The 115343-nt window shown below is 36.0% G+C and carries 88 protein-coding genes, 1 tRNA gene and 1 pseudogene (2 of these 90 only partly in view); 60 read left to right on the top strand and 30 right to left on the bottom strand.

Annotation, left to right across the window (positions count from 1 at the left end; translation table 11 throughout):
- The 3 genes from speB to QWY91_RS11255 all read left to right on the top strand — a co-directional run.
- Positions 1-102 carry the 3' end of an agmatinase gene (gene speB / locus QWY91_RS11265; RefSeq protein ID WP_290235054.1) on the top strand. It extends 774 nt beyond the left edge of the window, so 102 of the gene's 876 nt are visible here — the last part of the coding sequence; the start codon falls outside the window, past its left edge; its stop codon occupies positions 100-102.
- A complete protein-coding gene (locus tag QWY91_RS11260) occupies positions 95-1066 on the top strand; it encodes a deoxyhypusine synthase family protein (protein WP_290235051.1) in 972 nt (323 codons plus the stop codon). Before speB ends, QWY91_RS11260 begins: the two co-directional genes overlap by 8 nt.
- Before the next feature lie 110 nt (positions 1067-1176).
- On the top strand, positions 1177-1812 hold the full coding sequence (locus QWY91_RS11255; RefSeq protein WP_290235047.1) for a lipid-A-disaccharide synthase N-terminal domain-containing protein: 636 nt from the start codon (positions 1177-1179) through the stop codon (positions 1810-1812).
- Here the strand turns inward: QWY91_RS11255 and QWY91_RS11250 are convergent.
- Positions 1789-3180 carry an MptA/MptB family glycosyltransferase gene (locus QWY91_RS11250; RefSeq protein ID WP_290235044.1) on the bottom strand — a complete coding sequence of 464 codons (1392 nt, stop codon included), beginning with the start codon at positions 3178-3180 and terminating at the stop codon, positions 1789-1791. The genes QWY91_RS11255 and QWY91_RS11250 overlap by 24 nt on opposite strands.
- A 217-nt stretch (positions 3181-3397) precedes the next feature.
- Between QWY91_RS11250 and QWY91_RS11245 the strand changes: the two genes are divergently transcribed.
- Positions 3398-4381: a lipid A deacylase LpxR family protein gene (locus QWY91_RS11245; protein WP_290235042.1), complete on the top strand. Its 984-nt coding sequence runs from the start codon at positions 3398-3400 to the stop codon at positions 4379-4381.
- A gap of 62 nt (positions 4382-4443) precedes the next feature.
- On the opposite strand, the gene QWY91_RS11240 is transcribed toward QWY91_RS11245, so the two are convergent.
- From QWY91_RS11240 to QWY91_RS11225, 4 genes are read right to left on the bottom strand one after another with little or no spacing between them, the layout of a single operon-like run.
- Complete coding sequence (locus QWY91_RS11240; protein ID WP_290235039.1) at positions 4444-5916, bottom strand: cellulose synthase family protein; 1473 nt, start codon at positions 5914-5916, stop codon at positions 4444-4446.
- Position 5917: 1 nt separating this feature from the next.
- A complete protein-coding gene (locus QWY91_RS11235) occupies positions 5918-6616 on the bottom strand; it encodes a glycosyltransferase family 2 protein (RefSeq protein WP_290235037.1) in 699 nt (232 codons plus the stop codon).
- Between the two features lie 38 nt (positions 6617-6654).
- Positions 6655-8235 (bottom strand): 4Fe-4S binding protein, encoded by a 1581-nt coding sequence (locus tag QWY91_RS11230; protein ID WP_290235033.1) that lies wholly within the window; start codon positions 8233-8235, stop codon positions 6655-6657.
- 3 nt (positions 8236-8238) lie between these two features.
- Positions 8239-9525 carry an NAD(P)/FAD-dependent oxidoreductase gene (locus QWY91_RS11225; protein ID WP_290235031.1) on the bottom strand — a complete coding sequence of 429 codons (1287 nt, stop codon included), beginning with the start codon at positions 9523-9525 and terminating at the stop codon, positions 8239-8241.
- A 201-nt stretch (positions 9526-9726) separates the two neighbouring features.
- Here QWY91_RS11225 and QWY91_RS11220 point away from each other — a divergent pair, with 201 nt between their 5' ends.
- A complete protein-coding gene (locus tag QWY91_RS11220; protein ID WP_290235029.1) occupies positions 9727-10770 on the top strand; it encodes a glycoside hydrolase family 113 in 1044 nt (347 codons plus the stop codon).
- Here QWY91_RS11220 and QWY91_RS11215 read toward each other — a convergent pair.
- The 7 genes from QWY91_RS11215 to QWY91_RS11185 form a co-directional block, all read right to left on the bottom strand.
- Positions 10754-11545, bottom strand: coding sequence for a TIGR04283 family arsenosugar biosynthesis glycosyltransferase (locus QWY91_RS11215; RefSeq protein ID WP_290235026.1), 792 nt, complete (start codon positions 11543-11545; stop codon positions 10754-10756). The two genes, QWY91_RS11220 and QWY91_RS11215, sit on opposite strands and share 17 nt — an antisense overlap.
- A 2-nt stretch (positions 11546-11547) precedes the next feature.
- A complete protein-coding gene (locus QWY91_RS11210; protein WP_290235024.1) occupies positions 11548-12354 on the bottom strand; it encodes a DUF547 domain-containing protein in 807 nt (268 codons plus the stop codon).
- Positions 12355-12380: 26 nt separating this feature from the next.
- Positions 12381-13352 (bottom strand): arsenosugar biosynthesis arsenite methyltransferase ArsM, encoded by a 972-nt coding sequence (gene arsM / locus QWY91_RS11205; RefSeq protein ID WP_290235021.1) that lies wholly within the window; start codon positions 13350-13352, stop codon positions 12381-12383.
- A 3-nt stretch (positions 13353-13355) separates the two neighbouring features.
- Positions 13356-14168: a purine-nucleoside phosphorylase gene (locus QWY91_RS11200; RefSeq protein WP_290237090.1), complete on the bottom strand. Its 813-nt coding sequence runs from the start codon at positions 14166-14168 to the stop codon at positions 13356-13358.
- 2 nt (positions 14169-14170) lie between these two features.
- Entirely contained in the window at positions 14171-14791 is a 621-nt protein-coding gene (locus QWY91_RS11195; protein WP_290235019.1) for a TIGR04282 family arsenosugar biosynthesis glycosyltransferase, read from the bottom strand.
- A gap of 163 nt (positions 14792-14954) precedes the next feature.
- On the bottom strand, positions 14955-16010 hold the full coding sequence (arsS, locus tag QWY91_RS11190) for an arsenosugar biosynthesis radical SAM (seleno)protein ArsS (protein WP_290235017.1): 1056 nt from the start codon (positions 16008-16010) through the stop codon (positions 14955-14957).
- Between the two features lie 52 nt (positions 16011-16062).
- Entirely contained in the window at positions 16063-16398 is a 336-nt protein-coding gene (locus QWY91_RS11185) for an arsenosugar biosynthesis-associated peroxidase-like protein (protein ID WP_290235015.1), read from the bottom strand.
- A gap of 501 nt (positions 16399-16899) precedes the next feature.
- Between QWY91_RS11185 and QWY91_RS11180 the strand changes: the two genes are divergently transcribed.
- Positions 16900-17925 (top strand): helix-turn-helix domain-containing protein, encoded by a 1026-nt coding sequence (locus QWY91_RS11180; RefSeq protein ID WP_290235012.1) that lies wholly within the window; start codon positions 16900-16902, stop codon positions 17923-17925.
- Here QWY91_RS11180 and QWY91_RS11175 read toward each other — a convergent pair.
- Positions 17922-18638 (bottom strand): LytR/AlgR family response regulator transcription factor, encoded by a 717-nt coding sequence (locus QWY91_RS11175; RefSeq protein WP_290235011.1) that lies wholly within the window; start codon positions 18636-18638, stop codon positions 17922-17924. The genes QWY91_RS11180 and QWY91_RS11175 overlap by 4 nt on opposite strands.
- Positions 18635-19438 carry a sensor histidine kinase gene (locus QWY91_RS11170; protein WP_353958648.1) on the bottom strand — a complete coding sequence of 268 codons (804 nt, stop codon included), beginning with the start codon at positions 19436-19438 and terminating at the stop codon, positions 18635-18637. Before QWY91_RS11170 ends, QWY91_RS11175 begins: the two co-directional genes overlap by 4 nt.
- A 426-nt stretch (positions 19439-19864) precedes the next feature.
- Between QWY91_RS11170 and QWY91_RS11165 the strand changes: the two genes are divergently transcribed.
- The 16 genes from QWY91_RS11165 (at position 19865) to QWY91_RS11090 (ending at position 50800) form a co-directional block, all read left to right on the top strand.
- Complete coding sequence (locus QWY91_RS11165) at positions 19865-22123, top strand: GH92 family glycosyl hydrolase (protein WP_290235009.1); 2259 nt, start codon at positions 19865-19867, stop codon at positions 22121-22123.
- 9 nt (positions 22124-22132) lie between these two features.
- Positions 22133-24019: a sodium:solute symporter family protein gene (locus QWY91_RS11160; protein ID WP_290235008.1), complete on the top strand. Its 1887-nt coding sequence runs from the start codon at positions 22133-22135 to the stop codon at positions 24017-24019.
- Between the two features lie 47 nt (positions 24020-24066).
- Positions 24067-25032: a glycoside hydrolase family 130 protein gene (locus QWY91_RS11155; protein ID WP_290235006.1), complete on the top strand. Its 966-nt coding sequence runs from the start codon at positions 24067-24069 to the stop codon at positions 25030-25032.
- A gap of 1 nt (position 25033) precedes the next feature.
- Positions 25034-26089, top strand: coding sequence for a carbohydrate-binding family 9-like protein (locus QWY91_RS11150; protein ID WP_290235003.1), 1056 nt, complete (start codon positions 25034-25036; stop codon positions 26087-26089).
- 31 nt (positions 26090-26120) lie between these two features.
- Positions 26121-27242, top strand: a complete 1122-nt coding sequence (locus tag QWY91_RS11145) for a family 10 glycosylhydrolase (RefSeq protein WP_290235000.1) — start codon at positions 26121-26123, stop codon at positions 27240-27242.
- Between the two features lie 581 nt (positions 27243-27823).
- Complete coding sequence (locus QWY91_RS11140) at positions 27824-30073, top strand: GH92 family glycosyl hydrolase (RefSeq protein WP_290234998.1); 2250 nt, start codon at positions 27824-27826, stop codon at positions 30071-30073.
- A gap of 46 nt (positions 30074-30119) precedes the next feature.
- Complete coding sequence (locus QWY91_RS11135; protein WP_290234995.1) at positions 30120-32447, top strand: glycoside hydrolase family 20 protein; 2328 nt, start codon at positions 30120-30122, stop codon at positions 32445-32447.
- A gap of 9 nt (positions 32448-32456) precedes the next feature.
- Positions 32457-34697: a GH92 family glycosyl hydrolase gene (locus QWY91_RS11130; protein WP_290234992.1), complete on the top strand. Its 2241-nt coding sequence runs from the start codon at positions 32457-32459 to the stop codon at positions 34695-34697.
- A 215-nt stretch (positions 34698-34912) separates the two neighbouring features.
- Entirely contained in the window at positions 34913-38005 is a 3093-nt protein-coding gene (locus QWY91_RS11125) for a SusC/RagA family TonB-linked outer membrane protein (RefSeq protein WP_290234990.1), read from the top strand.
- Between the two features lie 11 nt (positions 38006-38016).
- Positions 38017-39564, top strand: a complete 1548-nt coding sequence (locus tag QWY91_RS11120; RefSeq protein ID WP_290234988.1) for a SusD/RagB family nutrient-binding outer membrane lipoprotein — start codon at positions 38017-38019, stop codon at positions 39562-39564.
- Between the two features lie 49 nt (positions 39565-39613).
- Positions 39614-42205 carry a prolyl oligopeptidase family serine peptidase gene (locus QWY91_RS11115; RefSeq protein ID WP_290234986.1) on the top strand — a complete coding sequence of 864 codons (2592 nt, stop codon included), beginning with the start codon at positions 39614-39616 and terminating at the stop codon, positions 42203-42205.
- A 153-nt stretch (positions 42206-42358) separates the two neighbouring features.
- The gene (locus QWY91_RS11110) at positions 42359-44746 is read left to right on the top strand and encodes a glycoside hydrolase family 3 N-terminal domain-containing protein (protein ID WP_290234984.1); all 2388 of its coding nucleotides are present in this window, start codon (positions 42359-42361) and stop codon (positions 44744-44746) included.
- Between the two features lie 14 nt (positions 44747-44760).
- Entirely contained in the window at positions 44761-46215 is a 1455-nt protein-coding gene (locus tag QWY91_RS11105; RefSeq protein ID WP_290234982.1) for an alpha-L-fucosidase, read from the top strand.
- 4 nt (positions 46216-46219) lie between these two features.
- Positions 46220-47680, top strand: a complete 1461-nt coding sequence (locus tag QWY91_RS11100) for an alpha-L-fucosidase (protein ID WP_290234980.1) — start codon at positions 46220-46222, stop codon at positions 47678-47680.
- Between the two features lie 3 nt (positions 47681-47683).
- Positions 47684-49534: a beta-galactosidase gene (locus tag QWY91_RS11095; RefSeq protein WP_290234977.1), complete on the top strand. Its 1851-nt coding sequence runs from the start codon at positions 47684-47686 to the stop codon at positions 49532-49534.
- Between the two features lie 228 nt (positions 49535-49762).
- Positions 49763-50800: a sialidase family protein gene (locus QWY91_RS11090; RefSeq protein ID WP_290234976.1), complete on the top strand. Its 1038-nt coding sequence runs from the start codon at positions 49763-49765 to the stop codon at positions 50798-50800.
- On the opposite strand, the gene QWY91_RS11085 is transcribed toward QWY91_RS11090, so the two are convergent.
- Complete coding sequence (locus QWY91_RS11085; protein ID WP_290234974.1) at positions 50801-52279, bottom strand: SLC13 family permease; 1479 nt, start codon at positions 52277-52279, stop codon at positions 50801-50803. It lies immediately after the preceding gene.
- Between the two features lie 161 nt (positions 52280-52440).
- Here QWY91_RS11085 and QWY91_RS11080 point away from each other — a divergent pair, with 161 nt between their 5' ends.
- Genes QWY91_RS11080 through QWY91_RS11060 form a run of 5 tightly spaced genes read left to right on the top strand, consistent with a single transcriptional unit; the run spans position 52441 to position 57564 of the window.
- The gene (locus QWY91_RS11080) at positions 52441-53283 is read left to right on the top strand and encodes a GLPGLI family protein (RefSeq protein ID WP_290234971.1); all 843 of its coding nucleotides are present in this window, start codon (positions 52441-52443) and stop codon (positions 53281-53283) included.
- On the top strand, positions 53280-54080 hold the full coding sequence (locus QWY91_RS11075) for a GLPGLI family protein (protein ID WP_290234969.1): 801 nt from the start codon (positions 53280-53282) through the stop codon (positions 54078-54080). The genes QWY91_RS11080 and QWY91_RS11075 overlap by 4 nt, the downstream gene beginning before the upstream one ends.
- Positions 54081-54111: 31 nt before the next feature.
- On the top strand, positions 54112-56757 hold the full coding sequence (locus QWY91_RS11070; RefSeq protein WP_290234966.1) for a carboxypeptidase-like regulatory domain-containing protein: 2646 nt from the start codon (positions 54112-54114) through the stop codon (positions 56755-56757).
- 1 nt (position 56758) lies between these two features.
- The gene (locus tag QWY91_RS11065; RefSeq protein WP_290234964.1) at positions 56759-57388 is read left to right on the top strand and encodes a copper homeostasis protein CutC; all 630 of its coding nucleotides are present in this window, start codon (positions 56759-56761) and stop codon (positions 57386-57388) included.
- 38 nt (positions 57389-57426) lie between these two features.
- Positions 57427-57564 (top strand): hypothetical protein, encoded by a 138-nt coding sequence (locus QWY91_RS11060; RefSeq protein ID WP_290234963.1) that lies wholly within the window; start codon positions 57427-57429, stop codon positions 57562-57564.
- Positions 57565-58023: 459 nt separating this feature from the next.
- Here the strand turns inward: QWY91_RS11060 and groL are convergent, their stop codons facing one another.
- The 7 genes from groL to miaB all read right to left on the bottom strand — a co-directional run bounded on the left by groL (position 58024) and on the right by miaB (position 64764).
- Positions 58024-59664: a chaperonin GroEL gene (gene groL / locus QWY91_RS11055; RefSeq protein ID WP_290234961.1), complete on the bottom strand. Its 1641-nt coding sequence runs from the start codon at positions 59662-59664 to the stop codon at positions 58024-58026.
- Positions 59665-59736: 72 nt separating this feature from the next.
- Positions 59737-60012 (bottom strand): co-chaperone GroES, encoded by a 276-nt coding sequence (locus QWY91_RS11050; protein WP_290234958.1) that lies wholly within the window; start codon positions 60010-60012, stop codon positions 59737-59739.
- A 151-nt stretch (positions 60013-60163) separates the two neighbouring features.
- A complete protein-coding gene (gene secG, locus QWY91_RS11045) occupies positions 60164-60526 on the bottom strand; it encodes a preprotein translocase subunit SecG (protein ID WP_290234955.1) in 363 nt (120 codons plus the stop codon).
- Complete coding sequence (locus QWY91_RS11040; RefSeq protein WP_290234953.1) at positions 60526-61410, bottom strand: DUF8458 domain-containing protein; 885 nt, start codon at positions 61408-61410, stop codon at positions 60526-60528. Before QWY91_RS11040 ends, secG begins: the two co-directional genes overlap by 1 nt.
- A gap of 7 nt (positions 61411-61417) precedes the next feature.
- Positions 61418-61921 (bottom strand): LPS assembly lipoprotein LptE, encoded by a 504-nt coding sequence (lptE, locus tag QWY91_RS11035; RefSeq protein WP_290234950.1) that lies wholly within the window; start codon positions 61919-61921, stop codon positions 61418-61420.
- A gap of 44 nt (positions 61922-61965) precedes the next feature.
- Positions 61966-63258: a sigma 54-interacting transcriptional regulator gene (locus QWY91_RS11030; RefSeq protein WP_290234948.1), complete on the bottom strand. Its 1293-nt coding sequence runs from the start codon at positions 63256-63258 to the stop codon at positions 61966-61968.
- A 60-nt stretch (positions 63259-63318) separates the two neighbouring features.
- Positions 63319-64764, bottom strand: coding sequence for a tRNA (N6-isopentenyl adenosine(37)-C2)-methylthiotransferase MiaB (miaB, locus tag QWY91_RS11025; protein ID WP_290234945.1), 1446 nt, complete (start codon positions 64762-64764; stop codon positions 63319-63321).
- A 561-nt stretch (positions 64765-65325) separates the two neighbouring features.
- Here miaB and topA point away from each other — a divergent pair.
- The 7 genes and pseudogenes from topA to QWY91_RS10990 all read left to right on the top strand — a co-directional run bounded on the left by topA (position 65326) and on the right by QWY91_RS10990 (position 74870).
- Positions 65326-67866: a type I DNA topoisomerase gene (topA, locus tag QWY91_RS11020; protein ID WP_290234942.1), complete on the top strand. Its 2541-nt coding sequence runs from the start codon at positions 65326-65328 to the stop codon at positions 67864-67866.
- A 5-nt stretch (positions 67867-67871) separates the two neighbouring features.
- On the top strand, positions 67872-69035 hold the full coding sequence (locus tag QWY91_RS11015; protein WP_290234938.1) for a formimidoylglutamase: 1164 nt from the start codon (positions 67872-67874) through the stop codon (positions 69033-69035).
- 110 nt (positions 69036-69145) lie between these two features.
- Positions 69146-70515: pseudogene (porK, locus tag QWY91_RS11010) on the top strand (T9SS ring complex lipoprotein PorK/GldK).
- A 53-nt stretch (positions 70516-70568) separates the two neighbouring features.
- Entirely contained in the window at positions 70569-71231 is a 663-nt protein-coding gene (gene porL / locus QWY91_RS11005) for a type IX secretion system motor protein PorL/GldL (RefSeq protein WP_290234937.1), read from the top strand.
- 41 nt (positions 71232-71272) lie between these two features.
- Complete coding sequence (gene porM / locus QWY91_RS11000) at positions 71273-72829, top strand: type IX secretion system motor protein PorM/GldM (RefSeq protein ID WP_290234934.1); 1557 nt, start codon at positions 71273-71275, stop codon at positions 72827-72829.
- A gap of 15 nt (positions 72830-72844) precedes the next feature.
- On the top strand, positions 72845-73732 hold the full coding sequence (gene porN, locus QWY91_RS10995; protein WP_290234931.1) for a type IX secretion system ring subunit PorN/GldN: 888 nt from the start codon (positions 72845-72847) through the stop codon (positions 73730-73732).
- Positions 73733-73814: 82 nt separating this feature from the next.
- Positions 73815-74870 (top strand): NAD(P)/FAD-dependent oxidoreductase, encoded by a 1056-nt coding sequence (locus tag QWY91_RS10990; protein ID WP_290234928.1) that lies wholly within the window; start codon positions 73815-73817, stop codon positions 74868-74870.
- Here QWY91_RS10990 and QWY91_RS10985 read toward each other — a convergent pair.
- Positions 74867-75268, bottom strand: a complete 402-nt coding sequence (locus QWY91_RS10985; protein ID WP_290234925.1) for a DUF983 domain-containing protein — start codon at positions 75266-75268, stop codon at positions 74867-74869. The two genes, QWY91_RS10990 and QWY91_RS10985, sit on opposite strands and share 4 nt — an antisense overlap.
- 63 nt (positions 75269-75331) lie before the next feature.
- On the opposite strand from QWY91_RS10985, the gene QWY91_RS10980 reads away from it, so the two are divergent.
- The 12 genes from QWY91_RS10980 to QWY91_RS10925 all read left to right on the top strand — a co-directional run bounded on the left by QWY91_RS10980 (position 75332) and on the right by QWY91_RS10925 (position 87517).
- The gene (locus tag QWY91_RS10980; RefSeq protein WP_290234923.1) at positions 75332-77248 is read left to right on the top strand and encodes an ABC-F family ATP-binding cassette domain-containing protein; all 1917 of its coding nucleotides are present in this window, start codon (positions 75332-75334) and stop codon (positions 77246-77248) included.
- A 66-nt stretch (positions 77249-77314) separates the two neighbouring features.
- Positions 77315-78451 carry an efflux RND transporter periplasmic adaptor subunit gene (locus QWY91_RS10975; protein WP_290234921.1) on the top strand — a complete coding sequence of 379 codons (1137 nt, stop codon included), beginning with the start codon at positions 77315-77317 and terminating at the stop codon, positions 78449-78451.
- A 2-nt stretch (positions 78452-78453) separates the two neighbouring features.
- Positions 78454-81651: an efflux RND transporter permease subunit gene (locus tag QWY91_RS10970; protein ID WP_290234917.1), complete on the top strand. Its 3198-nt coding sequence runs from the start codon at positions 78454-78456 to the stop codon at positions 81649-81651.
- The gene (locus QWY91_RS10965) at positions 81641-82975 is read left to right on the top strand and encodes a TolC family protein (protein WP_290234914.1); all 1335 of its coding nucleotides are present in this window, start codon (positions 81641-81643) and stop codon (positions 82973-82975) included. The genes QWY91_RS10970 and QWY91_RS10965 overlap by 11 nt, the downstream gene beginning before the upstream one ends.
- 1 nt (position 82976) lies before the next feature.
- Positions 82977-83159 (top strand): CPXCG motif-containing cysteine-rich protein, encoded by a 183-nt coding sequence (locus QWY91_RS10960; protein WP_290234912.1) that lies wholly within the window; start codon positions 82977-82979, stop codon positions 83157-83159.
- 21 nt (positions 83160-83180) lie between these two features.
- Positions 83181-83540, top strand: coding sequence for a SpoIIAA family protein (locus QWY91_RS10955; RefSeq protein ID WP_290234909.1), 360 nt, complete (start codon positions 83181-83183; stop codon positions 83538-83540).
- A gap of 106 nt (positions 83541-83646) precedes the next feature.
- Positions 83647-83719: transfer RNA gene (locus QWY91_RS10950), tRNA-Met, on the top strand.
- Positions 83720-83777: 58 nt separating this feature from the next.
- Complete coding sequence (locus QWY91_RS10945) at positions 83778-84563, top strand: M90 family metallopeptidase (protein WP_386270365.1); 786 nt, start codon at positions 83778-83780, stop codon at positions 84561-84563.
- 97 nt (positions 84564-84660) lie between these two features.
- A complete protein-coding gene (locus tag QWY91_RS10940; protein WP_290234907.1) occupies positions 84661-85134 on the top strand; it encodes a DUF6428 family protein in 474 nt (157 codons plus the stop codon).
- A gap of 15 nt (positions 85135-85149) precedes the next feature.
- The gene (locus QWY91_RS10935) at positions 85150-85770 is read left to right on the top strand and encodes an arsenate reductase/protein-tyrosine-phosphatase family protein (RefSeq protein ID WP_290234905.1); all 621 of its coding nucleotides are present in this window, start codon (positions 85150-85152) and stop codon (positions 85768-85770) included.
- Positions 85771-85776: 6 nt separating this feature from the next.
- A complete protein-coding gene (arsB, locus tag QWY91_RS10930) occupies positions 85777-86826 on the top strand; it encodes an ACR3 family arsenite efflux transporter (protein WP_290234903.1) in 1050 nt (349 codons plus the stop codon).
- Positions 86827-86908: 82 nt separating this feature from the next.
- Positions 86909-87517 carry a DUF4403 family protein gene (locus QWY91_RS10925; protein WP_290234900.1) on the top strand — a complete coding sequence of 203 codons (609 nt, stop codon included), beginning with the start codon at positions 86909-86911 and terminating at the stop codon, positions 87515-87517.
- Positions 87518-87551: 34 nt separating this feature from the next.
- On the opposite strand, the gene QWY91_RS10920 is transcribed toward QWY91_RS10925, so the two are convergent.
- Positions 87552-88271: an NUDIX hydrolase gene (locus QWY91_RS10920; protein ID WP_290234897.1), complete on the bottom strand. Its 720-nt coding sequence runs from the start codon at positions 88269-88271 to the stop codon at positions 87552-87554.
- A gap of 159 nt (positions 88272-88430) precedes the next feature.
- On the opposite strand from QWY91_RS10920, the gene QWY91_RS10915 reads away from it, so the two are divergent.
- Positions 88431-88799: a hypothetical protein gene (locus QWY91_RS10915; protein ID WP_290234894.1), complete on the top strand. Its 369-nt coding sequence runs from the start codon at positions 88431-88433 to the stop codon at positions 88797-88799.
- 125 nt (positions 88800-88924) lie between these two features.
- On the opposite strand, the gene QWY91_RS10910 is transcribed toward QWY91_RS10915, so the two are convergent.
- From QWY91_RS10910 to QWY91_RS10900, 3 genes are all read right to left on the bottom strand, one after another.
- Positions 88925-91327, bottom strand: a complete 2403-nt coding sequence (locus QWY91_RS10910; RefSeq protein ID WP_290234892.1) for a glycoside hydrolase family 31 protein — start codon at positions 91325-91327, stop codon at positions 88925-88927.
- 31 nt (positions 91328-91358) lie between these two features.
- Positions 91359-93266 carry a 1,4-alpha-glucan branching protein GlgB gene (gene glgB, locus QWY91_RS10905; RefSeq protein WP_290234889.1) on the bottom strand — a complete coding sequence of 636 codons (1908 nt, stop codon included), beginning with the start codon at positions 93264-93266 and terminating at the stop codon, positions 91359-91361.
- Between the two features lie 242 nt (positions 93267-93508).
- Positions 93509-94261 carry a DeoR/GlpR family DNA-binding transcription regulator gene (locus QWY91_RS10900; protein ID WP_290234888.1) on the bottom strand — a complete coding sequence of 251 codons (753 nt, stop codon included), beginning with the start codon at positions 94259-94261 and terminating at the stop codon, positions 93509-93511.
- 238 nt (positions 94262-94499) lie between these two features.
- On the opposite strand from QWY91_RS10900, the gene QWY91_RS10895 reads away from it, so the two are divergent.
- The 8 genes from QWY91_RS10895 to QWY91_RS10860 all read left to right on the top strand — a co-directional run bounded on the left by QWY91_RS10895 (position 94500) and on the right by QWY91_RS10860 (position 103034).
- Entirely contained in the window at positions 94500-96074 is a 1575-nt protein-coding gene (locus QWY91_RS10895) for a glycerol-3-phosphate dehydrogenase/oxidase (protein WP_290234886.1), read from the top strand.
- A 97-nt stretch (positions 96075-96171) separates the two neighbouring features.
- Entirely contained in the window at positions 96172-97665 is a 1494-nt protein-coding gene (glpK, locus tag QWY91_RS10890; protein ID WP_290234885.1) for a glycerol kinase GlpK, read from the top strand.
- Between the two features lie 15 nt (positions 97666-97680).
- Complete coding sequence (locus tag QWY91_RS10885; protein ID WP_290234884.1) at positions 97681-98421, top strand: MIP/aquaporin family protein; 741 nt, start codon at positions 97681-97683, stop codon at positions 98419-98421.
- Between the two features lie 4 nt (positions 98422-98425).
- Positions 98426-99211 carry a hypothetical protein gene (locus QWY91_RS10880; RefSeq protein WP_290234882.1) on the top strand — a complete coding sequence of 262 codons (786 nt, stop codon included), beginning with the start codon at positions 98426-98428 and terminating at the stop codon, positions 99209-99211.
- Between the two features lie 186 nt (positions 99212-99397).
- Positions 99398-99883, top strand: a complete 486-nt coding sequence (locus QWY91_RS10875; protein ID WP_290234880.1) for a glutathione peroxidase — start codon at positions 99398-99400, stop codon at positions 99881-99883.
- Entirely contained in the window at positions 99880-100320 is a 441-nt protein-coding gene (locus QWY91_RS10870) for a MarR family winged helix-turn-helix transcriptional regulator (protein ID WP_290234878.1), read from the top strand. The genes QWY91_RS10875 and QWY91_RS10870 overlap by 4 nt, the downstream gene beginning before the upstream one ends.
- 131 nt (positions 100321-100451) lie before the next feature.
- The gene (locus tag QWY91_RS10865) at positions 100452-100910 is read left to right on the top strand and encodes an RNA methyltransferase (RefSeq protein WP_290234876.1); all 459 of its coding nucleotides are present in this window, start codon (positions 100452-100454) and stop codon (positions 100908-100910) included.
- A 174-nt stretch (positions 100911-101084) separates the two neighbouring features.
- On the top strand, positions 101085-103034 hold the full coding sequence (locus tag QWY91_RS10860) for a M1 family metallopeptidase (protein ID WP_290234874.1): 1950 nt from the start codon (positions 101085-101087) through the stop codon (positions 103032-103034).
- A gap of 58 nt (positions 103035-103092) precedes the next feature.
- Here the strand turns inward: QWY91_RS10860 and QWY91_RS10855 are convergent, their stop codons facing one another.
- Entirely contained in the window at positions 103093-104529 is a 1437-nt protein-coding gene (locus QWY91_RS10855; protein WP_290234871.1) for a TonB-dependent receptor, read from the bottom strand.
- Positions 104530-104739: 210 nt separating this feature from the next.
- On the opposite strand from QWY91_RS10855, the gene QWY91_RS10850 reads away from it, so the two are divergent.
- Entirely contained in the window at positions 104740-106254 is a 1515-nt protein-coding gene (locus QWY91_RS10850; RefSeq protein ID WP_290234869.1) for a peptidase associated/transthyretin-like domain-containing protein, read from the top strand.
- A 117-nt stretch (positions 106255-106371) separates the two neighbouring features.
- On the opposite strand, the gene QWY91_RS10845 is transcribed toward QWY91_RS10850, so the two are convergent.
- The gene (locus tag QWY91_RS10845) at positions 106372-107913 is read right to left on the bottom strand and encodes a SulP family inorganic anion transporter (protein WP_290234866.1); all 1542 of its coding nucleotides are present in this window, start codon (positions 107911-107913) and stop codon (positions 106372-106374) included.
- Positions 107914-108176: 263 nt separating this feature from the next.
- On the opposite strand from QWY91_RS10845, the gene era reads away from it, so the two are divergent.
- The 4 genes from era (at position 108177) to QWY91_RS10825 (ending at position 114724) form a co-directional block, all read left to right on the top strand.
- The gene (gene era, locus QWY91_RS10840; RefSeq protein WP_290234863.1) at positions 108177-109061 is read left to right on the top strand and encodes a GTPase Era; all 885 of its coding nucleotides are present in this window, start codon (positions 108177-108179) and stop codon (positions 109059-109061) included.
- Between the two features lie 104 nt (positions 109062-109165).
- Positions 109166-110425, top strand: a complete 1260-nt coding sequence (locus QWY91_RS10835; protein ID WP_290234861.1) for a cation:proton antiporter — start codon at positions 109166-109168, stop codon at positions 110423-110425.
- Positions 110426-110507: 82 nt separating this feature from the next.
- Entirely contained in the window at positions 110508-111812 is a 1305-nt protein-coding gene (der, locus tag QWY91_RS10830; protein ID WP_290234858.1) for a ribosome biogenesis GTPase Der, read from the top strand.
- A gap of 176 nt (positions 111813-111988) precedes the next feature.
- A complete protein-coding gene (locus QWY91_RS10825) occupies positions 111989-114724 on the top strand; it encodes an outer membrane beta-barrel protein (RefSeq protein ID WP_290234856.1) in 2736 nt (911 codons plus the stop codon).
- Between the two features lie 98 nt (positions 114725-114822).
- On the opposite strand, the gene QWY91_RS10820 is transcribed toward QWY91_RS10825, so the two are convergent.
- Positions 114823-115343: the 3' portion of a TPM domain-containing protein gene (locus QWY91_RS10820; protein WP_290234854.1), read on the bottom strand. Its footprint extends 286 nt past the window's final position; only the last 521 of its 807 coding nucleotides appear in the window; its start codon lies beyond the right edge, outside the window — the gene reads right to left on this strand; it ends in the stop codon at positions 114823-114825.

Below are 115343 nucleotides of genomic sequence, written 5' to 3'. Positions count from 1 at the left end.
AACGAAAAATCTTCAGACTTTTTAGCAGCGAAACTCTATTATAAAATGCTTAGCTACAAATTTAAATATCAAGATTCTAACGACGAAGACGAAGATGAATAAAGGAGCGATTTCGCAATTTATAGAAAAATATTATTTACATTTTAATGCAGCAGCGCTTGTCGATGCGGCTAAAGATTACGAGAAACAACTAGAAAAAGGCAATAAAATGCTTGTTTCTCTTGCCGGTGCGATGAGTACGGCAGAATTAGGTAAAATTTTCGCTGAAATGATTCGGCAGGATAAGGTTCAAATCGTTTCTTGTACCGGTGCAAATTTAGAAGAAGATGTGATGAATCTTGTAGCGCACTCGCATTATAAGCGTGTGCCGAATTATCGAGATCTTACGCCAAAAGAAGAGTGGGAACTTTTAGAAGGTGGTTTAAACCGAGTTACCGATACCTGTATTCCCGAAGAAGAAGCTTTTAGAAGAATTCAGGAGCATATTTTCAAAATCTGGAAAGATGCAGACGATAAAGGAGAACGCTATCTTCCACACGAATATTTGTATAAACTATTACTTTCCGGAGTTTTAGAAGAATATTACGAGATAGATCTAAAGGATTCTTGGATGTACGCTGCGGCAGAAAAGAACTTACCGATTATCGTTCCTGGGTGGGAAGATAGTACATTGGGTAATATTTTCGCTTCTTACGTAATTAAAGGAGAATTGAAAGCAAGCACTATGAAATCTGGAATTGAGTATATGACATTCCTTGCAGATTGGTATACTGAAAATGCGAATACCGGAATAGGTTTCTTCCAAATTGGTGGAGGTATTGCAGGAGATTTCCCAATTTGTGTAGTGCCAATGCTCTATCAGGATTTAGAAAGAACCGACACCCCATTTTGGAGCTATTTCTGTCAAATTTCAGATTCAACTACAAGTTATGGATCATATTCAGGAGCTGTTCCAAACGAGAAAATTACCTGGGGTAAATTAGATATCGATACTCCTAAACATATTATTGAAAGTGATGCAACAATCGTGGCGCCACTAATATTTGCTTATCTATTAGATATGTAGTTTTGTTTAACTTTACAGTCTAAAAGTATTAACAAAGATTTACAATGCAGTAAAGCTGTCCTCTAGTCAAATTTGGCGTATTTTGGACAGCTTTTTTAATTTTCTGGTGTATGAATATGTGGATAGTGTACGGGATTGGTTTTTTGGCGCAATTATGTTTTTCTGCTCGATTAGTAAATCAATGGTTCTTATCAGAGAAAAAGAATAAAGTTCAGACCCCAACACTTTTCTGGCAACTTAGTTTATTAGGAGCAATTCTCTTTTTCGTTTACGGTTACCTACGTAAGGATTTATCGATAATGATCGGTCAGGCACTTATCTACTACATTTATTTTCGGAATTTGCAATTGCAAGGTCAATGGAAAACCTCAAATATTTTTTTCAAAATTGCTGTAATTCTATCACCAATTCTTATTGCGGCTTATCTTGTTTTCTTTAGTGATTTAGATTGGTCAAGGCTTTTTACAGGAGATAATATTGCAATTTGGTTAGTGATTTTAGGAACTGTAGGGCAAATGGTTTATACCGGTAGGTTTGTTTATCAGTGGATTTATTCTGAAAGGCACGATGAAAGTAGCCTACCTTGGGGATTTTGGGTGATGAGTTTAACCGGCTCTGCCATCATTTTCACTTATGCATGTTTTAGAACCGACCCTGTGTTATTATCGGCTCACTTTTTTGGAGCAGTAGTGTATATTCGGAATCTATTTTTAATTCGAAAATCAAGAAAGAAGGCTAAATCGTAATTGCTTCGGAAAGTAAATTTCAGCTAAAAGGAATCCGATAACTACCAAATATTCGATAGCCACTAGCCATAAATTTTCCTGAAATGTTGGATTTGCGTAGGCGCTATAACTCAGTATTGCCATAAACGACCAAACAATCGGAAATCGATATTTGGTAAAAACTGAAAGCAACAGCGGAGTTACAATATACCAGGGATGCACGGTTGTCGAAAGCAAAAAATAAGCGCAAATCGTAAAAAGGAAACTCAAAATTAGCGATTTTAAGCTCTTGTTTTTGCTGAATACGCTAAGACCTAGAATAATCAGTAAAGTGATCATAGGAAGTATCTTTCCGGCATCAGCAATAATATTATAACCTTTCACCTGAAATCCAATCCACCGAATGATATAATAAATACTAGCATTAAATTCGAATTTCTGAAACCAAAGTCCGACGCTTTCAGAAAAGTTGCTCAAAAAAGCCGAATTATAGAATGGAAGAAAGCTCAAAATGACCGTTAGCAATACAACAGCATAAAAGCCAAGGAGTTTTGTCCAGTTTACTGATTTCAGATCAGCTATAATTATTGAAATTGGAGCTGTCAAACCTCGATTTTGGATAATTTCTGAAGGATTTTTTTTACTGCTGAAAAACTTCAGGAAAAGCGGTAAGAACATTAACGGAAGTAATTTTACCGAAACCGAAATCCCTAAAACAAAGGCTGCAAATATCCATTTTTGCTTTTGCAATAGATAGAAAGTAAGAATGATAAAAAATCCCATAACGCTTTCAAAATGTAGATTTCCGAAGCATTCAATAATTACAAAAGGATTCAAAATAAACCAGAAAATCTGATGTTCCGGTAAGTTCAGCGATTTCAATAGTTTTCTTCCGTACAACAAAATTCCGAAGTCCGCTAACAAAATAAACAGCCTAAAAATTACTACGGAAGAAAAAATGTTTTGTTCTGAAAGCCATCCTGAAATGGCAAATATGAATTGATTTACCGGCGGATAATTCGTGAAATTTGAAGCGCTCAACGATCCCATTCCACTTACGAGTTCCTTTGCCTGAGAAATACTTCCAAAATGCGCATTTTCCATCAACAGATCTGGAGTCGACAAATATGGATTAATGCCATTAGCTAAAATTCGCCCATCCCAGATAAAGCGATAGAAATCTTGTGAGAGAGTAGGCAATGCGAATATAAAGATCACTCTAAAGGTTAAAGCTGCGCCCGCTAAAAGCCAAAATCGTGTTTTTAAAAGCTGAATCAGTTTAAAACTGAGAAAGAAAAGTGCAACGTAAAGCGTAAATAATTTCGGAAAGTCAGATCGATCTAAATCGTAAGCAAAACTCCAATACAAAGCAATTGTCGAAAAAAACAAAAGCAGCGGAATTTTATAGAATTTCAGAAATTGAAGCAAGCTTAATGCGATTTAATCATATACTTTTCGAAAGTAAACATAAATATTAGACAAATAATCGACCGAATGAACAGAAATAAAGATTTATATCAAACCTATTTATGGTATTCTAGAGGATAAAAGAAAAATAATTTTATTTTTATCTTTTCCGAAGTATAACTCTTTTGTTCTCAAAATCTTGAAAAAAAAATCTTGCAATTTCAGCTTTATTACTTTAATAAATTTATTTTTCACAAGCTTCTCACTATTTAGTTATGGACAAGAAATTAACTCAACTAATATAGTTCACGATTTTGAAGGAGATCGTTATTTCAGACTCAATTATGATAATGATTTCTTTATGTACTCGGATGATGATTACACTCAGGGTTTGAATTTCGAATTATTTCATCCAGTTTTCAGAAAAAACCCAATAAACTTTCTTTTTTTCAAAAGTAAAGGTGCCGATTTTAAATATGGACTTGCTATAGAGCATTCTGCATTTACGCCAGATGTCATAAGCGACGTGGATATCAGATATACTGATCGGCCTTACGCTTCAGCATTAACTTTAAAAATGATGAGCGTTAGTGATCACCTTGATAAGGGATTCAGGATGAAATCTTCTTTTTGGCTGGGTATTATTGGGCCATCATCTTTGGGCGGAGCCGGGCAAACTTGGATTCATGAGGCTACCGGGAATTGGAAGCCTAGAGGATGGGATAATCAAATCGAAGATGATGTAATACTAAATTATAATCTAGGCTTCGAAACGTTGCTTCTAGATTTAAGTAATTATTTTTCCTTATATGGTGAGTCGAAGGCACGATTGGGGACGATGTTCACAGATTTAAATCTAGGGGCAAGCGCAACTCTAGGACTCGTGAACTCGCCTTTAAGAACATCCAATAGAAGTAGTAAATTTCAGGTTTATCTATTTGCTAGAGGAATAACTAATTTTGTTGGATACAATGCTCTATTACAAGGAGGAGTTTTTAGTCGTAGCAGCCCTTATACTATTCCCTCTACCAAAATAGAGCGTTTTACTGGGCAATATTATTACGGTTTAGTTATTAAATCTGGTTTTTTCTACTTAGAGTATTACCAAACCTCAATGACGCGTGAATTTGAATATGGTGATCCTGAAGATTGGGGCGGTTTAAAAATTGGAGTACGGATTTAAAACAACTATAAATATGATCTCTATCCTAACAGCGAAGCGATCTCAATTCTAACTACTAAAATTTAACCTTTAGAAAAAATACTCTTAAAAGCCACAAAACCAAATCCGCCGAAAAGCATTAGATGAAAAATTATGATTCCGAAGTCATTCAGTTTAAAAGCACTATAAAGCGCAAATGCAAAGTAGAAGCAAAGCACAGCTTCGATAAGAATAGTTCCTGAAAATTTATTCGATAAGTATTTATTGCCTTTCCAGGAATCTTTAAGGTTGTTCACGTTGAATTTTGGCGTTCGTATAAATTCAGATCGTTTGCCAAAATGTCCTTCTAAAACCGCTAGAGAATTATGCACCGAAAATCCCATTGCCACCGCAAAAAAAGTGATGAACATTCCAATAAAACCGAAGAAAGATTTTGCTCCTTTTCCATGGATTTTGGCGTAGGGAACATAGTAACAGCAAAAGAAGATAATGGTGCTAATTCCGAATCCAGCGAGTACATTAAAATACCAGCTAAAAGCAGGATTGTTATTCTTAATATATAATACCGGGACGCTTAAAACACCCAACAATAACACGATTAAAAACATGCTGGAATTTAATAAATGGAAAAAACCATGAAATTTGGTTCCAAAAGAAACACTAGGATCTTTAACTAATCTTAGGTAATTTTTTTTGAAATTTTCAGCAGCACCTTTATTCCAACGAAATTGTTGCGAGCGCGCTGCACTAATAGCCACGGGAAGTTCTGCCGGAGTTTCCACATCTTCCAGATATTTGAATTTCCATTTTTTAAGTTGCGCACGATAACTTAAATCTAAATCTTCGGTAAGTGTATCGCCACTCCAATTACCGGCATCTAGAATGCACTCTTTGCGCCAAATCCCTGCGGTACCATTAAAATTGATAAAATGCCGACCAAAATTTCTGCCGGTTTGTTCCAAAATAAAATGAAAATCTAAGGCAAAAGCCTGTATTTTAGTCAGTAGTGAATAATCTCGATTTAGATGCGCCCAACGCGTTTGCACCACGCCAATTTCAGGATTTTTAAAATAGGGAACGGTCTTTTTTAGCCAATCTGAGTTTGGCATAAAATCCGAATCAAAAATGGCAATAAACTCACCTTTGGCGATTTTTAATCCTTCTTTTAAAGCACCGGCTTTAAATCCGCTTCGGTTTTCACGTTTGATGTGTTGAATGTCAATTCCACTTTTCCGAATCTCTTCAATTACTTCAGTAGTTGTTAGAATTGATTCGTCGGTAGAATCATCCAAAACCTGAATTTCAAGTTTGTCTTTAGGATAATCGATTTTAGCAATATTCCGCAGTAATCGTTCTACGACATACATCTCGTTGTATAGCGGCAGCTGAATCGTAATTACAGGTATTTCAGCAGGATTTTTTAGATCGAATTTTTCAGCAGTATCCACACTTTTTTTCGCCTTTAGGTAATTCAGTAATAATTGCAGTTCTGAAATACTGTAAAAGAAAATAACCAGCAAAGCCAGCGTGTATAGTATGATAATCGCTAAATCCAATCTATTTAAAACTATATTTAAATATCCAACCTAAAATCTTTACGCCTGCAAAGATAGCGCCTTTTAGCGTTCCAGAAACTTTAGAGACACCAATCCTGTTTTTGTAATGCACAGGTATTTCTATATACGAAAAATTTTGTTTTATGGCTTTAAGTTGCATTTCTACCGTCCAGCCGTAGGTTTTATCCTGCATGTTTAGCTGCAGTAGCTTTTGGTATTTTATAGCTCTAAAAGGACCAAGATCGGTAAATTTTGCACCAAAAAATAAACGCATTAAAGTAGTTGCAAGCCAATTCCCGAAGATCTGAGGAAACGTCATCGAGCCATCTTCTCGCCATTTTTTAACGCGTGCACCAATCACCATGTCGATGTTTTGTTGCTGAATAGGGGCAATAATTTTGGTTAATTCAGAAGGATAATCGCTATAGTCGCCATCCAGAAATACAATGATGTCTGGGTTGTGATTTTGATTAGCGATATGTTCCATGCCTTTTAAACAAGCATAGCCATACCCTTTTCTGTTTTCCTTAAGAACTGTTGCGCCGGCAGCTGAAGCATTTTTCTCGGTATCATCTGTCGAGTTATTACTTACCACGATAACTTCATCGACAAGATTAGGGATTTCAGCAATCACTTTTGCAACCGAATCTTCTTCGTTATACGCAGGGATAATAACTTTTATAAGGGCTTTTTTCTTCAACTATTTCTGAATTTAAATCGTAAAAGATTCGTCGAAAACTACGATTTTTGATTTAGAAGATCGATTAGATCTACATCATTACCTAGCAATACTTCTTCTTCATTAATTCTTCCTTTGGTGCTGCCATTTTCTAACTTAAGAACGCCACGAGGGCAAACATCAGAACAAATACCGCAACCAACACAACTAGATCGAACAATATTTTGTCCTTTTTGCGCATAAGCCCTTACATCGATTCCCATTTCGCAATAGGTAGAGCAATTCCCACAGCTTATACATTGGCCGCCGTTGGTTGTAATTCTGAATTTTGAAAATAGCTTTTGTTGCATTCCGAGAACTGCAGCCATTGGGCAACCATAACGGCACCAAACCCGGCTACCAAATATTGGATAAAAGCCAACGCCAATTACTCCGGAGAATGCTGCACCAATCAAGAAACCATACCACTCGCGAAGTTTGTAGGCAGGGAAGAAAAAGATATTCCAGTTTCCGCTAAAATAATTAATACCGATAATCGATAATATGACCACTAAATATCCAATGGCTCCGTACTTCGCATCTTTTTGTATTTGATCACGTTTAAAAATCATGATTAGTGCAAAAAATAGGCTTAAGAATCCCGCGCTTCCCCAAAGAAAAACATCTTTAGTTAACCAAAATCGATCGGAATTTTCACCTAAATACGAATAGACTACCGCAATTGTCATTACAGTAACAAAAACTAAAACGCTATGAATTACCCAACGTTCAATTTTCCAGGCTTTTTGAGATTTATTCGAAAGTTGTCGGAAAGGATCTCCGGCAGTTTCAGCCAGACCGCCACAACCGCAAACCCAGCTGCAATACCAGCGTTTTCCGTATTTGTAAGTAAGAATAGGAGTGATAACGAAGATGGAAACAATACCCAAAATTAGCATTGCAACGCCTAAATTTCCGCCAGATATAAACGATTCTAAGCGATAACCAGCGAAAAGATCGTAATTAAGCGGCCAGATTGTTGTTGGCGCAAAATAAGGTTTGTTTAGTCGAGCGAGAATTTCAGGAATTAAGAAAGCAAAGCCAAGCTGAAAAAACATCACCGAACAGGTTCGAATAATCTCGTAGCGATTGTGTCGATATTTCAGAATAAATTTAAATCCAAAAATCCAGATAGCTAGAGTGTACAAGGTTCCGTAGACAAACCATTCGCTAGCCGGGCCGCCATTTATAATTTTACTTAGCGGATCGAATAAACCGATAACTCCGCTATTACTGCCTTCACTATTCAATCCTAAATATTGTGGAAACCAATATAAAGCCACGTAAAACAGCGTAAGGCTAATCCCAAGAATCCAGGCCCAGAAGCCTTTTCCGCTTAAAGATTTAAACCAGACACCATTATTTTTTATTCCGGCCGGTTTTCCCCAATATCCATCAACCGAGAAAATTACCGTTCCCAGCGTTATCATTCCTAAAGAAAGACTTAGGAATAGATTTTTGTTAGGGAAGTTAATATTTGCGATGGCGAGCACCAAAATTAGCAAACCAACTAATCCAATAGCACTTCCTGTTTTTTGAATCGTGGAAATACTTTTTGGAGCATCTCCGGTAATAGACATATTATGTTCGATCTTGCTCATCGTTTAGGCGTTTTGGAGATTATTTTTAAAACTTAAAAAGATTGCGGCCTCATGTTTCGTATAAAATTCAGGGTCAAAATTAGCCAGTTTTAAATTCACTAAGACGTAACTGATTTCTCGTTTTTCGTTTAACCAGCGATCTATAACTTCATGTCGCATTCGGATTCCGAAGGTGTTTATTCCTAAAAAAAGATTCGTTTTTTTATCGAAACTTATCGTGATCGCCTTCGTTCCATTTTCGTGCTGCCAATGGAAATGTTGCTCATTTTCTCTTGGTTTTGGCCAAACCCAACCGTAGGTTTGATATTCGATATCAAAAAATTTAGCCGAATTAAACCAATTTCCGGGATTATAGGTTGATTTTTCTCCGGTTAAGCTAAGTGCTAAAGTTTCGCCCATCATTCGACCGGTATACCAAACGGCTTCAACAGGCTTTCGGTGACCAATAGCTTCTTCCTGTTCTGCGCAATCGCCAATAGCATACACATCGGGAATGTTTGTTTCCAGATATCGATTGACTAAAATTCCTTTATGAATTGCCAAATCTGTATTTTTTAGAAAATCTACATTTGGCCGAACACCTGCACATAAACCCACCAATTGGCAATCGATTTGTTCTCCGGTTTTAGTAACAATAGCTTTTACTTTTCCGTTTTCGTCGGGAATAATTTTATCGAGTTCGGTTTCCTCACGCAAATCAACTTCATGAGATTTTATATGTTCAGCAATCATTTTAGCATCTTCAAATGGCAAAACCGAGTGCCAAAATGCTTTTTCACGAACCAAAAATGTAACTTCAATATTTCGAGTGCGAAGCATTTCAGCAAGTTCCACACCTATAAGTCCGCCACCAATAATTACCGCTTTTTTACAGGTTTTAGTGTTTTCTTCTAATAACTCTAAATCCTGTTTAGAAACCAGTCCCTGTACACCTTTTAAATCTTCACCTTCCCAACCAAATTTATTTGGGATAGAGCCTGTTGCTAACACAAGTTTATCGTAATTCAGCTCCTCTCCATTTTTAAAATGAAGCGTTTTTTGCTGAAAATCGATTTGATCAACCCAACCCGTTTTAAGATTAATTCGGTTTTTCTCCCAGAACCCATCTTCATATGGTTTAAGGTGATCCCACTTCATGTGGCCCATGTACACATACATTAATGCTGTACGTGAAAAGAAATGTTCACTTTCCGAAGAAATAATTGTGATCTTTTTGTTCGATCTTTTACGAATATGTCGTGCGGTAGTAATTCCAGAAATTCCGTTACCAATAATAACGATATGCTCCATGGTTTTTACAGCTGTGGTGTTAGTGAAAGTTTCTAAAATTTGTGATGTTGCTAAAATTTAGTCGCAAGTAAAGAATTAACTTAACTTCGAAAGAAAGAAAAGCAGTTAAAAAAAGAAAAATCTTAATTTTAAGGATGCAAGCTTTTCAAAATAAAACAGGTACCATTCCAATTATGATAAGATAGACAAACCAGGTATTCTATGAAAATTAATTTTCTGTACTGTTTCTTTTTTTGCTGCATGGTTTGCCTGAGCTGCCAGCCCGATTATCCCGAACAAAAATATAACGGATTAAGTTTAGTGGCATCTCGAGATTCTTTAAAAAACGAGCATATTCTTCCGCTTAAAAATGTAAATGCTAATACTGTAGCTTTGATGCCGTTTGCTTTTCTTCAGGATTTAAAAAGTCCTCGGTTGCATTTTAATCATGAGCGGCAATGGTGGGGAGAACGAGTAGGCGGCGTGCAGCAAAGTATAAAGTTACTTCAGGAGAATGAACTAAAAATCATGTTGAAACCTCAAATTTGGATTTGGCACGGGGAGTTTACGGGCGATTTAAATATGTCTTCTGAAGCAAATTGGGAAAAGTTTGAAAATAACTATCTAGAATATATTTTGTTATATGCGGAACTGGCAGAAAAAGAACAAATTAAACTATTCTGCATAGGAACCGAGCTTTATAATTTTACTGAAAAAAGACCCGAATTTTGGCAAAGGATGATCGCTGAAGTACGAAAAGTTTATTCTGGAAAGATCACTTATGCTGAAAATTGGGATAAAGTTGACCAATTTGAACTATGGGATAAACTCGATTTTATTGGCGTAGATGCTTATTTTCCTGTAAGTGAAGAAGAAAATCCTACTGAAGACGAGCTCATCGAAGGTTGGAAATCGCACAAAAAAATGCTTCAGAAATTATCTTCGGAATATAAAAAGCAGGTGATATTTACCGAATATGGATATCGCAATGTTAATTTCGCAACGAAGGAGCCATGGAAAGCATCAACAGTTAGGCGTAATGATGAAGTTCCAAAAAACCTAAATGAAGAACTACAGGCAAACGCTTTACAGGTGATTTACGATGAATTTTGGACTGAAAATTGGTTTGCAGGTGGTTTTCTCTGGAAGTGGCATCATGATCATCCACGTGCCGGCGGACAACAAAACGATCGATTTACGCCTCAAAATAAAAAAGCCGAAGAAATTGTAAAACTGAACTACAAAAAATTCAGTTTGAAGAATTGACTTTAGACTGGTAATAACTGTAAAGCTGATCTGGTGAATCGCCCTTAAATTTCTTCCAGTAAATTTGACAAAAAAGCCATTGAGTTTGCCAAACGCCTAGTTTTTCGTATAACCTTGCTGAGGTCGTAACCCATTTTTTAATGACAGTAAATTCACCTTCATCGTATAGTTTTCCAATAAACTCGTTGTCCTCGTAAACGATATACTGTTCGTTGTAGCCACCGAGTTTGAAGAATAGATCCTTTAAAATAAAAAGCGATTGATCGCCACCACGACAGGAGCGATGATTTAGTCGGGTAAATTGCGCCATCAGTTTTAACCACCAATGATTTTTATCGAATTTCATTAAAAAGCAACCCGCTTTATTGCCATTTTTAATACAGCTAATAATGTGATAGTCGTAATGAAATGGTGGGTGACTATCGGCGTGTAGAAAATATAAAACTTCAGATGTTGCGATTTTGGCTCCGGCATTCATTTGTTTTGCCCGCCCTTTTTCAGAAGAAATAATTTTTACCTTATCGTAGTGTTTAGCAACTTCAATAGTGCGATCGTCGCTACCACCATCAACAACTATAATTTCATCTACAAATTCTTTATTGGCACCGCCAAAGTGTTTAATACTCCGAGGTTTGCTTCGAAATTTGAAATTCATTTCCGACCAATCCCTCATGGGCTTACCTTGAGGTTGTGTACTTGAATCTAATAAAAGATCTAGAAGCAATCCAATATTCTGCTCTTCATTAAAAACAGGAATAATGATGCTAATGTTCATTTTTACTGCTTATTCAGATTCCAGTTATAATCTTTGAAAGAAATATTATTCCAATTTTTCATTTTCACATTACTGTATTGGTTTATGTATTCCCCAAGAGTATTACCTTTTACTGTAAAATCACCGCTATACCAATCGAATATTCTGGAGAGTTGAGCAGATTCTTTTTTAATATTATTCTTATCTGAATTTATAAAAGATCGTGTTGCGTATTCTAACTGCTCGTTGATTGCGCTTGCGGTATACGCTTCATTTAAAAGTCGAGGGCAGGAAATAGATGCGCAGTTAATAGCAAAATGAATTCTTGGTTCTTTCATTCGTCTTAAAATGCTGTTTTCTATAGCTCCTAAAGAAATTTGCTTATTGCCCATGCTTACAAATTCTTTAGTCCATGCACCATCGATATTTTTGATACTTTTTACCGGGTAATTATCTAAAATTAGCCGAACAGTGTTCGCGTTATAAGTATTGATGTAATACGCTAATTGCTCCTGAATAGACCAACTGTTATCTGGTTTATTTTTGGAGAGCATCACGATATATTTGTCTAAGGCTTTTCGATCTTTCTTGAAACCTTCGTAATCTACCAGTCCTTTTTCATTCACATGTTTTTGTAGCAAATTATGCCAGCCAGAATGGTCAATATTAACTGAAGTATTGGATGAGGTCGAAATTAATTCGCCTTTTACATTAGAATGCGGTAATCCTTTACTGGAAAAACCAGCAGCCGAAAATAAAGCGCAGCCGCTCAAACCAATAAGGAAAATGGCCGTGATCAATATTCGTTTAAGCATATAAAGATTTCTCATGCTGCGCATACTTTAAGTTTGTTGGATTAACAGCAGCCTCCACCATCGTAATGAAAGGTAGATTCGCTAATATAAATATCATTTCTTCCTAGATCTTTTAAAGCTTTAGCTGTTTTGTCACAAACTGCTAAAGGTTGATTTTGAAGAAGAATATGGCCTTTTTGATCATCAAAATGATCGTTATCACCATAATAGATCGCAGCCTTACCTGTAAAAATACAAGGTCCATCTTCTGGCATTGGATCTTTAATGGCTGCTACTTCTATAGATTCGATAAAAACTAATTCTTCTGTAGGATAGTGTTTAGGATCTAGAATTCTATAGGGTTTTCTGGCTCTAATTTCAATGGTACCAAAACCAACATCGGTTAAGGCTTTTACGTATTCTTTAATTGGTAGACTACCGCTAAGACAAAGCGCTCTTAAACGTTCATCATTTCTAAGCTCATCATTCATCTGCTGCTCGCAAGTAGGATCACTCATTACCAATTTACCCTGCGGTTTTAAAACGCGATACATTTCTTCAATGGCTTTTTTAAGATCTTCAGTCTTAAAAATATTGAATAAACAGTTTTGTGCTGCTACATCAATAGTATTATCTTCTACCGGAAGATGTAAAGCATCGCCTTTTTTTAAATCCACAAAATCGGAGTTAAACCACGGATTTTGTTCTTCAGCAATTTTGAAGTTTTTTCTTGATGCTTCCAGCATTTCATCTACTGCATCGACACCAACAACTCCGTTTTGCTGTCTGGAAAAATAAGCAAACTGTAATAATTCCATTCCGCCGCCAACACCAACATAGAGAATTTTTGGATTTTTGGATAGATCTCGTGCATGCACTGTGCTACCACAGCCATAGTTCATCTCCTGCATAATCTTCGGGATTTTTAAACCCGGCAATTCCCAAATTGGATTGGTAGTGCAGCAAAGACCAACATCTGGCTTTAGCGCCGCATCTTTATAAACATTTTTTGTGGTTTCCAGATAGCTGCTCATTGCTTATAGTGTTTTTATAACTTCTCTAAAAAGAGTGATCATTTGCGGTTCGGCTTTTTCAGCCATAGCAATAATTTCTGAAATTTCTACCGGTTTTAAATTATCTGGATCACCTTCATCGGTGATTACAGAAACTGCGGAAACCGGGATATTAAGATGATTCGCTACGATAATTTCGGGTACAGTACTCATTCCTACCGCATCTGCTCCTGCTATTTTCAAAAATCGATATTCTGCACGGGTTTCTAATTGCGGACCTAAAACAGAAGCATAAACGCCTTTGTGCAATTTGATTCCGTGTTCTTTTGCAACATTCTCCATTGTGGCATTCATCTTAGCGTCGTAAGGTTGAGCCATATCTACAAAGCGTTCTCCTAAATGCTCTACGCCTTTAAAAGCTAATGGTGATCCTCCTTGGAAATTAAGGTGATCGTCGATAAGCATTAGTTCTCCTTTTTTGTAGTCTAAATTAATAGAACCTGCTGCATTAGAAACTAAAAGTTTGCTAATTCCTAAACGCTTCATTACGCGTACCGGGTAAGTTACATCTTGTAAAGTATAGCCTTCGTAAAGATGAAATCTTCCCTGCATTACCACTACTTTTTTACCTTCTAATGTTCCGTAGATCAATTTTCCTTTATGAAATTCTACCGTAGCGGTTGGAAAGTAAGGAATGTGATTATAGCTGGCTTCGTATTCTATTTCAATTTCGTCGATTAATTTCCCAAGTCCGGTTCCTAAAATAATTCCGATTTCGGGAGCTTCAAATCCTTTAGATTTGAGATAATCTGTGGATTCCTGAATTGCGTCTGTCATTTTCATTTTGTAAAAAATTGACTAAAAGCGGGATGATCTTTGATATCTGAATAGTAATCTACATCATTCCGCTCTTCCAGTAATTTATAATTTATGTTTGTTAAGTTTTCTTTGGTTTCTTTTAGCACCGTATCGGTTCCCCAGGTTTTATTTTCAAAAAGTTCTTCCCTAAGCTGTGTCATCCCAAGCAAATAATAACCACCATCTTCTGCGGGGCCAATGACAACCTGATTACTTTCTAAAGCTTCAAAAGCTTTTTCTAAGTCTTTGCTATCGATATCAAATAAATCGGAACCAATAATGGCGATTTTCTCGTATCCATCTTTAAATCCTTCAGCAAAAGCATTTTTAATTCGCTCTCCTAAGTCTGTACCGTATTGTTTTTTCTTCTGAAAAATTTCAGCATTCCAGAGGTCACTAGTTTTTATTTCTTCGGAATAATATACTCTTTTTTCCGCAGAAATAGGTTTTGTGATTTTTACGGTATGATCTAATAAAAATCGATAAATTTCTAATGCTGTTTGATCGCCAACATCTTTGGCAAGTCTGGTTTTTACCTTACCATATTCTGGATTACGAGTAAAAATTAGAAGTAAGTTTTTTGAAGTCGTTGTTTCTGCCAAAAAATCGCTGATTTTAAGTCTGAAGTTTGCTATTCTTCAGGTAATACGCATGCTTAGCAATATACTATGATATATCTAAAATGTATCTAATATTTTGTGAAATTTGGGAACTGGTTATTCGATAATCTCATTAAACGTCGATCTATTCTAACTCAAAATACAATTAGGTTGTAGAACCCTGGCAACTACTACCAGCACCTGCAGTACAACCATAGCAGTGCTGCGAAATGATAATATTTCTATCGTTCAAAATATCTTCGTTATACTCGCTGATGTGTTTTATTTTGGAGTCTACTTTTAGCTCTAGCATCTGATTGAAATCGCAATCATAAAGCCAACCATCCCAACTGATTGATATGGTGTTGGTACACATTACATTTTCTACAGCTGTAGGATTATAAGCGTCTACTAGAGAATACATGTAATCTTCGTAATTTTCTGAAGCAATTAGATATTCCAAAAATCTGCTAATTGGCAAATTTGTAATGGCAAAAAGGTTATTAAAATCGATATTGAAATCTTCTTTTAATGCTTTTTTGAAGTCCTTTTCCATCGCATCTTGATTGGTAGGTAAAAATGCACCGGCAGGATTATAAACTAAATCTAGCTTAAGTTCGCTATCTGGTTGCGCATAGCCAACAGCATTTAGCATTTGTAAAGCTTTAATAGATTTATCGAAAACACCACTACCACGTTGTTTATCGGTTTTTTCTCTTTTATAAAATGGTAAAGAGGAAATAACATGAACATTATGTTTTCTGAAAAAATCTGGAAGATCATGATATTTTTTATTCGCAAGAATAATGGTAAGATTAGATCTCACAATAACATCGTTGATCCCTGCTTTACACGCTTCTTCTACAAACCATCTAAAATTTGGATTCATCTCTGGCGCACCACCGGTAAGATCTAAAGTGTGTGCTCCTGTATTTTTTATTACATCCAGGCATTGGATCATCGTCTCTTTGGTCATGATCTCTTTACGATCTGGCCCAGCATCAACATGGCAGTGTGAACAAACCTGATTGCACATATAACCCAGATTCAGCTGAAGTATCTCGAGTTTCTTTGGTTTTAAGGGGAAATGTCCGGTTTTAGCAATTTTATCTTTAAAAGTTGGGAGTTCTCCCTCTTCAAACATTCCTTCACTCAAAATTTCCAGCTGACGATGTGGGCTGGATAAATCATCTTTCCTTCCTTTTAGGGATTTTAAAGACATAAAAATTGTTTTGCGATTTAAGTTGAAATAAATAGCGTAAGCAATTAATTCACTACATGCTTAGTTTATTATACTTATTCATCATTTGTACACCATGTACAAGAGTCGCGCCACTTTCTATTGCTGCTCCTGCATGTACGGCTTCCATCATTTCTTCTTTTGTTATTCCTCGTTGTAAGCCGTCTTTAGTGTAGGCATCGATACAATAAGGGCACTTTACTACATGCGAAACAGCCAAAGCGATTAAAGATTTCTCTCGTGCAGAGAGTGCTCCTTCCTCAAAAACTTTCCCATAGTAGTCAAAAAACTTTTCTCCAAGTTCTTCGCTCCAATCTGTAATTTCACCAAACTTTCTTAAATCTGCAGGATCGTAATAATTCTTAGCCATAATAGTTTTTTTGTAAAGATACAATTTCAATAATCCAAAGCTTATTTTTTTAAAACAGATATGTCGCTGGTTGATCTTTCCAAATGATAATTTGAAGATTTTGACAAATGCTAAGATTGAATGAGCACTATTCAGTTTGCTAATTTGAAGGGTTAGCTTACTCCGCTAAGTATAACTTAGTTAAAATTGAGTTAACGAAACTTCCTGGTAAATGTTAATCTTTGACTAAATTTAAGTACTTTAGAGCTATAAAATATCAAAGGAATTGCAATTTGCGCCATGTTTACTGAGCTTACGGCATGATTTAATATTGTTTTGATCGCCTATAAAAGGCTAACGTTTTACGTATTATTAATAACTGAAAGCAAATAAATTTAACATTTACGATGATTATTTCGCTTCAAATATTAATTTTATAGTTCGAACGTAGTAATGCGTTTGTTTAAAACTAATATAACCTACCAATAGCAATGGCTGCTTTATAACAGTGCTTCAAATTTTATGAGAATAGATGTCAAAACTTTACCCGTTAACGATATTATTAGAGATATTTCTAGTTGCTTTGGAGCTCCGGTTGAAAACGCTTCGGGAGAATTAAAGATAGAAATACCTGAGCATATAGGTGAAGGTTATATAAGGGGTTCCAGCTTTAATTCAGGCATCGGGATTATAACTTATAACTGTAAATTTTTAGAGGATATCGATATTCATTTTACATTAAATTCTATCCATCCTTTAAAATTTATCTTTTGTTCTCAGGGTAGCGTAGAGCATTGTTTTGAAAATTCAGATGAAAGCGTAACTATAGATAGCTTTCAAAATATCATAGTTTCGAGTAGTGGTTATAGAGGGCATGTGCTTAGCTTTAAAAAAGATGTGGCTGCCCATGTATCGAGTTTAGAAATTATACGTTCGGTATTTTCTAATCGGGATAATTATCAATTTCAGGGTATAGAACCTGAACTGAAAGAGATTTTTAAAGATCAGGTGTCTGAAAAAGAATTCTTCTATCAGGGTAATTATAGTTTAAAGTCGGCAGACTTAATGGATCAAATGGCAACTAAAGATTTTTCTGGATTTTTACGTTCCATCTTTATTGAAGGTAAAGCTTTCGAAATGTTGGTGGTGCAAATCGACCAATATCAGGATGATGAGACGGAAGATAAATTGCCTCAAATTCTTCGAAAATCGGATATTGAGAAAGTGAATTACGTAGCTCGAAGGATAGAGGGAGATCTTGCTATTAATCTTACGGTTGAAGCATTAGCCAAAGAAGCGGGAACCAATGTAAATAAACTTCAGGAAGGTTTTAAGTATGTTTACGATCTTACGGTGAATAAGTATATACAGCATCGAAAACTTGAAGCGGCAAAAGAAATGCTTATGACTTCAGAAAGAAATATTTCTGAAATCGTCGTTTCTATAGGACTTAATAACCGAAGTTATTTTTCTAAAATCTTCAAGGAAAAGTATGGGGTTAGTCCAAAATACTTCAGAAAATCGAGTTTGCGTCAGGATCAGGATTAATCCTGATCCCCTAAATCTAAAATAGCTTCCTTGGCTTCATTTAAATAACTACGGCCAATGGTGTAGCGACTTCCGGCAATTTCAATACTATTTCCTTCAATCGCTTCTACTTTAGCAATCGAGATAGTATAGGATCTGTGTATTCTAATAAATTGATCCTGCGGTAAGCTTTCAGTAAAACTACTAAGTGTTTGGTGTACAATATGCTTATCTGTAGCGGTAATAATCTTGATGTAATCTTTAAGACTCTCAATCACCAAAATATCGTTTAGATAGATTTTGTGCATTCGCTTTTTATCCACCTTAACGAAAAGATGTTCATTTTCTTTGGTGGTTTTAACGATGCTCTGGTTTTCGGTTTTAATTTTTATGGCCTTATTTACAGCTTTTAAAAATCTGGGAAACGGAATAGGTTTGATTAAAAAATCTAAAATTTCAAGTTCGTATCCTTTCACAGCATATTCAGAATGTGCCGTGGTAATAATAACATTGGGGATATTAGGTAAACTTTCAAGAAAACTATAACCATCCAGTAATGGCATATTTACATCTAAGAAAATTAAGTCGACCTCATGTTCCTGCAGATAATTCATACTTTCTACAGCATTGGTAAAGGTAGCCTGCAGGGTAAGCTCCTTAATCTGTTCTGTATAGTTTTTTATCACCTTTATCGCTAAAGGTTCATCATCTATTATGATACAGGAGAGATTCATTTTAGTTTTAGTTTTAATTGAATTGAAAAATGTCCGTTTTTTTCACCAATATCAAGTTTATATTCATCTTTAGTATAGCCCAGTTCTAATCGTTTTTTTACGTTTTTGATTCCTATTCCTCCGCTAGGTTTAAGTTGTTTTGGGAGCTTCTTTTTCCTTTTTTGAGAAACAGAATTGGCTACTTCAAAATAAAGGAAATCATCCTCTACTTTCAATATTATTTTTATAAAAACATTTCCGATATTTTCATTTACACCGTGTTTAAATGCATTTTCAACAAAAGGAATAAGGAGCATTGGAGATAATTCTTTTCCTAGAATTTCTCCAGAAATTTCCATTTCGACATTCAGGTTGTCTCCGTAGCGAATACGCTCCAGATCCAGATAATTCTGAATGCATAAAATCTCTTTTTCTAGGCTTTGCCTTTTATTTTTTGTTTCGTAAAGAAGATAGCGCATTAACTCAGAAAGTTTAAGGACGACCTCTGGAGCTTTTTGTGATTTTTCTAGTGTTAGCGCATAAATATTATTTAGCGTATTAAAGAAAAAATGAGGTGAAATTTGCGAACGCAGAAAGCGTAATTCAGTTTCTAGTTTAGATTGCTCGAGTTTAGCTGCTTTTTGGTTTGTTGAGATATAATCGATAGTAATTTTAATCGCTGTGAAAAAAGAAATCACATAAAATTCTCCCAACATCATTTGTATAATATAATTAGCAGTTAGGGAATGTGTTTCTGGTCCTTCTGGCCAAACATTGCTGCTAATTAAAAAGTAGGTCAGTTCAAATTTTATGATCACCATACAAAAAATGGCAAAAAAGAGTATGATCGAAAAGAGTATATAGCGTTTTTTATAAATAAAAGTAGGAATAAGAAAATAAACGCTGAAATAACACAGGAACATATGGATAGGAAAACCAAGAAGATTTCCTTTTAAAGATAGAATGTAATCCTGGTAAAAACTTCCCCAGCGCAACATGTTAAAAATAAAATAGATGCTCCAAAACAGCACATGGTGGATGGGCTTAATTCTATAATTGGAGAAACTAGAGAACTCAAATAAATTTTTTATGGATCTTTCGGCTTTCAATTATTTAAACTTTTCTTAACTATTTAGTTGTTTGTCTTTTCAGAAATGTCATTGGTCTAATAACTTTTTAATAGTTGATGAATATATAAATATTTAGCTTACAAGTTGGGGTGACCCAGCTAATAATCCGAAAAATCTATGTTTATGACTACACGATTTTGTGCAATTGCGGCATCATTTTTTCTCTTAATTTCCTGTAAAAAAGAGAGTGATGAAAATCTAAAGGAATCGCCAAAAAATGAAAATTTAACCAGTCATGTAAATCCGTTTATTGGTACCGGTGGTCATGGACATACGTATCCGGGAGTTAGCCGTCCTTTTGGGATGGTGCAATTAAGCCCTGATAATGGTCAAAATGGTTGGGATTGGTGTTCTGGCTATCATTATTCAGATTCGTTAGTGGCTGGTTTTAGTCATTTACATTTATCGGGAACAGGAATTGGCGATCTGGCAGATATTTTATTTATGCCGGTAAATAAGAAAATTGATCTTACTAAAGCTGTAGAAGAGCAAAAAGATATTCCTTATCTCTCCAAATATACTCATGATAATGAAACTGCTAAGCCTGGTTATTACCAACTGTTTTTAGAAGATTACGATGTTAATGTAGAACTTACCTCTACTTTAAGAACTGGTTACCATCAGTATACTTTTGGCGAAGGAGAAAAGCAATCGGTAATTATCGATTTAGGATTTGCTATTAATTGGGATACGCCAACGGAGACTTCTCTTACTATTGAAGATGAAAACACGATAACAGGATACCGCCACAGTACCGGTTGGGCAAAAAATCAAAAGGTGTTTTTCGTAGCAAAATTCTCTAAGCCTATTGTCAATTCTGAATTTTACACAGAAGCCAAACTTTCTGAAGCAACACAAGTTGAAGGCAAGAAAACCTCAGCACAACTCTATTTCTATAAAGAAGACAAGAATCTTCAGGTTGCCGTTGCTTTATCTTCGGTAAGTCTAGAAAATGCCAAAGAAAATTTAGATAGCGATGCGAATTTCAATTTTGAAGAAATTAAAACCGAATCCAATGAAGTTTGGAATTCTGCACTTTCTGATATTGTAGTAGAATCTAAAACCGATTCTTTAAAAGAAATTTTTTATACCGCATTATATCATGCAAGTTTATCACCGGTAACTTTTAGTGATAAAAATGGCGAATTTCGATTACAGAACGATAGTATCTCTAGCGCTGAAGGAACCACATATTCTACACTGTCTTTGTGGGATACTTTTAGAGCTGAAAATCCGCTGCTAACATTTACTAATCCAGATAAAGTTGCAGACATTATTAATTCTATGCTTGCTTATTACGATGAGAGCGGCGCTTTGCCAGTCTGGACACTTTATGGTAATGAAACTAACACCATGACCGGCTACCATTCGGTTCCAGTAATTGTTGAAGCTTTTACAAAAGGAATTAAAGGATTTGATGCTGAAAGAGCCTACGAAGCTGTAAAAACAACTATGATGCAAGATCAACGTAGTTTGAAAGAGCTTAAAGAATTTGGCTACGTTCCTTACAATTTAGGTAACGAGTCGGTTACTAAAACTTTAGAATATGGCTATAACGACTGGTGTGTAGCGCAAATGGCAAAAGCTTTAAATAAGCAGGAAGATTATAAGTATTTCTCGAAAAGAGCCGAATCCTATAAAAAGCTTTTTGATCCTGAAACCGGATTTATGAGAGGGAAATCTTCTGAAGGAAAATGGCATACTCCTTTTGATCCTAAGCATTCGCAACATCGCGTAAATACTGATTATACTGAAGGTAATGCCTGGCAACATAGCTGGTTTGTATTGCATGATGCTGAAGGTTTAATTCAACTTCACGGTGGAGCAGAACCATTTTCTGAAAAATTAGAGCAACTTTTTAATGAAAGTTCAGAAATAACCGGCGAGCATATTTCCAACGATATTTCAGGATTAATTGGTCAATATGCACATGGTAATGAGCCAAGCCATCATATTGCTTATTTATTTAATAAAGCGGGGAAACCCTGGAAGACGCAAGAATATGTTCACGAGATTTTAGAAACGCAATACTCTACAAATCCAGATGGTTTAAGTGGTAACGAAGATGCAGGGCAAATGTCTGCTTGGTATGTTTTCAGTTCTATGGGATTATATCCGTTTAATCCTGCAAGCGCAACTTACGAGATAGGAACACCGGTTTTCGATAAATCGACAATCAATCTTAAAGGAGGAAATCAATTTTTAATCACAGCAAAAAATCTTTCTCCTGAAAATTTCTATATCCAATCGGCTAAATTGAATGGAAAAGAATTCAACAAAACTACACTTTCACACAAACAAATTTTAGCAGGCGGAACCTTAGAATTTGGAATGGGAAGCGAACCGAATAAAAACTGGGGAACAGCCAAAAAATAAATAGAATTAATGCATATAGTAGATGTAATCATAATTATCCTTTATATTTTATTAACCCTTGGCGTTGGTGTTTGGGTATCCAAAAAAGCAAGCAAAGGTTTAGATTCTTATTTTCTAGGGGGTAAAACAATAAAATGGTATTATCTGGGATTAAGTAACGGTTCCGGGATGTTCGATGTTTCGGGGACGGCCTGGATGGTAGGAATTCTTTTTCTCTACGGCGTGAAAAGCTTTATGTTTATGTGGATGTGGCCAATCTGGAATCAGGTTTTCGTAATGATGTTTCTGGCGGTTTGGATACGGAAGTCTAAAGTAATGACGGGGTCGGAGTGGATTCTTACTCGTTTTGGAGACGATAAAGCAGGGCGAGCATCTCATTTAATTGTAGCCATCTTTGCGGTGGTTGCTTCAATAGGTTTTATAGCTTACTTTTTTGAAGGCGCAGGAAAATTTATGACGGTAATCCTTCCGTGGGATATGAGTTTGAATATTGCTGAAATGACCTTGCTTACTTCAGAACAAACATATGCCTTACTCATCATATTTTTTACAACTATTTATACCATAAAAGGCGGAATGTTTTCCGTAGTAACTACTGAAGTTTTACAGTATGTAATCATGGTTATAGCGGGAATTTTAGTAGCCGGTTATACAGTCTATGCATTTAGTGATGTTGAGGTAAATCAGCTAGTTCCTGAAGAATGGAAAAATGTATTCTTCGGAAATGAGCTTACCGGATTTTGGTCGGGAGATTATCAGGAATTTAACCGACTTATCGATACGCAAGGTTATAAAATGTTTGGCGCTTTTATCGGGATGACACTTTTTAAAGGTTTCTTTTCGAGTGTTGCAGGGCCAACGCCCGGTTACGATATGCAACGAATTCTTTCAACCAGAAATGTGAAAGATGCGGCGTATATGAGTGGTTTTACCAATTTGGTATTATTTATTCCACGTTATCTTTTAATCGGTGGGATTGTTTTGATTGGTTTAGTATTTATCGCCCCACAGATGGCAGAAGCAGGAGCTGTTACCGGTAACGATCTTGAAGTTATTTTACCTAAAGTAATCAATAATCATGTTCCGGTAGGTATTAAAGGATTATTGTTAGCCGGATTATTAGCCGCTTTTATGTCGACCTTTTCGGCTTTTGTAAATGCAGGGCCGGCTTATATTGTGAACGATATTTATAAGAAATATTTTAAGCCAAAAGCTTCAGATAGGCATTATGTGAAAGCGAGTCATATTGCTTCTTTTGCAGTAGTTACGCTTGGCGTAATTATGGGCTTTTTTGCAGATTCTATAAATGCTATAACATTGTGGATTACCAGCGCGCTTTATGGTGGTTATGTAGCGGCAAACTTTTTAAAATGGGTTTGGTGGCGATTTAATGGTTGGGGATATTTCTGGGGAATGTTAGCAGGTTTGGTGATTGCGACGCTTCAGTTTTTCTTAGATCAAAATAAAGCGAATTTAGAAGCGGGTACTTTGCTGCATGATCTTTCAGAAATTCCGGTAATCTATTTATTTCCGATCATTTTAGGATTTTCATTACTTGGTTCTTTGTTAGGTACATTCCTCACAAAACCAACAGATATGGCAACGCTGAAATCTTTTTATACCAATGTGCATCCATGGGGTTTTTGGAAGCCGGTAAGAGATTATTATTCCGAAGAAAATATAGAGAAAAACAACGAATTTTGGTTAGATATGTTTAATTGTCTAATTGGTATTATCTGGCAGTCGAGCATGATTTTATTACCAATCTTTTTGGTAGTAAGAGATTACCCGAAAACATGGATGTCTGTTGCGGTATTTATTGCCACAAGCTTAATTTTGAAATTTACCTGGTTAGATAAAGTGAAGCATCTGGAAACAAGTCCAGAAGAAAATTAATGAATAAAGAATAGAATCTCGATTTACGAGTAAAAATAAAGAAGAAGATGAAGAATATACCTTGGCAGGACAAACCTGAAAATTGTAAAGATGTACTTTGGAGACATACCGAAAACCCTATAATCGATCGGTATGCTATCCCAACGTCAAATAGTATTTTTAATAGCGCGGTAGTGCCTTTTGAAGATGGTTTTGCTGGCGTATTTAGATGTGACAACAAAGCGGTGCAAATGAATATTTTTGCCGGTTTTAGTAAAGATGGTATCAATTGGGATATTAATCACGAGCCTATAGAAATGCAGGCCGGTAATACTCAAATGATCGATTCAGATTATAAATACGATCCTCGTGTTACTTTTATCGAAGATCGCTATTGGGTTACCTGGTGTAACGGTTACCATGGCCCTACCATTGGTATCGCGTATACTTTCGATTTCAAAGAATTTTTTCAGTGTGAAAATGCTTTTTTGCCCTTCAACAGAAACGGAGTTTTATTCCCTAACAAAATCAACGGTAAATATGCGATGTTAAGTCGCCCTAGTGATAATGGCCATACGCCATTTGGGGATATTTACATTAGCTACAGTCCAGATATGAAATACTGGGGAGAACACCGTTGCGTAATGAAAGTTGCTCCGTTTGAAAAAAGTGCATGGCAATGCACAAAAATCGGCGCTGGCCCCGTGCCGATTTTAACCGACGAAGGTTGGTTGTTGTTTTATCATGGCGTTATTGCTACCTGTAACGGATTTAGATATTCGGTAGGTGCTGCAATTTTAGATGAAAATGAACCAGATAAAGTAAAATATCGTTCGCAGCCTTATTTATTGGCTCCGGCAGAACTTTACGAAATGACGGGAGATGTGCCAAATGTAGTTTTTCCTTGTGCAGCCTTGCATTCTCATGAAGAAGATAAACTAGCTTTGTATTACGGAGCGGCAGATACCTGCACAGGTGTTGCCTATGGTAAGATAAGCGAAGTTGTAGATTTTGTAAAAAATAATAGTTTGTAAGATGAAATCGATATTAGTCAGTTTTGGATTCTTTTTTTGTTTGAATGCTTTTGCGCAGGAAACACCACGCTCTTATGTGGCGCACAAAACTTCCGAAGAAATTACTATTGATGGTAAAGCTGAAGAAGCTAGCTGGAAAGAAGCAAAATGGACTACCGATTTTATTGATATTGAAGGTGAAAAAGTCCCAAAGTATAAAACCAATGTAAAAATGCTTTGGGACGACCAGTATTTTCATATGTATGCCAAAATAGTAGAACCGCATATCTGGGCAACTTTAAAGCAAAGAGATACTGTGATTTTCTATAATAACGACTTTGAAGTTTTTATAGATCCCGATGGTGATACTCAAAAATACATGGAGTTTGAAGTAAATGCACTTAACACGGTTTGGGATTTAATGCTTTTGGAAACCTATCGCGAAGGCGGTCCGGCGATTGACCATTGGGATATTAACGGTATCAAATCTGCCGTAAATATCGAAGGTACTTTAAATGATGCTTCAGATAAAGACCAATATTGGGAAGTAGAAATTGCCATGCCATGGGATGCTTTAATTGAAGCTAGTAAAAATGGTGAAATTCCGCAGAACGATTTCTGGCGAGTTAATTTCTCTAGGGTTAATTGGGATTACGATTTAAAAGACGGTCATTATTCTAGAAAGAAAGGCGAAAATGGCCAATATCTGCCAGAATATAATTGGGTTTGGTCGCCACAAGGCGTGATCAATATGCACGAGCCGGAACATTGGGGATATGTGTTTTTTAGTGATAAAAAACCTTCAGAATCTATCCAATTTGAAATTGCTAAAGACGAGCATATCCGCTGGAAAATGTATGAATTGTACCGTGCTCAAAAAGATTATTATTCCAAACACAAGAAATGGGCAGATCGTGTAGAGCAACTTCAAAAGCAACCTATTTCAGTATTAAATACAAAGATACATCCAAAAATAGAACTTCATACTTCGGGTTATAATATGATTGTTGAAAGTCCTTTTTCAGAAAAAAAATATCTGATAAAAGAAGATGGAGAATTTTTAGAATTAAAGAATTAAATGGCATTTAAGGCCTTTAAAAATAAATCAAATGAAAATTAAGTTTTTATTCCTTTCCTTAGTTGTAGCATTTTCAAGCATTTCTTGTTTGGATAATATGCAAAGTGCACAAAAAAATACTTCGGAAGAAAAGAAAGATGAAGCAGCTAAAACTTCAGATTTTAAATATTGGACCTGGATTACTGCCGATGAAAAAAGAACCGATGCTTCGTATACTGAAGAGTTCAAAAAATATAAAGAAAACGGATTAGATGCGGTTTTAATTAATACGAATACCGATCCAGATTTACTGGCTCACTTAACACCACTTGCTAAAGCAGAAGGTTTAGAAGTACATGCCTGGATTATGGCTGTTAATCGCCCGGGAGACGAAGTTGCATTGCAGCATCCAGAATGGTATCAGGTAAGCCGAAATGGCGAATCTTGCTACGATACTCGTCCTTATGTAGATTATTATCAGTGGCTTTGCCCAACTAGAGAAGAATCCAGAAACCATATTTTAAGTTTAGTTGAAGGTTTGTCGAAAGTAAAAGATGTAGAAACCGTGCATTTAGATTATATCAGATTCCCTGATATTTTTCTTCCTATAGCGTTATTGCCTAAGTATGATTTGGAACAAACTACAGAAATGCCAGAATACGATTTCTGTTATTGCGATGTTTGTATTTCGAAATTTAAAGAAATGCACCATAAAGATCCTAGAGATACAGACGACCCTCAAATCGATATGGAGTGGAAGCAATTCCGTTTAAATCGAATTAGAGATCTGGTAAATGATGCTTATAAAATTGTTCACGAAAATAGCAAAGAACTAAGTGCTGCAGTTTTTCCTTATCCTGAAATGGCCGATCATATGGTGCGCCAACGATGGGACAAATGGAATATCGACTATGTACTACCAATGATCTACAACAATTTTTATAATGAAGATTTAGATTGGATTGGTTTTGCAACCAAACAAGGCGTTGAAGATTTAAAAGCTAAGAATACGCAATTACATACCGGAATTTATATTCCTGAAATGACTCCTGAAGATATTACTGAAGCCATACATCAGGCAAAAGCAAATGGAGCAAAAGGAGTTTCTTTCTTTGATGGGAATGCTTTTACGAAAGAAAAATTGGAAGCAGTGAAGAAAGCGAGTGAGCAATAGAAGTTAGAGTCTAGATTTTAGAGAATAGAATAGAGAAAAGAGAGACAAGACGCAGGAATCAAAATCTATTATTTTAAATTTTGAATGCTGAATTTTGATTCATTTGAAAAATGGCCTATCAGAAATTGAACGTCAAATTTGAAGCGAAAATCCCGTAAAATTTCAGGCTGTTTGAGACGTAGTCGAGTTTCTGAAATTTAGGGATCGAGCGATAAATTTAGTTCAAGATTTGTAAGCCTAGACTTTTTTGTTTCTTTTTATTGCATCCGACGACCGTAGGAAGAGGAATGCATATGGAAAAAAGAAAGGAAGCTTACTCTATTGTTAGAATTTAAATATGAGATCGCTGCGCTTTGAGAACCGAGAATTGAGAAATTAGACTATATGTTAATTTTGGAAATACGTTAAGTTGATAATCAATTAATTGAATCAAAACAGCCGTCATCCCGGGCTTGATTCGGGATCTCATCACAATTGGCATCTTGAAGTAAAATGTTTGCTAGATTCTTAAATATTGAATGTTGAAACCAGAAAAAAGCTGATGGCTAATTGCTGAAAGCGAACAGCTAAATCCAAAAAAAATGAAATTAAAATTCTTAGGAATCGCTGTTTTAATAATGATTTTTTCCTGTAAGACAGGGGAGGAAACAGAAATTATTACAGACACTCAAGAAAATTTAACGCAGTTTGTAAATCCATTTATCGGCACCGATGGGCCGGGGAATACGTATCCCGGCGCAACTACGCCATACGGAATGGTACAGCTAAGTCCCGATATCGGGATTGGTGGTTGGGATCGTATTGCTGGATATTTTTACCAGGATTCTATTATTAGTGGTTTTTCACATATGCATTTAACGGGAACGGGCGCTGGCGATTTGTACGATATTTTGGTGATGCCAACCAACAGCCGTTTTTCAGAACGTATTGCAGATAACAATTATAAACCTTTTTCTAAATTTAGTCATGAGCAGGAAGAAGCTTCGCCGGGATATTATTCGGTGCAACTTTTAGATTATGATATTAAAGCGGAGCTTACCGCAACGCCAAGAACCGGAATCCAGCGATTCACCTTTCCCAAAGATTCTTTGTCGCAAATTCATGTGGATTTAGGATATGCTTTAAATTGGGATAAAGCAACCGATACGCATATTAAAGTAATAAACGATTCGGTTATCGAAGGCTATCGAAAGTCTACCGGTTGGGCAAAAGATCAGCGAGTGTATTTTGTGATGAAGTTTTCTAAACCTTTTCAGGAGTTCGAAATTCTGGAAGATGATGAGGTTATTTCAGCAAAAGAAATTACTGCGAAAAACACAAAGATTATTCTGAATTACAAAACCACTTCTGAAGAACAAATTATAGTGAAAACCGGCGTGTCTTCAGCAAATATTAAAGGCGCTTATACAAGTTTAGACACTGAAGCTAAAGATTTCAATTTTGATAACTATCGTAAAAATGCAGACGAAATTTGGGAAAGTGAACTTCAGAAAATAAAAATAAAAACTCCGAAAAAAGATCAAAAATCGGTGTTTTATACGATGATGTATCAATCGATGTTGGCGCCTACCTTGCTAAGCGATCCTAACGGAAATTACAAAGGAGCTAACGATAGTATTGAAAATGCAAGCGGATTTAAGCGTTATGATACCTTTTCACTTTGGGATACGTTTAGAGCAGCGCATCCACTTTTTACTATTATTCAGCAGGAAAAAGTCCCTGATTTTATAAAATCGATGTTAGCGCATTATAACGAAACAGGATTGCTTCCGGTTTGGTCGATGCAAGGAAACGAAACTAATATGATGTTGGGATATCACTCGGTTCCCGTAATTGTAGATGCTTATTTTAAAGGTTTTGATTTTGATACTGAATTGGCTTATGAAGCTTGCAAAGCCAGCGCAATGACCAATACGAGAAAAATAGATGTTTTTGCTGAAAAAGGATATGTGCCGGCAGAAGATGAAGAAGGCGATTGGAGTGTTTCTAAAACGCTGGAATATGCATACGACGACTGGTGTATTGCCATGTTTGCAAAAGATTTGGGCAAAGAAGAAGATTATCAATATTTCCTAAAACGTTCAGAAAACTGGAAAAATACTTTCGATACCAAAACTACTTTCTTTAGACCAAAAGACGAAAATGGTGAATTTTTACCTGATTTTCAGAGTAAAGATTATTCCATGTATTACAGTGAAAGTAATGCCTGGCAGTACAACTTTTTTGTGCCACAGGATATTCCAGGTTTGATCGAAAAAACAGGAGGTAAAGAACGTTTTACCCAAAAGTTGGATTCGATGTTTAGCTGGTTTCCAAAGGAAGATGAAAATTTACCCATTTTTAGCACGGGAATGATTGGCCAGTACGCTCATGGTAACGAGCCGAGTCATCATGTTGCATATTTATATGATTATGTAGGCAAAGCTTCGGAAACGCAAAAACTGGTGCGCAAAATTATGACCGAGCAATATAAAAATGAACCTAATGGGCATTGCGGTAATGAAGATTGCGGACAAATGTCGTCTTGGTTTATATTTAGTTCAATGGGGTTTTATCCTGTGAATCCCGCTCAGGGCGTTTACATGTTGGGAGCTCCTTTATTTGAATCGGCTGAAATCAAATTGGCAAATGGAGGAAATTTCAGTATAAAAACGTCCAATTTCGCTGAAGAAAATCAGTTTGTCGCAAAGGTGAAATTAAACGGAAAAGAGTTAGATCGTGCTTATATCACCCATAAAGAAATTATGGCTGGTGGTGAATTATTATTCGAGATGAGCAGTGAACCGGTGAATAAAGTTTTAGAAACGCCGCAGCCGAATACCATTTATTAATGTTCGATAAATCTGGATATCATTTTATTTTCTAAATCAAGATTACATGAAATTGTTTAAAATTTTACTTCTTTTTATAGCGCTTTCAACAATTGGTTGTACTGAAAAGGAAAATCCTTCATTTACAGAAGACGATTTAGTGCTAATTCCGCAGCCAAAATCTTTAAAACTCAATGAGGGGAGTTTTGAAATTACTGAAAGCACTAAAATCATCATTCCGCAGGACAGTTTAGCTTCGGTTTCGTCAATTTTAAATGATCTTTTTAAAAAAGCTGCCGGATTTGAGATGGAAACTTCAGCAAAAGCAGTTTCAGAAAATAGTATTCAGCTAAAAATCAATTCAGAAATCGCTAAAGAAGCTTACGAGCTTAAAGTGACTTCAGAAAATGTGATTTTAGAAGCCAGTTCTAAAATAGGCTTCGTGTATGGATTAGAAACGATTCGACAATTACTTCCTAAGGAAATAGAAAGTGCGTCAAAAACGTCCAATATCGATTGGTATATTCCAAATATTGAAATTAGCGATGCACCGCAGTATTCGTATCGTGGGAATATGTTAGATGTTTCCAGACACTTTTTCGAAAAAGAATATATAAAAAAGCATATCGACCGTCTCGCTTTTTTAAAACTGAATACGTTTCATTTTCATTTAGTAGACGATCAGGGTTGGAGAATTGAAATCAAAAAATATCCAAAATTAACTGAAGTTGGTGGTTTTAGAGTCGATCAGGAAAATAAAAACTGGAATGCCAGAATTAAGAACGATCCAGAGGAAGAAGCTACTTATGGAGGTTTTTATACTCAGGAAGATATTAAAGAGATTGTAGCTTACACGCAGGAAAAAGGAATCCGTGTAATTCCAGAGATCGAAATGCCGGCACACGTAATGAGTGCAATTGCAGCGTACCCATGGTTATCGTGTACAGAAGAACCAATTGCAGTGCCTTCGGGAGGAGTTTGGCCAATTACCAGTATTTATTGTGCCGGTAAAGAATCTACTTTCGATTTTCTGGAAGATGTATTAACCGAGGTGATGCAATTATTTCCCGGAGAATATATTCATGTGGGAGGCGACGAAGCAACCAAAACAAATTGGGAAACCTGTCCTGACTGTCAACGCCGAATTAAAGAAGAAAATCTCGCTGATACCGGAGAGCTGCAAAGCTATTTTATGAAACGTATCGAGAAGTTTTTAAATAAAAATAGCAGAACACTTATTGGTTGGGACGAGATTTTAGAAGGCGGTTTACCAGAAGAAGCTACCGTGATGAGTTGGAGAGGTTTTGAAGGCGGATGGGAGGCCACCGCGGCAGGCCACGATGTGATCATGACGCCTACCAGCCATTTATATTTTGATTATTATCAGGGAAGCCCAGATCACGAGCCGGTAGCTTTTAATGCCTTTTTACCATTGCATCAAGTTTATGAATTTCGACCGGTTTTAGATTCTATGAGTGTCGAGCAGAAAAAACATGTGTTGGGAGGACAAGCGAATTTATGGTCAGAACATGTGGCAACTTCATCACATTCAGAATATATGTTGTTTCCAAGATTGGCAGCTTTAGCAGAAGTGGTTTGGAGTCCTGAAGAAAAATTAAACTGGGAAGATTTTTCAGTGAGAATCCGAAAAATGATGCAGCGTTTTGAGATCATGGATATCAATTATGCAAAAAGCGCTTATGCTATTCAACCAGAATCTGAGATTGATCTTGAAACCGGAGAAATAACAATTCGGTTAAAATCTGAATTCCCAGATACCGAAATTCGATATGCTTTAAACGAGGAGGATTTAACGGCGAATTCAGAATTATATAAAGAAGAAATAATTGTTGGCGACGATACTAATATAAAAGCTGCAGTTTTTAAGGACGGTGAAATTATGGGAGCTACTCTGGATAAAACTTTTGAATTCCATAAAGCAGTAGCAAAACCGGTGACTTACAAATATGAGTATAGTAAAAGTTATGCTTCATCGGGAGAAACGGCATTGGTAAATGTATTAAGAGGTAGTAAATATTTTAAAGACGGTCGTTGGCAGGGATGGATTAATCGTCCAGCAATTGTAACTATCGATTTAGAGCAATCAACAGAAGTAAGTGAAGTGGTTGTTGGAAGTTTAGAAGAGCAGGGCACCGGGATTTATTTTCCGCAGCAATTAAAAGTTGAAATTTCTAAAGACGGAAAGTCTTTTAAAGAAGTAGCTTTGGTAAATCGAAAGTATCAGGCTAATCCAGGCGCGAAAATCGAGAATTTCAAGATGAATTTTGAAACGCAACAAGACATTCAGTTTGTTCGGGTTTCTATAGAACCATTAGCAAAAACTCCGAAGGGAGGCGGCGCCTGGTTGTTTTTAGATGAAATAAAAGTAAAATAAATAGAGTTGATGTTTTCAGTAAAAAATATTTTTTCAGCAGTAATCGTATGTATTAGCGTTCAGATCTCAGCGCAAACTAATTTTGATCCGCTTCCGTACGTAAATCCATTTATAGGAACTTCAAATTACGGCGCAACCAATCCAGGAGCTATTGCACCAAGAGGAATGGCAAGTGTATCGCCTTTTAATGTGGCGGGGAGAATAGATCTGAATCCGCTGGAAAAAGATAGTCAGTGGTTATCGAATCCGTACGTTCATCAAAATCAGTTTTTAACCGGATTTTCTCATGTGAATATGAGCGGAGTCGGCTGTCCCGATCTTGGCGTAATTATTACTATGCCTACCACCGGCGAGCTAAAAACAAACCATATCGATTACGGAACGAAGTATTCTGAAGAAACAGCCGAAGCAGGATATTACTCCGCAAAATTAGATAAGTACAATATAAAGGCTGAAGCTACTGCAAGCACTAGAGCGGGGCTTACACGATATTCATTTCCGGCAGGGAAATCAAACATATTGCTGAATTTAGGTTTAGGCTTAACCAACGAGCAAGGAGCCATGGTTCATGTAATTTCTTCAACAGAAATTGAAGGAATGCGCATGGTTGGGAGTTTCTGTTACAATAATGCGGAAGCTGCTTATCCGGTTTATTTTATAGCAAAATTCTCTAAACCGGCCGATGACTTTGGAGTTTGGAAAACCCCATATAAATACGAAGGTGAAGAAGCACAGTGGATGACGTACAATGGAAAAACCAGGATTAAAGAAGGTTTTACCAGAGAAGTTATTGGTGATAGTATTGGTGCTTATATGACTTACGATTTTAAACAACCAGAACAAGTTGAAGTTAAAATTGGAGTTTCTTACGTAAGTATTGAAAATGCTCGTGAAAACTTAGAGAGAGAAGTTAGCAATGCATCTTTTGAAGAAATTTTAGCGGAAACTAAAAATGCCTGGAAAAAGAAATTGCAGGTAGCTGAAGTGGAAGGCGGAACCAATGATGAGAAAACGATTTTTTATACCGCTTTATATCATACCCAAATCCATCCTAATATTCTGAATGATGTTAACGGTGAATATCCAGAAATTGCCACCGGAAAAATTGGTAAAACTGAAAATACACGATATACCACATTTTCATTGTGGGATACCTATCGAAATTATCATCAGCTTATGAGTTTGCTATATCCTAAAGAACAATTGGATATGGTAAGATCGATGTTAGAAATGTATGACGAAAATGGATGGTTGCCAAAATGGGAATTGAATTCAACCGAAACTTTCACAATGGTAGGCGATCCTGCTGCTGTAGTTTTAGCTGATACTTATTTACGAGGATTAACCGATTTTGATATTGAAAAAGCCTACGAAGCGATGCTAAAAAGTGCTTTAGATACTACTGAAAATCCATTACGACCTGGCTTAAAAGAATATATTGAAAACGGATATATTGGCGTAGATACAGATGTTGAAGGGCCGGTGTCTACTACTCAGGAATATAATATTGCAGATTATGCTATTGCGCAATTAGCTAAAAACTTAGGGAAGAAGAAAGATTATAAAACGTTTTTAAAACGTTCAGAAGGCTATAAAAAGTTATATAATCCCAAGACGGCATTTTTACAACCTAAAAATAGTAATGGCAGTTGGTATAAAGATTTCGATCCTTTAGCAGGTGCTAATTTTGCCAAAAACCCGGGGTATATAGAAGGTAATGCGTGGCAGTATTTATTTATGGTACCGCATGATATCGATGGCTTAAAAAAATTAATGGGCGGAAATGCCCAATTTGAGTCTAAATTGGACGATTTATTTGCCAAAGACCAGTTCGATATGGCTAACGAACCCGACTTTGCTTACGGATATCTTTATAATTTTATATCTGGTAAAGAATATAAAGCTTCGCAGAGAATCCATCAGCTAATCAATAAATACTGGAAAAATACTCCCGGTGGTATTCCAGGGAATGATGATACCGGGACGATGAGCGCATGGATTATATATTCTATGATGGGGATTTACCCTATTACTCCGGCTGAACCTGTTTATACTTTTGTAACTCCAACATTCGATAAAATTACGCTTCATTTAGATCAGGATATATATCCAAACAAAACCTTGATGATTGAAAATAAAAGTGAAGGAAAAGATACCTTCAAATTGAAAATAGACGAAAACTTTGTTAAGAAGCCATTATCAGAATTTCCTATATCAAACTTCCCTAAAAAAATATATTTTAATCAGTAGTTAATCTAAAAAGATTAAGAATAGTCTTTATTTAATTAAATTTTTAATTAAAAATTTAAACGAAAACGATTTTTCGATATAAGTTGTTTATCTATTCAGCTACGTCGTCCGTCGATTTTTTTTTCAAAAGCTTAACTAATTCCTAACATTTAAGATAAATTTAGCAACTTTAGGGTTGATTTATAACATGTACTAACTAAAATTAAATTACAAGTATGGTGAAGAAAATTATGTTTTCAGTTCTGCTTGTTATGGGACTTTATCAATTTGCTGTAGCACAGAATCAGCAAGTTAGCGGTACCATCACAGAAGCCGAAACCGGGATGCCATTGCCAGGTGTTACCGTAGTAGAAAAAGGTACTTCCAATGGAACTTCTACCGATTTTGATGGCGTTTATACTTTAAGCGTGAGTGATAACGCAACCTTAGTTTTCTCTATGGTGGGTTACGAAACCAGAGAAGTTAGCGTAACTTCAGGAGAATTAAATTTAGAATTGGCCACAGATACAGAGGCTTTAGATGAAGTTGTGGTAACAGCTTTAGGTATCAAAAGATCAGAAAAGGCATTAGGTTATGCCCTTACTGAAGTTGGTGGTGATGAATTAGCTGAAGTAAAACAGGTTAATGCTATTAACTCTTTGCAAGGTAAAGTAGCAGGTCTAAATGTAAGTGGAGCAGCTACAGGACCAGCAGGTACAAGTAATGTATTAATTCGTGGTATTTCTAGTGTTGGTGGCAATAATCAACCACTTTACGTTTTAGATGGAATTCCTATTGATAATACTAATTTAGGATCTGCAGGTCAATATGGAGGATCAGATTTTGGTGATGGTATTTCAAGTATCAATCCAGATGATATCGAATCTATTAGTGTTTTAAAAGGTGGTGCAGCAGCAGCACTTTATGGTTCTAGAGCATCAAACGGTGTAATTTTGATAAATACGAAATCAGGGAGAGGACAACAAGGTTTTGGAGTGCAATACTCTGGATCGGTATTGTTTGAAACTGTGATGGATGATATCTATGATTTCCAAAAGCAATATGGACAAGGAATTAATGGAGTAGCTCCAGAAACTAGTCAGGAAGCACTTACTGCAGGAATGCAGGCATGGGGTGGTCGATTAGATGGATCAGATGTAGTACAATTTGATGGAGTTGAAAGACCGTATACTAATCAAGGAAATAACTTAGATCGTTTTTACGAAACAGCACATACAATAACTAACACTGTAGCGATCACAAAAGCAGGTGAAGGATATAATTTAAGATTTTCTGCAACAGATATGAGTAATGAGGATGTCACTCCTAATTCTGGTATGAATAGAAAATCATTTTCCCTTAATGGAGGTCTATTATTAGCTGAAAAGTTAACTCTTGATGTTAGCGGGAAATATATTTTAGAAGATGTAAAGAATAGACCAAGATTATCAGATTCTCCTGGTAATGCTAGTTTTACAACTGTTTTGTCACCAGCTAATATTAACATAGAAGACTACAAACCTTGGATTAATGATGATCTTACAGAAAATAGAATTTCTAGTAGTACGTATCATCAAAATCCGTACTGGTCAGCTTACGAATTCAGTAATAATAGTTTAAAAAATAGATTCATTGGATCTTCAACTATTAGATTTGATATAACCGATTGGATGTATGCATTAGGAAGAGCAGGTCTAGATCAATATACAGCTAGAATTACAACTGTAGAACCTTTCGGGACAGCTTATAATCCACTAGGAGCAATGACAGAAAACACCTATATATCTAAAGTTGTAGATGCAGATGTGATGTTAGGATTTAGCAAGTCTTTTGGAGACTTTAATAGTGAAATAATTTTAGGTGCCAATAGTAACGATAGAAAGTTTGAAACTACTACTTTAAACGGAAGAGAGTTTGTTATTCCTGGTTTGGTTGACATTAATAATGTGACTAATAAGAATTATGATTACATCTATTCTCAAAATAAAATCAACTCTTTATATTTTACAGCTGAGTTTTCTTACAACGACTATTTATTTTTAAATGTAACTGGTAGAAAAGATTGGTTCTCAACATTATCACTTGCAGGGAAATCTAGTTCTAATAGTTATTTTTACCCTTCTTTTAATTCAAGTTTTGTATTTAGCGATGCGCTTGATATGCCAGAGTTTATAACTTTTGGTAAGTTGAGAGCAGGATACTCTGATATAGGCGGTGGAGCTCAGGATCCTTACCAACTTTCTCTAGTATATGGTATTTTTGATACGTATAATGGTAAAGGTTCCTCTGTGCCATTGGGTAGAATTACAAATGATAGACTTCCAAATCAAGAACTTAAGCCATTTTCTAAACAAGAATATGAGTTAGGTCTTAACTTAAAAATGTTTAATAGTAGAATTGGAGTAGACTTTGCTTACTATTTCAATAAAACTACAGACGATATAGTACCTATCAGTCTTTCTAATAGTTCAGGGTACAGTAGTGCATTCGTGAATATTGGAGAATTGACTAATAAAGGGGTAGAATTATTATTAACAGGTTCTCCTATTAAAAATGAGAATTTCACCTGGAATGTATCTTATAATTTAGGATATAACAAAAATGAAGTGGTTAAAACCGACGACGACGACAATCCTTTATTCCCAGATAGCGCTCAGGCTACAAATGTATCATCTGGAGCGATCGTAGGTGAGCCCTTTGGAGCTATTTACGGTACTTCTTATATTAGAGATGATCAAGGAAGAATTCAGTATGATAGCAATGGTACGCCAACAACAGGTCCAAGAAAAATCCTAGGTAATGGAGTAGCTCCATGGACTATGGGACTTACCAATAATTTTAGATATAAAAACTGGAATCTTTCTTTCTTGATCGATGCCAAATTTGGAGCAGATATTTATTCTGGTACCAGCGCTTTTGCTAACTATTATGGAGCTAGTAAAAATACACTTGTAGGTAGAGAAGATGGTATCGCTGTACAAGGATTTGATGCATCAGGAGCAGATTTTTCAACTACAATTGCTCCAGGTAATGTAGACTCTTACTATAAAAAACTTTATGAAATCGCTGAAGAACATATCCAAAGTGCAGACTTTATTAAGTTTAGAGAGTTTAGTTTAGGTTATAGCCTGCCAAGTGATTTGATAAAAGATACTTTTATTAATAGCGCTAACATATCTGTGATAGGCCGAAACTTGTTCTTTATAAAAAGAGAAACGGAGAATATTGATCCAGAATCTTCTTTTAATAGTAGAGGAGCTAGAGGTTTAGAAAGATTCGGCTTACCAACTAGTAGAAGTTATGGCCTTAATCTTAACGTTAAATTTTAAAGAAGATACAGATGAAAAATAGAATATATACACTTATGTTACTGATTGGGGCTCTGTCTTTTCAATCATGCGATGAGGACTTTGAAGAGTTGAATGTAGACCCTACAAAGACAACAGAGATGGATTTAAGTTATAAATTTCCATCAGCAGTACTTTATGTTTCTGGGCAAAGATATGAGTCATGGAGAGCAAATTTGATTTACTCTTCTACTATGATCCAGCATATCGCTAATACCGAAACATATTGGAGTGGTGATAAGTATTTATTAAACACCGCGTATGCCGAAGCTTTCTGGACTGCTATGTATCCACAGGCAATAAAGTCTATTGAAGATATGAAATATGGCTTAGAACAGATGGGAGATTCTACTTCAGTAGATTACGCCATAGTTAATACATTAGGAGTCTATCAATATCAAAAGATTACAGATCTATATGGAGACGTTCCATATTCTGAAGCTGGGAAAGCTTTTATTGATGGCGATTTTAGACCTGCTTACGATCCGCAAGAAGATATCTATGCAGATATGCTAAATAAACTTGAGGCATCAGCCGCTATATTTGAAGCTGGTGGTACGAGTACTTTAGGTAGTGCAGATATTTTATTTGGAGGTGACGTAAATAAATGGAGAAAATGGGCTAACAGTCTTATGTTAAGACTTGCTATGCGTATGACAAAGGTTGATGAATCAGCTGCACAAGAATGGGCTCAAAAAGCGATCGAAGGTGGAGTAATGGAGTCAAACGATGATATTGCCTACGTAGTTCATGAAGAAGGAAACGGAATAGTTCAAAACGGAAACGGAGAAACTTTTACTGCAGATGGTACTCCTAGAATGAGTGATACTTTTATTGAATTTTTACAGGATGATCCAAGACTAACCATTTATAGTAGTCTACCAGAAAATACTGGTGAAGAAGATGCAGATGGTAACGCAATTTTAAGATCAGATGAAGAACGATTAGATCCAGACGCGCAAATTGGTCTTCCTAATGGTTTAGATGGTACATTATTAAGAGAACTTACTGGAGAAACTGATACTCAGGATTATTCAGAGCCAAATAGGCTTTATATGACAAGTGAGGCTGCACCAATGTTCTTTCAAACTTATGCTGAAGTAGAATTCATGTTAGCTGAAGCTGCTTTTAGATGGGGAATAGCAGGTGGCGATGCCGAGGCTCACTATAACGCCGGTGTTCGTGCAGCAATGAATTATTTGGAATTATATTCTCCAAATGCTGCAATTTCAGAAGCTGAAATCGATGAATATCTTGAAGATAACGCTTATGCTGAAGAAGATGCTCTAGAGCAAATTAATACGCAGTATTGGGCAGCAACGTTCTTGAATGAAATAGAGTCTTATTCAAATTGGAGAAGAAGTGGATTTCCAGACTTAACTCCGGTTAATTATCCAGGCAATGTAACAAATGGAACAATTCCTAGAAGATTGACGTATATGACTTCTGAGCAATCAACAAATGCTGAAAATTACAATGCCGCAGTACAGTCTCAAGGCCCAGACCTTTTGACTACACGTATCTGGTGGGATGTAGAATAATAGAACAATAGTATAAAATTTAATAATCACTTCTTTTTAACTAATATCAATGAATAAACTTAGCATTCCAATATTATCTATTTTTATGATCTTTTTTAGTGGAGCCATAGCGCAAAACAAAGAAGGTAATATTGTAGAGTATTTTGGCAAGGAAAAAGTTAATGATGTTAGTGAAGGAGAGGTGATTCATTTATTTAAAGAAGGTCTTATTTTAGGAACTTCAGGAACACCATTTAGTAATTCAGCTATTCAGTACGATCCTATTTTTGCTGAGGTTTTGCAGAATGGTTTTCAGATAAATGAAGGGAAAGAAGTTTTCGACAGTTTCAAAGAAGAAACAATTGCTTGGGAAAATATAGCAATTAGTGAAAATGGAGAGTTTAACGATCCTAAATTACGTCGAAATGGATATTTGTATTTAGAATACATTTCCGAAGAAGAAAGAACCGTAATTTTTGAAGCCTCTGGGCATACCAATGTTATAATTAATGGATTACCACATGAAGGAGATCATTATGATTTCGGTTGGAATCTAATTCCAATAACTTTAAAAAAAGGAGTAAACAAATTTCTACTTTCTGGCGGTCGTTTTTCTAGAATGCGAGCACGCTTGTTAATAACTTATAAGCCGGTTGAATTTACTACTAGAGACTTAACGCTACCCGATGTACTTCAGGAAGAACAGGAAGACTTATGGGGCGCTATTCGAATTATTAATACTGAAAAAAACTCTTTAAAAGGAGCTAAAATTAAGGTTGAAATAAATGGAATTTCAGCAGAAACAAAAGTTCCTACAATTGTTTCTAAAAATGTACGAAAAGTGCCATTTTCGATTCCTATTCCTTCCAATCTTAAGGAAGGAGATAGCATTACTGCAAATCTTTATCTACAGGCAGCTAATGGCAGAGATATCGATACCGCCAAAATTGTACTCGATATCAAATCAAAGTTCAAACATCATAAAAACACATTTCTTAGCAAGGTAGACAATAGCGTGCAATATTATAGCGTGGCGCCATCCTTAACTAAAAACAAAGAAAATCAGGCCTTATTTTTATCGGTTCACGGCGCTTCAGTTGAAGCTGTTAATCAGGCCAACGCTTATAAGCAAAAAGATTGGGGGCATGTAGTTGCTCCTACTAATCGCAGGCCTTTTGGTTTTGCCTGGGAAGATTGGGGAAGATTAGATGCGCTGGAAGTTTTAGAACATTCAGAAAAATTATTAAAAACCGATCCGCAACGTACTTATTTAACTGGGCACTCTATGGGTGGCCACGGTAGCTGGTACCTGGGAGCAACCTATCCCGATAGATTTGCGGCAATTGCACCGGCTGCAGGTTATCCAGATTTATTAGACTATCGTAATAGTTTTATTAGTCGTATTTCCGATGAGCAGATCGAAAAGCAATTCGAGATGTCGGCTGCAGATTTTAAACAAAAAATCAATCTAGATTTTAAGAATACTACTGAAAAAGATCTTGATCTAATTACTAGACGCGCCGGTAATCCAAGCCGAACGCTAAAATTAAAAAACAATTATCTGCATTACGGAGTTTATATTTTGCATGGTGATTCTGATAATGTAGTCCCTACCTATCTTGCGCAGCGAATGCGCGAGGAACTAGGTAAATTTCATAATGATTTTGCCTATTATGAATATCCGGGAGGAAAGCACTGGTTTGGTAATGAAAGTGTAGACTGGCCGCCCATATTCTATTTTTTTAATCGAAGAAAAATAAAAAGTGATGCTGAAATGAATAAAATTGATTTTAGCACAGCTTCACCGGGAGTCTCTTCTAAATCACATTTTATAACAATTCTTCAGCAAGAACATCCTTTCGAGATTAGTAATTTCAAGTTTGAAAGAACCGAAAATGGACTTTCTATTGTAACTTCAAATATAAAAACTTTAAGTGTCGATCTTGCTGCGATGGATCATCCTAATCTAAAAGCGATGGTAATCGATGGGGATTCTATTTCACCCTTCACTTCAGAAATTATTTATTTTGAAAATGAAGCAGGAAGCTGGAAAATTTCAGAAAAGCCTGATGATTCAGAGAAAAGTCCGCTTCGATCTGGTGGTTTTAAAGATGCATTTCGCCATAACATGGTATTTGTTTATGGAACTAAAGGATCGAAAGAAGAAAATGAGTGGTATTTTAATCGCGCAAAGTTTGATGCCGAAAAGTTTTGGTATCGTGCAAACGGTAGTGTAGAAGTTATAAAAGATACCGATTTTAAAGCTTCAGATTATATCGATCGTAATGTTATAATTTATGGTAACAAATCGAATAACGCTGCATGGAAGAAATTACTCAAAAATTCGCCGGTACAATTTTCTAAAAATCAGGTGAAAATTGGCAATAAAACATTAAAAGGTGAGCATTACGGTGCTTACTTTATTTATCCTAAAGAAAATCACGAGTTCGCAAGTATCGGTGTAGTAACCGCTTCCGGGATTAAAGGAATGCATGCTGCTTATGCTAATGATTATTTAGAGAACGGAACATTCTACCCAGATTTGCTTTTGTTTAATGATGAAATGCCTAAAAACGGACTATCGGGTATAAAAGCGAGTGGATTTTTTGGAAATAACTGGTCGGTAGAAAATGGAGAATTTGTTTGGGATGTTGAAGATTAAATGTCCGACTCTGATGGTTGTTGGGATCAAAAGAGCTTGAAATAAAAATTATGATGCCTTTTGGCTTGGCCTTAGGTAGTTTATTAGTTGTATTTAGCTTAGAAACTGGTTGGTACCTCACTGGCCAGTTTTGTTATTAAAATTGAAAAATTGATGAAAAAAATTTGCCTTTGTTTTTTACTAATTTCAAACTTGCTGAGCGCGCAGGATTTAAAAAATGCGCCTTATAAAAATAGTCAGCTAAGTGTTGATGAACGTGTAGAAAACCTTATTTCTTTAATGACGATCGATGAGAAAATCGGTCAGCTAACCACGCCGCTTGGCTGGAAAATGTATAAGAAAGAAGGGAATAGATCGGGAATTAGTGAACTTTACAAAGAAGAAATAAAAAACAGAAAAATTGGCGGTTTATGGGGATTGTTAAGAGCAGATCCATGGACACAAAAAACTTTAGAAAACGGCCTACATCCAAAGGAAGCTGCCAAAATCACGAATGCGATACAAAAATATGCGATTGAAAATAGTCGTTTAGGAATTCCATTATTACTTGAAGAAGAAGCGATGCACGGGCATATGGCGATTGGAACTACTGTATTTCCAACGGCGATAGGTCAGGCCAGCACCTGGAATCCAAGATTAATTATGACAATGGCTGAAGCTATTGCTGAAGAAATTAGAGCGCAGGGCTCCAATACCGGTTACGGGCCAATTATAGATATTGCCAGAGAGCCAAGATGGTCTCGAGTAGAAGAAACTTTTGGTGAAGATTCTTATTTAATTGCGCAGATGGGGAAATCGATAATTAAAGGTTTTCAAGGCGAAAAAGAAAGTGATCTTGAAGACGGAAAACATGTAGCTGCAACACTAAAACATTTTGCTGCATACGGAGTTTCAGAAGGTGGGCATAATGGTGCTGCGGTACATGTGGGACAACGCGATTTATTCCAGAATTATATGTATCCTGTAAAAGAAGCGGTAGATAGCGGTGTGTTATCGGTAATGACGGCCTACAGTTCTATCGATGGTATTCCAAGCACAGCACATAAAAGTTTGTTGACGAATACCCTGAGAGAAAATTGGGGATTTGATGGTTTTGTAATTTCAGATTTGGCAAGTATAGAAGGTCTTTTAGGAGATCATCATGTGGTGGGAACTTCAGAAGATGCAGCAGCTGTGGCCATGAATGCCGGAGTAGATGTTGACCTTGGCGGAAATGGTTATGACGATGCTTTGCTCGATGCTGTACATTCAGGAAAAGTATCTGAAGAAAGAATCGACGAAGCGGTAAAAAGAATTCTTGCCGTAAAATTCAAATTAGGTCTTTTTGATGATCCTTATGTAAAGGAAAAAGAAGCTGAAAAAATTGTTAGAAATTCAGAACATATAGAGCTCGCCACAGAAGTTGCTCGCCAATCGGTGACAATGCTGAAGAATGAAGACAATATACTTCCATTAAACAAAGAATTGAAAAACATTGCAGTAATCGGGTCGAATGCCGATATGCAATACAATCAGTTAGGAGATTATACTGCTCCACAGTCCGAAGAAAATATTGTTACCGTGCTAGAAGGTATTCAGCATAAAATGCCGAATGCTAACATCGAATATGTAAAAGGAACTGCCGTTCGTGATACTACTCAAACTGATATTCCGGCAGCGGTAGCAGCAGCTAAAAGAGCTGAAGTTGCCATTGTTGTTTTAGGAGGTTCTAGCGCAAGAGATTTTAAAACTGAATATTTAGAAACCGGAGCGGCTACTGTTTCTTCTAAAGAAGACCAGATTTTGGGCGATATGGAAAGTGGCGAGGGCTACGATCGTTCAACTCTTAATTTGATGGGAAGACAATTAGAATTGCTTCAGGCAGTTATAGAAACTGGAACGCCAACGGTGTTAGTTTTAATAAAAGGTCGCCCATTATTGCTAAACTGGCCTTCAGAAAATGTGCCGTCTATTTTAGATGCTTGGTATCCCGGGCAAGAAGGCGGGAATGCTATTGCCGATGTATTGTTTGGAGATTTTAATCCTGCGGGAAGATTACCGGTTTCTGTACCAAAATCTTTAGGGCAAATCCCGGTGTATTATAATTATTGGTTTCCAAATCGTAGAGATTATGTAGAGACCGATGCTAAGCCATTATATCCTTTTGGTTTCGGTTTGAGTTATTCTGAATTTGAATATTCAGATCTAAAATTGAAAACTTCAGGAAAAGGGAAAAACACGAAAATAGAAATTAGCCTAAAAGTATCGAATATCAGTGAAGTTGACGGTGATGAAGTGGTGCAGCTTTATATTCGAGATATGGTAAGCAGTGTGCTGAGCCCGGTAAAACAGTTACGAGGTTTTGAGCGTGTTACTATAGCTTCAGGAGAAACGAAAACTATTCAATTTGAATTGCTTCCGAAGGAATTATCTTTATTTAATGCTGAAATGAAGCAGTTAGTAGAAGCCGGAGCATTTAAGCTGATGATTGGTTCTTCTTCTGAAGATATCCGACTGGAAACTACTTTTGAAATCACTGAAAATATTGAAATTACTAAATAAAATATATCTAAGAAATGTCGAAATTCAATAATCTGAAATCACTTTTTTGCTTGGCCCTGTTGGTTTTTGCGCAACAAAATCAGGCACAAACTCAGGAAGAAGATGAGCATGGAGTACATGGTCGCTCTCAGGAATATATGGCGCCAACCGATCCTCAGGTTTTAGAAAAGCTAGAGGAGTGGAAGGATCTTAAATTCGGGATGCTAATTCATTGGGGGATTTATTCGGTTCCCGGAATTATGGAAAGCTGGAATTTATGTTCTGAAGATTGGATAGAGCGTGATAGTACTATTGCTTATAACGATTATAAAAAGTGGTATTGGAATTTAGATAAGATCTTTAATCCGGTAAATTTCGATCCCGATAGTTGGGCAGAAGCTGGGGAAGCTGCGGGGATGAAGTACATGGTGTTTACCACGAAGCATCATGATGGTTTTAATATGTTCGATACACAGCAAACCGATTACAAAATTACCAATGGGCCTTTTCAAAATAATCCAAAGGCTAACGTTACCAAATATATCTTTGAAGCATTTAGAAAGAAAGATTTTATGATTGGCGCTTATTATTCTAAGCCAGATTGGCATTCGCAATATTTTTGGTGGGATAAATATGCAACACCCAACCGAAATGCAAATTATGATATCGAAAAGTATGATTGGCGTTGGAATAAATTCAAAGAATTCTCTTACAACCAAATTGAAGAATTAATGACCGATTACGGTAGTGTTGATATTCTTTGGTTAGACGGTGGTTGGGTACGCCCAAAAGAAACCGTAAACGATGAAGTTAGAGCTTGGGGTGCGCCAATTCCAGATTTTAGTCAGGAAATCGATATGCCGAAAATAGCGGAGATGGCTAGAGAAAAACAACCGGGAATTATCTTTGCAGATCGTACGGTACATGGGCCATACGAAAACTATCAAACACCAGAACGTAAAATTCCTGAAACCAAATTAGATAATCCATGGGAAAGTAATTTACCATTAGGGAATAACTGGGGATATGTGCCAAACGATCCTTTTAAATCTTCTACTACAGTACTCTATAATCTTGTAGAAGTGGTTGCTAAAGGAGGAAATATGCTTCTTGGGATTGGTCCAAAACCAGATGGAACTATACCGCTGGAAGTGGTTGATCAGTTACATGAAATTGGCGCTTGGTTAGAGAAAAATGGCGAGGCTATTTATGGTACGCATGCTATCGATGATTACCAGGAAGAGAATATTTATTTTACTGAAAAAGAGGAGACAATTTATGCAATAGCAATGTTCGAGGATGGGGAAGAGCTGCCGAAAAAAATAAGCTTTAGTAAAAATTTACCTTCAGAAAATGCTAAGATAAAGTTATTGGAAACCGGTAAAAAAGTGGATTTCAAAATAAAAAACGGAAGGATTGAAATTACAATTCCTAAAGAAATTCGTTCAGCAAAAAATAGTTCAGGTATAGCATTTTCAATCGAAAATTAAAAAAATGATTCAGAATTTAAATAGAATTATAGCTGGGTTAGGGATCGCAACAATGTTGTTTTCCTGCCAGGAAAAACAAGAAGTAAAAGCACCAGAAGCTATTGGGCCAACACCAAGCAAGGAACAATTAGCTTGGCACGAAATGGAATTAAATGCTTTTATTCATTTTACCACCAATACGTTTACTGGGAAAGAATGGGGATATGGAGACGAATCTCCAGAGATTTTTAATCCTACAGATATTGATGTCGATCAGTGGATGGAAACTTTGCAAAAAGCAGGTTTTAAAGGTGTTATTTTAACCGCAAAACATCACGATGGTTTTGCATTATTCCCTTCAGATTATACCGATCATGACATTTCAAATTCTCCTTACAAAGATGGAGAAGGAGATTTAGTAAAAGAAGTAGCGCAATCTGCCAGAGCACATGGCTTAAAATTCGGGATTTACTTGTCGCCCTGGGATCGTAATCGTGAAGATTATGGAGAGAAATCTTATGTGGAATATTACCGAAATCAGTTAAAAGAAGTATTCACAAATTACGGCGATATTTTCGAAATGTGGTTTGATGGTGCTAATGGAGGCGATGGATTTTACGGAGGCGCAAAAGAAGAACGCCGAATCGATAAACAAAATTATTACGATTGGCCAACTACTTTAGAAATGGTAGAAGAAATTCAGCCTTCTGTATTATTTTTTAGTGATGCAGGTCCAGATTTACGTTGGGTAGGTAACGAAAGAGGCGAAGCAGGATCGACTAATTGGAATATCATTAATCCCGATACACTTTATGCGGGGAAACCTGAAATTAGCGATTTGTTGCAAACTGGAGCTAAAGACGGAACAAAATGGATTCCGGCTGAGGTAGATGTTTCGATACGCCCGGGATGGTTTTATCATAAAGAGGAAGATTCTTTAGTGAAATCTCCACAAGAATTATTTACAACATATATGCAATCGGTAGGTAGAGGATCTACGTTGTTACTAAATGTACCACCCGATCAAAGAGGACAATTTCATGAAAACGATGTGGCTTCTTTATTAGGAATGCGAAAAATAATTGATAGTGTTTTTGCTAATAATTTAGCTGAAAATGCACAAATATCAGCAAGTAATTTTAGAGGAGATTCAGAAGAATATTCAGCAGAGAATTTAATTGATGGCGATTCTGAAACGTATTGGGCTACCGATGAGGATGTTATCCAATCTTCAGTAGAAATCATTTTTGATACTGCTAAAACGGTTAACTTTGTATTACTTCAGGAATATATTGAATTAGGACAAGGTGTAGAAAAATTCAATATTAGTACAAAGGAAAATGGCGAATGGAAGCAAATTGCTGAAGGCACAACGATCGGGTATAAGCGAATTCTAAAAGTTCCGTCCGTAGAAACCACCGCTTTAAAAATTGAAATTGAAGCAGCAAAAGCAAATCCATTATTAGCTAATCTTGAAATTTATTAAGTAATGCGAATTTTATCGAATCTTATTGTTCTTTTTTGTCTTGTAGGTTTTAGCATGCAGGCACAAAAAGAAGTGTTTAAAATTGAAGATGGTAATTTTCAGTATAAAGGAGAGCCTATTCATATTTATTCGGGAGAAATGCATTATAGCAGGATCCCAAAACCTTATTGGCGCCATCGCATGAAGATGGTAAAAGCTATGGGTTTAAATGCGATCACTACGTATGTTTTCTGGAATTATCATAATACCGCACCGGGAGAATGGGATTGGACGTCGGGGAATAAAAATCTTCAGGAATATATAAAAATGGCCGAAGAAGAAGGGCTGTTTGTAATTGTGCGTCCCGGCCCTTATGTGTGTGCCGAGTGGGAATTTGGGGGATACCCATGGTGGCTTCAAAAGAATCCAGAACTTAAGATTCGTCAAAATAACGAAGCATTTTTAGATTCTTGCCGAACTTACATAAATGAGTTGGCGACGCAAATTAAACCACTTCAAGTAAATAAAGGTGGAAACGTAATCATGGTTCAGGCTGAAAATGAATTTGGTTCTTTTGTGTCACAACGAGAAGATATCGCTACTGAAGATCATAAAGCCTACAAGCAAAAGATTTTTAAAATGCTGAAGGAATCGGGTTTAGAAGGTCCATTTTTTACTTCAGATGGAACCTGGCTTTTTGAAGGTGGAGCGGTAGAAGGTGCTTTGCCAACTGCCAATGGCGAGAATAATGTAAACAATCTTAAAAAAGCGGTAGATAAATATCATAATAACGAAGGCCCGTATATGGTAGCCGAATTTTATCCCGGTTGGTTAGATCATTGGGCAGAGCCTTTTACAAGAATCGGAGCCGATGCGATTGCAAAGCAAACGGAAGTTTATCTTAAAAATGAGGTAGATTTCAATTTTTACATGGTTCACGGCGGAACAAATTTCGCTTTTACCAGTGGTGCCAATTATAACGAAGATCATGATATTCAGCCAGATATTACTAGTTATGATTATGATGCGCCAATTTCTGAACCAGGCTGGGTAACGCCAAAATATACAGCGATTAGAGAATTGATGAAGAAGTACGTAGCATACGATATCCCTGAAATTCCGAAGCAAATTCCGGTTATTTCTATTTCTGAAATTAAACTGGATAAAAAGCAAAATGCTTTAAAGCTTATAAAAGAGTCTGAAGCTGTTGTTGCTGATGCACCGATGAGTTTTGAAGCATTAGATCAGGGTTATGGCTATGTGTTATATAGAAAGAAATTCACGCAGCCTATTAACGGGAAATTACAAATCCCCGGGTTACGAGATTTTGCAACAATTTATGTAAATGGAAAATATGTAGGTAAGCTTAACCGTATGAATAACGAATACGAGATGGATATTAAAATTCCGTTTAACGGAAGTTTAGAAATTCTTGTAGAAAATATGGGGCGTATTAATTACGGCGCTAAAATGACCGAAAATAAAAAAGGAATCATCAGCGCAGTAAGTATAAATGATTACGAAATCTCTGGCGGATGGGAAATGTACAAAGCGCCATTCGATCAAGCGCCGCAAGTAAACGCTTCCGAAGAAGTAAAAGATAAATTACCGGTCGTATATTCGGGGAATTTCGATCTAAATGAGATTGGAGATACTTTCTTAGACATGCAAGATTGGGGAAAAGGAATTGTATTTATTAACGGACATAATTTAGGTAGATACTGGAATGTTGGTCCACAGCAAACGCTGTATTTACCGGGATGTTGGTTAAAAGAAAAAGGTAACGAAATTACCATTTTTGAGCAGCTTAATGAAGATTCAAAATCGACAATTTCAGGTTTAGTGAAGCCGATTTTGGAAAGCTTGTCTCAATAATTCTTCATGTTTTTCACGACATAACATGTTAGTGAAAAGTTTGTTTGACAATGGAAGGAGGACCGCCATCCTCCTTCCTTTTTTCTGAAAATACTAAATTGAGTTTTGCTTAAAATGTAAACTCGCGACTTATAGAAGAGTAACTTAGTGTAAGTTTGTTTTATGCATTGGTTTGGGAAGAGGAATTAGTTCCCCTCTTCCCTTTTTTTGTTTTAATCTGAATCTATTATGAGAACCATTTGTATCATTTGTTTTGTATTATCTTTTCTGAATATAAAAGCTCAGCAAGATGTGAAATTTGAAGTTTTAGAATCGGGTTTTATTTATACTGAAGCGAATTTTCCCAGCGCTCACGCATCTACTATCGAAGAATTAGAAAATGGAGACCTTATTGCAGCCTGGTTTGGCGGCACCCACGAAAGACATTCAGATGTGAGTATTTATACCAGCACAAAAACTGAAGCCGGTTGGTCTTCTCCTAGAAAAGTAGCCGATGGTTTTGAAAATGATACGCTTAGTTATCCAACCTGGAATCCTGTTTTATTCAATATTCCTGAAAATTTATTCCTTTTTTATAAGATAGGTCCATCGCCTTCTACCTGGTGGGGCGCTTATAAAACTTCAAAAGATCAGGGGAGAACGTGGAGCGATAAAATCTTATTGCCTGAAGGAGTACTTGGGCCAATAAAAAATAAGCCAATACAACTAGAAAATGGCCGAATTGTTAGTCCGTCGAGTGTAGAACTTCAGGACGGTGCTGTTTGGCATGCACACATGGAGATTTCAGATGATCTTGGGAAAACGTGGAGGAAGATTCCTGTAAATCAAGATTCGGATTCTAAAGTAATTCAGCCGACTATTATTCAGCTTAAAAATGGCGATTTAAAAGCTTTTTTCAGAAGTGATCAAGATGTTGTTTTAGAAAGCATCAGTAGGGATGATGGAGAAAATTGGAGTAAATTTGTCGAATCTGAATTAGCAAATCCAAATTCAGGTATCGATGCCGTAAGTCTAGATAGTGGAGGTTTCCTAATGGTTTATAATCCAATGGAAAGCGGTGAAGATTGGTGGCAAGGTCGTAGTAAATTAAATTTAGCGTATTCTAAAGATGGAGAACATTGGGAAGATGTATTAGAACTGGAAAATAAAAAGGTAGGAGAATATAGTTATCCAGCCATTATTCAGTCTAAAACCGGAGAAATACATATTACCTATACTTACGATAGGAAGCGAATTAAGTATTTTAGGTTGAAGCGAGTAAATTAATTATTTAAAAACCTTTGGTATGGTAAAAGGATCAAAATCCCATAATATTGGTAAAGCGAAATAAACAATAAGGCTGATTAATAAAATAGATAAGATATTTAACCAAAATCCGGTTTTCATCATATCCGCTATTTTTAGATAACCCGATCCAAATACTACTGCATTTGGTGGTGTAGCAACCGGAAGCATAAAAGCACAACTCGCCGCTAAAGTTGCTGCTACCATTAACAAATAAGGATGCAAGTTTAAAGCTAGTGCCATAGGAGCTAAAATAGGTAACAACATTGCGGTTGTAGCTGTGTTAGAGGTCACTTCGGTTAAAAAGTTCATGGCAGTAATCAATATCAGCAATAATAAAAATAGTGGTAAGTTCTCTAGATTAACCAGTTGCTCACCAATCCAGTTTGCCAATCCCGTATCATCGAAAGCTTTGGCTAAGGCCATACCACCACCAAAAAGTAAAATGATTCCCCAAGGGATTTTTACAGCTTCTTCCCAGTTTAAAAGTCTTTTTTGATCTTTTTTTTGCTTGCCAGACGGAATTAAAAACAAAGAAATTCCGGCGGTAATTGCTATTATTGTATCGTCAACATTGGGTAAGAAGTCTTGCAGAAAATAGGATCTGGTAATCCAGCATAAGGCTGTTAGTACAAATACTATTAAAACTCGCTTTTCCTGTAAACTAATTTTGCCTAATTGTTCTAACAATCTTTTAATTTCGGCTTTACCACCGGGGAATTCAGTTTGTTTAAATTTAAAAGCAAAGCTTGTAATATACTTCCAACAAAAGGCTAACAGCAGGATAGAAATTGGTATTCCAAGAAGTGCCCACTTTAAAAAGCTTATTTCAATACCATATAATTCTTCAACAATTCCGGCAAAAACCAGGTTAGGCGGAGTTCCAATTAATGTACCGATACCTCCAATAGATGCGCTATACGCAATAGCTAACATTAGTGCTTTTCCGAAGACTTTATTTTCATCTTCGCTAGTTTCTGGGTTGTCTTTTAACTGAGTGATAATCGCCGTCCCGATGGGGAGCATCATTACAGATGTCGCCGTATTTGAGATCCACATAGATAAAAATGCGGTTGCTACCATGAAACCCAGGATGATGAATTTGATATTCGTTCCAATGATATTGATAATGTTGAGTGCTATTCTTCGATGTAGTTGCCATTTTTCTATTGCTACTGCCAGTATAAAGCCACCCATATATAGGAAAACATATTTGTGACCGTAAGATGCTGTGGTTAAACCAATATCGAGAGCACCACTTAAAGGAAAAAGTATGATAGGTAATAAAGCAGTAGCCGCAATTGGGATAATTTCGGTTACCCACCAAATTGCCATCCATAACGTAATCGCTAAAACATCAAATGCTTCTGGAGACATTTCTGCCGGAGGTTGTAAAAATTGAAATATTCCGAAAATTAAAGGACCTGATATTAATATTAGGCTTTTTAAAGTGCTGTTCATTTACAATATGTTATTCAGCCGGAAGATAATTATTTTTTTGAATAGCAAAACAGTCCGCCGTATTACTATGTTATTAGTTTTATTACTAAAAAAATAGTTGATTTAGTTGTTTCTTTTCAATTTATATAAGATATTGTGAATGAATCAATCAGAAATCAAATATGAAAAATAAATTTATCTTCATTCTAGGTGTTTTAATGTTAAGTGCTTTTCAACTTAAAGCTCAAAATAAACTTAACTATCGAGTGGGCTATGAACTTACTTATAAATTAGATTCAACAGATTTAGAATCTAGTAAATCTGAAATTATGTGGCTTTTCGCAAATAATGATTCGTCTTTATTTATAAGTAGAGGAGCAGCACTTAAAGATTCCATTAAAAAGAATGTGATAGCTGCCGAGATTGGATCTGAAAAGTGGCGAAGTAAAATGGAAGCTGCTAAAACCGAATTTGAATATCAAATTTTTAAAAATAAAGCAGAAAATAAAATTGGATATGGAATTGAGCTTTTAAGCGATAAACTTTACTATTCAAACTTTTTAGATCAAATAAAATGGGAAATACAGGCTGATGCTAAAGAGATCGCTGGATACCAAGTGCAAAAAGCAACATCAAGTTTTGCAGGTAGAGATTATATCGCCTGGTTTACACCAGAAATTCCACTTACCGATGGACCTTATAAATTTGCAGGTTTACCGGGACTGATATTAGAATTGCAGGATACCGAAGCTGAATACGTTTTTAAGTTCGCTGGTTTTGAAGAACTTGCAAATCCTTTAGAGTACGAGATCTTTCCTGAAAAATATAAAGAGGTTAAGAAAAAGGAGCTTTTGGATTTATTGTCAACCTATGAAAGCGATCCAATTAGTTATATCAATAATTATGTAGGTGAAGGTGGCAAGACGGTACGTGTCGAGATTGTAGGAGATGATAAAAAAGATTATCTTAGAAAGCATCGAGCAGAACTGGCTAAAAAAAATAATCCTATAGAACTAGAAAAATGAGAAGTCTTTTTATCCTTGTTTTTATACTTTGTTTAGAAAATGTAGTGGCGCAAAATTCATATTCCTATAAAGCAACTTATCAACTCGAATATCAGGAAGATTCTACAGATGAAAATTCTATAAAAACTGAAAAAGGCGTATTATATTTAGGAAAAGACCACTCACGATATTCCAGTTTAGGTAAAGCAGTTAAAGATTCTCTAGAGAACATGCCTAATCCTAAAGGCATGACGATGGGGGAGTATAACCAAATGACTGACTTTGACTATACTATCTACAAAGATTATCAGGATAATGAAATCACTTTAGCCGAAAAGGTTTTTCAATATGAATTTAAATATCAACAGGATCTAAAACAGATCGATTGGGAAATTCAACCAGAAAATAAAGAAATTTTAGGCTTTAGCGTTCAGAAAGCTACAGGTGCTTTTGCAGGTAGAAAATATATCGCCTGGTTTGCGCCAGAGCTACCATTCTCAGACGGGCCTTATAAGTTTAGTGGTTTACCGGGTCTTATTGTAGGAATTTCAGATTTTAGAGATGATTATCATTTTACTCTTACCGGATTTCAGGAATTAGAAAAGCCGGTGAATAAGCTATTGAATTTGGATAGTTACAAAGCTGTTTCTCAAAAAGAACTTGACCGGGTTCGGGACGATTATAACCGCGATCCTATTGGAACAATGGAAAAGGCAGGAATAAGGTTTGGTTGGAGTGAGGAAGATGAAGCTAAGCAAAAAAAAGAGCTCACTAAAAAGTATAAGCGACGAAATAATCCCATCGAGCTTCAGAAGTAAAAAATCATCATCAATCAAAAAATATAATCATTTGAATAATTCTAGGAAGATTTTCTTTTTTCTGATATCAATATTCGTTGTTTTTGCGGGCTATTCTCAAACTGAAATTTCAGGTCAGGTTTTCGACGATAACAGTAAAAAGCTTAGTGGTGCAACAATAATGATCAGTAAAGATTCTATTTCTTCGATATTGGCTTATGGGATTTCAGATTCTGATGGAAGATTTCAAGTCAGCGTAAAAACTGAATCAGAATCTTTGTTTTTAAAAGTTTCCTATATTGGTTTTGGGACTTTTGAAAAAACTGTTCAGAATAAATCACAGCAATTAGAAGTGAAACTTTTGCCTTCTTCAGAAGCTTTAAAAGAAGTATTGGTGAAATCTGAAATTTTACAGCAACGCGGCGATACGCTTAGTTTTTCGGTAGATGCTTTTAAAGATAAAAATGATCGCGTAATAGCAGATATTTTAAAGAAATTACCGGGAATCGATATTCGGCCAAACGGACAGATATTTTATAAAGATGAGCCGATTCAGAAATATTATATCGAAGGTTTAGATTTATTGGAAGGGCGGTATAATCTGGCAAATAATAATCTTTCTGCCGATGCGGTTTCTAAAGTCGAGATTCTTGAGAATCATCAGCCGGTTAAAGTTTTGGATAGTTTAGAATTTTCAGAGCGAGCTTCAATCAATATTAAGCTTAAAAAAGATATTACGGTGAGCGGAACCGCTACTGCCGGGATTGGTGCTGCACCTTTGCTTTGGCAAACTAAGATCACGCCAATGATCTTCAATAAAAAGCGACAGGCGCTTGTTACCTACCAAAGCAATAATACCGGGAGCGATGTGTCTCGTGAAATTCGTGATTTTTCGATTCGTTTGTTTGGCGATGAGTTTACGATCGATAAAACTGATTGGTTGTCGATTCAGAATGTAGCAGAACCTCCTTTTTCCCAAGAGCGTTGGTTGGATAATAATGTGCATTTAGGTTCCGCGAATATTTTACAGCGCATTAAGGAGGATATGGATCTTAAGCTGAATATTTCTTATTTAAACGATTACCAACAGCAGGATGGAAAAACGCAAACACGATATTTTACGCCTACAGATACGATCGATGTGATCGAAAATACTAATAACGAACTTTATTTAAGTACGCTTCAGGGAAAACTAACTTTAGAGAATAATGCCGATAAAAATTATTTTAAAAACCAATTAGAATTCAATGGATTTTGGAATGCTAATCGTGGTTTAATCGACCGTCCTGATTCACAAATAAAGCAGCAGCTGGAAAATCCTTTCTTCGGAATTAAAAATAATTTGCGCCTTCTTAGAACGGTAGGGAAGCAATTAATCACTTTTAATTCAAATACTGGTTACACGAAAACCAATCAAGAGCTACTGGTGCAGCCGGGGCAATTTGAAGCTATTTTTAATGGCGGTGATCCTTATGAGGAAATTCAGCAATTAGTTTCTGCAAAAAAATGGTTTACCGATAATTCTGCTGGGTTTACCAAGGCGCTGGGTAGATTTACCATTTCACCAAAATTTGGATTTTCGATCCAAAATCAACAATTAGACACCGATATTTTTCTAGGAGAAGGTGACGAGGTTTTAGATGCCGATTTTAAGAATAGAACCGAATTTGTAGAATCTTCGGTCTATTTTAAAAATTCTTTTAGGTTTAAAAGTAAGGATGAAACCTGGAATTTGAATTTAAGTACACCGCTAGCGTTTAAAAGTTTCGATCTTGAAGATGATAACTTTGAAGAAAAAAGAAATTTAGATCGATTGATTTTCGAACCCAGGTTTTCTGTAGATAAAAAGCTTTCAGCCTTTTGGGAAGTAGATGCTTCAGCAGGATTAAGTTACAAATTTGCCGAAATTCAGCAATTATACTATGGATTTTTACTGAATGGCTACCGAAATTTAAATCGCTACAACGCACCAATTTCCGAAGAACAGCAACAAAGTTATAGAGGCGGATTGGCCTATAGAAATCCACTGAAGCAATTGTTTTTAAATGCATCTTATTCGTATAGTTTTACTGAAAATAATTTGCTGTACAGTTCTAATATTGGTGAAAATGGAACAACTATTTTAGAAGCAGTCATACTAGACAATAGTAGCAATACGCATAGCTTTAGAGGCGGTGGAAGTAAATATTTTAGAAAACTAAAAACAACCTTTAAGCTGAATGCTTCCTATAATTTATCACAACGACAACAGCTTTTAAATAATACGCTGGCTGAGGTAAATACCAAAAGCTTCAGTTTACGCGGAAGTGTTGATGCTGAAATTTCCAGCTGGTTAATTGCAAATTATTCGGGTAATTTTTCGACTTATACCTCTGGATTTGAAAAAAGTGATTTTCAGCAAATAGAAACCCATCAGCATGTTATCGATTTGTATTTTTATCCAAAAGACAATCAATATTTAAGTGTCAGTGGCGAATATTACGGCAATTCTTTGTCTGAAAATGGGGATAATTATTTTGTAAACCTTGGTTATCAATTTACTTTTGAGAAGCCAAAAATGGACTTGAATATTAGTTGGCGAAATATTCTGAATACCGATCAATTTAGTAATGCTTATAATAATCAATACTACTATGTGGAGAGTAGTTATCGATTGCGACCTTCGCAGGTTTTAGCCACTTTAAAATTTACGCTATAGAATGACTAATTTTATTACAGAAGCTTGTGTAGAATCTTTAGATGAAGCTTTAAAGGCTGAAGCATTGGGCGCAGATCGGGTTGAATTATGTGCAAACTTAGCTTTAGACGGAATTACTCCTGAACGAGATGTGATTAAGCAAGCAAAGGATCTACTTTCGATTCCGATTCGCGTAATGATTCGACCTCGTGGAGGTGATTTTATATATTCTGAAGCTGAATTTAAAATGATGAAGCAGAACATTGAATTCTGTAAATCGGTTGGAGTAGAAGGAGTGGTTTTTGGAATATTGAATGAAGATAAAACTCTAGATTTGGATCGGATTGCAGTCTTGGTTGAAATAGCAAAGCCATTAAAAGTCGTAATTCATAAAGCCATTGACGAAACTCCGGATATTTTAAAGGCGACAGAAGATATAGTTAAAATCAACGGAATTAATACAATTTTGACTTCAGGAGGAAAAACTACTGCAGAAGAGGGAATTTCAACCCTAAAAAGGATGATAGCAATCGCTGGTAACCAACTGGAAATCATGCCTGCCGGAAGCATTACAAAAGAGAATTTAGACCAGATGCATAAAAGTGTCGATGCATGGGCGTATCATGGACGCCAAATTCTTGGTGTGTTTTAATAATTTTTTATAATTTAGCTTATCCAAACGTTTTTAATATGGAAGCTGAAAATAAGAAGAAACCGGAGGAAAATCTTAAAATTACAGTTCTAATTATTCTGGCAATTGTTGTATTTCAGATAATTATGGATTGGAGTGATTTTAAATCAGGTCTTTTGGGAGCTTTGATTCATTAAGTTTAAATAATTAGAATTTAAGCTTTTATTACGAAACTTGTGAATTTCAGAAGGATAGCTATATTTGATAGATCAGCCTTCAATTTTTATTAGCTTTAGGTGAATTTGTACGTCTTTTTATTTCATCGCTAAAGCTGAATTCTATTACAATCATTCAGTTTTTATCTTCTATTCCTTATATTCAGAACAGCACATTGTTGATGTTTTGTACGCAAATTTGAATAGTAAAAACGAATCAATTTCTTTCCTTATAAAGTTTCGAAGTCAAAAAGGATTCTCAGCTTAGAATTTTCATTAGTTTTATATAATTAATTCCAAATAGCTTTCGGAGTTAAAAATTAATTATAGCTTTCTCTCTTCTCTCTTCTCTCTTCTCTATTCTTTGGTTGTTTTAAAACAAAAAAAAAGCTGCCTTAAATAAATAAGACAGCCTTTTATAATTTTATAGAATGGGAAGGATTACATCATTCCTGGCATTCCGCCGCCCATTCCTTGTGGCATTCCGCCGCCACCAGCGTTATCTTCTTTGATATCGATTAAAGCACATTCTGTAGTAAGGATCATTCCAGATACAGAAGCTGCATTTTCTAAGGCTACACGAGTAACTTTCTTAGGATCGATAATGCCAGCTTTCATCATATCTACATAGGTGTCTGTTTTCGCATCGTATCCATAATCTTTATCACCTTCTAGTACTTTGTTAATTACTACAGAGCCTTCGCCACCTGCATTTTCAACAATTGTTCTAAGCGGAGATTCGATAGCACGAGCAACAATTTGAATTCCTGTTGCCTCATCTGCATTTTCAGTAGAAATAGCTTCAAGAACGGCTTTAGCTCTTACAAGAGCAACACCACCACCGGCAACGATACCTTCTTCTACAGCTGCACGAGTTGCATGAAGTGCATCATCTACACGATCTTTCTTCTCTTTCATTTCAACTTCTGAAGCTGCACCAACGTAAAGAACTGCAACACCACCTGCTAATTTAGCAAGACGCTCTTGTAGTTTTTCTTTGTCGTAGTCTGAAGTTGTAGTTTCAATTTGTGCTTTGATTTGGTTTACACGCTCTTTAATAGCGTTATCATCACCAGAACCATTTACAACTGTAGTGTTATCTTTATCTATAGCTACTTTTTCAGCAGTACCTAACATATCGATAGTTGCATTTTCTAGAGAGAAACCTCTTTCTTCAGAAATTACAGTACCACCGGTAAGAATAGCGATATCTTCTAACATTGCTTTTCTACGATCTCCGAATCCTGGAGCTTTTACAGCAGCAATTTTAAGAGAACCTCTTAATTTGTTAACTACTAATGTAGCAAGTGCTTCACCGTCTACATCTTCAGCAATAATTAAAAGTGGCTTTCCAGATTGCGCTACAGGCTCTAGAATTGGCATTAGATCCTTCATTGTAGAGATCTTCTTGTCGAAAAGAAGAATATAAGGGTTCTCTAGATCAGCAGTCATTTTCTCACTGTTAGTCACAAAGTAAGGAGAAAGGTAACCTCTGTCGAATTGCATACCTTCAACAACATCTACATAAGTATCTGTTCCTTTAGCTTCTTCTACAGTAATCACTCCTTCTTTACCAACTTTTCCAAAAGCTTCAGCAATTAATTCACCGATAAGCTCGTCGTTGTTCGCAGAAATAGAAGCTACTTGCTTAATTTTTTCTGAAGAATCACCAACTTCCTGAGTTTGCTCAGCAAGGTTTTTAGTTAAAGCTTCTACTGCTTTATCGATTCCTCTTTTAAGATCCATTGGGTTTGCACCTGCAGCAACGTTTTTAAGTCCTTCTTTAACGATTGCTTGAGCAAGAACAGTAGCAGTAGTTGTACCATCACCAGCAAGATCGTTAGTTTTAGAAGCAACTTCTTTTACCATCTGCGCCCCCATATTTTCAAGCTCATCTTCCAGCTCGATTTCTTTTGCTACAGAAACACCATCTTTAGTTACTGTTGGCGCACCAAATGATTTACTTATAATTACGTTACGACCTTTAGGTCCTAATGTTACTTTTACTGCGTTTGCAAGAGCATCTACACCACGTTTGATTCCGTCACGTGCTTCGATGTCAAATTTTATATCTTTTGCCATTTTATTGTAAATTTTAGTAGCTGAGAAATTCAGCTAAAAATTGGTTAATTTTAAATTGAATTCAGAAAGAAATTATACGATTGCAAGAATATCGTCTTCTCTCATGATAAGATAATCTGTACCTTCCAATTTAAGCTCGGTACCGGCATATTTGCCATAAAGAACTGTATCACCAACACTAACAGTCATGTCATGATCTTTTGTTCCTTTACCTACCGCTACAACTTTACCTCTTTGTGGTTTTTCTTTAGCGGTTTCGGGAATATAAAGACCTGAAGCCGTTTTAGTTTCAGCTGCAACAGGTTCGATAAGAACTCTGTCAGAAAGCGGTTTAATGTTTAGTCCCATTTCTATAATTTTATTTTGATTAATTAATTTAAATACTCGAAACTGAATAATTCGAAAATTATGCCATCTGAAAAAAGCTGACATTAATAAATAAAAAATGCCAGCTTAGTGACAAGCTGGCATTTTTAACCATTAAAATGGGATTGTATTTTTATTGAGCGCTATCTGCAGCAGGAGCGTTTTGTGTTTGCCCGTTTTGCTGTGCTGGCACTGTATTTTGTGGTAAAGCATTTTCTACTTCATCTTCATCAAAAATTTTAGAATCACTAAAACCATTATTACCATCCATGATAGAAACATTACTTACAAGGATAAGTACAAGTAATACGGTTGCGAGTGTCCATGTGCTTTTATCTAAAAAGTCGTTTGTTTTTTGTACACCACCAATTTGTTGGCCACCGCCACCAATAGAAGAAGATAATCCTCCTCCTTTAGGATTTTGCACCATGATAACTACCACTAGCAAAAATGCTACGATAACTATTAAAACTAAAAAAATTGTAAAAGTGCTCATTATTTGTCTTTATTATTTTCCTGAATTTTTTCGACTGCTCGAATTTGGTCTGCAAAGAAACCACTTTTTTCGGGATTTTTCAAAATTAAAATTTTATACGCCTGGATTGCTTTTTTGTAATTCTTTTGCTCTAGGTAAACTCTGGCTAAAGTCTCTGTCATCAAGGCTTCCGGAGCTGGCGTAGACAGATCGGGAACGCTCGCTTTAGGAGCAGCTTTGGTCGGTTTTATTTTTGGATTTTTAGAAATAAAACGATCAATAAGATCAAATTTCTTCTGTACATTCTCTGGTTGATCTTCCTCTTCTTCTTGTTTTTTATCCTGAAGCGGCTGCGCCGAAGTCAATCGCAACCATTCTGAAAAACTATGTGATTCAGCATTATTGAATTGTAAAGGTTGGCCAATTTTTAATTGATCTTCTGGTTCATCCTTTTTATCTGGTTCTCCTTGTGCCTCAGTTTTATTTTGAAACTTTGAGCGCTCAAACAATTCAGGATCCATCACTTTATCCGATTCATCTTGTTTCATCTGAATCGCTTCTCCAATCGCCATACTTTTTTTACCAAGTACCTGTATTGGTTCTGTAACTTCAAGATTATAAAGTTTATCCTCTTGTTCTTTTATTTGATTTGCAATTCTATTTTGATTGAAATTTATAGAACTTATATACTCAAATAGAATTTCACGGTCAGTAGTAAAAGCAGCTGTTTTTCTTAATGCGGAATTGTAAGAAGGACTCTCTGCATCTTTTAATCCTTTTAGTCGAATTGCACGTGCCGCCTGAAAATAAGGCGTGCTCATTAGTACATCCTCTAATGCCCGGGTATCTTGAGGAGAAACTTCCTCTGGATGCTCTAATAAATATGTGAAATTCTTTAAATCCATATACTTTCTACCAATCGGTTAAAGCTGCATTAAAAATATCCTGGGTAATTCTATCGTAAATTTCTTCTATAGCAGTGTCTAAAGTTCCGCCGATCAATTGCTGTCCTGCTGGGTAATCGTAGTAAAAAGAAAATCGTCTGTCAAAATCCTTCTCGGGCTCTAAAGTATTATAGTATCTAATCTGGACTGCAATTGTTAGACGGTTTTGAGCTGCTGTATTTTGTGCAGTCGCCGTCATCGGTGCGATATAATAATCGATGATTTCACCTTCAAAAATTAGATCTGCATTATTATTTGTTAAAGTAAGATTCGTTTGACTTTGAATTAAATCTTGCAAATTCAGCTTAAAAGTTCTTTCAATTCCGGGTTCTATTAGATCTGCCGTGTTTTGAAAGTTATTTACCTGAAAAGTTTCTGCATTTCCTGTGCTCGCTCCGGTAAAAGAATATATTCCGCAGGAAACTAAACTCAAAACAGCGATAATCGATAAAACTAGTCCTAATTTCTTCATAGTTTCGGTTGCCAAAATGTTGCTTTTAAAACGGCAAATATTGATTATAAATTGTATTGTTTGATCTTTCGATAGAGCGTGCGTTCACTAATACCCAATTCTTCAGCGGCTGCTTTACGTTTTCCGCTATGGCGCTCTAGTGATTTTTTGATCAGCTCTAATTCTTTATCATGAAGGGAAAGCGTTTCTTCTTCTTCAATTTCTTCAGCAAAGTGATATTTGTCTTTTTCAGACATATTTTCTGGCTGTGGTTCGTACTCACTTTTACTACTTTGCTGTGGGATCTGAAGTACTTCAAGATTATCACTATCCAGATCTTCTACATTAAAGTCTTCTTCGTCCTCATCGCCATTTCCGTAGATTTTCTGAATCAAACCTTCATTCTCATCTCTAACTTCTTTAGAATTTCCTTCCTGCATCAATTTTAGGGTGAGTTTCTTTAGATCGTTAAGGTCGTTTTTCATATCGAAAAGTACCTTGTAAAGAATTTCACGCTCGTTACTAAAATCGCTTTCTTTCTTCTTATCTGAAATTACAGCCGGTAAGTTGCTCCCCATATCCGGAAGATATTCTTTCAGCTCTTTTCCATTTATAGAACGTTTTTGTTCTAATACTGAAATTTGCTCTGCGATATTCCGAAGTTGACGAATATTACCACCCCAATGATATTTTTGCAACAAAAGTACGGCATCATCTTCCAACCTAATGGTAGGCATCTTATATTTTAGAGCAAAATCTGAAGCAAATTTTCTAAAAAGTAAATGAATGTCTCCTTTTCGATCTCGTAAAGGTGGAAGATTAATTTCTACGGTGCTTAATCGATAATAAAGATCTTCTCTAAATTTTTCCTTTTTAATCGACTCAAACATATTAATGTTGGTCGCGGCAACAATCCTTACATTGGTTTTCTGTACTTTAGAAGAACCTACTTTCATAAATTCCCCGTTTTCTAAAACCCGTAAAAGACGAACCTGAGTTGGTAGCGGTAATTCTCCAACTTCATCAAGAAAAATGGTTCCACCATCGGCAACTTCAAAATAACCACTACGAGTTTGTGTTGCACCCGTAAATGCGCCTTTTTCGTGTCCAAACAGTTCACTATCGATAGTTCCTTCTGGTATAGCACCACAGTTAACCGCAATGTATTTACCGTGCTTTCGATGGGAAAGCGAATGTACTATTTTTGGGATACTCTCTTTACCAACACCACTTTCTCCAGTTACTAAAACCGAAATATCAGTGGGAGCAACCTGTATCGCTTTTTCTACCGATCGGTTAAGTTTTTGATCGTCTCCTATAATCCCGAAACGTTGTTTTGTGGCCTGTACTGATTCCATTAAAGTATGCAGTATTGAATGTTACTGATTGATTTTTGAAAATCTGAAATAAAAATCTGATTAATTATTGTCGCTATATCCAATTGGATCACAAATTAAGGTTGCACTGGTGCAATCTTTCACTTTTACATTTACAAATTCACCTACTTTGTAATTTTCTTTTGGAAATACTGCGACTGTATTTTGGGATGTTCTGCCGCTCCAATGAGCATCAGACTTTTTAGACGATTTTTCAATTAAAACTTCTACAGTTTTTCCTATGTATTGTTGAGTTCGATATTGGCTATGTTCCCGCTGAAGGGCAACAATTTCAGCAAGTCTTCTTTGTTTGATTTCCGCAGGAATATCATCTTCAAATTTTCTTGCCGCCATGGTTCCGGGTCTTTCAGAATAAGCAAACATAAAACCGAAATGATATTTTACATATTTCATAAGTGAAATAGTGTCCTGATGATCTTCTTCTGTTTCAGTTGGGAAACCGGTAATAAGATCATGCGAAATTCCACAATCTGGAATCAGTTTTCTTATATTATCAATTAAGTTGAAATACTCTTCACGCGTGTGCAAACGATTCATTTTCTGAAGCATTCTATCACTACCACTTTGTACTGGCAGGTGAATTGAATTACAGATATTGGGATATTTTTCCATCATTTCGATAGCATCTAAAGTCATATCCTGTGGGTTCGAGGTAGAGAACCTAACTCTCATTTTCGGTTGCGCTTCAGCCACCAATTTAAGCAATGTTGCAAAATCAGTAGCAGTAGCTTTTTGCATAGGCGAAGCTTTTTCGAAATCCTTTTTCATTCCGCCGCCATACCAAAGGTAACTATCTACATTTTGGCCTAAAAGTGTAATTTCTTTAAAGCCTTTTTCTGCAAGGTCGTTAACTTCTTTTATAATACTTTGTGGGTCACGACTACGCTCTCTACCACGTGTAAAGGGAACAACACAAAAAGTACACATGTTATCACAACCTCTGGTAATCGATACAAAAGCAGAAACTCCGTTTGATTGTAAACGTACCGGCGAAACATCACCATACGTTTCTTCTTTAGAAAGAATAACATTTACAGCGTTTCTACCTTCTTCAACTTCACTTATTAGGTTTGGGAGATCTTTATAAGCATCTGGGCCGACAACCAGATCTACAATTTTTTCTTCTTCTAGAAATTTACTTTTAAGTCGCTCGGCCATGCAGCCTAAAACCCCAACTTTCATTTTTGGGTTAATGCGTTTTACAGCGTTGTATTTTTCAAGACGTTTTCTTACCGTCAGCTCTGCTTTTTCTCTAATAGAACAGGTGTTTACCAGAACCAAATCAGCTTCTTCTAATTTTTGCGTAGTGTTGTATCCTTCCTTAGAAAGTATGGAAGCTACAATTTCGCTATCGCTAAAGTTCATCTGGCAACCGTAACTTTCAATAAAAAGTTTTCTTTTATTTTCGGTCTTCGGCTCAATAACCAGGGAGTTTCCCTGTTGCTTTTCGTCAATAATCTTCTCCATAATGCTATACTAAGCTTAGGTAATTAGTTTGCAAAGATACGTTTTAAGGTTATTGTGCCAAAGTGGCAGTAATTTTTTTTGAAAGTTTTAAGCAACCTTCTAGCAATTTCTGCATCTAAAGGTTGTAATAGTGCTAAAGAAAAGAAAACCTTGCTTTGTGAATTTGGGAAGTTAGCTTCAAAAAAAAAGACTGGAATTATTTTTTTAAAAAAGTAGAATAAGAGTGAAACCCCCGATCTTTACTAACAAAGTCAATAAAGAATATAACACCTATGAAATAATTCTGCCTAATGATGACTGTTGTAGATCGGGGTAAACACTAGTTGTAATTGGTGGTAAATATAATAAAATCAATCTATTAAGTGTCTTAATTAAGATTGTTATTTATGTTTGGTTATTTTTTACATGCCTGCAGTAATGCGGGCATGTTATTTTTATGAAAAAAGCTTTCAAAAAAGGCTGTTTGTAGCGCAAATTCTTCCATTTTAAAACCGATTTAATGATTCATTTCCTAGGTTAAAAAAAAATTGATATACTTTTGCACTTACAAAACTGTAAACTATGGCAAAAAATTTAGTGATCGTGGAGTCTCCTGCCAAAGCAAAAACGATTGAAAAGTTTTTGGGGAAAGATTATAAGGTGGCTTCTAGCTTTGGGCATATTGCTGACCTTCCAAAGAAAGAATTAGGTGTAGATACCGAGGGAGATTTTACTCCTAAATATATAGTCTCTAAAGATAAAAAAGATGTAGTTCGTAAACTAAAAGGTTTGGCTAAGACAGCAGAGACCGTTTGGCTAGCGAGTGATGAGGACCGGGAAGGAGAAGCTATTGCTTGGCATCTTGCAGAAGAGCTAAAGTTAAAAGGCAACAATACTAAGCGGATTGTATTTCACGAAATTACAAAAACCGCGATATTAAAAGCAATCGATAATCCTAGAGGGATTAATTATAACTTGGTAAACGCACAACAGGCGAGAAGGGTTTTAGATCGACTTGTAGGATACGAGCTTTCTCCGGTGTTATGGAGGAAAGTAAAAGGAGGTCTTTCTGCTGGGCGAGTACAAAGTGTTTCGGTAAGATTGATTGTTGAAAGAGAACGCGAGATCGAAGATTTTACAGCTGAAGCTTCTTATAGAATTGATGCTGAATTTGCCAATTCAGAAGGTAAAACGTTTAGGGCTAAACTCCCTAAGAATTTTGATACTAAAGAAGAGGCAGAGGCTTTCTTAAAAGATAATTTGGGTGCTAATTTTAAAGTAGCCGATCTTACTAAAAAGCCTGCGAAGAAATCTCCGGCACCGCCATTTACAACCTCGACTTTACAACAGGAAGCTTCTAGAAAATTATATTTTTCGGTAAGTAAAACGATGACTTTAGCGCAACGTCTTTACGAAGCTGGACATATTACTTATATGAGAACCGATAGCGTAAACCTTTCTGAAGATGCGCGTAAAGGTGCAAATAGAGAGATCTTAAAAGCTTACGGAGAAGAATATGCAAAAACCAGACAATTTAAAGGAAAGACTAAAGGCGCGCAAGAAGCTCACGAAGCCATACGTCCTACAAATTTTGCAAGCCATTCTGTTAGAGCAGATCGTGACGAGCAGCGTTTGTATGAGTTAATATGGAAACGTGCTATTGCCTCCCAAATGTCTGAAGCGCAATTAGAGCGAACTAACGTTAAGATTGAAGCGAATAAACACGATAAAATTTTTACGGCCAACGGTGAAGTTTTAAAATTTGAGGGGTTCTTAAAAGTTTATTTGGAAGGTAGTGATGATGAAGATTCTGAAGAACAAAGCGGGATGTTACCGGAAATGAAGGTAAATGAAGCGCTTCAGAATATTTTTATAAATGCTACGGAAAGATTTACGCGTCCGCCTTATCGATATACTGAAGCTTCTTTGGTAAAGAAATTAGAGGAACTTGGGATTGGTAGACCGTCTACCTATGCACCGACGATTTCTACAATTCAGAATCGAAATTATATAGAAAAAGGATCAGTTGATGGGGCAGAACGCGAATATGTTCAGTTTACTCTTGAAAAAGGAAAAATTTCAGAAAAGCAATTAACTGAAACGGTAGGAAGTGATAAAGGTAAATTAGTGCCAACTGCCGTTGGGAAAGTAGTAAATGACTTTTTAGTAAATCATTTTTCTAATATTCTTGATTACAATTTTACAGCAAAAGTAGAGCAAAGCTTTGATGATATTGCTGAAGGTAATGAGGAGTGGACAAAAATGATGAAGGATTTTTATACCGATTTTCACCCTCATGTACAGGATGTTGCTAAAAATGCAGATCGTGAAGTTGGAGAACGAATTTTAGGAGAAGATCCAGAAACTGGAAAACCGGTGAGTGTTCGTTTAGGGAAATTTGGGCCAATGGTTCAGATTGGATCTGTAGAAGACGATGAAAAACCAAAATTCGCAAGTTTAAGTCCAGATCAAACCCTGGATACCATTACCTACGAAGAAGCTATGGATCTTTTTCAGCTTCCGAAGGAATTGGGAGAATATAAAGATGAAAAAGTTGAGGTGAATAATGGCCGTTTTGGTCCTTATGTGAAATTCGGTAAGAAATATGTTTCCTTAGAAAAAGGTGAAGATCCTATGAGTGTCGATTTTGATCGCGCTATGGAACTTATCAAAGAAAAAGAAAAAGCCGATGCTCCTATTTACGAATATGAAGATTTACCGGTACAAAAAGGAGTTGGTCGCTTTGGTCCTTACCTAAAATGGAATGGTATTTTTATAAACGTAAATAAAAAGTACGATTTTGATAACCTTTCTGGTGAAGATATCGAAGAACTAATTGAGGATAAAAAGCGTAAAGAGCGCGAGAAAGTTATCCACAACTGGGAAGAAGAAGGAATTAGAGTTGAAAAAGCCAGATGGGGAAGATCTAACGTGATTAAGGGTAAAACTAAAGTAGAATTGCCAAAAACGGTAGATGCTACAAAAATCACTTTGGAAGAAGCAAAAGATATAATTGCTAAAAAAACTCCGAAGAAAAAAGCGGCTAAGAAAAAGACATCCAAGAAGAAAACGACCGCCAAAAAAACGACCAAGAAAGCAACCAAGAAAACACCAAAAAAATAAGCTGAATGGAGTTGGATTTTTTAAGTCCTTTAAGTGAAGATTTAATTAGTTACGCGCGAGGTTTAAATGCGCATAGTATAGGTGCAAACGCTAAATTTAATTCAGGATCAACCGGAGTTCCGGATCTTAATGATGTTCAAATTGCCATCATTGGGATAAGAGAAAATCGTCTTGCTGAAAATGAAGAAGATGATCTATTGCATTTTGACGGAATTAGGAAAGCTTTTTATAGCCTGTTTCCAGGAAATTGGCATTTAAATATTGCAGATTTAGGAGATATCGAAAAAGGAGCAACGGTAAAAGATACTTATTTTGCTGTAGAAAAAACAGTCGCCGATTTAGTGAAGAAGGATGTTATTCCTGTAATTCTTGGTGGGTCTCAGGATCTGATCTATGCCCAATATCGAGCGTATGATACTTTGGATGAGATGGTGAATCTTGTAAATGTTGATGCCAGATTTGATCTTGGAGATGCAGAGCAGGTGATTTCAAATAAGTCTTATGTTTCTAAGATTATTGTTAACGAACCATATAATCTTTTTAATTATTCTAATATCGGTTATCAAACCTATTTTAATTCTCAGGAAGAAATAGAATTAATGGATCGGTTGTTTTTCGATGCTTATAGATTGGGAGAAATTAGCAATGATATTTCGTTAATAGAACCAATCATGCGTGCAGCTAATTTGGTTAGTGTAGATCTAAATAGTATTGATGCAGCATCCATCGGAAGTTCTTATTTTAAATCCCCAAACGGTTTTAGTGGGAAAGAAATTTGTGCAATATCTCGATATGCCGGGTTAAGTGATAAAGTAAGCTCTTTTGGTATTTTTGAATACAATTCTAGTTTAAACTCGTTGTCTGGCATGATAGTCGCACAGATGATGTGGTATTTTGCTGAAGGTGTTAATTATAGAAATAACGAAAATACTGTTGCGGCAAAGCAAGATTTTATAAAATATCAGGTTCCAATAGACGATGATATTCTTGTATTTTATAAAAGCCCAACGAGTGGTCGTTGGTGGATAGAAATTCCTTACGTAGCTAGCCTCAATACTAAATTGAAGAGAACTACGTTACTACCTTGTAGTGAGGAAGATTATCTGGAAGCTTGTAATCAAGTAATTCCGGAAAGATGGTATAAAGCAAAAAGAAAAAACGAAGTATAAAAATTAGGCATAGCCTTTGTATGTGGTTATTTTCTTAAAACTGTTGTTTTTTAGAAAATAATTGGATAGGTTTACCGCCTTAAATTGAGATGTCTTAACCTAAAAGTATTATGAAGAAAATTGTTTCGCTGGTTGCTGTTCTTGCTTTAATCTACAGTTGTGGTAGTAATGACAGAGGGCAGCTTGTAGGTGCGAAAGGAGAAAGATGGAACCCAGAGGAGCCGTTTGGTATGGCATTAGTGCCTGGAGGCTCATTTATAATGGGTAAATCGGATGATGATATAGCAGGACAATTAAACGCTCCCCAAAAACGGTTACAGTGAATACATTCTACATGGATGAAACTGAAATCACTAACGCAGAATATCGCCAATTTGTAAATTATGTTAAAGATTCGGTGGTTCGTGTGATGCTTGCTATGGAAGCAGAGCTTGAAGGTGCCACAGCTGGAGCTGACGGTATTGGCGAATACGCTTTTGCAGATGCAGATGAATCTGATCTTACGCCTTATCAACAATATATGTTGGATACTTATGGATCTGGCGGTGAAATGGATGCCTATGAAAACCGTAAGCTAAATAAAGACGTAGATATTATATGGGATACACAAGATTATCCAGATGTGGCCTATGCCAGAGTAATGGATCAACTATATATTCCACAAGAAGATGCTTACAATGGTACGCGAACTATTGATGTTGAAAAATTGAAGTTTAAATACAGCTGGATGGATATTCAGGCTGCGGCTAAAGGTAAAGGCAATCGTCGTGAATATATGAGAAGCGAAGTTGTAGAAGTTTATCCTGATACGGCAGTTTGGATCAAAGATTTCAATTATAGTTATAATGAGCCTATGCATAACGATTATTTTTGGCATAGTGCTTTTGATGATTATCCTGTTGTTGGAGTGAACTGGAAACAAGCTAGAGCTTTTGCGCAGTGGAGAACAAAATATAATAATGATTTCCGTAAATCTAGAGGAGATAGTAACGTGCCTTCTTACCGTTTGCCAACTGAGGCAGAATGGGAATACGCGGCAAGAGGTGGTCTAGAAGGAGGAACTTATCCGTGGGGTGGTCCTTACACTAAAAATGATAGAGGATGTTTTATGGCTAACTTCAAACCATTACGAGGAGATTATGCTGCCGACCAAGCATTATATACGGTGGAAGCTCAATCTTTCGATCCAAATGGATATGGATTATATAATATGGCAGGGAATGTATCAGAATGGGTTAACTCTTCTTATGATGCATCGAGCTACGATTATATGTCTTCTATGAATCCTACTGTAAATGATTATGATGATGCGAGAAAAGTTGTGAGAGGTGGATCTTGGAAAGATGTCGCTTATTTTTTACAAGTTTCATCAAGAGATTATGAATATGCTGATTCTGCAAGAAGTTATATTGGCTTTAGAACCGTGCAGGATTATCTTGGTAACGATGTTCCGTTAAACCAACAAAATACTTTTAAGTAACCAACTTACCCTGAATACAAACCAAAAAACTTAAATTTTAATTATTATTTATTATGGCACAATCAAAAACTAGAATGAAGGTGATGAATATGGTTTACGGTATCGGTGCTGCCGTAGTTATTATTGGAGCGCTTTTTAAAATTATGCACTGGCCTTTCGGAAACGAAATGCTTATTTTGGGTCTTGTGACCGAGGCATTTGTATTCCTTGTTTCAGCATTTGAACCAGTAGACGAAGGTTACGACTGGTCTCTTGTATATCCTGAACTATCTGAAGGAAGTGCTGCAATGGTTTCTCCTAAGAAAAAAGAGGTTGTTGTAGAGGAAACAAAAGATGCTCAGGGAATGTTATCTAAAAAACTTGATGAAATGTTACGTGATGCTAAAGTAGACGCTGCGTTAATGACAAGTCTTGGTGATAGTATCAGAAATTTTGAAGGTGCTGCTAAAAATATTTCCCCGACAGTGGATGCTATGGCTTCTCAGAAAAAATATAGCCAGGAATTAACAACTGCTGCTACGCAAATGGAAACTCTAAATAGTATTTATAAAGTTCAGGTAGAATCTGCTTCAAAACAAGCTGAAGTTAACAAAGCTGTTGCAGAAAATGCTGGTAAACTTAGAGCTGAAATGGATTCTTTAACACAGAATCTTGCTTCTTTAAACGGTGTTTATGGAGGTATGCTTTCTGCGATGAATGTTCAACGCAAAGCTTAATATTAAGAACTTTATAATATAAACTAATTAGAAACTAATACATGGCATCAGGAAAACAAAGCCCTAGGCAGAAGATGATCAACCTGATGTATTTAGTGTTTATCGCAATGATGGCACTTAATATGTCAAAAGAAGTTTTGGTAGCCTTCGGTTCTATGAATGAGAAGTTGGAGCAGTCGAACGCCACTACAGAGCGAAGAAATGCTTCAGCAATGCAGGGATTACAATCTAAAGCAAACGAGCAAGCTGAAAAATATGCGGAATTAGCGCAAAAAGCAGAAACGATAAATCAATTATCACAGAATTTAGATACTTATATTGAAGGAGTTAAAAATGAACTAACTTCTGATTTAGATGATCCACAGGATTATCAGGCAATGGATAAAACAGATATTCTGGATGAACGATTTTTCACCGGAGGTAAAGTTAGTCCAAAAGGTCAGGAATTTGTAGATAAGATTAAAGAATATAGAGAAGGTGTAATTAATACATTGGGCGAAGATTATAGCGCTCTTAACAAAGAGATCGCTGCAAAATTTGATACTTCAGAAGAAGAAGATGGCGAAGGCACTAAAAAGCCTTGGTTAACTTATAATTTTGAAGGATTTCCATTAATTGCTTCTATCACTCAAATGACGCAAATTCAGTCGGATGTTAAAACGACCGAAAATGATATTCTTTCTTCAATGTTATCAGGACAATTGCAGGAAGAGGTTTCAATGACAAACTATTCAACTTTGTTAGAGACTCCTAAGTCAGCTTATTATCAAGGAGAAACTTTTAATGGAGCAATCGTTCTTGGTAGAACAGATGCAACGACTAAACCTAATAAAGTAGAATTAAAATTAGACGGTAGAACACTTTCTGGTGACGATTATTCTTTACAGGGAGGTAAAGTTGTTTTAAATATTCCAGCCGGTAATGCTGGTAGCCATAAGTTAACAGGGCAATTAGTTTTTGCTGAAGATGGTGAAGAAACTGTAGTGCCGGTAGAACAGGAGTTCGCAGTAATTCCTAAGCCAAATTCAGCAACAATTTCAGCTGATAAAATGAATGTTGTTTATCGTGGAGTTAAAAACCCACTTACAATTTCTATGGCTGGTGTTCAGGATAACAATATTAGCGCAAGTGCACCTGGTTTGAGCAGAGTTTCTGGAAGTAGTTACGTAATGGATGTTACTAGTGTCCAGGCGAGAGAAGTGAAAATTAATGTAACCGGAACAATCGACGGGAAAAGTTATCCTTCTAGTTCTACATTTAGAATTAAAGATATCCCTAGTCCGGTTGGTTCTATTCGTAAAGAAACCGGTTCAGTTAAAATGCAGAGAAATAGTCTTGAGATTTCTGAAGTTGGGGCAGAATTGCTAGACTTCGATTTCGATATAGGTCTTCGAGTAACTGGATTTAGTTTTAAAGTTTCTGGACAGCCAACAGTGACTGTTAGAGGGAATAGACTTGATAATGCAGCTAAAGCTGCTTTACGAAGAGCAGGAAGAGGAGAAACCGTGCAAATTTTTGATATTGAAGCTTCACTTAACTCAAACAGTGGGTATAGACTTAAGAAAATTGCACCAGTATTTGTAGAACTTACGAATTAAGAAAAGTATCAATTTATGAAAGGAAAATATATAATATTCAGCTTATTGTTATTCATCGGTTTCACCGGTATTTCACAAACAGCTAATATTCTGAATGCAGATAAGCCAGAAGATATTGGGAAATCAAAAGCTGACGCCGATGATAATGCTAAAGGAGCCCCATTAGAATATGGTTATGTAGATGATCGTGATGTACTTTGGTCTAAAGGAACCTGGGAGATCATTGATTTGAATGAAAGAGTTAATTTTCCTTTGTACTATCCTGTGGATACAATGAATATTGCATCTAACAGGAGGTCGCTTTACGATGTTTTAATTCGTGCTATAAAAAACGGTAAAATTGAAAATATTTATGCCGATTCTTACTTTACAGAGAAGAGAACTTTAAAAGATATTAGAGCAACAATTTCTCGTGTAGATACTACAGATTATGGTATTGAACAATACAATGCTGGTCAGGAAGTAGATGAGCAGTTTATTGATCGAAGAGATTTAGGTGCTGCAGATATCGTTCAGTATAAAATACGTGGAATTTGGTATTTCGATAAAAGGCAAGCAGAGCTTAAGTATAGAATTCTTGGTATTGCGCCAAGAGCTCCCGATGTGAACTTTATCGACGATTCAGAACTTAATGATCTTGTAGATTTATTTTGGGTTTGGTATCCAGATGCACGTGATGCTTTGTATGAAGCGAAAGCTTATGTTGGTAATAATACTATCATTTCTTACGATCAACTTTTAAATGCCAGAAGATTCAATTCTGTGATTTTTAAGGAAGATAACGTACAGGGTGATAGATCAATCAATGATTATATTGTTGACAACAGCTTTATGCAATTGTTAGAATCTGAGCGTATTAAAGAACAGATTCGAAACTTCGAACAAGATATGTGGAATTATTAATTACTGATTCTGCAAATAATAAATAGAGCGCCTTTAATAGGCGCTTTTTTTATGTTTAATTTGTAACCGAAAATAGCACAGTATGTTGGATTATATAGTCGTTGGTTTAGGTTTGAGCGGAATCGCAATAAGCAGCCATCTTGAAAAAAGAGATAAGAAATTCGTCGTTTTTGAGGATAATTCTCAAGAATCTTCGAAGGTTGCAGGCGGTATTTATAATCCAATTATATTAAAGCGATTTACATTAGCTTGGGAAGCCGATAAGCAAATTGGCTACTCAATTCCTTTTTATGAAGAGCTTGAAAAAAAGCTAAATACCAAGTTTATTCAACCATTTAATATTTATAGGAGATTTCATTCTATAGAAGAACAAAACAGCTGGTTTGAAGCTGCAGACAATCTGCGATTAGCTCCTTTTATGAGTACGCAGCTAGTAAGAGAAGTGAACTCGAATATTTCAGGAGATTTTTCATTAGGGAAATTAGAAAAAACGGGCGCCATAGATACGGAAAAGCTAATTTCAGCAAATAGAGATTATTTAAAAAAGCATTCAATTTTAAAACAAGAAAAATTCGATTACTCGGCTTTAGAAATCAAGGATGATTTTATTATTTATAAAGATAATAAAGCTAAGAATATCATCTTTTGTGATGGTTTTGGTGTTACTGGGAATCCGTTTTTTAATTGGTTGCCACTAAGAGGAAACAAGGGAGAGTATTTAATTATCAAGTCCAAAACCTTAAAATTAAAACAAGCCGTAAAATCCTCTGTTTTCATTTTACCTTTAGGAAACGATCTTTATAAAGTTGGCGCAACTTATAACCATAAAGATAAAACCAAGGAGCCAACTACCGAAGCGAGAATAAAGCTTCAAAATGATTTAGATGAACTTATTACCTGTGAGTATGAGATTTTAGATCAGGTATCAGGAATTCGTCCCGCATCTGCCGATAGACGACCGCTTTTAGGGAATCATCCTAAATACAAAAATCTCTTTGTTTGTAATGGCTTCGGAAGTCGCGGTGTACTTATCGCACCATTACTTTCTGAAAAGTTGTTGAATTTTATAGAAGATGAAATTCCGTTACCTCCTGAAGTTAATATTGTGCGATTTCAGAGAAAACATTACAAAGGTTAATTTTTGTTTTGTCTTTTTTTAGCTGCGTTTTCATTGTATTTCAAAAACAGGTTGATCCAAATATTTCGTGATAAACGCATGATGATTGGCATAAAAACAACCAGTGTACCTACAATAGCAAAAAAGGAAGTTAGCAATCCGCCACCTAGAAAGTAGTGAGCAATGATAAATGCAGCTACAGAAAATGCCACCCCAACAGCATAACTTACATACATTGCACCATAAAAGAAGGAAGGTTCGATTTTATATTTGGTGCCACAATGAGAGCAATACTCATGCATCTCGTAAACTTTATTCAGTTTAAACGGGTTTTTTTCTTTGTACATACTCTCTTCCTGGCAAACTGGACAGGTTCCCGTTAAAATGCTGTACAACTTAGTGCCTTTCAAGAATTTCATAAAATTTTTTTTGCACTACAAATTTAATCATCTTTGCACAAAACTAAGTTACTTTATATATAAATGCTCAACATTCATAATCTTTCAGTCTCTTTTCAAGGAGAATATTTATTTCAGGAAATCGGTTTTCGTTTAGGAGCCGGAGACCGCATAGGTCTAATTGGTAAAAACGGAGCAGGAAAATCCACCATGCTTAAGATTATTGCTGGCGAGCAGGAATACGATAGTGGTCAAATAGCAAAGGATAAAGATCTTAAGATTGGATTCCTTAAACAGGATATAGATTTTGTACAGGGACGTACGGTATTGGATGAAGCATATCAGGCTTTCGAAGAAATTAAGCGTCTGGAAACTAAAATGAATGAAATAAATCATCAATTAGCGACCCGTACAGATTACGAAAGCGATTCTTATACTGAAATAATTCAGGAACTTACCGATGTAACACATCAATATGAGATTATTGGTGGTTATAATTATGAAGGTGATACCGAGAAAGTGTTGTTGGGACTTGGTTTTAGTAGAGCCGATTTTGAAAAACTAACCGATACCTTTTCTGGAGGTTGGAGAATGAGGATAGAGCTTGCAAAGCTTTTGCTTCAGAATAACGATATTTTGCTTCTCGATGAGCCTACTAACCACTTAGATATAGAAAGTATTATCTGGTTAGAGACTTTTCTAAATTCATATCCTGGTTGTGTGATTTTGGTATCTCACGATAAAATGTTTTTAGATAACGTGACTAATCGTACGATCGAAATTTCTTTGGGTAGAATTTACGATTACAAAAAGCCATATTCCAAATATCTGGAATTGCGAGGTGAGCTTAGAGAACAGCAAATGGCGGCTCAGAAAAATCAGCAAAAAGAAATTGAGCAGACCGAGAAGCTTATTGAAAAATTTAGAGCGAAGGCCTCTAAAGCTTCTATGGCACAATCCTTAATTAAAAAACTGGATAAAGTAAACCGAATTGAAGTTGATGAAGATGATAATGCGGTAATGAATATTACATTTCCCGTTTCTGTGCAGCCGGGTAAGGTAGTGGTCGAAGCAGAGCATGTAGGGAAAGCTTACGGAGATCATAAAGTATTAGAAGATATCAACCTACTGATAGAACGCGGTAGTAAAATTGCGTTTGTAGGACAGAATGGGCAAGGGAAAACTACGCTTGCTAAAATTATTATTGATGAGATTTCTCATACTGGCGATTTAAAGCTGGGACATAATGTGCAGTTAGGGTATTTTGCACAGAATCAGGCTGATTATTTAGACGGAGAGAAAAGTATATACGATACCATGGTCGATGCGGCAAACGAGACCAATAGATCTAAAGTTCGCGATATGCTGGGATCTTTCTTATTTCGCGGGGACGATGTAGATAAAAAAGTAAAAGTACTTTCTGGGGGAGAGCGAAACCGATTAGCGCTTTGTAAAATGCTTTTACAGCCTTTTAATGTGCTTGTGATGGATGAGCCTACCAACCACTTAGATATTAAATCTAAGAACGTTCTTAAGGAGGCGTGTAGAAATTTCGAGGGGACTCTAATAATTGTATCTCACGACAGGGATTTTCTTCAGGGTTTAACCAAAACAGTTTTTGAATTCAGAAATAGAAATATTCAGGAGTATTTAGGAGACATAGACTATTATCTAGAGCAGCGTAAATTGGAAGATATGCGTGCGGTAGAAAAAAGAGAAAAAACGCCGAAGGGTACTAAAAAGAAAAATACCGCTGATAAACAATCTTACGAAGATCAAAAGAAGCTGAAAGGGCTTAATAACCAAATAAGCAAAGTAGAGTCGAAAATATCTAAAATTGAAAAGGATTTAAAGGTAAAAGATCAGGAGTTAGCGACTAATTATGAAAAGACTATTGCACAACCCAATTTTTTAGATAGTTATAATGATAAGAAAAAGAATCTGAAGAAATTGTTTCAGGAATGGGAGAGTTTGCAGTTGGAAATAGATGAAACTAGTTAATTTCTTAAAAAAATTAAGATATTCGATTAAACTTTATCTAGTTTTAGGGGTCCAACCAACTAAGATATGGATATACGCAAAATAATTCTCTCGGTTCTTGGACTCCTGCTTATCGCTGGAGCCGTATTTGCAGCTAAATGGATCATCGACAGCAATGTTAAGACAGATCCAGAAGTACAGAAGGTTGTAAAAAATGTATTCTTCAAAACGGTAAAAAATGATACCGTTCCTATTAGCATTCCTGCTAATGGGAATGTTACTGCGCTAAGAAAACTCGAACTCTACGCAGAAGTTCAGGGTATTTTTAGAAACAGTAGTAAGAATTTTCTACCAGGCCAGGAATATAAAAAAGGTCAGATTTTACTGAATATTGATTCTGCAGAATATGCTGCCAGTGTACAATCTGCCAAAAGTGATTTATATAATAGCATTACTGCTATTATGCCCGATCTAAGATTAGATTATCCTGATGCTTTTGAAAAATGGCAGAAGTATTTAAGCAATTTCGATATTAATAAATCGGTTCCTGAACTTCCTGAGATCGAAACCGATAAAGAAAAGTATTTTATCAGTGGTCGCGGAATCGTTTCCTCTTACTATACCATAAAAAACTTTGAAGAACGTTTAAGGAAATATACAATTGTAGCGCCTTTCAACGGAATACTTACCGAAGCGCTGGTTAAAGAAGGAACATTAATTAGGTCTGGACAAAAACTTGGGGAATATATAGATCCTTCAGTTTACGAATTACAGGTTTCTATCGCTAAAAAATTTAGTGATCTCTTAGCAGTAGGAGAAGAAGTGAAACTTCAAAATTTAGACCGCAATCAAACCTATAACGGAACTGTAAGTAGAATTAATGGCAGGGTAAATCTGGAAACACAAACCATTCAGGTTTTTATCCGCGTAGAAGGTCAAAACATACAGGAAGGAATGTATCTTGAAGCAATGCTGGATGCCAAAAAAGAACCAAACGCTTTAGAAATCCCGAGAGAGTTATTGGTAGAACGATCTAAGGTTTATGTAGTTAGAGACAGTGTTTTAGATTTGGTAAGCGTACAGCCTGTATATTTTAATACAGAAAGCGTTGTAGTAAAAGGCCTTGAAGATGGTACTAAAATGTTAGCAGCATCGGTGCCGGGAGCTTATGCCGGACAGTTAGTAAATGCTGAAGAAGTAAAAGATACCGCTAAAAACGAATAATCTTGAGAAAACTTATTAGTTACTTTATAAAGTACGAGGTAGCGGTTAATATCGTAATCATTGCTTTTTTAATATTCGGAGCTGTTGGTGCGCTTACTTTAAAATCTTCTTTCTTTCCTTTACAGGACAGCCGAATGATTAATATTAGCGTTACCTATCCCGGATCTGCACCCGAAGAGATCGAAGAAGGGATAATCCTAAAAATAGAAGATAATTTAAAAGGTCTAGAAGGCATCGAGCGAGTAACTTCGGTTGCCAGAGAGAGTGGTGGATCGATCACTGTAGAAATCGAGCGAGACGAGAATATCGATGTAATGCTCACCGAAGTCAAAAATGCGGTAGACCGAGTGCCAACCTTCCCAACCGGCATGGAGCCTTTAGTAGTAGCAAAAGAAGAATCGGTTAGGCCAACCATTAGATTTGCTATAAGTGGTGAAAAAATTCCGTTAGTTACGCTAAAAAGAATTAGTGAGCAGATCGAAAATGATTTGCGAATGATGGATGGTATTTCTCAGATTGAAATTGACGGTTTCCCCGAAGAAGAAATTGAGATCGCAGTTAGAGAAAACGATCTTCTGGCTTATAATTTGACATTTCAGGATGTTGCTCAGGCAGTTTCAGGAGCTAATATACTTACCACAGGAGGAACGATCAAAACCAGTAGTGAGGATTATTTGATTAGGGCGAATAACCGCTCGTACTATGCAGATGATTTAGAAGACCTGGTATTAAAATCTACTACTAACGGAGAAATTATACGTCTTTCCGATATTGCAAGAGTTTCCGATCAATTTTCTGAAACGCCAAATGCATCCTTTTTCAACGGAAATCAAAGTGTAAATATCACCGTAAGTAATACAAATTCAGAAGATCTCCTTGCAGCAGCAGAGCAGGTTAATAAATATATTGAGAGTTACAATAAAAAGAGTAGCAATGTCCGTTTGGATGTTGTTTTCGATTCATCTATCAGATTGCAGCAAAGAACACAGCTTTTGGTAGAGAATGGTGTAATGGGGATCGTTTTGGTGCTTTTATTTCTTTCTCTTTTTTTAAATACAAGATTGGCCTTTTGGGTAGCTTTTGGTTTACCGGTCGCCTTTTTGGGAATGTTCATTTTTGCCGAACAGTTTGATGTAACGATTAACGTTCTATCGCTATTTGGGATGATTATCGTGATTGGTATTTTGGTGGATGATGGTATCGTAATTTCAGAAAATATCTATCAGCATTTCGAAATGGGGAAAAATCCCATAAAAGCAGCTTTGGACGGTACGATGGAAGTGTTGCCTCCAATTATTTCAGCAATAATAACAACGATCTTAGCTTTTGCTAGTTTTCTATTTTTGGATAGTAGGATAGGAGAGTTTTTTGGAGAAGTATCTACTGTGGTAATGCTTACGCTGGTTGTTTCTTTAATTGAAGCGCTTATCATCTTACCTGCTCATATTGCACATTCTAAAGCATTGGTTCGAAACGCTTCACAACCAAAATCTGTGATAGGAAAATTCTTCGGTAAAATGAGGAATATTAATAAACTGGGAGATCGAGTGATGATTTTTCTTCGTGATAAAGTTTATGGCCCTGTTTTAGATTTTGTGCTGAAACAACAAATATTGAGTATAGGGATTATTTTAGCCGTACTTATTCTAACTTTTGGTGCTATTGGAGGGGATATTATTAGGATAACACTTTTCCCTAGTGTAGCCAGTGATCGAATTTCTATCGATCTTTTAATGCCAGAAGGGGTTAATCCTGAAAGAACAGATTCGATTATTACGATGGTTGAAGAAGCAACCTGGCAGGTAAATAAAGATTTTTCTGAAGAGCAGACAGGGAATCTTTCAGTGATAGAAAATACTATTAAAAGAGTTGGTCCCGGGAATAACAAAGCATCGATTCAGGTAAATTTATTACCGGGTGAAGAACGTGATTTTGGTGCACCTGAAATTACGAATGCTATTCGGGATAAAGTAGGACCGGTTTATGGCGTAGAAAACTTAACTTTTGGATCTGGAGGTAATTTTGGCGGAGATCCCGTTTCAGTTTCCTTATTGGGTAATAATCTAGAGGAATTAGAAGCCGCAAAAGAAGATTTAAAAGCCAATTTTGAGAATAATCCGTTACTAAAGGATGTAAACGATAGTGATCCTAAGGGAATTAAAGAAATAAATATCTTCCTTAAAGATAATGCTTATGCTTTAGGGCTTGATCTTGCAGATGTAATTGGGCAGGTTCGAAATGGTTTCTTTGGAACACAAGCACAGAGATTCCAAAGAGGGCAGGATGAAATTAGAGTCTGGGTGCGGTATGATCTGGAAAATAGATCTTCTATCAATGATCTTGACGATATGCGAATTCTAACACCTTCTGGGAATCGTGTTCCTTTTGATGAAATAGCGAATTATGAAATTATTCGCGGAACCGAGTCGATTAGTCACCTGGATGGAATGCGCGAGATTAGGGTAAGTGCAGATATGGAAGATCCTAATGGTAGTTCCACAGAAATTCTAACTGATATTCGTGAAAATGTGATGCCTGAAATATTGGCCAAATATCCAAGCTTAAGCGTTTCTTACGAGGGACAAAATCGAGAAGCTGGAAAGTTAGTGAGCTCAGCAAGCACTGTATTGCCAATCATATTGTTCTTGATCTACGCTACGATAGCCTTTACATTCAGAAGTTATAGTCAGCCACTGCTATTAATGATTATGATTCCTTTTAGTGTAATTGGTGTGGCTTGGGGACATTGGATTCACGATTTTCCAATTAATATGCTTTCCGCTTTAGGAATAATTGCGCTGGTTGGGATTATGGTGAATGATGGTTTGGTTCTTATAGGGAAATACAATGGGAACTTGCAGGATGGCATGAAATTTAAACAGGCAATCTACGAAGCAGGTAAATCACGTTTTAGAGCGATATTTCTAACGTCCTTAACCACAATTGCCGGTATGGCGCCCTTACTTCTCGAAAAAAGTAGGCAGGCGCAATTTCTCAAACCTATGGCGATCTCTATAAGTTACGGGATTGGTATTGCAACCGTATTAACGCTATTTTTACTACCGTTGCTGCTTTCTATTACGAATCGTATAAAAGTAGAAAGTAAATGGTTGGCAACAGGAAAAAGAGTAGAACGCGAGTCTGTAGAGCGAACAATAAAAGAATTACACGAAGCTGAAAAAAATAAAGATGAATATTAAAATTGCCAATCTAGCTGTCATTTTTTTCATGTTCATTGGGCTTGCAGCAAAAGCTCAGGATTCTTTATTGACCAAAAATGAAGTGATAGCCAGAGCTCTTGAAAGCAACTACGGAATTAAAATGGCTAATAATGATGTTGAAGTTGCCGAGAATAACCAAAGCATATTAAACTCAGGATACCTGCCTTCTATAAGAGGAGCGGGTGGTTATAATTATGATCTTAACAACCGATTAACCGAGCCGGAAGAAGGAGAAGATGTAGACCAAAGAGGTATCGAGGGCGAATCTTATAGCGCTTCAGTTAATTTAGATTACACGCTTTTTGATGGATTGGGGCGATTTTATAATTACAAAAGTTTAAAAGAGCAATACAATCTATCGCAATTAGAAGCGAGAGAAACTATCGAGAATACAATTCTTCAATTGCTAACGGTGTATTACGAAATTGCGAGATTAAGCGAAAATATGGGAGTTTTGAAAGAAACTTTAGGAATCTCTCAGGATCGTGTAAAGCGCGCGCAATATCAATTTGAATATGGACAATCTAATAATTTAATTGTCTTAAATGCTCGGGTAGATGTAAATACCGATAGTATTAATCTTATTGAAACAAGACAGCAATTACGAAATACGAAACGCGATCTAAATGTTATTCTGAATAGAGATATCAATAATAGAGAATTTGAAGTAGATACTTCGGTAAGTTTTATACCCGAACTACGCATCGAATCGTTTTTAGAACAGTCAACCTACAATAACGTTAGTCTGCTTCAGGCAAAAAGTAATATAATCCTAAGTGATTATGATATCAAAGTTAGTAAGTCGGGATACCTACCAGCAGTAGATCTTACCGGTTCTTATGGATGGAATAAAAATATAAGTGCAGCAACGGCGTTTTTCCCGGGTTCTAAAACAACTACAGATGGTTTGTCTGCAGGTTTAAGTTTGTCATGGGATTTATTTGATGGAGGCTTAACAAGTGTAGCCATTCAAAATGCTAAAATTAATAAAGTAAATCAAGAACTTCAGAAAAAGCAAATAGAGTTAGAGGTAGAGCGAGATATAGCAAATGCACTAGGAAACTATGAAAACAAGCTTTATATTTATCGTGTACAGGAAGAAAATGTATTAACGAACGAAGATAATTTTGATCGATCTGAAGAGCAATATCGATTAGGACAGATTACCTCCATCGAGTTTAGGCAGGCGCAAATTAATTTGCTAGATGCAAAAACGAGTCTTAATTTAGCTAAATATGATGCAAAATTGGCTGAATTGGAGTTATTGCAACTTACCGGTCAGTTATTGAATATAGATTTTTGATATGTACGAGCACTTTTTTCAATGTCCTTATTGTTGGGAAGAAATTTCTGTACTTTTAGATCCTTCGGTCTCCAGACAAACTTATATTGAGGATTGTGAGAATTGTTGCAATCCAATAGAGTTTAGTGTAGCCTTTGAGCATGGAGAAATTACTGAATTTGAAGCTCAAAATATAGAACAGTAATAACAGTATTTTCTTATATATATGAATGATAAAACAACATTTGAGCTATCTGAAAATGTATTAGGAATCATTATAGATCAGCGTGTTTCTACTCAGGTCATGGAGGAAATTCTGGCGGAAATAGAAGAGCGTATAAAATGCAATAAAAAAATTAGATTTTTTCTTGAAATCAAAGGAGGAAATAAAATTTCTTTAGCAGCTTTTTGGAAAGATTTGAATTTCAAATGTAAGCATGACAGTGATTTTAGAAAAGTAGCAGTAGTGACAGATATTCAGTGGTTTAAGGAGATTACTGGTTTGAAAGATAACTTTATGGAAGCTGATATTAGAGCCTTCAATAACGAGGATCGTTTGCGAGCTTTAAACTGGATAACTGAATAATTTTTAAAAAAGTTTTGGAGAAGTAAAAAAGAGTCGTATATTTGCATCCCGATAGCGAAACAATGGCTATCAAGACATACTGAAATAGAGATATTAAAATATATATCGCGGGATAGAGCAGTAGGTAGCTCGTCGGGCTCATAACCCGAAGGTCACTGGTTCGAGTCCAGTTCCCGCTACTAGAAAAAAGGCTTTCGAATTTTCGAAAGCCTTTTTTTATGCGTAAACATTTTTAAAGTGAATAAATTCTGGATTAGTATTCTTATCTTAATAGCGATAGCTGCCTTTGTGATATACAAAATTACTAGTAAATCTTCAAATAAAGCAAAGTCATTTCCTTCAGATTGGCATCAGTTGCTTTTAAAGCATGTTGAGTTTTACGAACAATTAAATGCGAAAGCGCAAAAAAGATTTCAGCATAGAATAATGATTTTTCTTAGTGAAGTCTATATTGAAAGCGTTTCATTTCAGCTGGAAGATTTGGATAGAATTTTAGTGGCTGCAAGCGGAGTTATTCCTGTTTTCGGTTTCAAAAATTGGCGTTATTCTAATTTAAGTACGGTTATTCTATATCCCGATCATTTTAATAAGAATCTGGTTTTCGATAAAACTGGAGAGGATAAAATGGTGATGGGGCTTGTAGGAACTGGTAGGTTTGAGCATCAAATGATTTTATCACGCAAGGCTTTACATAACGGTTTTGCAAAACATAACGATCGATTAAATACCGGAATTCATGAATTTGTTCATTTAATAGATAAAGTTGATGGCGTTACCGATGGTGTCCCCGAGCGATTACTAAAGCAAGCTTACGTAATCCCATGGTTAAAAATGGTGCATAAAAACATGGAGGCGATTAACGATAATAAGTCTGATATTAGGAAATATGGCGGAACAAATGAAGCAGAATTTCTAGCTACGGCCAGTGAATATTTCTTTGAAAATCCCAAAAGGATGAAGCGTAAGCATCCCGATTTATATAAAATGCTAAGCGCATGTTTCTTCCCAGATAAAAAGAATTAAATAAAATTTTATACTAAGCTTTTTCGTAATTATTTAATTATCGTAATATTGCAATACTATTTTAATCGTAATATTACGATAATTAAAATTTACTAAGATGACATTAGCTGAAATCAAGCATGTTCTTACAGAAAAGAAGTTAATCACTTTCGAATTGCCAAACGGAGATTTGGTGCCTTCTCATTTTCATGTTACCGAAATTGGTAAAATCGAAAAGAAATTTATCGATTGTGGCGGTGTTTTTAGAGAAGAGTCGAAAGCTAGTTTTCAACTATGGGAAGCCGATGATTATAATCATCGATTGCATCCAGAAAAACTAGTCGAGATCATTAACCTTTCTGAAGAAGTTTTAAATCTGGAAGAAAACGCGATTATTGAAGTGGAATATCAAGCTGAAACCATTGGAAAATATGATTTGGAATACGATGGAAACCATTTCCTTTTAGTTAATAAATTCACTTCTTGTCTTGCAGAAGATCAATGCGGGATTACTGAAAAGCCAAAGAGAAGTTTAAAAGAATTATCAACACGAGCCACTACAGATTGTAAACCGGGATCTGGTTGTTGCTAGTTTAAATTTACAGAAATGTATCCAAAAATTAAAGAGTTTCTTGCTTCACTTAATTTAGATGAAGTATCCGATAGTCGGAAAAATCAATTACAGCCTTTCGTCGATTTCTTAACCGAGAATCTTTCAAATAAAGAACAGATTAATCTTAATTTTATTTGCACTCATAATTCGAGAAGAAGCCATTTTTCTCAAATCTGGGCACAAACGATAGCTGAGTTTTTAGGTTTCAATAAGCTGCAATGTTATTCTGGCGGAACGGAAGCTACAGCGGTTTACACTTCAGTTTTAGATGTATTTCAAGATTCTGGGTTTTCCGTAGAAAAACTTTCAGATAATCAAAATTCGGTTTCGTATCTAAAATTTGCGAGTGATGCTTCACCAATCATCTGCTTTTCTAAAGCTTTTGATCACTCTTTTAATCCTGAAAACAATTTTGTAGCTGTGATGACCTGCGCTCAGGCGAACGAAGCCTGTCCTTTTGTACCCGGTGCAGAAGCTAGGATCGGTTTTTCTTTCGAAGATCCCAAAGTTTATGATGGATTTGCCGAAGAGTTTGAGAAGTACAGGGAAAAAAGTAAAGAAATAGCAACCGATCTTATGTACGTTTTTACCAAAGCAAAGGAACTTTCAAAATAAACACTTATGAAGAAGAAACTTAGCTTTCTGGATAGTTATCTTACGTTGTGGATTTTTATAGCAATGGCGGTTGGCGTAGGACTTGGTTATTATATTCCTGCAGTTCCTAAAGCAATTAATTCTTATAGCTCGGGCTCTACTAATATTCTTATTGCAGCTGGCTTAATTTTAATGATGTATCCACCATTGGCTAAGGTAGATTATAAGATGCTTCCTAAAGTTTTCAGAAACCTGAAGATCTTAAGTATTTCCGTAGTATTAAACTGGGTGATTGGTCCAGTTTTGATGTTTTCTTTGGCAATTTTATTCCTTGGAGATCACCCGGAATATATGACGGGATTAATTCTTATAGGCTTAGCACGTTGTATTGCAATGGTTTTGGTTTGGAACGATCTTGCTGAAGGCAGTAAAGAATATGGAGCAGGATTAGTCGCTTTAAACAGTATTTTTCAGGTTTTTGGGTATTCGTTTTATGCATGGCTGTTTATTACTAAACTTCCGCCTTACTTTGGATACGAAGGGAGCATTGTAGAGATTTCAGTAACAACTATTGCAGAAAGTGTGGCGATTTATTTAGGTGTTCCGTTTTTGATGGGGATTTTAAGTAGATTGATTTTAGTGAAATGGAAAGGTGAAAAATGGTATACTGAAAAATTTATTCCGAAAATATCTAAAATCACTTTAATTGCTTTGCTGTTTACTATTGTGGTGATGTTTAGCCTAAAAGGAAATTTAATTGTTGAAATTCCAAAAGATGTAGTCCTCATTGCAATTCCTTTAATGATCTATTTTACAGTGATGTTTGCTATAGGATTTATCGTAAGCCGATGGGCAGGCGCAAAATATGATGAGAATGCTGCTATTTCGTTTACCGCAGCAGGAAATAACTTCGAACTTGCTATTGCTGTTGCTATTGCTGTTTTTGGATTAAATTCTGGGCAGGCTTTTGTTGGGATCGTAGGCCCGTTAATCGAAGTGCCAGCCTTAATATTGTTGGTAAGAGTTTCGTTTTGGTTTAGGCAAAAGTGGTATCGTAAACCTGCGATGGAATCTTAAGAATGCTAAAAATCAATTTTAACCTAAAATTAAATCAACGCTGGTTTTTCTTTTCTATCTTTAAAATAAACACGCATAAACAATGATGGAAGATTACCATAAGGGTTTAATACTGAATATTCCTGTAAAAATACCTTACGCTGTTCTGGAAAAGGCTATTGAAGAAAAATTACAGCAGGAAGATGATGAAGACGAAAAAGGAATTTCTGATTATGCTGAGGTAAGATTTGTATGGTTAGAAAAAAATCCTGAAGTAGATTACGACATAACCTTAGGATTGCGTTTGCAGGCCAAAACATTTCTATTCAAGAATAAGGAAATAGAGCTTAAAATTCATTTAAAATTTGCGTTCGATTCGGTGACTAATCAATTCTCTTTAGCAGATTACGAAGCGGTTGGGGAAAACGAAAGCAAGTTTATGAATAAAATTGTACAGGTAATACTTAATAAATTTATTCAGAAGAAAATATTGCAAAAGTCGAAGCAAAATCTTTCAGAAAAATTAAAGCAGGAATTAAATAAGATTAATATTAAGCTGAAAGAAAATAATCAACCCGCAGAAGGCCTACTGGTCGATGCTCATTTAGATCAATTAAATATTTCGCATTTTGAATTTGCTCCACAAGATCTGTACGTTTTTCTAAACATACAAGGAGAAGCAGAGATGGAAGTGAATAAGCTTCCTGAATAATAATTTATCGTAGACTTTCTTTTTTCTGAAGTAATTAAAACTCAAACGTAAAACCTTTCTTGGTCAGTTTTTGGTAGACTTCTTCATCAAAACTGAACAACTTGGCGGCACGGTGAGAAACATCTTTCTGCTTTTCTCCAATATCTACCAGAAGTTTCATTTTTAAAAATTTTCTACGGAAGTTAGGTTTGTCCATTTTTACATCAAGAATTTCTTCGTAAAGCTGCATTAGTTGAAGCAATGTAAATTTCTCGGGAAGCAAGTTGAAACCTATGGGTGCCTGTTTCACACGATTCCTAAGTTTTTCCTGGGCAGCTTCAAATATCATCTTATGATCATAAATAAGATCGGGGAGTTCTTCAACTAAAAACCATTTTGCCTCAGAAGCCGTAAATCCCGCGGCAATTTCATAATCTTCACTCTTAACCAAAGCGTAATAACCAATAGTAATAACGCGGCTTGCAGGAAAACGATTGGGTTCTCCAAAAGCCTGTAATTGCTCTAAAAATATATTATCCAAGCCGGTAAGATCTCTAAGAACTCGTTTAGCAGAATCGTCTATAGATTCTTTCTCTGTAATCCATCCACCCGGTAATCCCCACCTGTCTTTGCTAATACCTTCAGCGTGTTTTACCAGTAGCACTTCCATTTTGCCTTCATTAAATCCAAAAACTACACAATCTATAGTTATTGCTTCAATAAAATTTTCTTCCTGAATATATTTTTCTCCCTCTGCGATAAAGCCTTTAGACATCTTGTGAAAATTAGAGCGTAAAAATAACAATTTCAACGTAAATACGATTTTCGATGAATTCGGTCTGACTTTTTATCTATACCACTCGTCGATAGAAGAAAAGGACTACATCGAAGAGTTCTATTTGTCTTGTTCTTTAAGTCTAATTTTAGGGTATCAATGAAAGCAAAGATGTACATAACAGTTGAAAATACAAACGGAGAAATGATCGATGTGAACATCGAAGTTTACAGAAACAAGCAGTTTGTAAATTGTTGTGAAGCAGAGAATATGCAAGGAACATATGCTAGAGCTATGGATCCAGAAACGAAACCAGAATTAGCATATAAACATAAAATTATAAAAGCTTTTATCGATTCTAAGACGCGTAAGAAATTTGAAGTTTCTGAAAGGGATGCGATTTCTATATGTACGCGATCAATAGAAGAATTTGCAAAGAATAGATTTAAAAATAAACAAAACTTCTTTATTGAGTTGATGAGCCAATCGCCCTACGATTTGCAATACCATTACTTAGTAGAGGAGTAGCGAAGAGACACTTTTTTGCCCTAAACAAAGTGAGTTTAATTTAGAATTATTAAGAAAAACGGATTGGTGGGGACTCGGTCAAGCCAATCCGTTTTCTTTTTATTTAATTATAAAAGCAAATACTCTTATTCGCTTACCAGGCGCAAATCTGTAAAGTTTTCATTTAAAGTGATAAACTGACCTTCTTTATCATAGCCTATACTTTCTAAAGTCACATCTTCATTATTTACACTAGCCGATTTAATATCGAACGGTAAGCCGTGCAAACAAATTTTCATGGTTTTTAAATTCGATTCGTACGTACCGGCAACATGTTGCTGGATAATAATTTCTTTCTCTTTTCCGGTAAGTTTGAAAGTCCTAAGATTATAAAGTCCCATTTTATAGTCGTAACCATCATGATCATCTTCATAATAAATAGAATTTTGCTTTCCATTTTTATAGTAAACATCTAAACGTAATTCTTCAATTTGAAATTCATCGACATATTGTTGTACGGGATATTTAGGTATAATAGCACCTTCTTTTACATAAATTGGCATGCTATCTAAAGGAGCATCTACCCAAAGTTCTTTACCACCTTCAGCAATGCTATCATTCCAGTAGTTGTACCAACGACCTCTTGGAATATACATTCTTCTTCCCTGTACATTTGGCTCCTGTATTGGGCAAACTAGAATATGATGACCAAAGATAAATTCATCGGCTCTGTAATGTGTTTGTACATCTTCCTGGTCAAAATAAACCAGAGGTTTTAAAATAGGGATGTTTTCTTCGCAATATTGATAAAAAGCAGTGTATAAATATGGAAGCAATTGATAGCGTAATTCCACAAATTTACGAGTAATATTTAGTACTTCTTCCCCAAAATACCAAGGCTCCTGTTCTCCATGATCTCCTGAAGAGTGTACACGGCAAAATGGATGAAAGACTCCAAGCTGGATCCATCTGGTAAATAATTCTCCCGTTGGCTGATCTGCAAAACCACCAATATCGGTACCTGCAAAGCTAAATCCGCTCATTCCTAAACGTTGAATCTGAACATTTCCTAGCCATAAATGCTCCCAGGTAGCTACGTTATCGCCAGTCCATGTAGAACTAAAGCGTTGCCCACCAGAGTAGCTGGCACGTGTAATCGTAAAAGGTCTTTTAGGGAATATGTATTTCTTTACGCCTTCGTAAGTAGCTCTAGCCATCTGCATACCATAAATATTATGCGCTTTACGATGGCTACATCTATTCCCGTCGTAATCGTGACGAACATCTAAAGGAAATGTTTTTCCAGGGACTTCCATTACTGCCGGTTCGTTCATATCGTTCCAAACACCTTTAACGCCTATTTCAGCAATTAAAGTCTTGTAATGATCTGCCCACCATTCTCTAACTTCAGGATTTGTAAAGTCAGGGAAAACGCAATTTCCCGGCCACACTTTACCGCGCATATAAGGTCCATCCGCTCGTTTACAGAAGTAATCTTTTTCGAGTCCGTCGGTAAAAATCTCGTAACTATTATCTATTTTGATGCCAGGATCGATGATTGCAACGGTTTTAAATCCATCTTCTTCTAATTCCTCTACCATTCTTTTAGGCTCTGGGAAATAGTCTGTATTCCATGTGAAGCATCTAAAACCATCCATGTAGTCGATGTCTAAATAAAGTGCATCGCAAGGGAATTTATTTTCTCTAAAACCAGCAGCTAATTCTTTAACTTTCGCTTCAGGATAATAACTCCATTTACTTTGATGATATCCTAAAGCCCACATTGGTGGTAACTCTGGTCTTCCGGTAAGATTAGTGTATTTTGTAACCACTTCAGCAATCTTAGGGCCGTAAATAAAATAGTAGTTCATCTCCCCGCCATCTGCCCAAAAACTGGTAACATGACGACGCTCATGGCAAAAATCAAAATGGGTTTTAAACGTATTGTCGAAGAAGATACCATAAGCCTTAGCATGATGAAGTCCTATATAAAATGGAATGGATTTATACAATTCTGGTAAATCTTTACCAAAAGCGTATTGATCGGTATTCCAGTTACTAATTCTTTTTCCTTTTAAATTGAAGCTAGTTGGTTTGTCCCCAAGACCGTAAAAGTTTTCTCCTTCAACGGTACTTTTGCTCATTTTTACATAGTTCCCGCCAAACTCAAAACTTTCTTCCCAATGATACCCAAGCTCATCCTGAAGAATTAATTCATCTTCAATATCAAACATGGCTGTTTTCATATCATTTCTATTCACCCTGCATTTAATCTGTTCAGTAACTATCCAGACAAATTTTTCGTCTTCGATAATTTCTAATACCGAATATCCATGAGAATGATCATTGTCTATGGCGTATGAAAAATCGTTTTCAAAAATCCCATGGGTGGCGTATCTAAACCGAAGCATACTATCTCGCAGGACAGTAACAATAAGATGCACACCGTTTTCTGAAACAAACAAAATAGAATCTCCGTTTTGCTCATAAGAAACCAATTTTGAGGGGAAAAGGTTTCCTTTCTTTTCTAATTCTGTATTTGTAATCATATTCTATTTATTAAGTAACATTTTGAGATTGCTAAACGATGCTAAAAAATACTGAAGCCAATGGCGGTATAGTTAAAGCGGCAGAATAATCTCTCCCATGAAATGCCTGATTATCAATTTTTATAATTTTATTTTTCACACCAGAACCTTCATATTTTGAATCGTCTGTGTTTAGAATTTCTTTTAATTTACCTGATCTTGGAACTCCAACTCGATAGTCATTTAAAACATTGGGGGTGAAATTGCAGATAATCACGACATCGTCCTTTTCGTCTTTTCCTTTACGTAAATAGGAAAGAATCGAATTTTGATTGTCGTCGTAAGAGATCCATTCAAACCCCTCAGGATTAAATTGCTTTTCGTAAAGCGCAGGGTGTTTTTTGTAGATGTTGTTGAGGTCTTTCACCAATTTATGGATTCCATTATGAAATGGATAATCCAGTAGATTCCAATCTAGACTACTGTTATAATTCCATTCCCCATATTGGCCAATTTCGCCTCCCATAAATAATAATTTGTTGCCAGGGTGTGAGTACATGTAAGCATGCATTAATCTTAGGTTGGCAAAGCGCTGCCAATCATCGCCGGGCATTCTTCCTAAAAGAGACTTTTTGCCGTAAACAACTTCATCATGGCTTAAGGGTAAGGTGAAGTTCTCTGTAAAGGCATAGGTTAAACTAAAACTAATGTCATCTTGATGATGTTGGCGATAAATGCTATTTTTTTTAAAATACTCTAAGGTGTCGTGCATCCAGCCCATCATCCACTTCATACCAAATCCTAAACCGCCAAGATAGATAGGTTTAGAAACACCAGGATAAGCGGTAGATTCTTCAGCAATGGTTTGTACGCCATCAAAACTCTGGTAGATTTCCATATTCAAATCTTTCAGAAAAGATATGGCTTCAAGATTTTCATTTCCGCCGAAAATATTAGGCTCCCATTCGCCTTCTTCTCGCGAATAATCCAAATAGATCATAGAAGCAACAGCGTCCACTCTTATACCATCAATATGATATTGATCGATCCAAAAAATAGCGTTGCTAATTAAAAACGATCGCACTTCGTTACGACCATAATTAAAAATAAGACTTTTCCAATCGGGGTGATAACCTTTTTTATAATCTGGGTGTTCGTAAAGATGTGACCCATCAAATTTCCCTAAACCATGTTTATCTTCGGGAAAATGAGAGGGGACCCAATCCATGATAACGGCGATATTTTTTCGATGGAAAGCATCTACTAGAAGCTTAAACTCGTCTGGATTACCAAATCTTGAAGTAGGAGCGTAGTAACCGGTAACCTGATATCCCCAGGAAGGATCGTAAGGATACTCCATGATTGGCATAAATTCTACATGAGTATAGCCTAGATCCTTAACGTAGCTCACCAACTCATCGGCCATTTCTACATAGCTTAATGAGCGATTTTCTTCGTATTTACGTTTCCAGCTTGCAAGATGAATTTCATAAACTGAAATTGGTTGATCTAGCGCATTTTTAGTGGGGCGACTATTAAGCCATTTTTTATCTTTCCATACATAATCGTCTTCCCAAACTATCGAAGCTGTAGCTGGCGGATGTTCACTTTTACGTGCATAAGGATCAGCTTTTTCAGCACTAATATTATCGATAGCACTATTTATCTTATACTTATATCTACAACCTTTACCTACTCCCGGGATAAATCCTTCCCAGATGCCGCTACTATCCCAACGCACCATAAGAGGATGGTCATTTTCTGTCCAGTAATTAAAATCTCCAATTACAGAGACATTCTTAGCCGATGGTGCCCATACTGCAAAATACGTTCCTTTAACACCATTAATTTCTAAAATATGTGATCCAAGTTTTTCATAAATCCGATAATGTTTACCTGCTTTAAATAGTGAAATGTCAAAATCTGTAAATAAAGAATAAAGCTGTACATCCTGCTTCATAAAAGCTTAAAATAATTGGTTAGTGTAATAGAAGGTGGTTGGCCTTCAAAATGCAAAATCTTCTTATTTCTTAAGAAGATCAATGTACATTCGTGGCATTAAATTAGTGTTTTAATTCTATATCCTGAACTTTTTAAATTAATATTAGCGTTTAATTAAAATTAGGATAATCCGAAAACGATGAAGGAAGAATCTACTTCTTGAAGTTTTGGTAATTAGAGGAGTAAAGCTGCTAAGAGAAGTTATACGATACTTAGTTTGATTCCAATATCTCTTATTTTTTTTGAAAGGCTGGCAGAGATACCTTTATCTGTAATAATTTGGTCTACCTGTTCCAGACCACAAATTCTTCCAAAACTTTTTTTACCGAATTTTGATGAATCTGCAAGTATTATTGTGCGTTGTGAAGCTTCAATCATTTTTTGGTTGAGAAGTGCTTCTTCTAAGCTTGTGGTGGTGCAACCGTATTCTAAATCGATACCATCAACACCAAGAAAAAGCTGATTACAAGAAATATGATCCAAAATATGTTCAGCATAATGGCCGGTGACAGAAGATGAGGTGTGTCTTAAATTTCCACCAAGTTGAATAACCTGGATATTTTGATGATTCAGCAATTCTAAGGCGACATTTAAAGAAGAAGTAATTACGTTTAGTGCACCTTTATTAGTAATCGATTTTGCCAATTGTTGTACAGTGGTACCAGAGGCAATCATAATCGAATCGTTATCCTTTATTAAAGTGGCGGCTTTTTTTGCAATATCATCTTTTTGTGAAACAGAAATTTTTTCTTTTTCGTTTACCGGGCGATCGTTTATATACGGGTTTTCCAGAGAAGCACCACCATGCGTACGGTGTAATAATCCCTTGTCTTCAAGTAGCTTAAGGTCTTTACGAATGGTCACAGCAGATACGCCTAACTCTTCACAAAGCTCTGAAACTTCGATATGCTGTTCTTGATGTAATTTTTCAAGAATTAACTGGTGCCTCTTCATGGTATTGAAAAAATAAGTAAAGTCCTACAAATATATGAAATTCGGTTTTCTGATTAGTAGCGTTGTAAACGAAATAAAATGAAAGCTAAACTTAATTAACTGAATTTTCACAGAATAAAACCTAGTTTAAATGATAATTAACACTTTCATTTACTTTCTTTAACTAATTTTTTGTTTCGGAATATTTCGTTTTGAATCATTTTTATTAAATTAGCTAAAAATTAGAAGGTACATAATTATGGCAGCTAAAAATATATATTCTAGAAATACATTAGTCGATTCGGCCAAAGCCGTCGAGAAATGGGATGTGATTGTAATTGGAGGAGGAGCAACAGGTTTAGGCGTAGCATTAGACAGTGTTACTAGAGGATATAAAACATTGCTGCTAGAGCAGGTTGATTTTGCTAAAGGAACTTCTAGCCGTAGTACTAAGTTAGTACACGGTGGTGTGCGATATCTAGCACAAGGAAATATTGACCTTGTAAAAGAAGCTTTGTATGAACGTGGTCTTTTAAGCAAAAACGCACCTCATTTAGTTAAAAACCAAAGTTTTGTAATTCCTAATTATAGGTGGTACGAAGGAATGTACTACACTATAGGTTTAAAGGCTTACGATTTTCTTGCAGGAAAATTAAGTTTGGGTAAATCGAAGCATATAAATAAGGAGGAAGCTTTAAAGCGTTTAAAAACTATACGTCAGGATAAATTAAAAGGCGGGGTTGTTTATCAGGATGGTCAATTCGATGACTCTCGTCTGGCTGTAAATGTAGCACAAACATGTGTAGAGCATGGAGCTTCTGTACTTAATCACTTTAAAGTAAATAATTTGATTATTGAAGACAAGGTAATCAAGGGAGTTTCAGCAAAAGATATGGAAACTGGGGAAGATCATCAATTTTTCGGTAGCACCGTGATCAATGCAACTGGAGTTTTTACAGATGATATTCTTAAAATGGCGAATCCGGATGCTCGTAATATGGTGAAGCCAAGTCAGGGAGTTCATTTGGTTTTCGATAAATCTTTCTTGCCGGGAGAGGATGCCATAATGATTCCAAAAACAGATGATGGCCGTGTATTATTTGCTGTGCCATGGCATGATAAGGTAATTGTAGGTACAACCGATACTCCGTTAGAAGAACATTGTCTAGAACCTCAGGCTTTAGATAAAGAAGTAGAGTTTATATTGAAAACTTTCAATAACTACTTAGAGAAAAAAGTTACTCGTGATGATGTTCGAAGTATTTACGCTGGTTTAAGACCTCTTGCTGCTCCTAAAGATGGTTCAGAAAGTTCCAAAGAGATTTCCAGAAGTCACAAAGTTTTAGTTTCAGAAACCGGTTTGATCACTATTACTGGTGGTAAGTGGACTACTTTTAGACGAATGGCGCAGGACACTGTAGATAAGGCAATTTCTCTAGGGAAACTTCCGAAGAAAGAATGTAAGACGATGGATCTAAAAATCCATGGAGCGAAAGAAAATCCAGATCTTACTAATCACCTTTATATCTACGGAAGTGATCAGCCTCAACTTCATAATTTAATTAACGAAGATCCTTCTTTAGGTGAAAAGCTTCATCCAAGATTAGACTTTTTAAAGGCTGAAGTTGTATGGGCCGCACGCAACGAACTGGCGAGAACTATAGACGATGTTTTAGCAAGAAGGGTTAGAATGCTATTTATGGATGCTAAAGCTGCCATAGAATGTGCTCCCGAAGTTGCTAAAATACTAGCTAAAGAAACGGGAAAAGATGAACAATGGATTGCCAACCAAATTGCAGATTTTAAAGAGATAGCAGATCATTATACCATATAATATTTAACCAATTTATTAACCAAATAGCTCTCAATTAATTTTGGGAGCTTAGGGTTACATCTTTCAATGTGACTCTATTTAAAAAACATATAGCGATATGGATCAGTACATGTTAGCATTAGATCAGGGGACTACTAGCTCCCGCGCAATCCTTTTCGATAAGAAGGGGAAGATTGTTTCAGTTGCGCAAAAAGAATTTACTCAACATTTTCCTCAACCAGGATGGGTAGAGCACGATGCTAGGGAAATATGGTCAACGCAAGCAGGTGTTGCTGCGGAAGCAACTACCAAACACGGAATGAACGGAAACAACATTGCTGGGATTGGTATTACAAATCAGCGCGAAACCGTTGTAGTCTGGGATAAAAAAACCGGAGATCCTGTTTACAATGCGATTGTTTGGCAAGATAAAAGAACTTCAGATTATTGTGATGAATTAAAAGAAGATGGAACTGCTGAAATAATTAAGAAAAAGACCGGTCTAGTTATCGATTCTTACTTTTCTGGAACCAAGGTTAAATGGATTCTTGATAATGTTGAAGGAGCCAGAGAAAAGGCAGAAGCAGGAGATTTGATCATGGGAACCATCGATACCTGGTTAATCTGGAATTTCACAAAAGGTGAATTGCATATAACCGATGTTACTAACGCCTGCCGTACACTGTTTTTCAACATTAATACAATGGAGTGGGATGATGAACTCTTAGAGATTTTCGACATTCCTAAAAGTATGTTGCCAGAAGTAAAAGATTCTAGCGAAATATACGGGCATACCAAAACCACCGTTTTTGCCTCTAAAATTCCAATTGCAGGAATTGCGGGAGACCAGATGGCTGCTTTATTTGGACAAATGTGTACCAAAAAAGGAATGGTGAAAAATACCTACGGAACTGGATGTTTCATGTTAATGAACATTGGTGAAGAACCGATCGTTTCAGAAAATAATCTTCTTACTTCTGTAGCTTGGAGAATTAATGGGAAAACAGAATACTGTTTAGAAGGATCTATTTTTATCGCGGGAGCAGTGGTACAGTGGCTTAGAGATGGATTAGGTGTAATAAAGAAATCTGCAGATGTAGAGAAACTTGCCAGCTCGGTAGATACTACTGACGGAGTATATTTTATTCCGGCATTTTCCGGATTAGGTGCTCCTCACTGGAATCAGAAAGCCAAGGGAACAATGTTCGGGATTACCAGAGGAACTACAGATGCACATATCGCAAGAGCTTCATTAGAAGCTATAGCATACCAAACCATGGATATTCTTAAAGCCATGCAGGCGGATAGCGGAATCGATATTAAACAATTACGTGTAGATGGAGGAGCTTCAGTAAATGATATGTTGATGCAATTTCAAAGTGATGTTTTAAATACTGAAACCGTACGACCAGAAATTACAGAGACTACAGCTTTAGGTGCAGCTTATCTAGCCGGTCTTGCTGTCGGTTACTGGGACAGCATGGAAGAAATTGAAGAAATCTGGAAAATAGATAAAGAGTTTCATCCTACCGAAGATCAAGATGCTGTGAAAGACGGTATTGATGGCTGGTATAGAGCAGTAAATGCTTTGCAAGAATGGACAAAACTTTAAACTAAAATAGCGTTTATGACACCTTTTATAGCCGAAATTTTAGGAACCGGACTGCTGATTTTATTAGGGGGCGGAGTAGTTGCCAATGATATTTTAAATGGAACCAAAGGAAACGGCGGTGGTTGGGTTAGTATCTCCACCGCATGGGGATTAGCAGTATTTGCCGGTGTTGTAGTTGCAGGTCCTTACAGTGGGGCACACTTAAATCCAGCAGTTACTTTAGGTTTAGCAATTGGGGGAATTTTTCCCTGGGCAGATGTACCTACTTATTTAGCAGGAGAATTTATAGGAGCCATGATTGGTTCTTTTTTAGTGTATGTAATGTATAAAGATCACTTTGATGCTACCGAAGATGCTGGCTTAAAGCGAGCAGTTTTTTGTACAGATCCAGCAATACCAAATAACTTTAGAAATTTAATGAGCGAGATTTTAGGAACTTTCGTGTTAGTTATCGCTGTTTTTTATTTTGCAGATGCTTCTTTCGAAACTTCGTCTGGCGGAACAACCAAAGTTGGTTTGGGCGCAATTGGTGCCATTCCTGTAGCATTTATGGTGTGGGGAATTGGTCTTTCTCTAGGAGGAACCACCGGTTACGCAATTAACCCAGCTCGAGATTTAGGGCCAAGAATTGTTCATGCCCTTTTACCTATTAAAGGCAAAACCGATAGCAATTGGTCGTATTCATGGATTCCAATTGTGGGACCAATCATCGGAGCTGCGATTGCTGCAATTCTATTTTTAATTTTAGGAAAGTAATTTTATGAAAAATATACATGCTATTTTTCTGCTAACTTTTTTGTTGGCGGGTAATATTTCTTTCGCTCAGGTTAGTGACGAAAATATCGTAGAGGAGCGGAATGAAGATGAAGTTGAAAATGATGCCAAATTATTTCATTTTAATCTTCAGCTTAAAAACATGCACCTTTGGAAAGGTTTACATGTTACCGATGCTCCAATGACGGCAGCCGATATAAATTATACTTCTAAAAATGGATTCTTTAAAGCAGGGCTTTGGGGAGGTAGAGGATTTAATGGCGATTATACCGAATTTGACTATTACGTAAGTTTTATGCACAATGGTTGGTCTTTGGCTATTTGGGATATTAATAATTATAGCGATTATCCAGATGCCAAGATTTTTGATTACGATCGTAGCGAAACCTCACATTTTATAGATGTGATTTTAGGTTATCAATTTCAAAAGATTCCTTTAAAATTATCTTGGAGTACGATAGTGCAGGGTAGGGATACTTTTGTAAATGATAATGGCCAATTACGAAATGCATTTTCTAATTATGTTGAAGCTAGTTACGTAATATTAGATGAAAAAGACTGGTCTTTATCAGGTCTTGTAGGTGGATCATGGTCTTTTGCTCCGCAAGATGCACACTTTTACGGAGATGAAGCAGGTTTTACCAATGTTGGTGTGATTTATAACAGAGATCTAAATGTCTTTGACAAATTTACACTTCCGGTTTCAGCAACAGCGAGTTGGAATCCTGTGCAAGATTATGGAGCGATACAGGTTGCATTCAACTTGTTTTAGTTAATGATTTAGCGATTTCTGCATAGTTAAATGAACTGATTTTTGCTTCGGAATTGAAGTCGCGATTTATTTTATTCTGAAGTATGAAAAATATAATATTCTCATAAAGTTAATTTATGAGGATTGTTGTAAATTGAATGGGGAAATGCAGAAATTTGATTTAGAAAAAATGGGAAAGTTATTGCTATGAAAATCTATGACTTCGAAGTTAGTACTGCCAGTGGCCAGACGCTTCAATTTAAAGCGTTTAAAAATCAACCAATCTTAATTGTAAATACCGCGACAAAATGTGGCCTAGCGCCGCAATTTGAAGGTTTGGAGAAATTACATCAGGATTATAAAGAAAAGGGATTGGTAGTACTTGGCTTCCCATGTAATCAATTCGCAGGGCAAGAACCAGAGACCAACGCATCGATGGAAGAAGCCTGTAAAATAAATCATGGAGTTACTTTTCCTTTAACCGAGAAGATCGATGTTAATGGAAGTGGCACACATCCCATATTTAAATACCTAAAGCAGTCTTTACCCGGGACGCTTGGAAAAAGAATTAAGTGGAATTTTACTAAATTCCTAATTACACCCAACGGAGATCCTTACAAAAGATATGCTCCAACAACTTCACCCGCAAAAATAGAAAAGGATATAAAACAACTCCTAAATAACGCAAAATGACAACTAAATCTACCCTCAGTTTAAACGAGCAATTGTGTTTCCCTGTGTATGGTTCTACAAGAATCATATCTCGTCTTTATCAGCCTGTTCTTGCCAAACTTCAGCTTAGTTACTCTGAATATATGGTGATGCTGATGTTATGGGAAAAGGATAAGGTTAATATTGGTCAAATTAGAAGGCAACTTTATTTAAATAAAGAAAGTTTAATGCCGATTCTAAAAGGACTTCAGCAAAAAAACTTTTTAACGCTTCAGAATGATCAATTAGATTCATTAGAAGATGAGATCAGAATTACTGAAACGGGAAAAGCTTTAAAAGCAAAAGCAAAAAGGATTCCGTTTTCATTATCCAGAGTACTAAATACGCCGGTAGAAGAATTAGGAAGTATGCAGTTGCTTATCAAAAATTTTCTTACTCGTTTCGAGAAAAAGAAGTAGCTAAAAATACTTCAAATCTTGTTCAAATCTTTGAAAAATAGATATTGAATGTTAGTTCAGTAATTCTATCAATGCTGTAGGTCTAAAATGTTTCCATTTCAGATTTCAGTCTAAAATAATATCTTGCAGCCATGAAAGTGGATAATCTGCAACAAGGTTTTTTTGGTATAGGTATTCAAAATGGTAAAACTCCCGAAAACTTGGGAGTCTTGTGGCGTTCTGCCCAGAATATGGGTGCCAGTTTTATTTTTACAATTGGAAATAGATATGCAAAGCAGGCCTGCGATACTCATAAAGCGGTAGGCGCAATGCCCTATTTTCATTATGAAAGTTTTGATGACTTTTATACGCATTTACCCAAAGGCGCAATGCTTGTAGGAGTAGAATTGGATGAAAAAGCAGAGCCATTAGAAAGTTTTGAACATCCCCGCCGATGCGTTTATCTTTTGGGAGCAGAAGATCACGGACTTTCAAAACAAGCTGTTGAAAAATCGCATTTTCTCGTAAAATTTAAATCAACCTTAAGCTTGAATGTTTCAGTAGCAGGCAGCATTATAATGTACGATCGTAGTGCTAAGAATATAAAATAATTAGAATTTCCGAATTCAGAAGAGATATTTAGTTGCTGCGTATTTTTCTACAAAATTAAATGTGTAAATCGTTAATTTGATAAATCGATTTATTAAAAGATTTTACCTGTCTATTCCCTAACATTTTCTTCATACTTTCTTTAAATTAGCGGTCATTAAATAAAAATTAATAAAATGAAATATCTTTCAAAGGCTGTACTTGCTTTAGCGTTTACAGGAGCATTTAGCTTCTTATCCCAGGCGCAGGAGGCAGTAGAGAACAATCAGCAAGATTTTGATGAATTTATGGATCGTAGCGGTAATCCTTACCGTTCAGCTTCAGGGGTTCCAGGACCAGATTACTGGCAGAATGAAGCCGATTATGAAATAAAGGCAACGCTAGATGATAAGGCGCATACCTTAAGCGGAGAAATTACGCTTTCTTACACTAATAATAGTCCGGACGAACTTCCTTTTATCTGGTTGTATCTGGAACAAAATCGGTTTACTGAAAATTCAAGAGGATATTTGACGACTCCAATTGACGGGAATCGCTATAATGGAGATATAGATGGAGGATACGAGATATCTAATCTGGAAGCTAAAACAGGTAGAAGTACTTCTTCTAAACATTTAATAAACGATACCAGAATGCAGGTTTGGTTTGATAAGCCAATAAAAGCAAATGGCGGAACAGCTACAGTTTCTATGAACTTTACCTATAACATCCCAGTTAAGGGTATGGATCGTATGGGAAGATTAGATGTAGAAGATGGTACGATTTACGCAATGGCGCAATGGTATCCTCGTACTGCTGTTTATGATGATATCGAAGGTTGGAATGTAGAACCATATCTTGGCGCAGGGGAGTTTTATCTGGAATATGGAGATTTTGATTATGAAATTACCGCACCTTGGAATCATATTGTAGTTGGTTCTGGTGAATTAGTGAACGAGAGAAAGGTGCTTTCTTCTAAACTAAGAGATCGATTAGATAAAGCAAGAAAAAGTGATGAGACCGTAACTATTATTGGTGAAGACGAGATTAATGACGCTTCGCTAAGAGCAAAGCAGGATGGAACACTTACCTGGCATTTTAAAATGGAGAATTCTCATGATATCGCTTTTGCATCATCTAAAGCATATATTTGGGATGCTGCGAAGATCGATTTGCCAAGTGGGAAAGATATTTTAGCACAATCGGTTTATCCAAAAGAAAGTGCGGGTAACGATGCCTGGGGAAGATCTACGGAATATAGCAAACAGTCTATAGAGCATTATTCTAATAAATGGTATGAATTCCCTTGGCCGGTTGCAACAAATGTAGCCGCTGAAATTGGAGGGATGGAATATCCTGGCCTTAATTTTTGTGGATGGAAAAGTAAAGGCGCTTCACTATGGGGTGTTACAGATCACGAATTTGGACATAACTGGTTTCCTATGATTGTAGGGTCTAATGAAAGAAGATATGCCTGGATGGATGAAGGTTTCAATACCTTTATAAACTATTACAGTACTAAAGATTTTGGAGAATATCCTGCAAGTCTAAATAAAACTAGAAATCTTACCGGGTGGTTTAAATCTGAAACAAGAGAAGGTATCGATACTTATCCAGATGTTACCAATTTAAGAAATCTTGGAATGACGGCGTATTATAAACCAGGTATTGGTCTATTAATGCTTAGAGAATATATCTTAGGTCACGAAAGATTTGACAATGCGTTTAAATCGTATATTAAAACTTGGGCTTTCAAGCATCCGCAGCCTAAAGATTTCTTTAATCATATGGAGAATGTAGCCGGTGAGAATTTATCATGGTTCTTTGGGAACTGGTTTTACGGAACGGGTAACATCGATCTTGCTATAGAAGGAGTTAAGCAGAATAGAGATGGTAAAGGTTTTATTATTACTGTTGCTAATAAAGGTGAAGTGCCTATGCCTGTAAAAATGAAAATCACCTACCAGGATGAATCTTCTGAAATACTAACCCTGCCTGTAGAAATATGGCAACGTGGTGATAGCTGGAGTCATTTAGTAGATACAGATAAAGCTCCAAAAAGTATCGAAATCGACCCAGATAAAATTTTACCAGATGTAGATTATTCTAATGATAGCTGGCCAGCTGAGTCTTTCTATCAAAATTAGAAAATATATAAGTAAACAAAAAAATCCCGGTCTAGCCGGGATTTTTTATTTGTAATATTTATTTTTTCTTCCGGAACATATGCTGAGTTTTTATCAAATCGGTTACTTTTTCTGGGATCATCTCTTCCCATCCCGATTTTTCTTCAGTAATCATTTCATGCACTTTTCTGGAATTGATATCCAAAGTTTCCTCGTCGTAATCTGTGATGTTGATAATACGATCATTCTGCTTAAAGAAATTATAAAGACCTCTAGTATTATTGTTTACTCTAAGGTTTTTGGTAGTGTATATTTCACCGGTTTCTTCATTTCGGGAAGGGTATAGATAGATATTCACATTACGTGCAAATAAAGAACCAAAAGCTTCCAATATTCCGCCACTTAGATTTGTGTAATATTTGTCATCGAAAATATCCTGTAAGGTAGTAACACCCATTGTCAGGCCAATCTGCTCTGAGGTAAATTGGGCAAAATAATTTACCACTTTATAATATTGCTGAAAATTAGAAATCATTACTGTATGGCCCAGAGCGCAAAGCAAGTCAGCACGATTTAGAAAATCTCGTTCATCAATTTCGTCGCCTTCTCCTTTTAAATTGAAAAGCGTAATTTCAAATATAACTTCAGTAGCAGCACGTTGTATGTCATGATCTTCCATAAACATACGCAGCGACTTTTCGTACATGCTTATGTTTACTTTAGTTACCGGTCTAAAACTTCCGCGTAGCGTTAAAATGTTTTTCTTATATAGCACATTTGCGGGTAAAACATTATTTCCAGATGGAGCAAACATTACCGCATCAGTCATTCCGTTTTTAACCAGTTGCAAACTCATAAGTCTATTATCGACATCTTTAAATGCAGGGCCAGTAAAGTTGATGGTATCAACTTCAATTTTATCTGCACTTAGGTGATCGTACAAACGCTTAAGTAAAACTTTAGGATCGTCGTGATGATAATAAGCGGCGTAAATAAGATTAACACCCATTATGCCTAAGCTTATTTGTTGTTGGGCAGCCTTATTTTCGTGCAATTGCACGTGCATAATGATCTCACTATACTCTTCTTTAGGTTTAGTTTGGAATCGAATCCCGATCCATCCATGACCTTTATATTTTTTAGCCCAATCTATAGTCGCAACCGTATTGGCGAAACTAAAGAAAAGCTTATTGGGATGTTTTAATCTTGATATTCGTTTTTCGATAAGACCAGTTTCGTAGGCCATCATGGCTTTAAGACGAGGTTCGGTTACATATCGTTTGGCAGGTTCGGCTCCGTAAATAGCATCACTAAAATCCTTATCGTAGGCACTCATTGTCTTCGCAATGGTCCCAGAAGGATTTGGTGCCCTAAAAAAGTTTCTCACTGTTTCCTGGCCGGCACCGATTTCGGCAAAAGTTCCGTAAATATTTTCATTAAGATTAATGCGGAGTGCTTTATTCTGAATAGAAGTTATTTTATCAAACTCCTTGTCTCCCTGAACATTAATTGGCATAGATTAAACCTTTAGGCATTCGTTTGCCTAAAATTACAATTATTCTGAAGAGTGTGCCCTAAAGCAATGTTAGATATTTTATAATATTTATTTATGATTATACGTTAGGTAAATAAATCCATTACTTTATATTTAATAAATCTAAAAAATTAGTAATAATTTTTTATCCAGCTATTTAAAAATGAGTCATCTAACCAAATCATCATCAAAATGCGAACATTAATTATTCAGGCACTTTTACTTATTTCCGCAACTGTATTTAGCCAGCAGACTGAAATTTCTGCGGTACTTGCAGATGGACAAACCAGAGAAATTATTCCTTATGCTACAATTCAGTATGGAGAAAACAAGGGAGTTTTAACCAACGATGAGGGTGTTTTTGTGCTACCCGAAGGAATTTCAGAAAATAATAAAATAAAAGTTTCTTCTTTAGGGTACGAGGAAACCGAAATGCTAATTTCAGAATTAAAAGATACCTTATTTATAAAGCCATCTTCAATTACGTTGACAGAAGTTTTTCTATCTGATAAAGACTTAACCGGCGAAGAAATTTTAGAGAAGGTTTTAGCGAATATCGACTCTAATTATAATTTTAATTACGCAAAGAAGCGTTTCTTTTATCGAAGTTCTTACTTCAATGATATAAAACGTATGGATATGGAAGTGGAAGAAAGTACCATTCCAGAAATCGATCAGAAATTTGTGAATAATGCACTAACTCAAATTCCGCGTTACGTAGATAGTTATATGGAGTATCTTGGTGATTTTTACGGTAATTATGACGATCAAAAAGTTCAGGTAATTAAAATCGCCAATCTATATAATCCAACGAACGAGCAGGGAGTAGAAGAACTTGGCGAGCGCATGGAGCAAATTATTAAAGATAATCTTGGCGAAGATACTTATGTGAAAATTAAATCTGGATTGTTAGGATTTAAAATGGATAGCGATGAGTTTCTTGAAGAAATAGAGGAGGTAGAAGAACCCAAAGAAAAAACTGCGGAAGAAAAGGCAAAAGATAGTATCGAACTTTATGAAGATTTAGCGAATGGTATTCACTCAAAACTTAGGACAAGCCTTAAAGGAATGTTCTGGAAAGAAGATATCACACTAGATGTTTTTGAGAAATCAAGAAAATACGATTTTGAAATTGAAGGATATACCCAGATTGGAAGCGATATCGCTTATGTAATTAATTTTAAACCAAAACGCGGAGCCGACTTTAAAGGAAAAATGTTTGTAAGTACAGAAGATTTTGGACTTTATCGTCTGGATTATGATATTGTGAAACCGCTTAAGAAATTCAAACTATTTGGCATTAGTAATAAAGCGGACGTTTATCAGGGGAAAATGATCTTTACTAAAGATCAGAACGCAAAATACAATTTAAAATATGTAGAGCGTAGCTCTGGGAATACATTTGGTGTAAGCCGACCTTTAAAAATTTTAGTGAAAAAAGGAAAATGGTATTGGAACAAACGTCTTAAGGAATTAGATCTAGAGATGGATATCGTGGCAAGTGATGTTTCTAAAGGGCAGTGGATTATTTATGATGAAGAGGAAATGAGCGAAGATTCTTATGCTTCAGTTGAAGTAAATAACCAATTTGATTATAAGAAATTCAAAAAATATAATTCTGAATTTTGGGATGGATACAATGTGATGGAGCCAAATCAAGCCATCAAATCCTTTAGTGCTATGGACGAATCTGAAGATTCAGAGTAAATAAATAAGCCTTAAAATAAAAAGCTCCTTAAATATCGAATTTCGATAGTCTAAGGAGCTTTTTTTAATAGATAAAAATAAAAATTAAATGTTCGTAGGAACGTAAGAATAATCAAACTAATCTACGCGATCGGTAACCACGCGATAAGTTGGATCTTCAATAATATTTACCTCAATGATTGCATCTGCATTGTTTAGGAGATGGCGACAATCATCACTTAAATGTCTTAAGTGTAATTTTTTATTTTGCTTAGCATATCTTTCGGTAAGTTTATTTACCGCTTCGATACCAGACATATCTACAATTCTACTTTCAGAAAAGTCTACAATTACTTCTTCAGGATCATTCAAAACATCGAATTTCTCATTGAAAGCTGTTGTCGATCCAAAGAAAAGTGGACCGTATATTTCGTAATGTTTAACGCCATTTTCATCGATTCTTTTTCTAGCTCGAATTCTTTTCGCGTTATCCCAGGCAAATACTAATGCTGAAATAATTACACCAATTAATACTGCAAGTGCCAAATTGTGAAGCAAAATGGTAATTAAGGTTACCAATACCATTACAAAAATATCATGCTTAGGCATTCTGGTAAGTGTTTTAAAACTTGCCCACTCAAAAGTACCAAATGCCACCATGATCATAACTCCTGTAAGTGCTGCCATGGGTAATAATTCAATTACCGGTGCACCAACAAGGATAATTATTAAAATAGTAATCGCAGCGATAATTCCAGATAGTCTTGCGCGAGATCCGGAAGATAAATTTACCAGCGTTTGTGCAAGCATCGGGCATCCCCCCATTCCGAAGAAAAAGCCATTGGCAATATTTGCGGTTCCCTGCGCAACACATTCTTTGTTACTACGACCACGGGTTCCGGTAATTTCATCAACAAGGTTTAAAGTTAATAGTCCTTCAGTTAAACCAACTGCTGCCATGATAAGTCCGTATGGTAAAATAATCTTCAGGGTTTCTAAAGTAAATGGAACCTGCGGAATGTGAAAAGGAGGTAACGTACCACTTACTGAAGCAATATCTTTAACCTGTCTGGTCTCAATTCCGAAGAAATAAACAAGACCAAAAACCACTAATATTGCTACTAACGATGGTGGAACTGCTTTGGTTATTTTAGGAAAAATAAGAATAATAGCGATCGTTAAAGCTACTAAAGCCAGCATAATTAACAATGGGCTACCTGTTAGCCATTCTACCTGTCCATTTACCACTTCTTTAAACTGTTCTAATTGAGCAGAAAAAATAATAACCGCAAGACCGTTTACAAACCCAAACATAACAGGTTGCGGTACTAATCGTATAAATTTCCCCAGTTTAAATACGCCAACGGCAATCTGAATGATTCCTGCCATGGCTACTGCGGCAAATACATATTCTAATCCGTGCGAATTCATTAAAGCAATTAAAACAACGACGGTTGCACCGGCACCACCAGAAACCAATCCCGGGCGTCCACCAAATATTGCGGTAATTAATCCCATTATAAAGGCGGCATATAAACCAACTAACGGAGGGAAGCCTGCTAATATGGCAAAAGATAAAGATTCTGGGATCATGGTCATTGCCACGGTAAGCCCAGCCAATATCTCGGTTTTATAATTAACTTTTTGAGAAAAATCAAAGAGATTGAAGACTTGTTTCATATTGCTTTTTGTGTCTTTTGCTGATATTTAAAGCCTTGGGCTTCAATTTTAGAAGCCGCAAAATTATATAATTTAATTTAATAAGAAAGCAGACTGCTTAAAAGCCTTCAATTTTTAATGGTATCGTAATATAAATCCTTGTTTTTTACGTATTTAGTAGTCGTTTTTAGGTTGTAGAAAAGCTTCTTTTCTGAAAAAAATCAATTTTTCGTTTGGTTTTAGGTTGCAGTAATTAAATAAAATATCTTTGTAAAAAATTCAGCATGGCACATAAAGCAGGTTTTGTAAATATTATTGGGAATCCCAACGTAGGAAAATCAACATTGATGAATGCTTTTGTAGGAGAGCGTTTATCCATTATTACTTCTAAAGCGCAAACTACAAGACATCGTATTTTGGGGATTGTGAACGGAGAAGATTTTCAGGCAGTTTTAAGTGATACTCCCGGAATTATTAAACCTGCGTACGAGCTTCAGGCATCGATGATGGATTTTGTAAAATCTGCTTTTGAAGATGCCGATGTGTTAGTTTATATGGTTGAAATTGGCGAGCAGAATCTAAAAGATGAAGCTTTCTTTAGAAAAATTATTCATGCTGACATACCGGTTTTATTATTACTGAATAAAATTGATAAATCTCACCAAGAGCAGCTCGAATCGCAAGTGCAGCTTTGGAAAGAGAAAGTTCCTAAAGCCGAAATTTATCCAATTTCAGCTTTAGAAGGATTTAATGTTGCTGAAGTTTTTAGCCGGATTATTGAATTGTTGCCAGAAAGTCCTGCTTTTTATCCGAAAGACAGCCTTACCGATAAACCGGAACGTTTTTTTGTAAATGAAATTATTCGCGAGAAAATTCTAATTCATTATAAAAAAGAAATCCCTTATTCCGTAGAAATAGAAACCGAGGAGTTTTTTGAAGAAGAGAAAATTATAAGGATGCGTAGTGTGATCATGGTAGAACGTGATACACAAAAAGGAATTATAATTGGTCATAAAGGGAATGCTTTAAAGCGAGTAGGTGTAGAGGCACGTGCCGATTTAGAGAAATTCTTTGGGAAACAAGTTCACATAGAACTTTACGTGAAAGTGAACAAAAACTGGAGAAGTAACGATAGACAATTAAAGCGTTTTGGTTATTCTAAAGACTAATTTTAGCATTTAGTTATTTTAATCTTTCGTTAAAAGACTTTGGTTAAATTGATTCCCAAACCGATTCGTATATCTTTAAGCTGAACTATTACTTCAGCAAAAATATGAGTCCGTTTATTATTCTAACCATCATCATTGCATTGGCCGCACTTTTTGGCTATGTAAATGTTCGATTTTTGAAGTTGCCAACTACTATTGGTTTAATGCTGATCACAATTATATTCAGTTTAGTTGTTTTCGGGATTAGTTTTTTTGATGATACATTACTCGACATTGAGCAATATATCATTACTCAGCTTGATTTTAGAACATTACTGCTTGATGTTATGCTTAGCTTTTTGCTTTTTGCCGGTGCATTACACACTAATTTTGAGCAATTAAAAGTCCAGCGATGGCCCGTTGTCGTGTTTGCAACTTTGGGCGTGCTTACTTCGACATTTTTAGTAGGTAGTCTTGTATACTTTATGTTGCCTTTATTTGGTTTGGAGGTAGATTTTATTAATTGTCTACTCTTTGGTGCTTTAATTTCTCCTACAGATCCTATTGCCGTATTAGGAATATTAAAAAAAGCAGGTGCTCCAAAACAGCTTGAAACAAAAATAGTAGGAGAATCTTTATTTAATGATGGAGTAGGAGTAGTCGTTTTTCTAACCATATTTAATATTGCCGAATCTGGTGGTAGCGAAGAAAGTACCGGATTTATGCATATTCTTGAGCTTTTTGGTGCTGAGGTTATTGGAGGCGTAGGTTTAGGATTAGGGATTGGGTATATCACCTATCTTTTAATGCGCTCGATTGATGATTATGATACTGAAGTAATTATCACACTAGCTGCAGTAATGGTTGGTACAGCAGTTGCTCAAAAACTTCATTTTTCTGCTCCTTTAGCTATGGTAACCGCAGGTTTACTTGTAGGCAAGGATACCGTTAGACAATCCTCTATGTCTGAAATGACGGAAACTTACGTTGATAAATTTTGGGAGCTTATTGATATTCTTTTAAATACGGTGCTTTTTGTTCTTATAGGGATGGAGATTTTGGTACTCACGTTCGATCTGGAATATATTCTTGCCGGGCTATTAGCTATTCCGGTAGTGCTTGTTTGTCGCTATCTTTCTTTGTTGCTGCCGATAGAGTTTTTCAGAAAGAAGCTGGGTTTTATTCCAAAAACAAATCTCATTATGACGTGGGGCGGTTTAAGAGGTGGAATTTCTATCGCGCTATGTCTGGGATTAACTAAAGATATGGATCGCGATCTTTTTCTTGTGATGACTTATGTTGTGGTAATATTTGCCATTTTAGTGCAGGGATTAACCGTTGGGAAACTAATTGAAAAAACACAGAATACACAAGCAGCTGAATAGCTAGAGGATACATTTAAATTCATGAAAATTTAATGTTTCTAAATCGGTTGTTTAATACTACCTTTGCAAATAATTTTTAGTTATGAGTGGTATTGTTGCTATTGTAGGGAGGCCTAATGTTGGAAAATCTACTTTTTTTAATCGTTTAATACAACGTCGTGAGGCGATTGTAGATTCTGTGAGTGGTGTAACCCGCGATCGTCATTATGGAAAATCAGACTGGAATGGTCGGCAGTTTTCTTTAATAGATACCGGTGGGTATGTTATTGGGAGCGATGATGTTTTTGAATCTGAAATTGATAAGCAGGTAGAACTCGCTATCGATGAGGCAGATGTGATTATCTTTATGGTAGACGTAGAGACAGGCATAACCCCGATGGATGAAGATGTTGCAATACTTCTTAGAAAAGTAAACAAACCTGTATTTCTTGCTGTAAATAAAGTAGACAACAATAAACGCCTAGAGAACGCTGTAGAATTTTACGCTTTAGGTTTAGGAGATTATTTTCCTATTGCGAGTACCAATGGTAGTGGATCTGGAGATCTACTAGATGCAGTTATCGAAGCTTTACCAGAAGAAACAAATGTTGAAGAAAGTGAGCTTCCAAGATTTGCAGTAGTAGGACGTCCTAATGCTGGTAAATCTTCTTTCATTAATTCATTAATAGGTGAAGAAAGATATATCGTAACTGATATTGCAGGAACCACTAGAGATTCTATAGATACCAAATACAACAGATTCGGTTTTGAATTTAATTTGGTAGATACGGCTGGGATCCGTAGAAAATCAAAAGTTAAAGAAGATCTGGAGTTTTACTCGGTTATGCGATCGGTAAGAGCAATAGAGAATGCCGATGTTTGTTTACTCGTCTTAGATGCCACCCGTGGATTTGACGGCCAGGTACAAAATATATTCTGGCTTGCGCAACGCAACCGTAAAGGGATAGTTATACTTGTAAATAAATGGGATTTGGTTGAAAAAGAAACCAATACCATGAAAACTTTAGAGCAGGAAATTCGCAGGGAAATTGAACCGTTTACAGATGTGCCAATTATTTTTATGTCTGTGTTGAATAAGCAGCGTATTTTCAAAGCGATAGAAACTGCCGTAAAAGTATTTGAGGATAGAAGTAAGAAGATAAAAACTAAGCTTCTTAACGATGTCATGCTCCCAATAATGGAAAATAATCCGCCACCGGCTTATAAAGGAAAGTATGTGAAAATTAAATTCTGTACCCAGTTGCCAACTCCGCAACCGCAATTTGCATTTTTCTGTAATCTTCCTCAGTATGTGAGAGATCCTTATAAAAGGTTTATAGAGAATAAATTACGTGAGGAATTTGATTTTAAAGGAGTTCCAATTACAGTATATTTCAGAAAGAAATAAAATTTTTTCAATAGTTTAATAAAGGATTCTTAAGCCATTTTAGGGTTTTTGAATCCTTTTTTTATGTTTTTTTAGAAAATTTATGATGTTTTATTAAACGTTTTCGTTTTAGCGGAGTCTAACTAGATATAACCACCACGTTTATAACCTAAACCGAAAATTTTAAACATCAATCAATGAAATTTTATTTTGTAATCGCGTTTATTTTTATCAGCGCGATAGGCTTCTCACAAAAATTTGAATTGTCTGGGAAGGTCTTGGATCCCGATGGCAATCCGCTTCCATCTGCGACGGTGTACGTAGAAAAAGTCTCAGATAGTACTTTAGTGACGTATACAATATCTGAAAGTTCTGGTGAATTTACTCTCGCTGGCTCGTCTAAAGAAAAGAATTTAAATCTTTTGATATCCTTTGCTGGGTATAAATCATTCAAGAAGCTAGTCGAGATTAAGGAGGAAACTCAAAACCTAGGCGATTTGAAGATGGAACTTGAGGATAATCAATTAGGAGAGGTAACCGTGGTAGCTTCAAGACCTCCGCTAACATTAAAAAAAGATACTCTAGAGTTTAATGCCGATAGTTTTAAAACTCGGCAAAATGCAAACCTCGAAGAATTACTAGAGAAATTACCTGGCGTAGAAGTAGATTCTGATGGCGCAATAACTGTAAACGGAAAACCAGTTTCCAGTATTAAAGTAAACGGTAAAGAGTTTTTTGGCGACGATCCGCTTATTGCGACTAAAAATCTTCCCAAAGAGATTATAGAAAAAATTCAGGTTTCAAACGAAAAAACTAAGTCTGAAGAATTTACCGGTAAAGCAGGAGATCCAGATAATAAGACCATAAATATTACTATAAAAGAAGATAAGAATAAAGGCTATTTTGCGAGAGCTACTGCCGGTGGTGGTACCGATGATCGTTATGAGCTTAGCGCAATTGGAAATATTTTTAAAGACGATATGCGTTTAAGTATTCTGGCTAGTTCTAATAATATTAATAGTTCAGGTTTTAGTTTTGATGAAGTCTACGGAATGATGGGGGGAGGCAATGCACGTTCAGTTTTTGGAGGTGGTGGCGGCATCACCAAAGCAGAAAATGCGGGGCTAAATTATACTAATGAGTGGAGCGATAAATACGAGCTTAATGGTGATTATTTCTTCGGAAGAAACGATACAAGGCAGGAAACCACAATACAAAGAGAAAATATTTTACCCGATCAACGATTCTTTACGAACTCTTCAAATTATAGTGATTTAAAGAATGATAGCCATAGAGCTAATGCTAGATTCGAAATCGAATTTGATACTCTTACAAAACTTTCAGTTTCTCCACGATTTACTGCAAATGTTGGAAACTCTGAAAGGGGATCTTCTTCTGAGAGTTTAAATGAAGATCGGAAATTAGCAAATACAACAAGTACTACCGAGTCTGAAGATATCTACAGTACTAGCTTCAGTAATAATATCGATTTCATAAAACGTTTTGGTAATCGTGGTGCTTTTCTACAATTGGAATTTAGAAACACATATGACGTTCAGGAAAATGACAATTATTTTTATTCTGAAAGAGTAGTGTATGATGATAATGGTAATGATACAGAAATACAGGATCAATATATAGACGAAGATGGAAACACCGAAAATTATTCTTTTAGTGTTTCCCAACGGAGTGTACTGGCTGACGATCTCTTCTTGGATTTATCATATGATTTTTCTTCAAACAATAACACGAACGAGCGCTATGTGTTTGAAGCTGATCAAAATGGCGACTATAGTGTTTTAAATGAAGGCTTAAGCAGTAACTTTGAAGTGAAAAGTAGACAGCATATCCCAAATGCCGGAATCAACTATGAAGGAGATGTTTGGAGAATAGATACTAATTTTGGTCTTTTAAATACCACTTTAGAGAATAATAATTATCTATCTGATATTTCATTCGATAATACCTACAATAATCTTTATATGCGAGCAAGGATTCGGTATGAGGTTGAACGATCAAAAAGTTTATCGATAGATTATTCTACAGATGCTAATGTGCCTTCAGTGCGACAATTGCAGCCGGTTATTGATCAAACTAACCCCAATAATATCGTTACTGGTAATCCAGATTTGAGACCTTCTTATACTCACAATATTCGAGGAGGGTATCGTAATTTCGATTTTTCAACTCGTAGTGGTATTTTTAGTTATTTCAATTTAAATTTTACTGAAAATAGTGTTGTAGCAAGAACAATAACAGATCCTAATACACTTTTAAGAACAACTACCTACACAAATGTGGACGGTGCGATGTCTGCTTCCTTAGGTATTTTCTATAATAAGCAAAAGAAGAATGAAAATAGCGAGTTTAGATATCGATTATCTTTAAATAGTAGCTATAATAAAAATGTAGGATTTTCTAATGGTGTAAAGTTCAATTCAGAAAATATAGGCATTGGACCTTCCGTAAGGTTTACTTATGCTATAGAGGATGTTATTGAGGTTAATCCAGAGTTTGGTATAGATTATAATAATTCGCGTTATAGTATTAGTAATCTGAATGATCAGGAATTTATCAATCAGCGTGCAGGATTAGAGGTAACTACATACTGGCCCAAAAATGTAGTTTTTGGTAATGATATTTCCTACAATAAGTTCGGGAATGTATCTTCTGAATTTGATAACACCTCATTACTTTGGAATACCAGTTTAGGATATCAGTTTTGGGATGAGAAAGCAAACATCAAACTAAAAGTGTATGATGTATTGGATCAGGTAATTAATACCCGTAGAGTTATTGGAGAAGATTATATTCAGGATACTAATAGCTTAGTTCTTACTCAGTATGCAATGCTAAGTTTTACCTATAATTTAAAGAATTTTGGAGGTGAAGGTTATGGAGGTGGCAGAGGAGGCCGACGACCACGAAGATAGTACTTTAAATAATTGACAAAAAAATGCCCAATCTTAGTTTTAAGATTGGGCATTTTTTATATAATTTCTACTAGTAATTTTATTCGTTTATTCAGATTTTACCAGCTTCCGCCAGCGCCACCTCCGCCAAAGCCTCCGCCTCCGAAGCCTCCGCCAAATCCGCCGCCGCCTCCGAAACCACCTCCAGAGCCACCGCCGAATCCTCCGCCGCCAAAACTACCGCGACCAAGTGAACTTAAGATAATGGCGTCCATAAGCGTGCTACGTCCACGACGACCACCGCCTTTACCACCGCCTCGATTTTTACCGATAAGGGAAATAATAATAACTATAAATACTATTATAAATAAAGCGATTGGTTTTGCCGAATTTCCAGAAGATCCTCTTTTTTGTGGAGTACCTTTAAACGTACCAGATAAAACTTCAAAGACAGCAGATGTACCTTTATCTAAACCTGTATAATAATCATCTCGCTTAAATTCTGGCAAAATGATATTGTTGATTATTTGATAAGTATAAGCATCGGTCATGTAAGGTTCTAAACCGTAACCTGTTTGTATCTGAATCTTTCTTTCTTTTTCAGCAACAAGAATAAGAAGTCCGTTGTCTTTACCATCCA

Origin of the sequence: Zunongwangia endophytica (assembly GCF_030409505.1) — a bacterium.
GTDB classification, from domain to species: domain Bacteria; phylum Bacteroidota; class Bacteroidia; order Flavobacteriales; family Flavobacteriaceae; genus Zunongwangia; species Zunongwangia endophytica.
This window is presented reverse-complemented; position numbering and strand designations above follow the sequence as displayed.

Bases quoted from the DNA above. Each gene is read 5' to 3' on its own strand.
- QWY91_RS11165 (WP_290235009.1), top strand. From the start codon at position 19,865: ATGTTTATGACTACACGATTTTGTGCAATTGCGGCATCATTTTTTCTC.
- QWY91_RS11200 (WP_290237090.1), bottom strand. From the start codon at position 14,168: ATGACAGACGCAATTCAGGAATCCACAGATTATCTCAAATCTAAAGGA.
- QWY91_RS10835 (WP_290234861.1), top strand. From the start codon at position 109,166: ATGAGTCCGTTTATTATTCTAACCATCATCATTGCATTGGCCGCACTT.
- QWY91_RS11175 (WP_290235011.1), bottom strand. From the start codon at position 18,638: ATGAATCTCTCCTGTATCATAATAGATGATGAACCTTTAGCGATAAAG.
- QWY91_RS11095 (WP_290234977.1), top strand. From the start codon at position 47,684: ATGCGAATTTTATCGAATCTTATTGTTCTTTTTTGTCTTGTAGGTTTT.
- secG (WP_290234955.1), bottom strand. From the start codon at position 60,526: ATGAGCACTTTTACAATTTTTTTAGTTTTAATAGTTATCGTAGCATTT.
- QWY91_RS11100 (WP_290234980.1), top strand. From the start codon at position 46,220: ATGATTCAGAATTTAAATAGAATTATAGCTGGGTTAGGGATCGCAACA.
- QWY91_RS10980 (WP_290234923.1), top strand. From the start codon at position 75,332: ATGCTCAACATTCATAATCTTTCAGTCTCTTTTCAAGGAGAATATTTA.
- QWY91_RS11210 (WP_290235024.1), bottom strand. From the start codon at position 12,354: ATGAGAAATCTTTATATGCTTAAACGAATATTGATCACGGCCATTTTC.
- QWY91_RS11015 (WP_290234938.1), top strand. From the start codon at position 67,872: ATGGAGTTGGATTTTTTAAGTCCTTTAAGTGAAGATTTAATTAGTTAC.
- QWY91_RS10900 (WP_290234888.1), bottom strand. From the start codon at position 94,261: ATGAAGAGGCACCAGTTAATTCTTGAAAAATTACATCAAGAACAGCAT.
- arsB (WP_290234903.1), top strand. From the start codon at position 85,777: ATGAAGAAGAAACTTAGCTTTCTGGATAGTTATCTTACGTTGTGGATT.
- QWY91_RS11130 (WP_290234992.1), top strand. From the start codon at position 32,457: ATGTTTTCAGTAAAAAATATTTTTTCAGCAGTAATCGTATGTATTAGC.
- QWY91_RS11260 (WP_290235051.1), top strand. From the start codon at position 95: ATGAATAAAGGAGCGATTTCGCAATTTATAGAAAAATATTATTTACAT.
- QWY91_RS10870 (WP_290234878.1), top strand. From the start codon at position 99,880: ATGACAACTAAATCTACCCTCAGTTTAAACGAGCAATTGTGTTTCCCT.
- QWY91_RS10935 (WP_290234905.1), top strand. From the start codon at position 85,150: ATGTATCCAAAAATTAAAGAGTTTCTTGCTTCACTTAATTTAGATGAA.
- QWY91_RS10975 (WP_290234921.1), top strand. From the start codon at position 77,315: ATGGATATACGCAAAATAATTCTCTCGGTTCTTGGACTCCTGCTTATC.
- QWY91_RS10955 (WP_290234909.1), top strand. From the start codon at position 83,181: ATGAATGATAAAACAACATTTGAGCTATCTGAAAATGTATTAGGAATC.
- QWY91_RS11140 (WP_290234998.1), top strand. From the start codon at position 27,824: ATGAAATTAAAATTCTTAGGAATCGCTGTTTTAATAATGATTTTTTCC.
- QWY91_RS11060 (WP_290234963.1), top strand. From the start codon at position 57,427: ATGGAAGCTGAAAATAAGAAGAAACCGGAGGAAAATCTTAAAATTACA.
- QWY91_RS11030 (WP_290234948.1), bottom strand. From the start codon at position 63,258: ATGGAATCAGTACAGGCCACAAAACAACGTTTCGGGATTATAGGAGAC.
- QWY91_RS11170 (WP_353958648.1), bottom strand. From the start codon at position 19,438: ATGGTGATCATAAAATTTGAACTGACCTACTTTTTAATTAGCAGCAAT.
- QWY91_RS11120 (WP_290234988.1), top strand. From the start codon at position 38,017: ATGAAAAATAGAATATATACACTTATGTTACTGATTGGGGCTCTGTCT.
- QWY91_RS10875 (WP_290234880.1), top strand. From the start codon at position 99,398: ATGAAAATCTATGACTTCGAAGTTAGTACTGCCAGTGGCCAGACGCTT.
- QWY91_RS11185 (WP_290235015.1), bottom strand. From the start codon at position 16,398: ATGGCTAAGAATTATTACGATCCTGCAGATTTAAGAAAGTTTGGTGAA.
- QWY91_RS10965 (WP_290234914.1), top strand. From the start codon at position 81,641: ATGAATATTAAAATTGCCAATCTAGCTGTCATTTTTTTCATGTTCATT.
- QWY91_RS11040 (WP_290234953.1), bottom strand. From the start codon at position 61,410: ATGGATTTAAAGAATTTCACATATTTATTAGAGCATCCAGAGGAAGTT.
- topA (WP_290234942.1), top strand. From the start codon at position 65,326: ATGGCAAAAAATTTAGTGATCGTGGAGTCTCCTGCCAAAGCAAAAACG.
- QWY91_RS10960 (WP_290234912.1), top strand. From the start codon at position 82,977: ATGTACGAGCACTTTTTTCAATGTCCTTATTGTTGGGAAGAAATTTCT.
- QWY91_RS11155 (WP_290235006.1), top strand. From the start codon at position 24,067: ATGAAGAATATACCTTGGCAGGACAAACCTGAAAATTGTAAAGATGTA.
- QWY91_RS11075 (WP_290234969.1), top strand. From the start codon at position 53,280: ATGAGAAGTCTTTTTATCCTTGTTTTTATACTTTGTTTAGAAAATGTA.
- QWY91_RS11110 (WP_290234984.1), top strand. From the start codon at position 42,359: ATGAAAAAAATTTGCCTTTGTTTTTTACTAATTTCAAACTTGCTGAGC.
- porN (WP_290234931.1), top strand. From the start codon at position 72,845: ATGAAAGGAAAATATATAATATTCAGCTTATTGTTATTCATCGGTTTC.
- QWY91_RS10855 (WP_290234871.1), bottom strand. From the start codon at position 104,529: ATGCCAATTAATGTTCAGGGAGACAAGGAGTTTGATAAAATAACTTCT.
- QWY91_RS10825 (WP_290234856.1), top strand. From the start codon at position 111,989: ATGAAATTTTATTTTGTAATCGCGTTTATTTTTATCAGCGCGATAGGC.
- QWY91_RS11255 (WP_290235047.1), top strand. From the start codon at position 1,177: ATGAATATGTGGATAGTGTACGGGATTGGTTTTTTGGCGCAATTATGT.
- QWY91_RS10860 (WP_290234874.1), top strand. From the start codon at position 101,085: ATGAAATATCTTTCAAAGGCTGTACTTGCTTTAGCGTTTACAGGAGCA.
- QWY91_RS10885 (WP_290234884.1), top strand. From the start codon at position 97,681: ATGACACCTTTTATAGCCGAAATTTTAGGAACCGGACTGCTGATTTTA.
- QWY91_RS11230 (WP_290235033.1), bottom strand. From the start codon at position 8,235: ATGAGCAAGATCGAACATAATATGTCTATTACCGGAGATGCTCCAAAA.
- QWY91_RS11135 (WP_290234995.1), top strand. From the start codon at position 30,120: ATGAAATTGTTTAAAATTTTACTTCTTTTTATAGCGCTTTCAACAATT.
- QWY91_RS11160 (WP_290235008.1), top strand. From the start codon at position 22,133: ATGCATATAGTAGATGTAATCATAATTATCCTTTATATTTTATTAACC.
- QWY91_RS11065 (WP_290234964.1), top strand. From the start codon at position 56,759: ATGACTAATTTTATTACAGAAGCTTGTGTAGAATCTTTAGATGAAGCT.
- glgB (WP_290234889.1), bottom strand. From the start codon at position 93,266: ATGAAGCAGGATGTACAGCTTTATTCTTTATTTACAGATTTTGACATT.
- era (WP_290234863.1), top strand. From the start codon at position 108,177: ATGGCACATAAAGCAGGTTTTGTAAATATTATTGGGAATCCCAACGTA.
- glpK (WP_290234885.1), top strand. From the start codon at position 96,172: ATGGATCAGTACATGTTAGCATTAGATCAGGGGACTACTAGCTCCCGC.
- QWY91_RS11150 (WP_290235003.1), top strand. From the start codon at position 25,034: ATGAAATCGATATTAGTCAGTTTTGGATTCTTTTTTTGTTTGAATGCT.
- QWY91_RS11145 (WP_290235000.1), top strand. From the start codon at position 26,121: ATGAAAATTAAGTTTTTATTCCTTTCCTTAGTTGTAGCATTTTCAAGC.
- QWY91_RS10910 (WP_290234892.1), bottom strand. From the start codon at position 91,327: ATGATTACAAATACAGAATTAGAAAAGAAAGGAAACCTTTTCCCCTCA.
- QWY91_RS11105 (WP_290234982.1), top strand. From the start codon at position 44,761: ATGTCGAAATTCAATAATCTGAAATCACTTTTTTGCTTGGCCCTGTTG.
- QWY91_RS10925 (WP_290234900.1), top strand. From the start codon at position 86,909: ATGATGGAAGATTACCATAAGGGTTTAATACTGAATATTCCTGTAAAA.
- QWY91_RS10915 (WP_290234894.1), top strand. From the start codon at position 88,431: ATGAAAGCAAAGATGTACATAACAGTTGAAAATACAAACGGAGAAATG.
- der (WP_290234858.1), top strand. From the start codon at position 110,508: ATGAGTGGTATTGTTGCTATTGTAGGGAGGCCTAATGTTGGAAAATCT.
- QWY91_RS11180 (WP_290235012.1), top strand. From the start codon at position 16,900: ATGAGAATAGATGTCAAAACTTTACCCGTTAACGATATTATTAGAGAT.
- lptE (WP_290234950.1), bottom strand. From the start codon at position 61,921: ATGAAGAAATTAGGACTAGTTTTATCGATTATCGCTGTTTTGAGTTTA.
- QWY91_RS10985 (WP_290234925.1), bottom strand. From the start codon at position 75,268: ATGAAATTCTTGAAAGGCACTAAGTTGTACAGCATTTTAACGGGAACC.
- QWY91_RS11080 (WP_290234971.1), top strand. From the start codon at position 52,441: ATGAAAAATAAATTTATCTTCATTCTAGGTGTTTTAATGTTAAGTGCT.
- QWY91_RS10880 (WP_290234882.1), top strand. From the start codon at position 98,426: ATGAAAAATATACATGCTATTTTTCTGCTAACTTTTTTGTTGGCGGGT.
- QWY91_RS11050 (WP_290234958.1), bottom strand. From the start codon at position 60,012: ATGGGACTAAACATTAAACCGCTTTCTGACAGAGTTCTTATCGAACCT.
- QWY91_RS11225 (WP_290235031.1), bottom strand. From the start codon at position 9,525: ATGGAGCATATCGTTATTATTGGTAACGGAATTTCTGGAATTACTACC.
- QWY91_RS10895 (WP_290234886.1), top strand. From the start codon at position 94,500: ATGGCAGCTAAAAATATATATTCTAGAAATACATTAGTCGATTCGGCC.
- QWY91_RS11115 (WP_290234986.1), top strand. From the start codon at position 39,614: ATGAATAAACTTAGCATTCCAATATTATCTATTTTTATGATCTTTTTT.
- QWY91_RS11125 (WP_290234990.1), top strand. From the start codon at position 34,913: ATGGTGAAGAAAATTATGTTTTCAGTTCTGCTTGTTATGGGACTTTAT.
- QWY91_RS10850 (WP_290234869.1), top strand. From the start codon at position 104,740: ATGCGAACATTAATTATTCAGGCACTTTTACTTATTTCCGCAACTGTA.
- groL (WP_290234961.1), bottom strand. From the start codon at position 59,664: ATGGCAAAAGATATAAAATTTGACATCGAAGCACGTGACGGAATCAAA.
- QWY91_RS10845 (WP_290234866.1), bottom strand. From the start codon at position 107,913: ATGAAACAAGTCTTCAATCTCTTTGATTTTTCTCAAAAAGTTAATTAT.
- porM (WP_290234934.1), top strand. From the start codon at position 71,273: ATGGCATCAGGAAAACAAAGCCCTAGGCAGAAGATGATCAACCTGATG.
- arsS (WP_290235017.1), bottom strand. From the start codon at position 16,010: ATGTCTTTAAAATCCCTAAAAGGAAGGAAAGATGATTTATCCAGCCCA.
- porL (WP_290234937.1), top strand. From the start codon at position 70,569: ATGGCACAATCAAAAACTAGAATGAAGGTGATGAATATGGTTTACGGT.
- QWY91_RS11090 (WP_290234976.1), top strand. From the start codon at position 49,763: ATGAGAACCATTTGTATCATTTGTTTTGTATTATCTTTTCTGAATATA.
- QWY91_RS11215 (WP_290235026.1), bottom strand. From the start codon at position 11,545: ATGAACATTAGCATCATTATTCCTGTTTTTAATGAAGAGCAGAATATT.
- QWY91_RS11085 (WP_290234974.1), bottom strand. From the start codon at position 52,279: ATGAACAGCACTTTAAAAAGCCTAATATTAATATCAGGTCCTTTAATT.
- QWY91_RS10990 (WP_290234928.1), top strand. From the start codon at position 73,815: ATGTTGGATTATATAGTCGTTGGTTTAGGTTTGAGCGGAATCGCAATA.
- arsM (WP_290235021.1), bottom strand. From the start codon at position 13,352: ATGAGCAGCTATCTGGAAACCACAAAAAATGTTTATAAAGATGCGGCG.
- QWY91_RS10920 (WP_290234897.1), bottom strand. From the start codon at position 88,271: ATGTCTAAAGGCTTTATCGCAGAGGGAGAAAAATATATTCAGGAAGAA.
- miaB (WP_290234945.1), bottom strand. From the start codon at position 64,764: ATGGAGAAGATTATTGACGAAAAGCAACAGGGAAACTCCCTGGTTATT.
- QWY91_RS11220 (WP_290235029.1), top strand. From the start codon at position 9,727: ATGAAAATTAATTTTCTGTACTGTTTCTTTTTTTGCTGCATGGTTTGC.
- QWY91_RS10865 (WP_290234876.1), top strand. From the start codon at position 100,452: ATGAAAGTGGATAATCTGCAACAAGGTTTTTTTGGTATAGGTATTCAA.
- QWY91_RS10940 (WP_290234907.1), top strand. From the start codon at position 84,661: ATGACATTAGCTGAAATCAAGCATGTTCTTACAGAAAAGAAGTTAATC.